This is a genomic window from Serratia inhibens, from assembly GCF_003591175.1.
Taxonomy (GTDB): domain Bacteria; phylum Pseudomonadota; class Gammaproteobacteria; order Enterobacterales; family Enterobacteriaceae; genus Serratia; species Serratia inhibens.
On record NZ_QYYG01000010.1, the window covers coordinates 57,224 to 172,566 of the forward strand.

The following is a 115,343-nucleotide window of genomic DNA, read 5'->3' on the forward strand; positions in this document are numbered from 1 at the left end:
AGCACGGCCGGAAGCTGCCCACGGGAAGGTGGACGTTTCGTAGCTGATGCCTTTCTCTTTCGCTTCTTTCTCGGTCAGACCCACCCACGCAACTTCCGGCTCGGTGTAAGCGATTGATGGGATCACTTTCGGGTCGAAGTAGTGCTTCATGCCGGCGATAACTTCAGCGGCAACGTGGCCTTCATGCACGCCTTTGTGCGCCAGCATCGGTTGACCGACGATGTCGCCGATAGCGAAGATGTGCGGCACGTTGGTGCGTAGCTGTTTGTCGACGCGGATAAAGCCACGCTCGTCAACTTCCACACCGGCTTTGCCCGCTTCCAGCAGTTTGCCGTTCGGCACACGGCCGATAGCCACCAGCACCGCGTCGTAACGCTGTGGTTCTGCAGGCGCTTTTTTGCCTTCCATAGTAACGTAGATACCGTCTTCTTTGGCTTCTACCGCAGTCACTTTGGTTTCCAGCATCAGGTTGAACTGCTTGCTGATACGTTTGGTGAAGACTTTCACCACGTCTTTGTCGGCAGCCGGGATCACCTGGTCAAACATCTCGACCACGTCGATCTGTGAACCCAACGCATGGTATACGGTACCCATTTCCAGGCCGATAATACCGCCGCCCATCACCAGCAGACGCTCTGGGACGGTTTTCAGTTCCAGCGCATCGGTAGAGTCCCACACGCGCGGGTCTTCATGAGGAATGAATGGCAGTTGGATCGGACGGGAGCCTGCGGCAATGATGGCGTTGTCGAAGTTGATGGTAGTAGGACCATTTTCGCCTTCAACGACCAGGGTGTTAGCGCCGGTGAACTTGCCCAGACCGTTAACGACTTTAACTTTACGGCCTTTAGCCATGCCAGCCAGACCACCGGTCAGCTGATTGATGACTTTTTCTTTCCAGACGCGCACTTTATCGATGTCGGTTTTCGGCTCGCCGAAAACGATGCCGTGCTCGGCCAGCGCTTTGGCTTCTTCGATCACTTTGGCAACGTGCAGCAGTGCTTTGGAAGGGATACATCCCACGTTCAGGCAAACACCGCCCAGCGTGGAATAACGTTCAACCAGAACGGTTTCAAGACCTAAGTCAGCGCAACGAAAGGCAGCAGAGTAACCTGCCGGGCCCGCCCCAAGTACCACGACCTGAGTTTTAATTTCAGTACTCATCATGACCTCTTAATTGATTGTCCGGCGGGTCAGACGTCATTTTTATTGCTAATCGATCTCATAACGCCCTTCATCCACCGGGACGCTTACACCGCGAGCAGTTTACAGAATTGTTAATAATCTGCAAAGCGTGTTCGAAGTGACCCGTGTCTCAACAATTTTGTCGAGTCATGCAAAAACCGACAAAACTGCTACTGAAGTGGTAAGGGCGCAGCATGCTGCGCCCTTTTTTCATTACATCACCAGACGGCGGATGTCAGACAGCATATTGTTGATGATGGTGATGAAACGCGCACCATCTGCACCGTCGATAACGCGGTGGTCGAAGGAGAGCGACATCGGCATCATCAGACGCGGCATGAACTCTTTACCGTTCCAGACTGGCTCCATTGCAGACTTGGAGACACCCAGGATAGCCACTTCCGGCGCGTTGACGATAGGTGCGAAGTGAGTCGTCCCGATACCGCCCAGGCTGGAGATGGTGAAGCAACCGCCCTGCATTTCGCCTGCGGTCAGCTTGCCGTCACGCGCTTTTTTGGAGATAGCCATCAGTTCGCGGGACAGCTCGGTGATGCTTTTCTTGTTCACATCCTTGAATACCGGAACCACCAGGCCGTTTGGCGTATCAACCGCAACACCGACGTTGATGTATTTTTTCAGCGTCAGCTTCTGGCCATCTTCGGACAGAGAGCTGTTGAAGCGCGGCATCTGCTCCAGAGCGGCGGCGACAGCCTTCATGATGAACACCACAGGGGTGAACTTCACGTCCAGCTTGCGCTTGGCGGCTTCGTCGTTCTGTTGCTTGCGGAACGCTTCCAGATCGGTGATATCGGTTTTGTCGAAGTGAGTCACGTGCGGGATCATCACCCAGTTGCGGCTCAGGTTGGCACCCGAAATCTTCTGGATGCGGCCCAGTTCGACTTCTTCGATCTCACCGAACTTGCTGAAGTCCACTTTCGGCCATGGCAGCATGCCTGGCAGACCGCCACCGGCAGCAGCGGTTGGAGCCGCTTCCGCACGTTTGACTGCGTCTTTCACGTAAGTCTGGACGTCTTCGCGCAGGATGCGGCCTTTACGACCGGTGCCTTTCACTTTCGCCAGGTTTACGCCGAATTCACGCGCCAGACGACGGATGACCGGGGTAGCGTGCACATAAGCGTCGTTCTCTGCGAATTCGCCTTTGCTTTCCGCTTTGGCAGCCGGAGCGGCCGCAGCGGTTTCCTGCTTGGCCGGAGCCGGTGCAGCTTCTGCTTTCTGGGCCGGAGCGGCGGCTGGTGCCGCGCCTTCAACTTCGAACACCATGATCAGAGAGCCGGTTTTCACTTTGTCGCCGGCGCTGATTTTGATTTCTTTCACGGTACCTGCGAACGGTGCCGGCACTTCCATAGAAGCCTTGTCACCTTCAACGGTGATCAGCGACTGCTCAGCGGCAACTTTGTCGCCCACTTTCACCATCACTTCGGTCACTTCTACTTCGTCGCCGCCGATGTCCGGCACGGCAACGTCTTTGGCAGCGGCAGCCGCCGGTGCAGCCGGGGCCGCAGGGGCTTCAACCGCAGCCGGAGCGGCAGCAGAAGCTGCGCCGGCCACTTCGAAGACCATGATCAGGGAACCGGTTTTCACTTTGTCGCCGGCGCCGATTTTGATCTCTTTCACGGTGCCCGCGAAGGGTGCCGGGACTTCCATTGAAGCCTTGTCGCCTTCCACGGTGATCAGGGACTGCTCGGCTTCCACCTTGTCGCCCACTTTCACCAGGATCTCGGTCACTTCAACTTCGTCGGCACCGATGTCCGGTACCGCAACGTCTTTGGCAGCAGCGGCAGCCGGTGCAGCAGCAGGTGCCGCGGCCGGTTTTTCTTCCGCTTTGGCGGCTGGTGCGGCAGCTGCCGCACCTTCTGCTTCAAAGATCATCAGCAGTTTGCCGGTTTCGGTTTTATCACCGACGGAAACCTTGATCTCTTTCACCACGCCCGCTTGCGGGGACGGGACTTCCATGGAAGCTTTATCACCTTCAACGGTGATCAGCGATTGTTCAGCTTCAACTTTATCGCCCACTTTCACCAGAATTTCGGTGATTTCCACTTCGTCTGCACCGATGTCCGGTACCTTGATTTCGATAGACATTCTTCTGTACCTCTTATGCCAGACGCGGGTTGACTTTTTCTGGGTTGATGTCGAATTTCTTAATCGCATCAGCTACCACAGAAGCTTCGATTTCACCGCGTTTAGCCAGTTCACCCAGAGCAGCAACCACAACGTAAGAAGCATCGACTTCAAAGTGGTGGCGCAGGTTTTCGCGGCTGTCCGAACGACCGAAGCCGTCAGTACCCAGAACGCGATAATCGCTGGCTGGAACGTAAGTACGAACCTGTTCTGCGAACAGCTTCATGTAGTCGGTAGACGCAACCGCAGGCGCATCGTTCATCACCTGAGCGATGTAAGGCACGCGTGGGGTTTCGGTCGGGTGCAGCATGTTCCAACGCTCACAGTCCTGACCATCGCGCGCCAGTTCGGTGAAGGAAGTCACGCTGTAGATGTCAGAACCAACGCCGTAGTCTTTCGCCAGGATCTGCGCAGCTTCGCGCACGTGACGCAGGATGGAGCCTGAACCCAGCAACTGCACTTTACCTTTGCTGCCTTCCAGAGTTTCCAGCTTGTAGATACCTTTACGGATACCTTCTTCTGCACCCTGCGGCATGGCCGGCATGTGGTAGTTTTCGTTCAGCGTGGTGATGTAGTAGTAGACGTTTTCCTGCGCGTCGCCGTACATGCGGACCAGGCCGTCATGCATGATTACAGCCACTTCGTATGCGTAAGCCGGATCGTAAGAGATACAGTTAGGGATAGTCAGAGACTGAATGTGGCTGTGGCCGTCTTCGTGCTGCAGACCTTCGCCGTTCAGGGTAGTACGGCCTGAAGTACCGCCGATCAGGAAGCCGCGCGCCTGTTGGTCGCCCGCAGCCCAGCACAGGTCACCGATACGCTGGAAACCGAACATCGAATAGTAGATGTAGAACGGAATCATTGGCAGATCGTTGGTGCTGTAGGAGGTCGCCGCGGCCAGCCATGAAGAGGCTGCGCCCAGTTCGTTGATGCCTTCCTGCAGGATCTGGCCTTTCTCGTCTTCTTTGTAGTAAGCAACCTGCTCACGGTCCTGCGGAGTGTACTGCTGGCCGTTCGGGCTGTAGATACCGATCTGACGGAACAGACCTTCCATACCGAAGGTACGGGCTTCGTCGGCGATAATTGGAACCAGGCGATCTTTGATCGACTTGTTCTTCAGCATCACGTTCAGGGCACGTACGAAAGCGATAGTGGTGGAGATTTCTTTGTTCTGCTCTTCCAGCAGTGAGCTGAAGTCTTCCAGAGCCGGCATTTCCAGCTTCTGGGTGAAGGCCGGCAGACGAGTCGGCACATAACCTTTCAGCGCCTGACGGCGTTCGTGCAGGTATTTGTACTCTTCAGACTCTTTTTCGAAGGTGATGTACGGCAGTTTTTCGATGTCAGCATCGGCAACCGGCACGTTGAAACGATCGCGGAAGTGGTGAACCCCTTCCATGTTCATTTTCTTCACCTGGTGAGCAATGTTTTTACCTTCCGCAGTTTCACCCATGCCGTAACCTTTGATGGTATGGGCCAGGATAACGGTTGGTTTGCCTTGGGTGTCCTGCGCTTTTTTCAGTGCAGCAAAGACTTTCTTCGGATCGTGACCACCACGGTTCAGCGCCCAGATTTCGTCGTCGGTCATGTCTTTGACCAGAGCGGCAGTTTCCGGGAAGCGGCCGAAGAAGTGCTCGCGTACGTAAGCGCCGTCTTTGGATTTGAAGGTCTGGTAGTCGCCGTCCAGGGTTTCGTTCATCAGCTGGATCAGTTTGCCGCTGGTATCTTTACGCAGCAGTTCATCCCAACGTCCGCCCCAAATCACTTTCAGAACCTGCCAGCCTGCACCGGCGAAGATGCCTTCCAGCTCGTTGATGATCTTGCCGTTGCCGGTGACCGGGCCGTCCAGACGCTGCAGGTTACAGTTGATGACGAAGACCAGGTTGTCCAGTTTTTCACGGGTAGCGATGGTGATCGCGCCCTTGGATTCAGGTTCGTCCATCTCGCCGTCGCCCAGGAAGGCGTAAACGGTTTGGGCAGAGGTGTTCTTCAGGCCACGGTGTTCCAGATATTTCAGGAACTTAGCTTGATAGATGGCGCTGATTGGGCCCAGGCCCATGGAAACGGTCGGGAACTGCCAGAATTCCGGCATCAGTTTCGGATGCGGGTAAGAAGACAGGCCTTTGCCGTGAACTTCCTGACGGAAGTTGTTCATTTGGTCTTCGGTCAGGCGGCCTTCAAGGAAGGCTCGTGCGTAAACGCCTGGAGAGATGTGGCCCTGGAAGTAAACCAGATCGCCGCCGTCTTGCTCGTTGCGCGCACGGAAGAAGTGGTTGAAGCAGACTTCATAGAAGGTCGCGGAAGACTGGAAGGAAGCCATGTGGCCGCCCAGGTCCAGATCTTTCTTGGATGCACGCAGAACGGTCATTACCGCGTTCCAGCGGATGGCTGAACGGATACGACGTTCCAGATCCAGGTTGCCTGGGTAAGCAGGTTCGTCTTCCACCGCGATGGTGTTGACGTAGTTGTTGGCGGCAGCACCGGCTGCAACGCTAACACCGCCTTTACGGGCTTCACCCAATACCTGATCAATCAGAAACTGAGCTCGCTCAACACCCTCTTCACGGATGACCGATTCGATCGCCTGCAGCCAGTCGCGGGTTTCGATCGGATCCACGTCATTGTTTAAACGTTCTGACATGGTGGTATTCCTTATCTGTCTAATGGTTTGTTTGGAGCCTGTCTTCCTGTGTTCTGAAGCAAAACACACGAAGACAGGCCCATCAGTTTAGTTGCCGCTTAAATGCTTAAATAAGCATTCCGAACGTAAACCCCGCAGGCTGGTGTACCCTGAAGAGAACCGTTCTTAATCCTTGCGTTGCTGGAGACGCCGCAGCGATCTCTCGCGCCGGGTATGTTCCCGACTGAGATCCAGCAATATTTCCTCGATAAACGCCAAATGGCGGTGCGAAGCTTCGCGGGCCCTTTCCGGCTCGCGTGCCACAATCGCCTCAAAAATCCCGGCGCGGTGGCTGCTCACTTTTGCCAACATCTCACGGCGCGAGTAGAGCAATTCAAAGTTCTGACGCACGTTCTGTTCCAGCATCGGCCCCATACAGCGTAACAGGTGCAGTAACACAACGTTGTGGGCAGCTTCGGTCACGGCGATTTGGTATTGCATGACCGCGTCGGCTTCGGCGTCGAGATCGCCGCTGTCCTGGGCCTGCTGAATCACGATATGGCAATCGCGGATGCGCGCCAGATCTTCGTCGGTACCGCGCAGCGCCGCATAATAGGCAGCGATGCCTTCGAGGGCATGACGAGTTTCCAACAGATCGAATTGTGATTCAGGATGGTCGGCCAGCAGTTCAGCCAGCGGATCGCTGAAGCTCTGCCACAGATTAGTTTGTACAAAGGTGCCGCCGCCCTGACGGCGCAGGAGCAGCCCTTTAGCTTCCAGGCGCTGGATGGCCTCTCTCAGAGAAGGACGGGAAACATCAAATTGTTTCGCCAGTTCGCGCTCCGGTGGCAACTTTTCGCCTGGACGCAACGTTCCCTCGAGGATCAGGTGTTCGAGCTGCTGCTCGATAACGTCTGACAACTTGGGTTGGCGGATTTTGCTGTAGGCCATGGGTGAATTCTTCTCTGCGAATGGCGCGGAGTCAATTGGTAATACCAATTTCAAAAACGTGACGGTAAAGTAACAAAGTATTCACCTCCTGTCCATATGGGCCTCATTCGAAATCATGATTCCCCGCACATTTTAACACCTCGATATCAAGCCTGCCGCACACCGATAACTGAGGGTTGGTAATACCATTTACGAGGTAGGTTTCTGATTTAACCTTTGCGAAACCTCCCGTCAGGAAGACTGAAGCGTCAAAGACAGAGTTTTATTGCATGTTTATTAAGCTTTAGTGAATGACTATTTGCGTCGTATACCCGGCACAAAGCTGATTACTATTTCACCACCGCCCAGGATTCATATCTACGTTATTTCTGCGCATTATGTGATTTGCTGCTTGTTTCGTGCATTGAATCCCCCCTGTCGTCACACAACCCGCATTTTGTTTCCTAAACTGCTGAAATCTTAATCACTCACAGAATAAAGCAGGTGCAAACTGGCTCGCATAACATTATTCTTTTCCAAACGGTAGCGGCTCCGTGGAATTAATAGCTATAACGCCGTAAATAAAACAAAACACACATCGTAACCACTGCTTTACAGCATGTGAGTATTTTGCAACGACAGAGGGTTTCATTGATGGATGGTCAACAGCAAGGCGACCAGCTGAAGCGCGGCCTGAAAAACCGCCATATTCAGCTTATAGCCCTAGGTGGCGCAATTGGTACCGGGCTGTTTCTCGGTATCGCTCAAACAATAAAAATGGCCGGCCCGTCGGTCATTCTCGGCTATGCCATTGGCGGCTTCATCGCGTTTCTGATTATGCGCCAACTGGGTGAAATGGTGGTGGAAGAGCCGGTTGCCGGTTCCTTCAGCCATTTCGCCTATAAATACTGGGGCAATTTCGCCGGCTTCGCTTCCGGCTGGAACTACTGGGTGCTGTACGTACTGGTGGCGATGGCGGAACTGACCGCAGTCGGCATCTATGTTCAGTACTGGTGGCCGGAAATCCCGACCTGGGTATCCGCCGCGGTATTCTTCCTGGCAATTAACGCCATCAACCTGGCCAATGTGAAGGTGTATGGCGAGATGGAGTTCTGGTTCGCCATTATCAAAGTGGTGGCGATTATCGGCATGATCGTGTTCGGCGCCTACCTGTTGTTCAGCGGCATGGGCGGCCCGGAAGCCACCGTAACCAATCTGTGGGCACAGGGCGGGTTCTTCCCGAACGGTATCATGGGGCTGGTGATGGCGATGGCAGTGATCATGTTCTCGTTCGGCGGTCTGGAGCTGGTGGGCATCACCGCCGCCGAAGCCGATAACCCGCAGAAAAGCATCCCTAAAGCCACCAACCAGGTGATCTACCGTATTCTGATTTTCTATATCGGCTCACTGACCATTCTGCTGTCGCTGTACCCGTGGGGCAAAGTGGTTGAAGGTGGCAGCCCGTTCGTGCTGATCTTCCACGCGCTGAACAGCGACGTGGTGGCAACGGTGCTGAACATTGTGGTGCTGACCGCCGCGCTGTCGGTCTATAACAGCTGCGTTTACTGCAACAGCCGCATGCTGTACGGCCTGGCGCAACAGGGCAACGGCCCGAAAAGCCTGCTGAAAGTCGACGGCCGCGGCGTGCCGGTGATCGCCATCGGCGTGTCCGCCATTGCCACCGCCTTCTGCGTGCTGATCAACTACCTGATCCCAGGGCGTGCCTTCGAGCTGCTGATGGCGCTGGTGGTATCGGCGCTGGTGATCAACTGGGCGATGATCAGCCTGGCGCACCTGAAGTTCCGCGCGGCCAAGAATCGCGAAGGCGTAGAGCCGAAGTTCAAGGCATTCTGGTATCCGTTCAGCAACTACCTGTGCCTGGCCTTTATGGCCGGTATTCTGGTGATCATGTATCTGACGCCGGGCATTCAAATCTCGGTGCTGCTGATCCCGGTATGGGTAGCGGTTCTGGCCATCGGCTACGTCATCAAACAGCGCAGCCAGCGCGCGGCGAGTACCGTCGGCCGCTGATAAACCGCGTTAAAATCAACCTGGCCCGCAAATGCGGGCCATTTTATTGCCCTTCAATTTTGCCAACTGGCTCACAGTTTCCTCGCCACGCCCGGTTTGTCCATCTCTACAACCAATAGTTTCTGATAACTCGCCCCCTGCCGGGACAATAATCGTTGCCACTCAGTCAGATCCTGCCGTCGCGGAGAAAATGTCCATGAAGAGCAATGCCCTATCGATAAAAGAAAAGATTGGCTATGGCATGGGAGATGCCGGCTGCAACATGATTGGCGGAGCGATTATGTTGTTTCTCAACTATTTCTATACCGACATCTTTGGATTGACTCCGGCGCTGGTCGGCATTCTGCTGCTCTCGGTTCGGGTGCTGGATGCGGTAACCGATCCGATTATGGGTGCCATCGCCGATCGTACCCAAAGCCGCTGGGGGCGCTTTCGTCCCTGGTTGTTGTGGGTATCCCTGCCCTATGTATTATTCAGCGTGTTGATGTTTACCACGCCGGAATGGAGCTACAACAGCAAGGTCGTCTATGCCTTCGCGACTTACTTCTTGATGTCGCTAACTTACACCGCCATTAACATTCCCTACTGTTCATTAGGCGGCGTAATCACCGCCGATCCGCAAGAGCGGGTATCCTGCCAGTCATACCGTTTTATTCTGGTCGGCATTGCTACGCTCATCCTCTCGCTAACCCTGCTGCCGATGGCCGAATGGTTTGGCGGTGCCGACAAGGCGCGCGGCTATCAGATGGCGATGGGCGTGCTGGCGCTGATCGCCCTGTTCATGTTTCTGTTCTGCTTTGCCACGGTCAAAGAGCGCATACGCCCGGCGGTGCCGACTCACGACGCGCTCAAATCCGATCTGAAAGACGTGTGGAAAAATGACCAATGGGTGCGCATTCTGCTGCTGACCTTCTGCAACGTTTGCCCCGGTTTTATCCGCATGGCGGCAACCATGTATTACGTGACCTACGTCATGCAGCAGTCAACCTCATTCGCCAGCCTGTTTATCGCGCTGGGCGTAGTCGGCATGATGATCGGCAGCGCATTGGCGAAACCGCTGACCGACCGCTTCTGCAAACTGAAAGTGTTCTTTTGGACCAATATCGTGCTGGCGGCGTTTTCCTGCGGTTTTTACTTCCTCAACCCTCAGTTGACCTCATTAATCGTGGTCGCCTACTTCCTGCTGAATATCTTGCATCAGATCCCCTCACCGCTGCACTGGTCGTTAATGGCCGACGTGGACGACTACGGCGAGTGGAAAACCGGCAAGCGCATCACCGGCATCAGCTTTTCCGGCAATCTGTTCTTCCTGAAAGTCGGGCTGGCGGTAGCCGGCGCCATGGTCGGTTTCCTGATGTCGTATTCCGGTTATCAGGCAGATGCGGCCAGCCAAAGCGCCAGCGCACTCAACAGCATCGTATTGTTGTTCACCGTGATCCCAGGCATTGGCTATCTGATCACCGCAGGCGTAGTGCGCCTGCTGAAGGTCGATCGTCAACTGATGCAGCGGATTCAGGTCGATCTGGAAAAGCGTCGGGTCAATTACCAGGAGCTGGCCGACTATCGTGAGCAGCAGCTAGAAACCAAACACCCGTAAGGAGCCCGCAATGCGAGACTATCCTAATCCCTTTATTGAACAGCGGGCCGATCCGTTTGTTTTGCGCCACAGCGATGGCTATTACTATTTCACCGCCTCGGTGCCGGAATATGATCGCCTGGAGCTTCGCCGGGCGCGCAGCCTCGACGAACTGCCGCAGGCCACTGCAACGGTAGTGTGGCGAAAGCCGCAGCAAGGGCCAATGAGCGCGCTGATCTGGGCGCCGGAACTGCACTTTATCAGCGGCAAGTGGTATTTGTATTTTGCCGCAGCCCACAGCCCAGAGATTGCAGATGGCCTGTTCCAGCACCGTATGTTTGCGCTGGAATGCAGCGCAGACAATCCGTTAACCGGGGAATGGACAGAAAAAGGCAGGATATACAGCCATATCGACAGCTTCTCCCTCGACGCTACCCATTTTGAGCATCGCGGCAAACACTATTATTTATGGGCGCAAAAGGATCCGGCCATCAGCGGTAACTCCAACCTGTACCTGGCGGAGATGGAAAATCCGTGGACGCTAAAGGGCGAGCCGGTGCTGCTCAGCAAGCCGGAGCTGCCCTGGGAAATCGTGGGTTTTCAGGTCAATGAAGGGCCTGCTGTGATTACTCATGGCCAACGGATATTTATCAGCTATTCTGCCAGCGCCACCGATGAAAATTACTGCATCGGGCTGCTCTGGGCCGATATCGACAGTGACATCACCGACATGGCCCAATGGCACAAGGCCAGCCAACCGATATTCCGCACCAGCGCCAAAAACCACCAATTCGGCCCCGGACACAACAGCTTTACCCTCGACGAGCAGGGCCGGGATCTGTTGGTTTACCATGCGCGCAATTACACGGAAATCGAGGGAGATCCGCTCTATGATCCCAATCGTCATACGCGGATTAAGCCGATAGAGTGGAATGAAGAAGGCATGCCGGTGTTGGGGGAACCGCCGGCAGATAATCGCTAGTGTCATAACAGGGGTTCAGCTCACTGACCCCCCGTCTCTGCCCCACCGGTGATTAACATCCTGTTTTCGGCAAAAACACCTATCAAAAACACGCATTGGCGCTAAGGTAATCAATAGTTGCGCAAATTCGGGCAGAGCAGATGACAACAGGCATAGTGATCGCCGCCGCCGGGCGTGGGGAACGTTTCTCGCAGGCCGGTGGCGCAGGCAACAAATTAAACGCTGAGTTTGCGGATCAGACGGGCCACCGGCGCCCGTTGTTTGAACATACCTTGCGCCAGGCGCTGGCCTCCGGTCTGCCGGTGTGGGTCGTCACTCGGCCGGATAACCAGTGGGTACAGCAGGTTTGCGCCGCGTATCAGGTGCCGGTCACGCCGATCGCCAGTGCAGGTCTCGGGGATTCCATTGCCGCCGGCGTTGGCGCTACGCCGCACTGGCAGGGCTGGTTGATCCATCTGGCGGATATGCCGTTCGTCACACCCGATATCTTCCGTCTGGTCGCCGATGCGCTGCGGCATCATGCGATAGCTCGCCCCTGCTTCGACCAACGGCCTGGCCACCCGGTCGGCTTTTCCGCTCCATTGCGCAAGAGGCTTTGCCTGTTGCGCGGTGACAATGGCGCGCGCGAGCTGCTGCAAGGGGAAGCGGTTTATCTGTTGCCTCTTGATCGGGCAAGCGTCGTGCAGGATATTGATCTTCCATCACAGCTACCGGCCAGCGAGTAAAATCATCTATGCAGCATCTTGATATCACCGTGATCAGCCAGGCGATAAGCTGGCTGAAACAGCAGCCGGTGTGGCTGTGTACCGTACTGAATACTTACGGCTCCTCGCCGCGATCGCCCGGGGCACTGTTGGCGGCGACCCAGAACGGGGATTACTGCGGTTCGCTGTCTGGCGGCTGCGTGGAAGAGGATTTTCTGCGGCGCGTGGCGGCCGGGGAATATCAGGCAGCCAGCCAGGTGATCCGCTACGGTGAAGGCGGTCTGGAGCCGAACGTGGCGTTGCCCTGCGGCGGCGTGCTGGACGTGCTGATTGAATACCTGCCCGCCGGTGACGGCAGCATAGGCTACCTGACGAAAATCGCCGGCGCGCTGGACGGACACCACGCGTTGGTCAAACGCCTGGTCTTACCCGATGCCTGCCACAGCCTGGAACTGACCGATTTCGCCAGCGCTACCCAGGTGGAGCGCAATGGGCAACAAATCACGCTGAATATCGCCGCTGCACCGCGCCTGCTGATTGCCGGGTTGTCGAGCGTGGCGTTGTATTGCGCCGATTTCGCCAGTTCGTTGGGGTTCGAGGTGCTGGTGTGTGAAAATCGCCCGGAGGCGCTGGATAATTTCGCCCCCCTGCTCAGGCCCGGCGTGACGCTGCTGCGTCAGTTCCCGGCCAAATTTATCGAGGACGGTGGATGCCACGCCAATACCGCCATTGTGGCGCTGACTCACGACCCGCGGATGGACGATCTGACGCTGATGGAGGCCATACACACGCCGGCGTTTTACATCGGCGCCATGGGCTCGCTGCGCAACAGCGCACGCCGCCGCCAGCGTCTGCAGCAGATTGCCGAGTTCAGCCCACAAGAACTGGAACGCATTCATGCGCCAATCGGGCTGCCGCTCGGCAGTAAAACGCCGGCAGAAATCGCCCTGGCGGTAATGGCCGATATCGTGCAACAGAAAAATCGCACGGCGGCCCGGCCTTTCAGCCCAGAGGGATTACGGGTACCAGGTGCTGAAGCTCCAGATGCAGCTCCTCCCGCTCATTGAGCGAATAGCTGAACATCGTCAGGTCAGGCCCTTCCCGGCGGGCCAGGCCGAGCTCCGGCAATATCTGAGTGTATATCTGCACCACGTGGTCGTTCAGTGCCACCGGCTTGCCGGAATAACAAAAGCGGCAAAAATCGCCGTGGATGTCCGGCAGCGGCTCCAGATCGGCATCGACAGAACAGCCCGCCTCAACACCGAGCGAATAGTCCACCCTGACCCGCTGCCCATCCGGCCTAAAATGGGTTAGCGCGTAGATCAACGGAGGGCGGCCACCAAGCAGTTTATAGAAGTTCTCTTTGATTCCGCTGCGCAGATGCAGATGCGACTTATCCAGATGTTCGATGTCCAGGTGATAGGCGTAATTTTTCCCGCTGAGGAGATACTGGCCTTTATCAACGGTGACGCGATCGACCTTAATATCACCAGGCTGACCGGCGGACAGCGAACGCACCAGATGGCTGAAGTCCTGCTTGCGGGCATGGCGGTAGACGCTGGGGGATTCGGCAAAGTGTTTTTTGAAACAGCGGGAAAAGGTTTGTTGGTTATCAAATTGATATTCTACGGAAATATCAAGAATGCTCTTGCGCGTGAAACGCAAAGCGAAAGCGGCCAGATACAAACGTCGTGCGCGAATATACGACGCCAGCGACAGACCGGTCTGCTTCTTGAAAAGCCGCTGCAGATACCATTTCGAGTAGCCTGATTTGGCGGACACGATATCCAATGACAGTGGATTAGTCAGATTGTCTTCAATCCAGACCAGCAGATCCCTGATGTGATTTTCCTGCGTTCCCATTTTCTTGCCGAACCTTCCGTTCCAAATATGCCTTTGCGCACGTTTTACTGCTTTGTGCGTAGGGTATACAGGTTAAAACAAGGCGTCCAGCGGGCTACAGGACTTTACACAGGGAGGGATTCAGTCTGAAAGTTGCCGCCCCTATCAGGCGGCAACCGTTTTGAAAGGTTATTTCACGCAGCGCGAGCACTGGCCGGCCTGGATCTTCTGGAAGAAGTCATTGCCTTTATCATCCACCAAAATAAACGCCGGGAAATCTTCTACTTCGATTTTCCAGATCGCTTCCATCCCCAGCTCCGGGTATTCCACACAGGTCAGGCTCTTGATGCTTTGCTGCGCCAGTACCGCAGCCGGGCCGCCGATGCTGCCAAGATAGAAACCGCCGTGCTTGTTGCAGGCATCCGTCACCTGCTGGCTGCGGTTCCCCTTCGCCAGCATGATCATGCTGCCGCCGTGAGATTGCAGCAAATCAACGTAAGAATCCATGCGCCCGGCGGTGGTCGGCCCCAACGAACCCGAAGCGTAACCGTCCGGCGTTTTGGCCGGGCCGGCGTAGTAAATCGGGTGATCCTTAACGTATTGCGGCAAACCTTCACCGCGGTCCAACCGCTCTTTCAGCTTGGCGTGCGCGATATCGCGGCCAACGATGATGGTGCCGCTCAGCGACAGGCGGGTCGATACCGGGTACTGCGACAGCTGCTTGAGAATATCGCTCATCGGGCGGTTGAGGTCGATCTTGATCGCCTCGCCCTCTCCGGCCTGACGCAGCTCCTGCGGGATAAATTTGCCCGGATTGTGCTCCAGCTTCTCGAGCCAGATACCGTCGCGGTTGATTTTGCCCTTGATGTTGCGGTCAGCGGAACAGGAAACGCCCATGCCAACCGGGCAGGACGCGCCATGGCGCGGCAAACGCACCACGCGGATATCGTGCGCAAAGTATTTACCGCCAAATTGCGCGCCCAGCCCCAGATTTTGCGCTTCTTTCAGCAGCTCTTCTTCCAGCGCCACATCACGGAACGCCTGGCCGTGTTCGTTGCCTTCGGTCGGCAGGCCGTCGTAGTACTTGGTCGATGCCAGTTTGACGGTTTTCAGCGTTGCTTCAGCCGAGGTGCCGCCAATGACAAATGCCACGTGGTACGGCGGACAGGCCGCGGTGCCCAGCGTGCGCATTTTATCGACCAGGTAATCTTTCAGCTTGCCCGGCGACAGCAGCGCCTTGGTTTCTTGATACAGATAGGTTTTGTTGGCCGAACCGCCGCCTTTGGCGACACACAGGAACTTGTATTCTTCACCGTCCACGCTGTACAGATCGATCTGCGCCGGCAGGTTGCTGCCGGTGTTGACCTCTTTGTACATGTCCAGCGCGGCGTTTTGCGAATAGCGCAGGTTGTCTTCGATAAAGGTGTTGTACACCCCGCGCGACAACGCTTCTTCATCACCGCCGCCGGTCCAGACGCGCTGGCCCTTTTTCCCCATGATGATCGCGGTGCCGGTGTCCTGGCAGGTTGGCAAAATACCCTTGGCGGCGATTTCTGAGTTACGCAGAAATTGCAGCGCAACGTACTTATCGTTTTCGCTGGCGTCCGGGTCGTCAAGAATATCGGCAACCTGCTGTTGGTGCGCCGGGCGCAGCATGAACGAAGCGTCATGGAAGGCATGCTGTGCGAGCAGGGTTAACGCTTCAGGGGCAACTTTCAGGATTTCCTGGCCTTCAAACTCACTCACAGAAACGTGATCGCGGCTCAGCAGATAGTATTCGGTATCGTCTTTCTTCAGCGGGAACGGATCTTGATAATGGAACGGTTTATTCGACATTGATCTCTCACTTGCAACATCAGCTGCGTTAAATTCACACTTACTCAGCATGCCCGGGGCAGGCTGCGGCAAAAAACTGCCCACACCTTACTTATTTTTAATCAGTCGGTTATTGCGCTGAATCGCATAATAACCCCTATATTAGCAAGGCATCAGTTCAGGTGTTTTTTCCAACCTCATACGGTGAGCGCTGCGGGTACAGACTCAGCATGCACGCTTTATTATCCCGCAGTTAACACATTGATTACAATCCATCGGAGACGATCGGGTTATCAATGCGGTGAAAAACCTGCCGGGAGTAAATGAGCGAGGAATTAGTTTTCCGTCTTGTTGCCAGCCGGGGCGCCTTTGCTTAAGCTAGCGGCAATGAACAAAGTAAGAATCCCCATTGCGCTGCAACAGGCGGTAATGCGCTGTCTGCGGGAAAAGCTTCAGCTGGCCCGCCAGCATTTTTCCGTCGATTTTCCTGAACCCAAAGTCGTTTACCAGCAGCGCGGTACCACTGCGGGCACCGCCTGGCTGCAAGCCTGGGAAATCAGGCTGAATCCAGTGCTGTTAATGGAAAATCAGCAGCCGTTTATCGATGAAGTGGTGCCGCATGAGCTGGCGCACCTGCTGGTGTTCCGCCAGTTTGGCCGCGTGCCGCCACATGGCCGCGAATGGCGCCGCATGATGGAAAACGTCTTGCGGGTACCCGCCAGCCGCACCCACCAGTTTGAAATTGCCTCGGTGCAAAGCAAAACTTTCCCCTACCTGTGCGGTTGCCAGCAGCACCAGCTCACCGTGCGCCGCCACAATCGGGTGCTGCGCGGTGAAAGCGAATACCGCTGCCGCCAGTGCGGCGAAAGACTGAGATTTATCGCTAACGAAACCCCTTAACTAAACGATTTATACGTTAAAACAAGTAAATATCGCCATTTGCCACTACCGTAAACTTCCGTTACCCTGCCTGCTTTTCCAATTTCGAGCTGTTTTGGAATATGCTTCGCAAAATTCTGTTTATGGTGATTTTCATTGCAGGTGCCGCGCACGCCCACGGCATCAATAATTTCTCTCAGGCCAAGACTGCGGCGGCCAAAATCAATCAGGACGCACCCGGTTCTTTTTACTGCGGTTGTCGGATCGACTGGCAGGGTAAAAAAGGCATTCCTGACCTCAACAGCTGCGGCTATCAGGCGCGTAAAAACGCCCAGCGCGCACAGCGTATTGAATGGGAACACGTGGTGCCGGCCTGGCAGTTCGGCCACCAGTTGCAATGCTGGCAGCAGGGCGGCCGCAAAAACTGCAATAAAGACGCGACCTACCGCCAAATCGAAACCGATCTGCACAACCTGCAACCGGCCATCGGGGAAGTGAACGGCGATCGCAATAACTTTATGTACAGCCAGTGGAAAGGCGGTGAAGGCCAGTACGGCCAATGCCCGATGAAAGTGGATTTCAAAAATAAGCAGGCTGAGCCGCCCGCCCGCGCCCGTGGCGCTATCGCACGCACCTATTTCTATATGCGCGACCGTTACCAACTGCGGCTTTCACGCCAGCAAACCCAGCTGTTCGAGGTGTGGAACCGCCAATATCCGGTCAGCCAATGGGAATGCCTGCGCGAAGCACGTATCGCCAAGGTTCAGGGCAACCATAACAACTATATTCAACAGGCTTGCCAGCAACGAAAAGGCTAACCTACTATATACCCGTCGCCTTTCAAGCCGCAGCGTTGTTACCTGCACTCGCTCACCCCAGTCACTTACTTGAGTAAGCTCCTGGGGATGAACGAGCTGGGCGCCTAGCTGCAACTCGAAATTCATAGGGTATAGCCTCCATCTATCAAGCTGCCTACCCCTTTAGTCAGGATCGAATACTCACATGCGTATACCCCGCATTTATCACCCGCAACCCTTGATCGACAATGCGGAAATCGCGTTGAGCGAAGACGCCGCCAACCACGTCGGGCGCGTGCTGCGCATGAGCGCCGGCCAGACGTTGCAACTGTTCGACGGCAGTAACCGGGTGTTTAACGCCGAGATCGTTCGGGTTGATAAGAAAAACGTGCAGGTGCAACTCAGCGCCGGCCAGTTGGAAGACCGCGAGTCGCCGCTCAATCTGCACCTGGGCCAGGTGATTTCCCGTGGGGAGAAGATGGAGTTCACCATACAGAAATCCATCGAACTGGGCGTTAACGTCATTACCCCGCTGTTTTCCGAACGCTGCGGCGTCAAACTGGATGGCGAGCGTCTGGCGAAAAAAATTCAGCAATGGCAGAAAATCGCCGTTGCCGCCTGCGAACAATGCGGCCGCAACCGCATCCCGGAAATTCGCGAGGCAATGCAGCTGGAAGCCTGGTGCGCCGAGCAGGACGGCAGTCTGAAGCTTAACCTGCATCCGCGTGCCAACCACAGCATCAATACCCTGCCGCTGCCGGTGGACCATGTCCGCCTGCTGATTGGGCCGGAAGGCGGGTTATCCGCCGACGAAATTGCGATGACCACAGGCTACGGATTTACTGATATCCTGCTGGGGCCACGCGTTCTGCGTACAGAAACCACAGCGCTCACCGCAATTACCGCTTTGCAGGTACGTTTCGGCGATCTGGGTTAAAGGAGAGAAAATGATTAAGCTCGGCATCGTGATGGACCCTATCGCCTCCATCAATATCAAGAAAGACACCAGCTTCGCCATGCTGCTCGAAGCGCAGCGCCGTGGCTGGGAACTGCACTACATGGAGATGAACGATCTCTATCTGCACGCCGGTGATGGACGCGCCCGCACCCGCTTGCTGAGCGTGAAAGAAGATAAAGAAAGCTGGTTCAGCTTCGGAACCGAGCAGGATCTGGCGCTGCAGGATCTGGACGTAATCCTGATGCGCAAGGATCCGCCATTCGATACCGAATACATCTATGCGACCTATATTCTGGAGCGCGCAGAGGTGAAAGGCACGCTGGTGGTCAACAAGCCTCAGAGTCTGCGTGACTGCAACGAGAAGCTGTTCACCGCCTGGTTCCCGGAGCTGACGCCGGACACCCTGGTCAGCCGTAGCGCAGCCCACATCCGCAAATTCCACCAGCAGCACGGCGACATTATCCTCAAACCGCTGGATGGCATGGGCGGCGCGTCCATCTTCCGCGTGAAACAGGATGATCCTAACCTGTCGGTGATTATCGAAACCCTGACCGAACATGGCAGCCGTTTCTGCATGGCGCAGAACTTCCTGCCGGCGATCAAGGAAGGCGATAAGCGCATTCTGGTGGTTGACGGCGAACCTGTGCCGTACTGCCTGGCGCGTATCCCGGCACAGGGTGAAACCCGTGGTAATCTGGCGGCCGGTGGCCGTGGTGAACCGCGCCCTCTGAGCGAAAGCGACTGGAAAATTGCCCGCGCAGTGGCCCCGACGCTGAAAGAGAAAGGCCTGATCTTCGTTGGCCTGGACGTGATTGGCGATCGTCTGACCGAGATCAACGTCACCAGCCCAACCTGTGCACGCGAAATCGAAGCGGCCTTCCCGGTTTCCATCACCGGCATGCTGATGGACGCGATCGAAAAGCGTCTGGCAGCGAAGTAATCCGCCATGCGGGCGGCGCCGTCGCCCGCAATCCTGACCTTTCGAAGCGCGTGCAGCCAACAACGCTGCGGCTTGAAAGGCGACGGGTATAGCCGCATACTGGCGGCTGTTTAACTTATCACCACTCAATTACCTTAAATAACGCCATGAATTTACAGCACCATTTTCTTATCGCCATGCCATCTCTTCAGGATCCTCGCTTCAAACGCTCGGTGATTTACGTCTGTGAGCACAATGAAGACGGCGCCATGGGCCTGGTGATCAACAAACCGGTGGAACAGTTCACGGTGGAAACGGTGCTGAGCAAGCTGAAGATCATGCCGCCCGCTCGCAATCCGGCCATCAGCCTGGATAAACCGGTATTTGCCGGCGGCCCATTGGCGGACGATCGCGGGTTTATTCTGCATACGCCGCGCAGTGGCTTCGGCTCCAGCATCCAGATCTCGCCGGATACCATGATCACCACCTCGAAAGACGTGCTGGAAACGCTCGGCACCCCGGAGCAACCGGATGACGTGCTGGTGGCGCTCGGCTATGCCGGCTGGGAAAAAGGCCAGTTGGAACAGGAAGTGCTGGAAAACGCCTGGCTGACCATCGAAGCCGACACCGACATTCTGTTCCATACGCCGATCGCCAGCCGCTGGCGCGAAGCCGCCAACCGCCTTGGCATCGATATCCGCAGCATTGCCAACCACGCAGGACACGCCTGATGACCAACCGCACCATTATCGCCTTCGACTTCGGCACCAAAAGCATCGGCGCGGCCATAGGTCAGGAACTCACCGGCAGCGCCCGCGCGTTGGCGGCATTCAAGGCGCAGGACGGCTCTCCGGACTGGCAAAAGATCGAAAAGCTGCTGAAAGAGTGGCAGCCGGATCTGGTGGTGGTCGGCCTGCCGTTGAATATGGATGGCACCGAGCAGTTGGTGACCGAGCAGGCACGCAAGTTCGCCAACCGTCTGCATGGCCGCTTTGGCGTGCAGGTCGCGCTGCATGACGAACGCCTCAGCACCGTCGAAGCCCGCGCCAATCTGTTCGATCGCGGCGGTTTCCGCGCTCTGGACAAAGGCAGCGTGGACTCCGCCTCCGCGGTGGTCATCCTGGAAAGTTGGTTCGAACGGCACTTGGGCTGATCGGCCCGTCACGCCCCTTCTTCTCCACCGAGCAACCCAGCGTTGATGCGCTGCTGCAATCCCTGTTCAAAGGTCTGCATGCCGGACTGCGCACCGGTTTGCAGCACGCTGGCGAGCTGATGGGTTTTGCCTTCGCGGATCATGCTGCTGACCGCCGCCGTTGCCGTCAGCACCTCGAAGATCGCCACCCGCCCGCCACCGGGCCTGCTTAGCAACTTTTGCGCAATCACCGCCTGCAGGCTGGCGGCCAGCTGCGCGCGCACATAAGGCTTTTCTTCCGCCGGGAAAACATCGACCAAACGATCCACCGCCTGCGGCGCACTGCGGGTATGCAGCGTCGCCAGCACCAGGTGGCCGGTTTCCGCCGCAGTGAGCGCCAAACGAATGGTGGTGGTGTCGCGCAGTTCCCCCAACAGAATCACATCCGGATCTTCACGCAGCGCGGCGCGTAGCGCTTCATCAAAGCCGTAGCTGTCGCGGCCCAGCTCACGCTGTTGGATCAGCGACTTCCGGCTGCGGTGCATAAACTCGATCGGGTCTTCCAGCGTGAGGATATGCCGCCGTTGATGCTGATTGATATCGTCAATCATCGCCGCCAGCGTGGTGGATTTACCGCTGCCGGTCGCACCGGTAACCAGTATCAGGCCATCCTCACGCCGCAGCAGCGCAGGGACAATAGCCGGTGCCGCTAACGCCGCCAGCGTCGGGCAGTGGCCGGCAATCAACCGCAGCGCGATGGATATCCCCAGATTCTGCAAAAAGAAATTGGCGCGCAGCCGGATATCGCCCGCCAGCGTCAACGCCAGATCGAGCTGGCCCTGTTGCTGCAAATGTTGCCGTTGCGGCGGTTGCAGCAGCGTGCCGCACAGTTGGTGCATGCGCTCCTGAGTCAGTATTTCCGCCCCTTCCAGCGGTTGCAATTCACCATCAATGCGCAACATGGGTTGATGGCCCGCACAAAGGTGCAGATCGGAAGCATTATGCTTTACACTAAGGGCCACGAATTCATCGATATCCATATCAATCTCCTGGGTCAATAATGAGCACTATCCAACAGAATCTGCAGGATGTCAGAAGCCGCATCGCGGCAGCCGCTCAAGGTTGCGCACGCGTTCCAGAAGAAATCACTCTGCTTGCAGTCAGCAAGACCAAACCTGTGGCGGCGATCGCAGAAGCCATCGCCGCCGGCCAGCGTGCCTTTGGCGAGAATTACGTGCAGGAAGGCGTGGATAAAGTTCAGCATTTCGCCACGCAGCCGGAAGGCGCAACGCTGGATTGGCACTTTATCGGCCCGCTGCAATCCAATAAAAGCCGGCTGGTGGCAGAGCACTTCGCCTGGTGCCACACGGTGGATCGGCTGCGCATCGCCCAACGGCTCAGCGATCAACGCCCGGCAGGCATGCCGCCGCTTAACGTTCTGATCCAAATTAATATCAGCGATGAACAGAGTAAATCTGGCATTGTACTGGCTGAATTACCGGCGCTGGCGGAGGCGGTAGCCGCGCTGCCGAACGTTACGCTGCGTGGGCTGATGGCGATTCCTGCTCCGGAACAAAACTACCAGCGCCAGTTGGCGGTATTCGGCCAGATGAGCGACGCCTTCCAGGCCCTGCAACAGCGCTATCCGCAGGTGGATACCCTGTCGATGGGCATGACGGATGATATGGCGGCGGCGATCGCCGCAGGTAGCACTCTGGTGCGTATCGGCACCGCAATTTTTGGCGCTCGTGATTATTCACCGGCCTGACATATGACGAGGAATTTTGATGCAACACCGTAAGATTACCTTTATTGGCGCCGGCAACATGGCGCGCGCGATTATCGCCGGCCTGGTGGCGGGCGGATACCCGGCTAAATCCATCAGCGTTTGCGCGCCTTCGGCTAAAAACCGCGATGCGCTGGCGGCGGACTACGGCATCGTCAGCAGCGGCGACAACCTGGCCTGCGCGCGCGAGGCCGAGGTCGTGGTGCTGGCGGTAAAGCCGCAGATGATGGCCGACGTCTGCCAGCCGCTGCAACAGGTCGATTTCTCCGGCAAGCTGGTGCTGTCGATCGCCGCCGGCATTCAGGTCAGCCGTTTTTACCAACTGTTGAGCGACAAGCTGAGCATCGTGCGCATTATGCCCAATACCCCGTCCCTGGTTGGCAAAGGCATGAGCGGCCTGTATGCGCCGCCGCAGGTCAGCCAACAGGATCGCGACTACACCGGCGATTTGATGGCCTCCGTCGGCAAGGTTTGCTGGGTGGATGACGAAAACGGCATCAACGGCGTCATCGCCGCCGCAGGCAGCGCACCGGCCTACTTCTTCCTGTTTATGGAAGCCATGCAACAAGAAGCCGAGCGCATGGGCTTCGACAGCCAAACCGCGCGCGAGCTGGTGCAACAGGCCGCCTCCGGCGCTGCTGCGCTGGTGGAAGCCAACCCGGATACGCCATTATCGACCCTGCGCGAGCAGGTCACCTCCAAAGGCGGCACCACCGCCGAAGCGCTGCGGGTATTCAACGAGCAACAACTGCCGGAGACCGTGGCCAAAGCCATGCGCGCGGCGGTTTCCCGTGCGCAGGAAATGGAAAAATCATTTTAAATAACCGAGAGTTAAGGAGAAGGATCCTTTCATGCTAACGCTGACTTTTTTGGTCAAAACCGTTATTGATCTTTACGTCATGGTACTGCTGCTGCGTATTTGGATGCAGTGGACGCGTACCGATTTTTATAACCCGTTCGCCCAGTTCGTGGTGAAGATCACCCAGCCGGTGGTCGGCCCGCTGCGCCGCATTATCCCATCACTGGGGCCTGTCGACAGCGCTTCGCTGTTGCTGGCGTTCCTGCTGATGACCATCAAGTATCCGCTGCTGCTGCTGATCCAGGGCGGCGCGATGTCACTCAGCCCGTATAACCTGCTGTTTGGCCTGATTTCGCTGGTCAAGTCGGCCGGTTATCTGATCTTCTGGGTGATGATTATCCGCGCCCTGATGAGCTGGATCAGCCAGGGCCGCAGCCCGATTGACTATGTGATGTATCAGTTGACGGAACCCCTGATGGCCCCGATCCGCCGCATTCTTCCGGCCATGGGCGGTATCGATTTTTCAGCGATGGTGGTGATCCTGATCCTGTATCTGATCAACTACCTGGGTATGGATCTGTTCGGTGAGATCTGGTTCCTGCTGTGAGTGCAGTCACCCCCGTGCTGGACGGGCTGGCAATCAGGCTATATATTCAGCCGAAAGCCAGCCGCGACCAGATTATCGGTTTGCATGGCGACGAACTGAAAGTCGCCATTACCGCCCCGCCGGTTGACGGCCAGGCCAACGCCCATCTGATCAAGTTTATCGCCAAGCAGTTTAAAGTGGCGAAAAGCAACGTCACCATCGAGAAAGGCGAACTGGGGCGGCATAAACAGTTACGCATCGTTAATCCGCAACAGATCCCCGCCGTGGTCGCGGCGCTTATCGAATAATTTTCAAGGTAGTCATCATGCAAAAAGTCGTTCTTGCCACCGGTAACCCGGGAAAAGTGCGTGAACTCGCCGACCTGCTGGCCGATTTCGGTCTGAACGTGGTCGCACAAACCGAGCTGGGCGTGGATTCCGCCGAGGAAACCGGCCTGACGTTTATCGAAAACGCCATCCTGAAAGCCCGCCACGCGGCGCAAATCACCGGCCTGCCGGCGATCGCCGATGACTCCGGCCTGGCGGTGGACGTCCTGGGCGGCGCGCCTGGCATCTATTCTGCGCGCTACGCCGGCGTAGAGGCTTCTGATCAGCAAAACCTCGACAAGCTGCTGGTGGCGCTGAAAGACGTGCCGCAAGGCAGCCGCGGCGCGCAATTCCACTGCGTGCTGGTGTACATGCGCCATGCAGAAGACCCGACGCCGCTGGTGTTCCACGGCAGCTGGGCGGGTGAAATCGCCTTTGAATCCGCCGGTGCCGGTGGTTTCGGTTACGATCCTGTCTTCTACGTGCCGGAGTTGGGCCGCACCGCCGCCGAACTGAGCCGCGACGAGAAGAGCGCGGTGTCACACCGCGGTAAGGCGCTGAAGCTGATGCTGGAAGCCATGCGCAATGCTTAAGCTGCCCCCGCTGAGTTTGTACATTCACATCCCGTGGTGCGTGCAGAAGTGCCCGTACTGCGACTTCAACTCGCACGCGTTGAAGGGAGAAGTGCCGCATCAGGAATACGTCGATCACCTGCTGGCCGATCTGGATGCCGATCTGCCGCTGGCCGGCGGCCGGGAGATCAGCACCATTTTTATCGGTGGCGGCACCCCCAGCCTGCTGAGCGCCGAGGCGATGCAATCGCTGCTCGACGGTGTGCGGGCGCGTATTCGCGTCGCCGATGACGCGGAGATCACCATGGAGGCCAACCCCGGCACCGTGGAGGCCGATCGCTTCAGCGGCTACCAGCGCGCCGGTGTGAACCGCATCTCGATCGGCGTGCAGAGCTTCAGCGCGGAGAAGTTAACCCGTCTGGGGCGCATTCACGGCCCGGAAGAAGCCAAGCGCGCGGCACACCTGGCCACCGGTCTCGGCTTGCGCAGCTTTAACCTCGATCTGATGCACGGCTTGCCGGACCAGTCGCTGGAAGAGGCGCTGGACGATCTGCGCCAGGCGATCGCTCTGAACCCGCCGCATCTGTCGTGGTATCAGCTGACCATCGAGCCAAACACCCTGTTCAGCTCGCGACCGCCGGTGCTGCCGGACGACGATGCGCTGTGGGACATCTTCGAACGCGGCCACCAGTTGCTGAGCGCCGCCGGCTACCGGCAGTATGAAACCTCGGCCTACGCCAAGCCGGGCTACCAGTGCCAGCACAACCTCAACTACTGGCGTTTCGGCGACTACCTGGGGATTGGCTGCGGCGCGCACGGCAAGCTGACCTTTAGCGACGGCCGTATTCTGCGCACCGCGAAAACCAAGCATCCGCGCGGTTTTATGCAGGGCAAGTACATGGACAAGCAGCATGAGGTGACGGCGGCAGATCGACCGTTCGAATTCTTTATGAACCGCTTCCGCCTGCTGGAGGCCGCGCCGCGTGCCGATTTCGCCAACTACACCGGGCTGGACGAAAGCGTGATTCGCCCACAGTTGGACGAGGCACTGGCAAAAGGTTATCTAGAGGAAACGGCGGAATACTGGCAGATCACCGAAAAAGGCAAGCTGTTCCTTAACTCGCTGCTGGAGCTGTTCCTGGCGGATGAATAAACAAAAAGCGCTGAATTATCAGCGCTTTTTTATTAAGTCAACGGACCTGTGTCTCAGGCCGCCTGATGGGGGCGATGTGTCACATCGCCACGCCCCTTTAGCAAACCTTCAACGGAAATATCTTCATCCAACGCATCCCAATGGATCCCACAAGCACTCAGCTCATAGCAAGCACGTTGTTCATCCGTTGCATTCAGCAGCCGGGGGAACCAGGTTAATGGCACGCCAATAATTCTGGCATCGCTCAGTTCCACCCACATTGTCACCTCATCAAAGCTGACAGCTTTAGCTGAAATACTCATTCCAGGCCTCCAAAAACAGCGACTGGTGATCTTCGATAATTCCAGTTAACTCTTTTAATACTCTGGAATTAAACCCATCATTGCGTGCCAGTTGCACAACCGGCGTCAACCAGAACTTGGCTTCCGTCCCCGCGTCTCTGACATGAATATGAGCAGGTTCTAACGGATCGCCTTCATTTGAGTAAAAGAAGAACTTATACCCTTTAAAACGAAATATCACTGGCATCAATGCAAAATCCTTTTGTCAATTGATTATAGTTTAGCCAGTTTGTCAGATAGTCGTCAGCAGGTCAAAAAACGCTCCGATAGCGGTAAGGCTCATGTTACTTCAATGCGTTAAGCAGGTCTTTACGCTGGGTTTCCAGGCCGGTAACCCGGTTGCAGACGTCGTGACCAAAGTTCTGGAAATCCTGCTCCTGGTTGTTCCATTCGTTCTGAATCGCCTTCTGCAGGCCGCCCAGATTGCCCATAATCGCCTGCAACGGGTTACCGCCGCTGCTGGCGGCCTGCTTGACGCCCATCTCGTTCAGGCTGTCTTGCAGTACGCCGCCCATGCTTTGCTGCACGAGATTGCGGCCATCCTGCTCAACCTGGTCGATCGCCTTGTGGTGGAAGGCCAGGCCGTCGCTGCGGTGTTCGATAATGCGGTTCATCTGCTGCTTAAGTTGGTCGTTCAGCGTGGTCAGGCGATTGCGTACATTGCTGTCGCTACCCAATTCCTTCACGATCACCTTGTCCAGCGCCACCCGCGCTTTTTCCAGATGCTGCTGCGCACCCTTGTCGATCCACGGCAGTTCTTTGCGTAGCGCACTCTGGTAACTGAAAGCTTTCTGGCGCTGGCTGTCGTTGAGGCTCAGAGCCTGGCCGTTACGGGTGACATCGCCATCCGCCGAAATCTGCAGATTGCCGCTGGCGCCAGTCACCTGCACGTTCTGCGGGCTGATAACCACGTCGTCCTGAGGTTTAACGCTGCACTGATATTCGGCATGCGCCTGTGAAGCGGTCAACAGCAGTAAGGCTAACCCGGTTTTCTTTAACATATTTTCTCCTGACTCCCTTCCGTGGTGGGATTAAAAAATCGAACGGCTAATCCGTTGAGACAACAGTTCCAGTGCCGCAGTTCCCGCCAGGGAGTTACCGGACGCATCCAGTTCCGGCGACCAGACGGCGATCGACAGCTCATCGGGCACGATAGCGACAATGCCGCCGCCCACGCCGGATTTGCCCGGCATCCCTACCCGATAAGCAAACTCCCCCGCGCCGTCGTACATACCGCTGGTCATCATCAGCGCATTGATCTGGCGGGCTTGCAGCGGGCTTATCACTTCGCGCCCACTGAGGTCACGCCCGTGATTGGCCAGATAGGCAAAGCTGCGCGCCAGCTCCACGCAGCTCATGCGCAGCGCACAGTAGTGGAAATAGGTTTGCAGAACGGTGAGCACGTCGTTTTCGAAGTTGCCGAACGACTTCATCAAATAGGCTATCGCCGCATTGCGATCGGAGTGTTCGAACTCGGAGCGCGCCACGCGGGAGTCATAAGCCAGATCGTCTTCGCCGGTCAGTTGCCGCACCACTTCCAGCATCCGCTGTTTAGGAGCACTGAGCCGGGTTTGCAGCATGTCGCACACCACCAGCGCGCCGGGGTTGATAAACGGATTGCGCGGCTTGCCCTGTTCCATTTCCAACTGCAACAACGAGTTGAACGGCAAGCCGGAGGGCTCTTTACCGACCCGTTGCCAGATCTCGTGTTCCTGGTAGCGCGTCAGCGCCAGCGTCAGGCTCAGCACCTTGGAAATAGACTGAATAGAGAAACGTTCCGTGGCGTCCCCGGCCTGGAACATCTCGCCGTCGACGGTGCAAACGGCGATCGCCAGACGGTCGGCGGCCACTTCCGCCAGCGCCGGTATATAGTCCGCCACCTTCCCTTTGCCAATCAGCGGGCGCACCTGTTGCAGGATGTCATCCAGCAACGCGTTATCCAATGTCGTTACCACCTCGGTCACACTCCGGACAAAATAAAGGTGCCGTTAAGGCACCTTAAATCAATGAACAACGCGGCGCGATGCCGCACTCATCAAGCTGAGAAAATCAATCCCACCAGATATCGAACAGATCGCTGACTTTAACGTCAGACAGCTTGCGCGCTTCCAGCCATTTTTTGACCAGCTCGCGCTGTTCGTCGGTGCAATGGCCGATGGTTTGCAGGCAGATTAACCCTTCCCACTGCAGGTAGCCGCTGCCGTCAAACGCCAGGCCATTCGGCTCAATCATTTCGTCGATGAAAGCGTCCAGCGTGCTGTCGATATCCTCAACCGCGGTGCCTTCGGCAAAGCGCCATGCTACGGAGAAACCCAGCTCCTGAAACTCTTCAATGTGTAACTTTTTACGTAAACGACGACTGCGGTTCTTAGCCATTATTCTTTCCTCTCAAACATCAAATCCCAAACGCCATGTCCCAGACGCTGGCCGCGTAATTCAAATTTTGTCAGCGGGCGTGAATCCGGACGCGGCACGTAATCATTATCGCTGGAAAGATTACGGTAGCCTGAGATCCCGTTCATAACCTCTAACATATGTTCTGCATAAGGTTGCCAGTCGGTGGCCATATGGAACACGCCGCCGACTTTCAGTTTGCGCCGCACCAGTTCAACGAACGGCGTCTGTACGATGCGGCGTTTGTTGTGGCGCGCCTTGTGCCACGGATCGGGGAAAAACAGCTGCACCATGTCCAGCGACCCGTCCGGGATCATATTCTCCAGCACCTCAACCGCATCGTGACACATCACGCGCAGGTTGCTCAATTCCGCTTCTGTGGCGTCAGCCAGGCAAGCGCCCACGCCCGGCGAATGCACCTCAATCCCCAGGAAGTTCTGCTGTGGATTGTTGCTCGCCATGGTCACCAGCGAGGCGCCCATGCCAAAACCGATCTCCAGCACGGTCGGCGCTTCGCGCCCGAACAGTGCGGCGATATCGACAGGTTCAGCCTGATACTCCACGCCCATCACCGGCCAATAGTTGTCCAGCGCGTGCTGCTGGCCTTTGGTCAACCGCCCCTGGCGGCGGACAAAACTGCGGATACGGCGCATCGCGCGGCCGTTCTCATCAAATTCCGGGGAGATGACGTCATTAATCATAGTGCTTTCTGTCTGTTTGGCTGCCAATTAGGGAAACGCGCATTATGCAAAGATACCTTGGTTTAGCAAGTGTTCATCTTGATACCTGCCGTGCGACGTCGGAAAGTTCCGGTTTACAGCAACATGACTCTATGCTGCAATCTCGCTTCATTTTCTGCCGGATATCGAATCTGCTTATGATGCAAGCACAACAGTTCGCACAGGTGGTGCTTGACTGGTACCAGCGTTACGGCCGTAAAACCCTGCCGTGGCAGCTTGATAAAACCGCCTATCAAGTATGGCTCTCCGAGGTCATGTTGCAACAAACTCAGGTTGCCACCGTTATTCCTTACTTCCAGCGTTTTATGGCACGCTTTCCCAACGTACGCGCCTTGGCAGAAGCGCCGCTGGACGAAGTGCTGCACCTGTGGACCGGCCTGGGCTACTACGCCCGAGCGCGCAACCTGCACAAGGCTGCGCAAACCATTGTCGCACAGCACGGCGGCGAGTTCCCGACAACCTTTGAAGAAATCGCCGCTTTGCCCGGCATCGGCCGCTCAACCGCCGGTGCGGTGCTGTCGCTGGCGCTCGGCCAACACTATCCGATCCTCGACGGCAACGTGAAGCGCGTGCTGGCCCGCTGCTATGCGGTTGAAGGCTGGCCGGGCAAGAAGGATGTAGAGAACCGCCTGTGGCGGATCAGTGAAGACGTCACCCCGGCCCAGGGCGTCGGTCAGTTCAATCAGGCAATGATGGATCTGGGGGCGATGGTCTGCACCCGCTCCAAACCCAAATGCGAGCTGTGCCCCCTTAACACCGGCTGCATCGCTTACGCTAACCACAGCTGGGCAAAATACCCCGGCAAAAAACCGAAGCAGACGCTGCCGGAAAAAACCGCCTACTTTTTATTGCTGCAGAGCGGCGAGCGGGCCTGGCTGGAACAACGCCCGGCCGTGGGGCTGTGGGGCGGGCTGTTTTGCTTCCCGCAGTTCAGCGAACGCGAAGAGATGGAACTCTGGCTGCAACAGCGCGGTCTGAAAGGCAATCGCCTAGAGCAGTTGACCGCATTTCGTCATACTTTCAGCCATTTCCATCTCGATATCGTGCCAATGTGGCTGGAAATGAACGATGCCGGCGGCAGTATGGATGAGGGAATCGGTCTCTGGTATAACCTGGCGCAACCGCCCGCCGTCGGGTTGGCAGCGCCGGTTGACCGCCTGTTGCAACAGTTGGCAAAACACTCCCCGCTCCAACAGGGTTTATTTGGCGCTAGCGCCATTGATGAGGAATTAGCATGAGCAGAACCATTTTTTGTACCTTCTTGCAGCGCGATGCCGAAGGGCAGGACTTCCAACTTTATCCAGGGGACATCGGCAAACGCATCTATAACGAGATCTCGAAAGAGGCCTGGGCCGAATGGATGAAAAAACAAACCATGCTGATCAACGAGAAAAAGCTGAACATGATGAACGTGGATGACCGCAAACTGCTGGAAGCCGAAATGGTCAAATTCCTGTTCGAAGGGCACGACGTCCATATCGAAGGCTATACGCCACCAAGCGAATAATGCTGTTGGGGCCAGGCGCTGGCCCTTCCAAAACTTCTCGTATACGGCTTTAAGATGAAGAAAATTTTAGCTTTGCTAGTGATAGCGCCATTGCTGATTTCCTGTTCCGGCAAGAAAACCGACGAAGTCAACGAAGCCTGGGTCAAAGACACTAATGGCTTCGAGATCCTGATGGGCCAGTTTGCCCACAACATCGAGAATATCTGGGGTCTGAACGAAGTTCTGATCGCCGGGCCAAAAGATTACGTTAAATATACCGATCAGTATCAAACCCGTAGCCACATCAACTTCGATTCTGGCGCGATTACCATTGAAACCATCGCCACCACCGATCCTGCCGCTCACCTGCGCCAGGCGATCATCAGCACCCTGCTGATGGGCGACGATCCGGGTTCAATCGATCTCTATTCCGACGTCAACGATATCCAGATCAGTAAAGAGCCGTTCCTGTACGGCCAGGTGCTGGATAACAAAGGCGCGCCGATCCGCTGGGAATGGCGTGCGGCGCACTTTGCCGACTATCTGCTGCAAACCAAGCTGCAAAAACGCAACTCGGGCCTGCACGTGATTTACTCGGTCACCATTCAGTTGGTGCCAAACCACCTGGATCAACGTGCGCACAAGTACCTGCCGATGGTACGCAAGGCGTCGGAGAAATACGGTGTGGAAGAGTCGCTGATCCTGGCGATCATGCAGACCGAATCCAGCTTTAACCCGTATGCGGTAAGCGGTTCGGATGCGCTTGGCCTGATGCAGGTTGTGCAGCACACCGCCGGTAAAGACGTGTTTAAGATGCGCGGCAAATGGGGCACGCCAAGCCGCAGTTACCTGTTCGATCCGGAGAACAACATCGACACAGGTACCGCTTATCTGGCGATCCTGCAAAACAACTACCTGGGCGGCATTCAGAACCCGACATCGCGTCGCTATGCGGTGATCACCGCCTATAACGGCGGCGCAGGCAGCGTGTTGCGAGTGTTCTCCAGCGACAGAACCCGCGCGGTGAGTATCATCAACGGCATGCAGCCGGGTGACATTTACCAGACGCTGACCACCAAGCACCCGGCCAGCGAGTCACGTCGTTATCTGGTGAAGGTGAATAACGCGCAGAAGAGTTATCGCAGGAAGTAACGCACGGCGAGGTTGTTATCAATGAAAAGGGCCGGTGCTAACCGGCCCTTGTTGTTTACTGCTTGATCATATAGCCGAAAATGCGTTTCCAGCCGTGATCTTTTTTCTCGATATACACGCCCTGCAGCTCCGGCGAGAAGCCCGGCAAACGGTTGATGCCGTCTTCCAGCGCCAGGAAGTAACGCTGTACCGCTCCGCCCCACACTTCCCCCGGCACTACGCACAGCACGCCCGGCGGGTATGGTAACGCACCTTCCGCCGCAATGCGCCCTTCAGCCTGACCGATCGGCACCAGCTCAACGTTGTCGCGGATAAACTCCACGTTGGCGTCCTGCGGGTTCATCACCACCTGCGGGAAATGGTTCTGGCGGAACATCTCTTTTTGCAGCTGCTTAACGTCGAAGCTGACGTACAGATCGTGCATTTCCTGGCACAGCTGGCGAATGGTATAGCCGCGGTAGCGCTGCTCGTTCTTGCGGTACACCGTCGGCAACACTTCGCTCAGCGGCGCGTCTTCTTCCACGTAGCGTTCGAACCGCACCAGCATATCGACCAGGTGCTCCATCTTGGCCGGGTTTTCCGCCGGGGTCAGCAGGAACAGGATCGAGTTAAGATCGCATTTCTCCGGCACTATGCCGTTCTCACGCAGGAAGTTGGCCAGAATGGTGGCCGGCACGCCGAACTCGGTGTATTGGCCGGTGGCCGCGTCGATGCCCGGCGTGGTCAGCAGCAGCTTGCACGGATCAACCAGATACTGGTCCTGAGCATAGCCTTCGAAACCGTGCCATGTCTCGCCCGGCACAAAGTTGAAGAAACGGGCGTCATTGGCGATCAGGTCAGTATCGTAATCTTGCCAGTCCTTGCCCGCTACCTGCAGCGGAATAAACGGCCGGAGCTGCGAACAGCGTTCCAGCAGCTGTTTGCGCGTCTCGATGCCGAGCTTCACGCAGTCCATCCACATGCGGCGGCCGGCGGCGCCGGCATGCATCTTGGCGTTAACGTCCAGCGCGGCGAACAGCGGGTAGAACGGGCTGGTCGAGGCATGCAACATGAAAGCATTATTAAGGTGCTTATGGTTACAGTGGCGCTTCTGGCCCTTGATGTGATCGTCTTTCTTGTGGATCTGCGAGGTTTGCGAGAAACCGGCCTGCTGCTTATGCACCGACTGGGTAACAAAAATACCCGGATCGAGTTCATCCAGCTCCAGCAGCAGCGGCGAGCACTCTTTCAGCATCGGGATAAAGCCTTCGTAACCCACCCAGGCGGAGTCAAACAGGATGTAATCGCACAGGTGGCCGATGGTGTCGATCACCTGGCGCGCATTATAGATAGTGCCATCGTAAGTGCCGAGCTGAATGATCGCCAGGCGGAACGGCCGCGCCTCATTCGCCTTCTCAGGGGCTACCTCACGGATTTGCTCACGCAGATAGCGCTCGTCAAAACACCGTGAATCGATGCCGCCGATAAAACCAAACGGGTTGCGCGCGGTTTCCAGATACACCGGCGTCGCCCCGGCCTGGATCAGCGCGCCGTGGTGGTTGGATTTATGGTTGTTGCGATCGAACAGCACCAGATCGCCGCGGGTCAGCAGCGCATTGGTCACCACCTTGTTGGCCGCCGAAGTGCCGTTGAGCACGAAATAGGTTTTATCGGCGTTGAAGACCCGCGCCGCATGCTTCTGCGCATCCTTGGCCGAGCCTTCGTGGATCAGCAGGTCGCCCAACTTGACGTCGGCGTTGCACATGTCTGAACGGAAAAGCGTTTCGCCGTAGAACTCGAAAAACTTCCGGCCGGCCGGGTGCTTGCGGAAAAACTCCCCGCCCTGATGCCCCGGGCAGGCAAAAGTGGAATTTTCCATTTCCACATAAGTCTTCAGCGTCTTGAAAAACGGCGGCAGCAGCGCCTGCTCGTAGGCGTCCGCAGCGGCTTCCAGTTGCGCCATATAGAACGCCTTGCTGGCGCCTGCCAGGGCAAAGACGCCGGTAATAAACGGTAGGTAGTCCGGGGAAAGATGTTCGTCCCCTTCAACAGCAACAAACGTTGGGATCTCGAATCCGGTGGCTTTCAACTGCGCCAAAATACCGGCGTTAACGTCATCAACCGACACGACTACCGCAGCCACGTCGGTATAGTCCGTCTGTTCAATGCGGACAATCTGGCGCAGCGTTTCAATGGTGGCGACCAGGCCGGCGCTTGTTGCTATTTTCAATTCTTTCATCATGCTAACTCTCAAACGGTTAAGGATGAGGTGGTGCCACGGGGCACGGCGATGAGATAACAAAGGTTATCCCGGCAAAGTGATGTCCGGCGTTGCAGCATAAAACGCAACCGTGACCGGCTCATGATCGCGAGATCATCAGGCAGCTATCGGGGACTGGTATCGGCAGCGTCCAATAGACATCAGTAAAATCAGAGCCGCAGCTCTATTTTTAATAATGCCTAACAGCGAGCATCGGAAGATGCCTTACCGCATGGTCGGCAGGGCGTTCTTGGCGTACTGTGTTCGGGAAAGGTAACGGCGTCGTGATGGCATCTTCAGATGTCTGGTGCGCAATGGCGCTTGAGTAACAAAACCAGTCATGCCAGTAACCCTCTGACTTAAATGAGCGCAAACACCGTTAAAAGACGAAGAGTGCTAAAATTTGCGCAATGATTGCATGTTTTTTTATGAGGTTCAAGTAACAATTATGTTACTTCCCCTTGAATCCAGAACTATTTAACTTGTTGTTATTTATGACATAAAAATAAAAACCTGCAAAATCAAAATGGTATAAATACACATGTTTTCTGCATATCTATTGCTGCAGGTCGAAACAGACGCCCGCCAGCGCCCCGCCCCATTGAATGAAAAAAGAGCAACCGATCGGGTTTGTGACAGAAAGCGATTGACGATATCCGGCCAATAGGGTTAAATGCGCCCCGTTGCCCGGATAGCTCAGTCGGTAGAGCAGGGGATTGAAAATCCCCGTGTCCTTGGTTCGATTCCGAGTCCGGGCACCATATTTAGAGAACCCAGCCTATGGCTGGGTTTTTGCTTTTCAGGGATAGGACTCTCCATCGAACAAGTTCGATTATTCGGCCGAAGGCCTCACCCTGCGGGCCAACGCTGAAGCGTTGTTCAACTCGGCGCAAGCGCCGGTTGTCCGAGTCCGGGCACCATATTTAGAAGAACCCGCCTATGGCGGGTTTTTTGCTTTTCAGGGACAGGACTCTCCATCGAACAAGTTCGATTATTCGGCCGAAGGCCTCACCCTGCGGGCCAACGCTGAAGCGTTGTTCAACCCGGCGCAAGCGCCGGTTGTCCGAGTCCGGGCACCATATTTAGAAGAACCCAGCCTATGGCTGGGTTTTTGCTTTTCAGGGATAGGACTCTCCATCGAACAAGTTCGATTATTCGGCCGAAGGCCTCACCCTACGGGCCAACGCTGAAGCGTTGTTCAACCCGGCGCAAGCGCCGGTTGTCCGAGTCCGGGTACTACTTATATCAACGGCCCCGATGGAGGTCCGTTTTTGCTTTCTAATTCTGCCCCAAATCACACATATCGAATCGTTCCATTCAATCCAACCCCATCAATTCTACCCACATCAAGTCCCTCGTGAGGGTACAAATGAGGGTAGATGATGCCTCCCACCCATTTCTGATTCGGCTCACCGGCGTAAAAGTTCTGCTTCAGCAGGTTTTCAGACACTGGCAGGCCATGTTCACGGTAACTGACTGGGCCGAACCGCCGTGCGCCCTTTGCACACAGCCCTGACAGCACAGGCTGGCTGCAATGGTTTTGACGCTGTATGCAGGAAGCTCATCAGCAAGACGAGGCGGAACTGCTGGCGCGAGTGGCATCTGCACAGAGTATCAGGCTACCGTTCGCCACGGGAATATCGACGGCGCCGGCAGGTCTATATAATAGAGTCAATGTACCTGGAGTTATAAGGACCAATCCGCTGCCATAAAATCACGTACTCAAGCCTTGATTATTTTCTGAGGTAAGCTATAACTATTTTAGTTAAAGAAAACCCGAATATCCAATCCATGATTGAATGCTTTAATGAAATAGCACAAGTTAATGAGAGGATTGCAATATGGTCGGCCGTATATATTCAAATCATAATAAAACCACTATAAAATTGCATGTCAGCTCAAATTATTGAAAGGCTATAATGGTATAAAAGACCATGCAATTTTTACACTTATCTTTTAAACGATAACTTTTATATCATAAAAATTTATCATGTTTGTTTATTTTTATACAAGGACGCACGTAGTCTGATACTTGGCTTACAATCAAACACCACGCCTGTATAATTTAATTTATCAAACACCTTGCCAGATTAAAAATAACCTTAAAAATCAAAGGAAATCATAGAAAGATCGCACTAGCTACACCCATCTAAAAAACATTAAATAGTCAAGATTTGTTATCCAACGATGCCTGGTGAAATATCATTTATTATTCAACATCAGACTTCAGTGCTGTAGGTAAATTATTGTTTCATGAATTGATAGAGACCTGCGCTACATGCAAAATGATAATATTGGTCACGGATTAAAGTCTCTTGGCCGAGATCATATTACTATGAAATACCTTACCCATACCTGGGCGGAGCTCACGATACCAAGCCCTCTTGACTTCTTATCCATACACAATGTGCCAGGGAGCGCTTCAGGGATGACATCATATCAGTTTCGGGAAATTGAGTTATTTATAGGTAATAAAGATAATAATAACCTCGCAAACTATCGCAGCAACCTGGTTGCGTTCCTTGCCTTGCAAACTCATCTTAAGGAGCTTTTTTATATAATGAGGTCATCGACTTGTTGGCTCGCCATACTCCCCTCTTCCATCCGCTACTCACTGTGCAACAACGACGATGAAGCAAAAATGGTTGCGGATCTATCAACAGCGTAGCCACTACTGGCCACTTTATGAGCTGGGTGAAAAACTTGTCGATATTGCGCAAAGCTTCAAAAACTGGCGTTTCCCTGGTTGAACGCATCATTGGCGATCGTCCGGGGACTGATGGCACTAGTGGCGTGAATTATCTACGTTCGACGTTGGATAGCTCATTCTTCCCAGAACTTTATAGCATGCGTGTGCAGCTATAGCTTTATTCAGAAGAGTCTGATTATGAATTTATTACATGAAATCACCGACCCCACTGGCATGACGCGTCGGCAGGTTGCGATTGTGGGAGCGGGGCTCGCCGGCCCTTTGCTGGCCTGTCTGCTGCGGCAGCATGGATTTGAAGTGATCGTATTTGAAAAGCGCGCAGATCCGCGAACACACCCGGCTCCCGAAGGGCGTTCGCTTAATCTGGCCATTGCGGAACGTGGCCTTCAGGCGTTACGCCTGGCGGGAATTGAACAGGATGTGTTGAGTTATGCAGTCCCTGTGTCCGGCCGGATGGTACATGTGGAAGAAAAAAGCAGTTTCCATGCTTACAGTTCCAGAGAGGGCGATGTCATCTGGTCCGTGCAGCGTAGCCAACTTAATGCGCATTTACTGGATGTTGCGGAGCAGAAAGGTGTGCGGTTCTTCTTTGACATAGATTTAGTGGCGATTGATCTGCAGGCATCCCGATTAACCACTCAACATGGAACGACGTTCATTTTTGATCTGATTGTCGGTGCCGACGGTGCAAATTCCGCAGTCAGAGACGCACTAACCCGCGTTTGTGACGTTGACTGTGAATGTGAAATTTTAGCTCATGGCTATAAAGAGTTGGATATCTCTGTCGAGGCGGCGCGCCAGGCGCTTCTAAATCCTAAAGCACTTCACATCTGGCCACGTGGCGGGTATATGTGTATGGCGCTGCCTAATCATGATGGCAGTTTTACAGCTACTGCTTTCTTGCCTCTTAAAATACAGGGCCAACAGCTTTCCAGCTTTGCCGCACTCAACCACAGAGATGTAGTTCGCCAGTTCTTTAATTCTGAATTTAATGCACTTTCGCGATTGCTTTGTGATTTGGAAGCGAACTACATGGCTCGCCCTGTTGGCATGATGGCTACCCTGCACGTTTCGCGTTGGCACTATAACCAAACGGTGTTGATCGGTGATGCGGCTCACCAAATGGTACCGTTTCATGGCCAGGGTATGAACTGCGCTTTTGAAGATGCCGTGTTCCTGGCTCAGTGCCTGGCGGCACCTTCTGGGGATATAGGGAGTGCTCTCGCGCGCTACGAAACTCAACGCAAACCTGATGTTGAAGCCATTCAGGCGATGGCTTTGGACAACTACGAGGAGATGAGAGCGCGGGTCAGCTCACATGATTACTTGCTTGAACGGGAACTTTCTGCCTGGCTGGAAAAACGCTACCCACAGCGTTTTATTCCACGTTATCACATGGTGACATTCACCTGCCTGCCTTACTCGATAGCTCACAAACGGGGGAACATACAGAAAGATATACTGAAATCGGCAATTTCAGGTTGTCAGACTTTCCAGCAAATTAATCTCGTGGACGCGGAAAGAAATGTCCTGGATAAACTTTCTGAACTCCCCCTCTGACACAACTATTTCGGTTCATGGTTAGGCGTCCGGCAGGCTTCTTTTGAGGGCGACTGACCATGAACGGTAGGGTTTAACATCCCTTGATAACGCGGAGTTGTGCAGATTTATGTGTGAAAATGACTGTTTCGGTGGCGTTTTAGTCTACAACTTGTTTTTCAGGCACACTGCTCGAATGCCGGCATCAACTGCCCTTATCGTTCCAGCGTAGCGGCAATGCCGGCACTCTCCCCCTCATACATCCAGCATATTAACCTGCTATTTTCACTATTTTTTTAGCCGTTGGTAAATGTACGGTGCCGTCATGGGGGAATGACGAACCGGTGCAGAGTTCAACGGTGTCAGGGCATCATCGATGGCGCTGGCGATAACCGCACTGACGGCGATACAACCCGCCTCTCCCACGCCTTTAACACCAAGCGGATTTAACGGTGTCGGTGTTTCCAAATGCATCAGTTCGATATCGGGGATATCAGCTGTCTGGGGCATTAAAAACTGCGAAAAGGTGCTGTTTTGAACTTCTCCATGTTTATTGATTCCTAATGATTCATAAAGCGCTCCACCGATGCCTTGCGCAATCCCCCCAATTATCTGGCCACGCACGATATCGTGATTGATAATATGACCACAGTCGTGGATACAGAGATAACGAAGAAGCGTCACGTGGCCCGTGCCTGGATCTACCTCGACAATAACGGCATGCGCCCCAAACCCCCAACAGGCTCTCGGGGGGCTGAAAAAAGTGCGGCTTTCAATCCCTGGTGTTTTATCTCGAGCCAATGCCGGCCCATCATGATGTTGTCCCGCGAACTGCGTGGCTATCCTGGCGGTATCATTAAAAGCGTACCGTAACGGATTGGCGAGCGTCGCCACCGCAGCCAAAGGCATAGTTAGCGAACCGTTGCGATGACGAACCTGGCCATTTTCCAGGATGACCTCTTCAACAGAAACCCCAAACACCGCCGCAGCTTTTTGTCGTATTTCCTGGCGTACCTGGCACGCGGCCAGATAGACGGCATTTCCCGCCACAACCGTGCTGCGACTGGCGTAGGTCCCCCCGCCAAGATCAAAGGCATGGGTATCTCCGCCCAACACGATGATTTGCCTGGGAGGGACACTGAGCTGTTCCGCCACGATGCGGGTAAACAGGGCTTTATGGTCTTGTCCCTGGCAGGTGACTCCGGAGGAAACAAACACGTTACCGCTAATCGGATGCACTCTGACTATCGCCCCTTCGTAGGGGCCGATCCCCGTTCCCTCGACACAACAGGCCAGCCCTACACCAAGGTAGCGCCCCTGGGAGCGGTAACAAGCTTGCTCGGCACGAAATGTTTCAAAATTAACGGCGTTACTCAGCATGTCTAAGGCCCGTAAATATTGCCCGCTGTCCAGTTCAACGGAGGCGCCATCCTGGAACACCAGTCCCTCACGCCGGTAGGGAAATTCATCATCCCGGATCAGGTTACGTTTACGGATTTCAACTGGGTCGATTGACAGTTCAAGGGCGAGCTGGTCCAGCGCCCTCTCAATGGCAAAACAGGCATGGGGGCGGCCGCATCCTCGGTAAGGGGTGACGGGCATTGTTGGGGTATACACCACATCGCAGTCAATGTGCAGGTGAGGTATGCGATAAGGACCCGCAATAGAAGTGGCACTGACGTGAGCAACAATAATACCGTAGGGCATAAAAGCCCCACTATCGTGCTGGATATTGTCGTGCAATCCGAGTATTTCTCCATTCTTGCGGGCGTACAGGGTAAGCGAATGGATCTGCGTTCGCTCCTGTGAGGAGGCCAGAAAGTTTTCTCTCCGATCTTCCGTGTATTTAACCGGTCTCTTTAATTGCATCGCCGCGAAAGGAACCAGCAGTTCATCAGGATAAAAGAACAGCAGTTTTTGCCCAAACCCCCCGCCGACATCCGGCGCGATAACGCGTACCCGATGTTCATCCAGTTCCAGCAGTGCCGCCAATCCGTTTCTCACCGCTATAGGAGCCTGTGCCGTGTCCCATACCGTCAACTCCCCTGTTCTGTCATCAAACTCCGCAGCAACCGCCCGCGTTTCGATGGGGGCTGCGGTCGCACGATCCATGTGTACAGTCACCGTAGTGACATGGTCAGCAAGACGTTGGGCTGTCGACAACATGCCACTTTTCTGCGTAAAGCGTGCGCCAATATTATCAGACATATCAGCATGTACCCGGGGGGCTTCTTTTTGTGCCGCCTTCGCGAGGTCAATCACAAAAGGCAAGGGAGAATATTCAACGTCTACCCATGCCGCAGCATCCTCTGCGTCATAACGGCTTTCAGCCACGATCATGGCAATGGGCTGCCCCACGTAGTGAACCTCATACTCTGCCAGTGGAGACTGTGTTTTGCCCGAGATAATGGCTGGATGGGGGATCAGGAGCGGTAAGGGTGAATTCAACATGCCAATGTCTTTTGCCTGGTAAATGGCCACCACCCCCGGAGAACACTGCGCCTGGCTGATATCTACCTTTACAATCGTGGCGCGAGCGTACGTACTGCGGACAAAAGCCACATGCAGAGCCCCTGTAAAAGTGAGGTCGTCAACGAACCTGCCTTGCCCCCTGACAAACCGCTCCTCCTCGTTCAGTTGCCGGCGTTCGGACGTTGAGGTCATGATGCTGGCCAGTGCAAGGCAGAAAAGACGTCGCTTATCGCCTCCCGCATTTGTTGGTACCCGGTACAGCGGCACAAGTGTCCCGCCAATACGTGCCGGATAGCGTCCTCACCCAGTGCTGGCGTTGGCGGGTGTTGATACTGCTCGAGTAAGGTCATAATAATACCCGGTGTACAGAACCCACACTGGAAGGCCCTGTGAGTGATGAAGGCCTGTTGAAGGGGATGCAGTTGAAGTCCTGCAACAGATTCAATTGTTTGAACGGAGCAACCCGTGGCCTGCACCGCGAGCATCAGGCAAGACCGTGTGGCGCGCCCATCGACATGTACCGTACAAGCACCACAATCGCCCTGCTCACAGCCAACATGGGTGCCCGTCAGCATCAAATCCTGGCGCAGAAAATCAGACAGGGTTAACCGAACCGGTATCACACGAATGACATGTTCATCATTAACAGTAACGGCAATATTTGCCATGATCTCATGGTGAGGATCCATTCTCTCTGTCATGATTTCCCCTCTGCTTTACGACTTTTTGATGCGGCAAATGCCTGCAGTAAAGCTCGACAGACGAGTGTGCTTACAAGCTGACGCCGATAATCCGTGGCGAGTGTTGTATCGTCAGTCAGTTGAACGTGCATGGCCGCATGTTGCCCGGCCTGCACGGCCAGTGAATCTTCCGGGGATCCACCGATCAGTGCGCTTTCCAGGTCATGGCAGCGTCTAGGGGTCTCCGTTACCCCCCCGATGGCAATTTTGATGTCAGCCACCCGCCCCAGGCTATCAATAAGCACGATCACTATGGCAAGACACAGTGCACGGTCATTGGTGCGCTGTGAGTATTCGCAATATCCCCAGCTATAATCGGAGGAAGGAACCGGAAAGCAGGCTGCAGTAGCAATCTCATTTGAGGAAAGAGAGGTTTTATTATTGCTGACAAACAGTTGGTGGGCAGGGATGTATCGTTTTCCCTGGAGGGACTGCGTTACAAGCGTTCCCCCCAATAATACGAAGAGCAGAGGTATTTCGGCCCAGGCCCCACCCTGACATAAACTGCCAACAACCGTTCCCCTGTTTCTGATAGCTATCGAGCCAATGTAGCTCATCAGATGATTCATCAGTGGAAGCTGTTTTTTCACCATCGAATTCAGTTCCACGTCACGCTGCCGGGCCATGGAGCAAATAACAACCTGCCCTGATTTTTCTTCAATCACATTGCAGTCTGGAATGTTTTGGATGTCCACTAACCAGTCACAATGTAAATATCGAGAAATAAGCTGTGGTAATAAACTTTGCCCCCCGGCGAGGACTTTTCCCGCTTCACTTTGGGATAACGTTGTCAGCGCTTCTTCAAGGGTATCAGGGGCTATATACTTTAACGGCGCAATTTTCATTAGTGTGCACCAGCCTGTTGAGCAGTTTACCAAATAATCATAATTTTAGATTACCCTCATTATTTTACCATTTGCCGGTACTTTATTTTCATTCAGAGCGAGGTGAGAAGGTGAAAAAGTTGCGATGAAACCGTGATTACCGGCGTGCTCTTACCCAGTAACAGCAGAGCCTGCCAGCTTGCGAATGTGAGAGGAGCTCGTGCCTGAAAATGCCCGGTTCAGGTGCCAATTGGCAGAACAGGCTGAATTTAGCATTAAAGCCATGTGTCAGATACTTCGGGTCGTCCGTAGCGGCTGGTATGTCTGGCGTCGGCATCGTCGTCAGATAACTCCACATCAGCAGTTCCGCTCGCTGAAGGTGTAATGTATCCACGGCGGGTATTTTGCCAACCGGGAAAGAATGCGAACGGCAGTGCTTAATTATATTGAATGTGATTACAATCGCTGGCGTCGTCGCAGCGCCCATGGTATCAGCCCTGAACAATTTAAAAACCAGAACCTCGCTCAGGATTGAGTCCACTTTACGTGGGTAAGAACGGTAAAAAAATAAATACCCGCAAACAAAACGAAAACACGTCTAAAATTAATTTGGTTATTTAGTAAAATAACAACACCGGAAATTGACAAGCAGATGGATTACAACCCAAATAAAATAACCCTACTTTATGTAGTTTAAAGCCATTAACCGATAACATAAAAAAGAAGTAATTATTGAACCTCACACTAACGGATATATAATTATGCCAGCTTAAATCGATCAGATTCCTCTTATATTTCTTACACTGCTAAAAATTAATAGTTGACGCCTATTAAGTTATATCCATTTGTTTGCAATGGAACATTTTTACTGGCATCTTCCCATTATTAGCTACTATCTTAATCAGAGGCAAAAATGGAAAGACGCGATTTTATCGTAAAGACAATATTGGCAACCGCTACCCTTGCTGCAACCTACATTTCACAGGGAATATCTTCAACTACCATGGTCACTCCCAACTCCGGAGCTGAAAAGAAAAAAGATCCTAATGCTAAAACCATTGCCTTCGTCCTATTCCCGAATATGACACCCTTGGATATCGTTGGGCCTGTCACTATGCTCCAAAACCATGGTTTCAACGTTGAGTACGTCTATCATGATAAAAATCCAGTACCGACAGAGATAAATTCTCTATCATTAATTCCTACTGCTACTTTTTCTGAGTTAAACTCAGTCGATATCCTTTGCGTGACAGGCACACACAATCCTTTTAATGCTATCGCTGATAAAAAAATGCTGGATTGGATCAATACCGTTGGTAAGCGTGCAGAGTACGTCACTAGCGTATGTACTGGTGGAATTATTATTGCCGCCGCTGGTTTGCTTGATGGCTATAAGGCCTCAACTCACTGGAGTTTTCAAGACACATTGACAGCATTGGGGGCAACCCCTTCAGATGAACGCGTTACTATTGATCGGAACAGAATCACAGGTGGCGGGGTGACGGCCGGCATTGATTTTGGCCTGTATTTACTTTCTTTATTAAAAGGAAAAACTACCGCTGAGTTAATGCAGCTATTTATCCAATATGATCCCCACCCTCCATTCAACGCTGGCACCCCACAGCTGGCGGGCCAAAAACTCACTGACCAGGCGAAAGAAATGACAGCAGCCTATCTGGCCAAAGAAACACCCAACTATAAAGAAACTCTGACTGAGGCAATTGATTATAAAAAAAATTATCTATAAAAATAGATTTGTGATTTGCAATTAAAATTACTGTTGAGTGGTCAAATCCATAATAGGGATAGATGGGTACATTTTATTTTTTATACGCCTCTCGCCTATTATTGGTGATCGCATTGTCCCCATTGATGCACAACGATAGTCGGGAAAAACCGAAAATGAATTCAAGCCCTGCCCGAAATGGTAGGGCTTCTTAATGAAGATAACCTCTAGAAAAAACAGTAACAAGGCTACAGAACCCCACATGCATATCCTAAAAAATAAAAAGCCTTTAACCATATAAAATCACCGCGCTTTAAATTGGTTTTATATATCATTTAATATAAAGCCACCCTATAAGACCTCAAAATAAAATCAATTCAATAGTAATTTTTAAAATCAAAGAAAATAAACCTATACTGCCACTATTGACTTGCACTGAAATTGATTAATAAAATAAGTTGTGAGTTCATGAAGAACCACAAAATCCTAACCAAGGAGAATATGAAATGGGTATCAGTGATCACGAGTACGTTAATTTTTCTGAAGACCACGAACTTAACTACCATTTACGAGACGTTAACAAGCAACAAAGTGAAGTTAACCGTAATATGTTGCGAGTGATGGGTTCGGAATTAAAAGAACAACTGAAAATTTATTTTGTTACGCATGCCCAGTTCCGTGTTTACATCAACACTCAACTGCACCGCTTGAACTAATAAAATTGGAATATAAAGTGGTTATGGCGATCTAATGATCGCCATATTTTACATCCGCGAATACCATAACATCGATGTATCCGACTGTTATTATCTGCCAGATAATAAATCAATCCTGTTTGCAAATCATCGGCTGCTCAAAAGGCAAATAGACAATATACTCATAATTATCGATCTTATTTATTTTAATCTTTAATTCATCATCTTTAAATATCTTAATCATATTAGAAACCCCAGATTCTCGCTTATCCAGATATAAGAAATAATACTGCCCGTTCTTTTTATAGGTAAAATGAAACGTACTATCAACAACTTTCGGTGGCAAGTTAGGGCACGTATAAGCCCCTAAAACCATATAATACCCCAGACCATTATCCTGCATAGAGAGGAAAATATCAAAATCACTGTACCCCCTATCGCAGATATTAACGGCCATGTTGACATGCATCTTAGCTCGGCATTCAAAACCACCACTATTCACCTCACTTTTCCACCACAGATAGGCAAAAAAAATCGCCAACATCCCTAACAGGGAAATTATAAACATACTATTTTTATTTTTCATAATATTGTAAGTAGTAGTTTTCACAAGGGACTTTATTTTTATATGGGCAATAGCTAAGCGATTTACTGACGAACTTTCGCCCTATCACATCCAGCATTTCTTCGCTAAAGTAATAGACATTAGCTTTAACCTTGCAATTCAATTTCGCTTTAATCGCAATAGCCTTGATATTATTAATATCTTCTTGCCCAACAGCACCATAAATTTTATCGTCGAGAAGATATAAGTTACAGTTTTCCATGCTAAAAACTTCCGTTCGAATAAATTTTAACCTTATATAATTATAAACGCTGGGCGAGACGATCATCAATATGGCCGTAACAAGAAGCGCAATCACTTTTACCTTGAGTGACGAACTATAGCTACGCGAGGGCGGCTCCACAATTGTTTTATTATAAGCAGGAATTGGTACTGACAATGCATTTTCAACCACTTGTTGATTACCTTTAATATCCTTACTTTGGGTAACCACCAATATAATGTCAGCATCAAATATAAACCCATGTTTAGGGATGGTGGTGATGAGCCCGACAAGACCACATTGTTCCAAGGCTTTCCTCAACATCGAGACGTAATTGTTTAAGTTATTGCTCGACGCGCTTAACCCCCTCTTCTCCCACAATTCATTTAAGATATCATCTCTGCGTAGGGAAATATGATTATTATTAATGAACAATAAAAAAAGCTCGTTGGTTACCCTCGTTAAGGTAATCATATCCACACTGTTATCAGGGCAAATTAAGGTGCCATCTGACGAGTTATATTTTAAAACCTCATTAATTATAAACTCCATACGGCACCAAAAATCTAAATATATTTAATATATATAATTATATATATTTATCATGTTAGCGCAAGCTTACTGCTAATCCAGTGAACAAGACATGCGCTTGATACCTAATCTTGAAAATCAATTTGAATTTTAACAGAAAGTTGCTGTTAGCCACTGCGCCTATTCCCAGTCACGGACATGTAGTAATGATCCCCCTCACAAAAACAGCATAAAAATCTATGTAAAACAAATAAAAAAAATAAAAATCTATTGTCAGCGCAAAATTCATTATATGAGACCACTTTGGATTTCTTGATGATAGGATTACTCTCAACGAAATGACCGAGAATGACCGTAGCCAAAAGAAGAAAACCCATCATGAAACTGTAGAGATAATAGAGTTCGTAGCAACCATACTGCAAAGTAAAAATATAACACACAAATATTGGGGAATATCCCCAAGGTAACTTTTACACCAGAAAAAATCATGAACTGTCATTTTAACAACACCGTAATTTTTGAAAACGATGTAATGAGCTTAGTAAACAATAGATTAACACTCAAGGCTAGCGGAAAAAAAGTCGCATTGAGTAATAATCAGAAGAAACTATTTATCTGTTTACTCGATGAAGTAAACGATAAAAACCATATTATTGAGAAGATCTGGGCAGGAAAAAATGCGAAATCTAAGGAAAATAATTACACTCAGTTAATTTTTCAAACCAAGGTGTTGCTGGCGAGGTGTGGATTTCCTGAGGATACTATCATCACTATGCCTAAGTATGGCGTATGTTTAAATATGAATTTATTGAAACCTGCACCCACGGACGAAAATCAAAAGAAGGGATTGCTAAGCGATCAAGGGATGTTCATCTACGATATACGCTCTTGAAGAACGATAAATAGACTAGGCCGCAGATAAAACACATTGCGAACACAATCAATAGCTTCGTTCCCCCAGGCCAATGCGATGTTTACTGGCATCGCTTTGGTCTGACTATGAAAAACTCTTCACTTACCTTGACGGCATGAAGGATACTGACAGATCGATATAAGTATACCGGTCTCTTTAGAGGAGATAATTACAAGTTACTAATGGGTGCACAGTGGCTTTCTGGAACCGGAAACCAGTTTTGGTAACCACCGTCCTCATCTTTGCCCCAGTACAAACCAATAAGCGTGCAGATACCGCTGGCGGATAATCGCGCCACCGGTTCAGGGTACTTAAAGGTAGTCTCGGTGCCATGCTGGTAGCGCCAGACAGAATATGCCTCCTCCCAACTTGTGCCACGAGCAATACTGACAAAACCGTAGCGGGGGTAAAATTTGCCACTATTCACTGTACCCACAGCCAATGCACAATCCAGTACTGCTGTGCAGCTAACATGAGCGGCAGAGGCGTTTTGTTCTCGCCAGAGAACATGGCCGGTAACATAGTTCCATTGTTTCCCTGACCAGGTGCCAGCCTGTTCGCCTGTGTCAGTGGACGTGACGGATACCTCAGCGTAGGCTTCCCGCATGTACATACCCGCCAAGGCGAGAATTCCAACCAGGATAACTATCTGTTTTTCCATATCATCGCCACTCGTTAGTAAGCTCTTTCCCGGCACTCGGTACACTATAAGCGCAGTTATTTACCGGAAGCACCCCACTCAAATTTTTTTCCATCTTTCAACGAAAAATAGTTAAAAACCCACGAAAACTCGATCCAGAGCACATGGTTTTATTTTATGCACATCCAGAAAGGGTGAGTCAACCAAGATGATTCTTGCCGTTGCCAAACCCTTTGCGAGCTGTCAAGAAATGTAAGATTAGTAAACATAACTCGCCCTGCCACTCATCATGAGTTATATAAATAAAAAGGTCATCAGTCGTAACTCAATTTAACTACTCCTGTGGTACGGAAAATCCCTTCGCTCACTCTTCCGCTAGCACTAAGCATGGCATTCACATTAATGGTCACAGGTATATCCTTGTTCGCGTTATAGGTAAATCCATCCTGGCCTGACCAGCCGCCTACCCGAAGCTTCACATTCAGACCGTTAGCCAGGTTATTGTTGTCAGTACCATCCCCAAACACAAATGTCGCGTCCACTTTGGTGTTCTTCGTACAGGTAACCACGATCGTTGTGCCCGTCGGCGCTGTGGGAATATCGTTCGCCGGCATCGTTTTAAAATCGATACTCGCGGGTTGGGTGGCTAAGCATGTGGTGGGGGTTACCGGAGGAGTCGATGTGGCGGCTCCAGAGAAACAATATATTATTAATCTGCCGGCATCATTGAGACAAATTTGTACACGAGCCGTGACATCACTGGTCGTATCTGGGCGCTTAGAGAGCGGAATCCCTTCTGCTAACGCGCTATTCACAAAGTTACGCATAGAGGTTTCGCCAAATCCAGGGGAATGCCAGTCTTGTTGACTTCTTAGCCAGAGCTTTTTATCCATGAACAAACTGGTGGTCGTGGTTTGGCTACCAACCCACATTGATTTAAAAATCAACCCTGCGACGTCCCCGGTAAGCATGGTGCTACCATCTGCAACATTGACCACGTTCACCCCGGCCCTTGTGGGCGGCACAAAAACAAATGATATTAGTGCGATGAAATGAAAAAAGTATCTATGCATTATTATTTCTCAAATTATTTTCAGCGAATCCGCCACTGTAGTCGATTTTTTTGAGTCGGCACTTTGTCTAATGATGATTCTATAATGCGCGCAGCGCTATGGTGAGCCCGCTGTGCTAAACCTTGTTCCCAGCCAGTCGAATCCCTGTGCTATTCCCCCTGAACCGGCAGGCTATTTACACAGAGCTGTTAAACCCTACACAGCATGTGCACCAGAAAGTTAAACCGCATAAGCAACAAATTTCCTCCATAAATAAATTAAGTTTCTCGTCACTTTACGAATCATCACGAAATTAGACAGGAAAAAATCAGATTGAAAAAAACGATAAATTTAAACCTTGCCGCTTAAACCAGATCGTGAATCCGATTAATAAAATCGATTATCACCAAGAAAAATTATTTTTAAAATATCAAATTAATCAAATTCAAAAATTAACCACATAACACTTTTAAAATATTAAAAAGTGCCAATTTGCGATCTATATCGTCGCAATGAAGTTACATTTTAATATATTATCCCAAATATGTTTTTTTTATGAAACAATAGATCGAAAAATAGAGGTTTGACGTATAATCAACCACAGAACCCAGAGGGAGAGCGCTGATGCCAGCCCAGTCAGAGGAAGGTAAGGAGGTTCACAGAGATGCTTTTCATCTCTGTTTACTAAAGAAAAATCCACCTCCGCCAGAGAGATAAATTTGACGTGCTATTTAAAAATATTGCGTTGAAGACAAAAAGAATAGCCGCGACGGCGGCTATTCTTTTGATGCAGATATGGGATGGGCGACATTGGGCATGTTTTACAGCAAGAGGAAATCGGCTATAGTCGTTGATCTTTCTCCCGCTACAGTACAGTCATCAGTCATCAGTCATCAGTCATCAGTCATCAGTCATCAGTCATAGTTCATCTTAACCACACCTACGGTGCGGAAAAAACCTTCAGATACATTCCCCACCGCAGTTAGTGTGGCGTTGACGGTGAAGTCTTCTGGAACATCCTTCTTGATACTGGAGGTGAACCCACCAGCACCGTCCCACCCACCGACAAGAAGTTTCACATTCAGCCCGTTCCTCAGGGTTTCGTTGTCCGTTCCATTCGCGAAGACAAATTTCACTGTAAATGTAGTGTCCGATCGGCACGACACCACCATGCGGGACCCGAAACGACCTGACGGAATATCATTCGCGCTAATCGTTTTAAAATCAATCATAGGCGGTTGAGTAACGGTGCAGGATGGCTCAGTAGGCTCAGTAGGCACGGGTGGCACCTCGTACCTGATCTCCGCGACCGGAGAGTCAATCTGCGAGCTGGAATTTAGTATGAAAAAAATAGCGTCCCCCCCTAGACCTGTGGTAAGACCATTGCGACGGAGGTCCCTATCCCATATGTTAGCTCGGTTAATCATGTCAACAGCCTCCTTGCAGTTTTTTGGATGCAATGACGACAATAAATCACTGTACCTCGCCGTGTACCGATGGCCAGACTTGCTGGCATATACGCCATTAATCCAGCCCAAGGTTAAGGGATACCATGTACAATGGGACACGTCCACATCTCGCCCGGAAATCCTAAAGGAGGAAATGCTGCCACTGCCCGTGTCATCCACCGCGGTCCACTGGAACGCGCGAACGGGTGTCGCGTGCATAGCAATTACCCACATAACAACCACCACTATACTCTGCAATCGATCGATACTCACAACTGTCCTCCCCTGTTTACTCATCGTATGCTACGTTCCATTGCAGAACAGACCGTCAGCCGCACAAAGCAGCCCTGCCGCCCATATTTTCCATCGCACCTCATACGCCTGCACCCGCGCCTCGGTTGCCGCTGCCGACAATCCACGTCTGCGGGCCTGCTCGTAAAGCCGCAGGCGTCGTTCATTATCGGTGCGGTAAACAAAATTAAACTCTCCACTCGCCAGTGCCCTGGCAGCCTGCCGCCCGACTCCCTGCCCCGCCGTGGCCTTTTAAGTGCGCACATCTGGCGTGAGTGGGCAGTAGCCCCCCAATCCGCAACGCAACCCATTTCAGCACCAGCGCGTCCTGCGCATTCCATTGCGCCAGTTGCTCTTCACCCTTTCCTCTCCGTCCCACCAACTGCATTGGCGAAAGACGATAGTCGCTCCGTTCAACCTGCCGTTGCAAACGGGCGCCCTGCTCACCCCAGTGAAATCGCAAGTGCCATATGCCGGCCCCGGTTGGCGCATGTGAACGCGTGCTGCATAGCCATTGGTAAGCGGCTTGCCAGTGTTCGCTATTTGGCGTCAGGGGTATGTCAGGCTGAAGGTGGCCACTGCGCTGAAATTACCGCGCCGAATACGCTGATTATTAAGCGCGTCCGGTTCACCCTGCACGTAAGCCTGCAGGGTGATTACGTTATCGCCAGGCGTCAGCGGGAAAACCTCGCTGACCTCGTTAAACGGCAGCATCTTCCCCGCCACCGTCTCCATACCGATAGCGATGCCCGCGGCCTGGCTGCCGCCGTCCAGCGCCAGCAAGCCGGGCAAGGCAACATTGGGCGAGCCGCTGAAGGTCAGGGTAACGCCGCTGCCGGGTTGAACATCACAACCTGTCAGGTGCAATTGAAAGGGTTTGCCGTGCGTACGCTGATTCAGATAAAGGTATTTCTCCACCACCGTACCGAAATCCAGCGAGATATTCTCATCCCCCGGTAACAGTGCGCAGGGCTCGGCCACCAGGGCACCGAACAAACGCATATTATTCGCCTCAACCGGAGTTATACTCAGCCCCCCCAGTATCAGGCTCAACGCCGCTGGCAATAATTTCCATTTTTTTTGCGTTTGCATTGAATTTCCTTATTGATAGTCAGCCAACAGGGTCGCCAACCCTTCGAACGCGCCTTCTGTCAAAAACAAGTCGGGCTTCTGTACCGGTACCGCCTGCATCACCGGCGGATTGGCGGCATCGATCAACACCCGCTGGTTAAGATTAAACGGTTGGCCATTGAGCATCATGCGAATGCCAAATCCAAAAAGATTGGTCGTTATGACGTCCCGGCCAAGCGGACTATCATTGGCGATCAACGTCAGTCCCAGCCCTGCTCCCCCAGCGCCTGGATCACACTCCAATCGGTAATCCACAGTTTGCATATATTTCACGCCATCAATCTGCTTCACCCCGAGACGCTCACCAAAGTTGACTTCGATCATCTGGCCACCATTGATGATGCAGGGCGGCGGGGAGAGCAACGTCCCCAGAAAACGCATGTTCTCTTCCGCTCGCACGGGTAAACCGCCCAGCAATACCGCCAACGAGCAGGCAGAGACTGCCCGCAAAATGTGTTTATGCTGCATCATCTGCCCCTTATTGATACTCAAATAACATGGTGGCGCCGGCGGAAAATCCCCCCGGCTGCAGCACACTGCTCGGTGCTTTTACCGGAACCGCTGTGAGTGCCGGTCTTGTCGACGAACTCGCCAGGTTTAACCAGCTGTTTACCGGCATGGTCATGGCATTGGCGAGTTTTATCGCGACCCCAAGTTCCGGCCTCTCTACCGTCGCCAGCACATTGCCATCGAAAGAGGCCGCAAGTCCCTGTATCTGCATCCGAATCGCATTATTGCCCGCTTCGCGGCAGTCCAGGGTGTAATCGATGGTCTTGCTGTAATTCACGCCGTCGATCCGGGTGATCAGCAGGTCATCGCCAAAGTTAACTTCAATAGCCTGGCCATTATTGATGTTGCACGGCGGGCCTTCTATCACCTGAATGTTAAAGTTCACTCGATCCTGAGCCTGCACCAGTCCGCACGAAAATAGCAGCAACAGGCCGCAATACCTGGCCCGGTCATTGTTTAGGCCAACCTGGTTATCGTTCATCTCCCGGCCCCTTATTGATAATCAATCTCGATAATGGCTGCAGTGCCAAAGGACCCACCTATAATCTTGCTTCCCGGTGCTTTCACCGGCACCGCTGAGAATATCGGCAAGTTCGGGTATTCAAATTGGATCCAGCTGTAGGGTTGAAACGCCACACCATCCTTCATCATTTGTATCCCCAGGCCGCCATTACCGTTGACCTCCAAGGCATTTGGTAGTTGCGGATGCGCCGTTCCGTTAAATCTCAACCGCACTGTATTTGATTTCCCGCCGCGGCAATTCAGATTTAAATCGAATGTCTTTTTGTAATTCACACCATTGATCTGCGAATTAACTACTTCGCCAAAGTTCACTTCTATAACGTTGCCGTTGTTTATCTGGCATGACGCGGAAGCCACAATGGTGCCGGTAATCTGCACGTTAATGTCCGGTAGCGTCGTAGCCGCGCGCCCGGCGGAGCTTCCCGTCAACAGGGGCAGCAACAGCAGCAGCATTTTTCCACGTCTTTTAGTATTAGGCTCTGTCATTGTTTGCGCCTCAGTCATAACTCAGTCGGAAATCTACCGTCGCCCTGTATGCCCCGGCCTGCAACGGTGCAGCGGTCCGCTCCGGCGCAATCGTATAGGTCAGCGTGGCCAATCCCGGCGTCAGCAATTGTTTTGGCCCCCGTTCCCCGATATGAACATCCCGCATTTGTTCGTCCAGCAACCGCAACCCGATCCCTTTTGCGCCCCGCACCTGCAACAATCCAGGGGTATCTGGATCCATCGGTGCGATAAAGCTCAACGACACTGCCGGCTGGCTGGCGCTCCAGGTCAGATTACCGGTTCGGCTATCCTGGCTGCCGCCGGACATGCGCAGACAATCGCGCAGGTGCAGTTGTACCGCCACCGGCATGCCGCGATCGCCGACATTCAGCAAGCGTCCGGTACCGATATCCCCCAGGTTCACGTCCTGATAGGCGGACGTCATGTCCAGCCGACAGGCGCTTTCCGTCAACGCGCCGTGTACCCACAACTGGCCGCTGTTGCCGTCCACATCACCATGTTCGGTCAATACCCAGTCCGCCGCCCGCGCTGAGGGGATCAACAACCAGCCGACGACAACCACCACCGGCACCATCATCACCCATGCGGCCAAACACCAACGGTACAACCGCTCATGGCGTGACGGCGGTAGGCGCACAGTTTTGTTTTGTTGTCTCATCTTTCCCTCCTTGCAAAGGCATGCGCTCAGTCGTTCACATCGATTTATTGGCTATCTTTGACCGGTGTGGCGCTACAGGTAGTGCCGCTACAGGTGAATTTCAACTGTGGACGACCACCGTAGTCGTTGATGTAGGTCAGAACTGGATTGGCACCCAACACACCAGCGTTCACCCCCAACGGCGCTTGGCCTTTCGGCGGTACCATCACCGGCTCAAAACCCTTAATGCCTTCAGCATTCGGTTTACTGCCCGCATCCACCAACGTGATAAAGTACGGCGTCGGGTTGTTCAGTTGATAGCTGTCGCCCTGACGTGTCAGTGTCAGCTTTTCCTGCCATGGGGCAGCCATCTGCGTTTTGGTCGGCACAATGGATGCCGGCCGATAAAAAAGCTTGATGCGCGTTTGCAAGGCAATTTGCAAAGTATTGGGTTTATCGCTCTTCGGCGGGATTTCCCGCAGGTTGAAATAAAACAGCGATTCCCGGTCTTGCGCCAGCAAATTAGCACCCGGCAAAGCCTGAATTTTAATCTGACTCTGTGCGCCCGGTTCAATGCGTTGTACCGGCGGCAAAATAGTCAGCGGAGTCTGAATTTTATTGCCTTGGGTATCTTCAATCCAACCCTGGGCCAAATAGGGCAACTGTTTGTTCTGGTTGCTTACCGTCAGACTCTGTGATTTTTCCCCGCCGTTAAATACGATCCGGGTGCGGTCCAGCGAAATCGCAGCGTTTGCCTGTTGGGCCATCATTCCCGTGCACAACAGCAACGCGGAAAGGGGAAAAATCTTGTTCATGTTCATGATTCGTTACCTGTTTTCTCTGTAGTCGCTACCGCACTACACGGCAGCAATAAATTTGTTTGGTCACTCTGTGGCAGCGTCTCCGGCAAAGAAATCTCACATTGCCTGCGGCCATCCCAGTTAACCGACATCATTTGCCCGGCCTTGATACCGCTCAGATAAACGCTGCCGTCCTCGTTGACGATGCCGGTATCCTGATCTTTGCTGTTTCGCACCGTGGCGCCAAACGGCGGGGTGCTGCCATCAGCCAACCGGATAACCGCCATTGCCTTCATTCCCGAGATCACTTCAAAATGTCGGTAGCCAATAGCACCTTCCGTCAATGTGGCCTGCGTTACCGAGTTGGTCGCCTCCGTATTCTCATCCAATTTGTCCAGATCGATGCTCGCCTTGCTGCGGTAGTAACTGCTGATATCTGCCACCACTACTTTACCGAAGGCGTTAGAGCGCACGCTTGGACCATAACCACGCACCGGCACGTTTGGCGCACCATCGGTATCAATTAACAGCCGCGTGCCCCCCGTCATGCCGGAGCGATGCAATGCAGCGCCTTCCAGCGTCGCAGTAGCGCCCCCTTGCAGTGAAAGCCCCATCGAAGAATATTGCCCTGCCTGATAGCTGGCGTTGGCATTCACCTGCGCCACATCGCCACGATGGCTGATGTAACCACTCAACGACTCACCACTGTGGGCGGTACCAGCATTGAGCTGATAGTTGGTGCGATCATCCACCCGGTCGTAATAACCCACCCGGTGAGTGGTATCATTACGATTGACCGTGGTGTTGTAACTCACCGAGCCGTTGCTACCGAATGGCATCGACAGCGAAAGGTACATACCGTCGTCGCGCACTCCGTTATAAGTGTTGCGATAGGCCGACAGCGACAGGCTAAGGTTGCGGAATTCTCCAATATCAAAGTAACGCGACACCGACAGGCTTAACCGATCGTTGACCGGGCGGTCCCAATAGGTCTGGTGTTGGTAATCCACATACGCGCTCAGCCCCAGATCACGGAATTGCTTGTTGAATGAGACCGTGTACATTTCTTTGCTGTGATTGAGCAAAGAACTGTCTCGCCGCGCCGCCAAAAACTCCCCCATACGCATAAAGTTGCGCTCAGAGAACCGGTACCCGGCAAACGTCACCTGACTGTCGTATTCGTCGAACGTTTTGGAATAGCTGAGTCGATACGAACGCCCGCTTAACGTGCCGTAGCGATCCAGCACAGCCCGAGACTGGGTAACGTCGAACGCCAACGCCCCGAACACCAGTAAATCACGCCCAAAGCCAATCGATGCCGCGTTGTAATCACCGGCTGCCAGCCCACCGCCATACAGTGACCAGCCGTTGTTGATGCCCCAGGAGAAATCCCCCATAGCGAACAACGGGCCGTCACTACGGTGCTGCCAATCCGAAGGTTTACCGCTCGCCAGCTTGTAGCGCACCCGCCCCGGGCGCGTCAGGTAAGGCACGCTGGCAGTATCCATTTGGAATTTCTGTACGGTGCCGTCCTGCTCTTCTACCCGAACATCCAATTTGCCGTTCACCGCATTATTGATGTCCTGGATCCGAAAAGGCCCCGAGGCCACCTGAGTCTCGTACAACACGCGCCCCTGCTGGCTTATAGTCACTTTTGCGTTACTGCGGGCGATCCCGGTGACCTCCGGTGCGTAGCCGCGCAGGTTCGGCGGTAACATGTTGTCATCGGAATTCAAGCTCAGGCCGCTAAAGCGGAAGCTGTCGAATACTTCGGAACTGAGGTAGTCTTCACCCAGCGTTAAACGCGCCCCCAGGCTACGGATAGCGCGGTAGGCGTAATAACGGCTCCACTCCCAGTTTTGCTGGTTTCTCTGCCCCTGGCCGGTTTGATGTTCAAGCCGTGTCTGCCAGTCCGCACGCAAACGCCAGGCACCAAGGTTGGCCCCCATAGTTCCGTTACCGCTCAGGCTATAGCCTTTATCACCATGAGACTGCTGCCGCCGAGTCTGCGCATTAACGTTATAATCCAGCAACAAACCAGGTATGCCATCATCCCAGCGCGAAGGGGGCTCCCAGTTATCGGAGGTGTATTCCAGATAAGCCTGTGGGATGCTCAAATACAAAACCCCATTGCTCAGATTACCCCGCGCTTCCATCCCCTTCAGGCTACTGAGATCAAGGCACTGCCCATCATGCCACCAGGTCAGCCCTTCGAGCATTTCGGGCTTCAACCCTAGTTGACCAACCAGCTCGGGGGACAAGCACACCAAACTACCTTTGGGGTCACTATCCGGTGCTCGAAACACGACCGGCTGCTCAGGTAAATCCTGCTCATTAATCCGCACCACCATCGGATAAGTACCGGGCATAATAAATCCGCCCTGAGAAAACTGGCTTAAATCGATATTTTCCCGATCTTTTAAATCTAAAATATCGGTATTGAACTGAACCTCTTCCCCAGCCTGGGCGAATATAACCTCTCCACCTAAAGCAGCCACAATGAAAATACCCAGCAAGCGCACACGAAATACCCTGGACGCAGGAGATAAATACGCCATAACCACTGCCCCTTTATTATTATCAGTAATAATCCAGTTTAAAACGTACGGCAGAATAGTATTCCCCTACCCGTAATACATTCTGATCGCCGACCAGACGCAGGAAATAGTTAAGGTCCATATTGCCAGGATTCACGTCGCTCATCGGCAATGGCTTGCCCGGCAAAGCAATATTGCCCCGTGCATCGGTGATTTGCAGTGCCACACCTCGCGCCTCACCATGCACCTGAAACAGTCCGTTGCGGCCATCTCCGTCAAATGTCACCTGAAATCGCTGCCAGTCGGGCAGGCCAGCCGTTGCCCGGGACAAGACACAGTTCACCAAACGGATAGTGAAGGGTTTCGTTAGCCCCTGCCCATCACGAATAATCTGGCTGAGTGGCAGTGTAGACATTTCTATGCTCTGATCCCGGCTTCCAGCCTCTATTGCGCAGGCGGTATCGAGAATAGCCCCTTCCATATTGACTCTGCCCCAACCTGCAGGGGTTGATGCAGTCGCTACTGGCAAACGAACCAGCAATACTGCCAATAGGGAAAACGCCACATAACCGGTTAATCGCTTCATTAATCCACTCCATGCTATTACACGGCCCTTTAAAGGAAAAAACATGCGGGTTGCCCCGCATGCTGCATAACCCGGCGTTGACGCGACTTACGGGTAAGCCAAGGTAAAGTCAGTCACTGCGGTGAAGTCACCTGGTACCACGGCAACGGCACTGCCGCCTTCGCCGGCAGTCAGACCTTGCATGTAGGCTCCGAACTGCAGAGTGTTATTGCCGTTCTGCAGTATCTGCGCAGTACCGCCTTTACCCAGCTCAACCAGAGCACCGCTGGTGTCAGTCATGGCAATACCTGCGCCACTGGCAGAACCAGTGATAGCCAACAGGTTTTTATTGGTTTCCTGTGCCTTAGCACCGGTGAAAGTTACCTGGACGGTTTTACCGGTAGCAACGGTGCAGTTTTCCAGATCGATCTGGAAGTTTCTCGGCGTGGATTTACCACCGTCTTTCAGAGCCACGTTGGACACCTGGCCCAGGTTTACGGTCTGATCAGCAGCCTCTGGAGAGATAGAGCACGGAGCATCAACGATAGAACCTGCGAAATTCACTTTACCGTGACCTGAATCCGCATGTGCTACAGCAGACATACCAAAAGCTACTACTGCCGCCATCATAATTTTGTTCAATTTCATTTTTTGTCCTTAATTCATTAACAATGATGAACCTAAGTTCATTCACTTACACTTTTGTTCCCCCCAATATATATTGGGGTATGGGAACCCTTTATCACTCACTAATCGTGAATGTATTTAACGCAACAAATACTCACTCACATCACTAAGGAGAGATATTTACCACATTGAAATCCTTGTGCGCATCACTAAATAAAATTGCAAAAAACCGATGCCGAACCTTATAAGCAAAACGCAAAGTGGAAACTGACAACACATCTAAAAATGCAGAACATGCAATCTCATAAGCTGAAGGCTGACTCGTCTCCAGCGGAAACAATTATTACAAATGGAAATTAATTTTAAAACACAAAAAACAATAAACCAATAAATACGAGACATAAATCCACTTTTATTTACAATAACTAATCTTGGCGATCTTTAATATCGCAACAAAAGACAAATACAGAACATAAAACCAAATATCAATGAAACGGCAACATCATGGATCGCATATTAAAAAATCACGATATAATCATCTAATGATTGGTGATTTTAAGGCTGTATCCGATATCTCACCGAATCGATACCTTTGATTTATAAAGAAATCGCTTTTCGACAAAATGTAATTATTGCGAAAGTGATTTTTTTCATTGGTCTCCTGACCTGTAAATCCCACGGACAATCTCATTCATCAGGGAGTGAGCAGAGAAATGAGTGAACACGAAGATAAAACCTCCGCCCGTCAATTGCAGCACGAGGATTTCGAACGGGTCGCGGAGACCATCATAAAGTTATGTGCCGCTAAAGAACTACGCTGCGCGGACGTGCCTGCCACATGGGCTAGTACACGGGATATTGCCGAAGATTGTGATTTCAGCATCTATAAGACCCGGTATTTATTGCTGAAAATGGCTAAAAAGGGCTGGGTGAAAGTGACGCCACAGCCAATAAATAATGCCCTGCGTTGGTATATCTGCCCTGACATAAAAAAAGATGACTAACATTATGATAATAAAGGTTTTTCAGTTGACTGGCGTAGACTACTGCTAATACCTGCACGGTTTAACCCGGCTGGTTTTTCATGAGGGAAAACAAACATGAAACCCACTGTAACGATATTACTTGCCGAGCCAAATATGTACTTTTCCCTGGGATTTTCGCAGGGGATAATGACATATTTTAATAATCTTGAGATCGATGTTCGCATCAGCGAAAATCTGTTGGATAAAACTGTTTGCGATATGGTCTTTCTGGCCGCGGAACAGGATGCCGCCGAATTACGTTATCTGACCCAACGGCGAACCGCGCCGGCTCACCAATGTATTTTTATATTTAAAGAAAAACCCAGTCGACACGACAATATCCAGTTCAAAAATTTAGATGGCATTTTTTATCGTCATCAAAGCATGAGCTGGGCCATGCAAATAGTGACGCAAGCACTGCACAGTATGGCGCTGCCAAGTATGCCAAAAAAGCGCACCAGTGCTCACCGGCCACCACTGACCGATCGGGAAATTGAGATCCTGCGCTATCTGGCCAATGGCCAGCGCGCCTGCGAGATCAGTCATTATTTACGCATCAGCCCCAAAACCGTCAGCGGCCATAAACGCAACGCAATGGAAAAATTGGGCATCACTCGCTCCTCGGATCTGAATTACTGGTTGCTCCGCGGCGGCATTGGGCAATTAGCATCGCATTGCTTGCCGACCGGGCACCGGTGGAATGCCGCAGCAAATTCATCGCACCAGAAAACCCCCCCGCTTTTATTATTGCCGCATCGGCAGAGCGGGCCATCACAGAACCCCCCAGAGAATGACTATGCCTAATACTTCCCTGCTGCCCCTGCCTTTCATACTGTTGGCTGTCTTGTTAAGTGGCTGCCAATCAAAGCTACGCACCGCAACCACAGGAGCAGGAGCACAGCTCCCGATGCAAACCGAACAACAAGTCAGTAAGGAGGTGCAGCACCTGCGCCAATGTCAGCAGGAACTGAAAGCGCTTAATACTCTGCAGGCCGCCAGCTACCCGGCTCTCCAGCGTACCTTTGAACAGTTGATGCGCGGCGCGGCGCAATACGCAGTCCTGCGCACCAACGTCAATGAAAACACACAAGACACCGTAGATTCACTCTATCGTTATCGCGTCAATTTGCTCTGTGCTCAAATCAACCAGGCCGTACTCAATCGTCTGGCTGAACAGGGTGGAACAGCGCAATGAACAACAAATACACGCAGAGCGCCCCCGGCTTGCAGTCTCGGTTAAGCGGGTTAATGGCTGCTATCGGTCTGGCGGCATCTGCCGCCGTACAGGCTGCACCGCAGGCTGGCGTGCCGGCTCTTTTACAGTTTGCCGAACAATATCAACAACAATCAAAAGACGCGGCGCCGCCGGTGACTAAACCGGCGGTGAAACCGGCCGATACTGGTGCAAAGCCTCCCGCTAATAAGACTGCCAGCCCACAGGGCAACCGCTCTTCCCGGGAAAACGCAGCTGCCGCTGCGCTTTGGCAAACCAAAGATGCCAAGATACGGCACCTGCAGGAAACCATTGTCCAGCTTGAGCAGCAGATGAGCATATTGGAAAAAAAACAGACGAAAACAGCACCTGCCCCCCCTCAAATATCAATAGATACCACGGCACTGAGTAGGCTGGTTCATGGGGTGCGTCAGGCACTGTCGCCCACGCCGGAGGAAACTCAGGTAAAAGAACGTCTGCGGCAGACACAGCAACAGATTAGTTTGGCGCAGACGGCGGAGAAAAACCTGCGCACAGAAAACGACAGGCTTAAAAATCAACTGGCCGCGATGAAAACGCAAAACCAGGCATCGGCAACCGAGGCGCATAACACTCTCACAGCCCAGTTACAGCACGTTGAACAGGATAAAATCACGTTACAAACGCACCTGTCAGAAGCCCAAAACAGAAACCAAACGCTGACCGCCGCCAGTGAAAATGTAAAGGCGCAGCTGGCAAGGTTAAAAACGGCAGAGTCCGAGCTGCGTGAAATCCATACGCAAACACAGACACAGTTGAATGAACTGCTGCTACAGCGCAACACCATGCAAAAAGAGCTGGATGAACAGGTGACTGCGGCCGCCAACCTGAAAGCCGAACTGAGTGACTTGCGAAAAGTCGCCCCTGAAAAAATCCAAGCGGACAGGATGAAACAGCCTGCTGTACGCCAGTCTTACGCCGCTGGCGTTTCGTTGGGTGAAGAAGTCCTGCAAATGCATGCGGAGCGCCAGAAATGGGGGGTGAAAGTCGACAAGCAAGTATTGCTGACAGGGCTATTCGATACCTTCTCCGGGCAGCGGCAACTGGATGATAAGGCGCTCAATCAGGCACTGGCCGATTCTGAGCAGCAGGTAACGAAAGCCAGAAATAACGTGATGGCAACACAGTTAAAACAGGATAATGCTTACCTTACCCGCTTCAAAAAAGACAAACAGGTTAAAACCACCGCCGCCGGAGCTTGGTATCGCATTGACTATACCGGCGACGCGCCGATCCCCACTGGTGCCACCCTGGACGTCGTCATAAAAGAAACGCTCACCGATGGCACCGTGATCCAGGATATGGACACCAACGGTGCGGTGCTGTCTCAGCCCCTGGCGCAATTCCCGCCGTTATTTGCCGACGCATTGAAGCAATTAAAAAACCACGGTTCATTAACCCTGGTAGTGCCTCCTGAGCTGGCCTACGGGGAAAAAGGTTACCCACCAAACATTCCGCCTAACGCCACCATGGTGTACCAACTGCGTATTGCTGAAATGTACCCAGAAACACAGAAAAAAAAGGGAGCGCCGGATACTGCAGCAGCACCCCGGTAGCCCCCTATTCTCTGGCTCATCGCCGCTAAGCTGCTGACGTCCTCCCCTTCGTCAGCAGTCATTTTTTTATTCCTGTTATTTATGGCACCTCAGATGCACTTTCCAGGCATTAAACAAGAAGAATTGAAGAATGGAATACTATAAAAAAGTACTAAATAGAATCAAATTACATGACTATACCCGCAGAGATGGTTTTTTATTAGTCGTTGGTGGCAGTTTACTGTTCTGGACTACGGTGATAGGTATCCTATTTCTATGTTAAAAAAGCGTTAAATCACACAAAGAAGGTATATTATTTTATATACAAATAAACGTCACCCAGAGTTTTCGGACGCAAGCCTGGGACACAACCTGATTGCGTGTCGAAGGGTATTTTTCAATTAATTGTTTTTAAAAGAAATTAAATTGTAAAATACAACATATTAGAAACCATTTTATTAGTGTTGATTTGAAATCCACATGATTTATCATGGTATCACTGAGCAGGCATAGCTTTGCTATGTTCAGTCAGTAATACAATGTTTGAAATATGTATATTTATAGATATCAGCAATATACCCGGTAGAATGAGAGCATGACGCTTTTTATCTTTTCGGGTAAATCAATATATCTTCTCATATACCTATAACTCTCTATATGGAATTTGGAGTCAATATGGTTAATAAAATCCTTTATCTCACAGTAATGGCCGCTGTGCTAAGCTCAGGCAGCGCACTGGCGGCAGATCAATCCGCCGGTGGCATTATTTCGTTCTCTGGCGCGATTACCGATACCACCTGTACCATTAATGGCGGTAAAAGCGCGGATTTCACCGTTGCGCTCAGCCCGATCTCCGTGACCGATGCCGGTAACACCGTGGGGCCGATTATCAAAAACAAAAAGTCTTTTTCTCTCACCTTCTCTAACTGTTCCCCGGCCTCCGGTACCTCTGGGCAACCGTTAAAGATTTACTTCTCTTCCGCTGACAATATTTCTACCGACGGCAAATATCTGCTGAATGATACTGTCAACGAGCAGGATACTGCAGTCGCCAAAAATGTCGGTTTCTCTCTGGCCAACGCCAACTCCTCAACCCCCATCGCGCTGAATCAACCTTTCGTAACCGATATTCTCGGCAACAGCGCCGATCCGGACTCGGAAACCCTGACGCTGGACGCGTATTACTACAAAACCAATACAGCAGCGGCAAAAGTCGGCGCACTGCATTCTAACGTGACCTATACCATTTCTTACCTGTAATTTAGCTATTCGCCAGGCTCAACGGATGAGCCTGGCTATCGGGAGATAGTATGATAAAAAATATTCTATTAGCCAGTTTAGCCCTGGTGACGACTCACGCCTGCGCCAACGTGGTAATCAACACCACCCGAGTTATTTATCAGGAAAGCAATAAGGACGTTGTTGTTCAGTTGATCAATAACGGCAACGATCCGTCATTGGTCCAGGCCTGGATCGATGATGGCGATATTAACTCGACGCCAGAAACCGCCAATGTGCCATTTTTACTTTCACCTCCGGTAGTTAAAGTTTCCGCTAATAGCGGTCAGCAATTACGTATAAAAAAAATCGGTCCGCAGCTCGCTGCCGATCGCGAATCAGTGTTCTATCTGAACGTATTGGATATTCCACCGGTGCCCGAGAACCTACAGGGACAAAATACTCTACAACTGGCTGTGAAGTCGCGGATAAAGCTGTTTTACCGCCCTAAGGATCTGCAGATCAATCCTGATTCCGTGGCCAATCATGTCGAACTGTATTCACGCGGTAACTCTGTGACGGTCAAAAATAATGCTCCCTACCACTTTACCCTGGCCAATATCGACCGTGCTAACCAGAAGAATATATTGACCGATTCCATCATGATCCCGCCATTTTCCAGCGCAACGGCGCAAACCCGGCAACCACTAAAAGCCAATGACAAGCTATCGCTAAAATATGTTGATGACCTTGGCGCCTATAAAGAAAAAATCATAACGTCTCATTGATGAGGTTAAGCAAGGATGACGATAAACAAAACCCTCACTTCGCTGCTGATATTAACGTCAATTCTGCTGACTAACCGGGCAGAGGCCATCGAGTTCGACACCCGTTTACTGGCAGGGGCGTCGCAAGAAGCCGACCTTTCACGCTTTTATCGTCAGTCAGACCTCCCCGCTGGGCAACATACCTTTGATATCTATGTTAACGGCAACTGGAAGGGACGTTTCCCGCTGCAACTGGGGGAGCAGCCTGAGCAGATCGCGATGCGCTATGAAGATGCCGCCGTGTTGGGGATCGATCTCAGCGCCTTGCCCAACCAGCAAAAGGCTACACAACTTCTGCCCCTTAACGCACTGGTTCAAGGCGGTAGCGTCACACAGGAAACCGATACGCTCAGCATGAAACTGTCGGTACCGCAGGCTCATATTATCCACGCGAAAAATGGTTATGTTGACCCGCAGTTCTGGCAACAGGGCGAATCCGCCCTGCTATTTTCCTACAATACCACCTACTACCGTTCACAATTCAAAACCGGCAATACTGCCACCCGGGACGATCTGTACGCCGGGTTGAATTCAGGCTTTAACTTTGAAGGCTGGCAGTTTCGCGATAACAGTACCTTTTCACATTATTCCGGCCGCGACAGCCAATGGCGGAACAATACCCGTTATTTGCAGCACGGGTTTTCATCTATTACCTCAACACTAACCGGGGGCGATTTCTATTCACCTGGCAATATGTTTGATTCTATCCGTTTGCGCGGGATCTCACTGGCATCCGATACCAATATGTTGCCCAATTCCCAACAGGGATTCTCACCCGTGGTTCACGGCGTGGCACAAACCAATGCTCTGGTTAAAGTGATGCAGAGCGGTAACGTGATTTACCAGGAAAACGTCCCGCCAGGTGCATTTAGCCTTGACAGCATTCAGCCCACCGGCTCCGGTGGCGATCTGCTGGTGATCGTGAAAGAAGCGGACGGCAGTGAACAGTCTTTCACCGTGCCCTTTTCCGCCGTGCCGAATATGTTGAAGCCGGGTATCGCCAAATACGCTCTGTTGGCCGGCAAGGTTAAGCAAAGCAATACTCGTTACAGCCCGGATTTCCTGCAAAGTTCGTTGCAATATGGCTTCAACAATTTGGTTACCGGTTATGCCGGTGCACTTATCGGTAACGACTACCGTTCTTATCTGCTGGGGAGCGGCTGGAACCTGCCCTTTGGGGCGGTATCCGTGGATATCACCCAGGCAGACGCTCATTTTCCGGGCCGTAGTGAAAGCGGACAAAGTTACCGAATCGCCTACAGCAAATTCCTGGACACCACTGCCACCAACTTTACCCTGGCCGCCTACCGTTATTCGACCAAGGGTTATTATAGCTTTTCAGACGCTATTTATACCCACGACGGTTATCGCCAACTGGCCGATCGACAACCCGATATACAAAATCCAGCGGGAGAATGGTCAGGAGATCCGTTGGATATGAATACGCTGGATGCGCTGCGTTCGGCCCGCCCACGTAATACCTTTAACCTGAGCCTGAACCAACGGCTAGGCGACAATCTGGGCACACTGTTTTTCTCTGGCACTCAACGTGATTATTGGACCGAACAGGGCAATAGCCGCGAATACCAACTGGGCTATTCCAACAACTTCGGCAAAGTGGATTACAATCTCTCCGCCAGCCGCGTTCGTAATGACAGCCACGAGGAAGAAACCCGGTATTACCTGTCGATCAATGTGCCCTTCGATGCTTTCGAACACACCGCCTATTTAAGCAGCAGCCTGTCGATGACAGACAGCCATTACCAGCAGAGCCAGCTCAGCGTCAGCGGCGTGTCCGGCGACGCCAACCAACTGAGTTATACGCTGTCCGGCGCCAATCAGCCCGGCGGTGAAAACATGGCTGGAGTGAGCGCCAGTTACCGTACGTCGCTTTCGACACTCGGCGGGTCTTACAGCGAAGCGAGCGATTACCGGCAGGCCGGCCTTAGCGCGCGCGGCAGCCTGGTCGCTATTCCCTGGGATGTACTGGCCGCCAATGAAATTGGCCACACCCTGACGGTAGTCGACGCTCCTCAGGCCGCCGGCCTGATGGTTAATGGCGATGAAAGTATTATCACTAACCGGGACGGATTGGCACTGGTTCCCTACGCCACACCTTATCGTCAGAATACGCTCACGCTCTCAGATACCAACGACGCTTCCGGCGCAGAAATTACCAACAACGTCGGTTATATCGTGCCGTTCTACGGTGCGGTCAATCGCGTCAAATTTGCCACCGATCTGCGCCAATCTTATACCCTGACCGCCAGCTTCCCCGACGGCAAACCCCTGCCATTCGGCACTGAGGTTGTCGATCAAACCGGGCACGCCGTCGGTTATGTCGGCCAGGCCAGCGTCCTGTACGTCAAGAGTGAACAGCCGCCGAAGCGCCTCGACGTTAAACTCAACCGAGCTGACGCAAATAGTTGCGTCATTGATCTGACTGCCGCCGATATTACGACGGTGAACAAAGTCATTTGCCGTTGATTCCGTGTGATTGAGGAAATTATGAAAACGTTATATTTATCCATTTTAATCGCCGGTCTTTCCGTTGGCGAAAGCCAGGCAAAATGCTACGGAAATCCGCTGGGGACAGCACGCGCCATCGCAATCGATCTGTCAGATAAACTCAGCGCTAACTCGCCAGAATGGACCGGGCAAGTTCATTCGCAATTCAATGGAACCTTCAATTGCTCAGGAAAAAACAGCAAATTGGGTTATTTCTCCCCCATTGCAGACACTGCCAGTAATACGTTGGTTGTCGGCTTTGGCGATGGTAAACACTGGATTAAGATACAAACCTCCGCACCTGAGAAAGGGGAAATTATCCTGGCGGAAAAGGGGCAACATTCAGCAACTGAACTCAATATCGGTTATACCGTCAAGGCAACGCTGGTGAAAAAATCCGGCAACACCACGGCAAAAGATCGTTACTACATCGATAACTCCATGATGGTATCCGACTGGACCGGCATGTCTCTCTGGGAAATCATTACCTGGCCTATCAAGCAGGCGGGTAAGTTTTTAGCCTGGTTAGCGGGCAATGGTTGGCCAGTGGATCAACGTGATATGTATATGCAGCCGCTAACTATTCTCTACACTCCGAAAGCCACAACCTGCCAGTTTGAGAATGCTGGCCTGGCGGTGCAGTTGCCACGTTTGGGTATTGCCCAATTAGCCGGCCAGACTCGTCCCGGCTATACCCCTTTTACCCTGAATATGCGCTGTGAAAACAGACTGGAGAATGGAACTTCGGACAGAGGCATAGAAATGTTTTTATCTAGCAACAACTTGCTGGCTACAGATAACAGCGTGATGATAGACACCAGTGCCGGATCGGCCAAAGGCGTCGGTATCCGTCTTGCTCAGCAGGACACACCTTCAACGCCGGTGATAATGTCAACTTCTACGATCCATAAAGGCAACGCAACCTCACTGTTTAAAACTAACGCAGGTGACACCCTGGATGCCCAATTCACAATGACCATGGGTGCTTATTATTTCCCCTATAACTTATCCGCAGCGGGGAAAGGAAAAATAAACACCAACGCCACATTAAACATTATTTATGAGTAAGGATTGAAAATAACAAATTGTTAATAACCATTTGTTATAATAAGGATGTTAAAATGGGAGAACAAGCACAAATTGGTGTAAAGGTAGACAAGAACTTGAAAGATGAAGTCGATGAAATATTACGTAGCCTTGGTATAAAACCAACTACGGCGATCAATGGGCTTTATCATTATATTTTACAGCACAGGGAACTTCCCTTCATCATCAATACGCACGTTAACAAACCTAGCAACCTGCTCAGCAATTTATTTATGGATTACCTGCTACTGAAAAATACCTTATGTGACTTTTATCTGAAAATAGAACAAGCAGAACAGATCACAGAAAACAACCTGGATCTGTTAAAACATGTCGTTCGCGAGTTTATTGCAAATTTTCGACAAATAGAAAATGCCTTATATAAATTAAATAGCGGAAATATCATTGACTGGAAAAAGGCCTTTAACGGCGCTAAACGAGCATTTTATGTTCTTGAAACTCATGTCAGGTTTGAAACCTGTCAGGGGCACTATCTGGAGGATAGTGGAATAATAAAACTATCTCTGGCGTTAAAAATGATCGCTGAAGCAGAAACGAACACATAGTCACTCATCATTCAGGTTTGTGTTTGAGCCGCTCTCATTGAGAGCGGCTTGATGCAACAAACTATATATTTATCAATTCGTTTTGTTATCGGCATACACCGGAGACCGCATCTCGCCCCTGAGGGCACACATCCGTATTTTGCGGTATAACTCCCCACACTCCGCCTAAAGGGCCGGAACATCCGGAGAACAATATGAAAGCGAATAAAAATAGTAAATTTTTCATCTGACACTCCTTGTCTATCTTGTTCATGATGATAAGCCGCTGTAGGGTAATGAATATTAAACAAACTGACGTAGCAAGACTGGTTGTGCGACTGTGCTAATACCCGCTCCGACCCTACTTGTGACGGGAGTATTTTGGACATTGTACAAAATTGTACTGGAGTGCCCCGAGCCTGAAGACAAATCTGGCCTCGTCGTGAGGACAGGAAATGTCTACTGGTGTAAGGGCACTCCATAAATGACGCTGAGGTGTCTGTTAAACCCGTGGCGATTCAAGACAAGCGTGTGCAACAGCCTCCTGTAGAGCCAGGTAAATAGCACTTGGTTGTTATTTAAGCTATAGTGGCGGAAAGACCTAACAAGATTAGGGTGGCATTGTGAGCCAAACTCGAAACCAGCAAGCCTACCAACGGGGCATTCGGATAGCACGTATGTGGAAGCGTCTTAAAGGCACGATTTTGAGATGGGATACATTCTGTGTGTCTAAAGCTCGTAAGCACAAGCTTCCTGGCTGGATTGGGCATGTACCCATTGCTGTTGCGTTCCTAGGTTCAGCCGCCGCCGCCCTGTTTGGTGGAATCATCATTGCAGGCAGCCTGCTTTTCATTTGGGCTATAGCTATCATTCTTCAGAATGTAAACACTTCTAATGAGAATATATTTGATGATGATAGGGGCTCTGGGCCATCAATCAGGCATGGTAATGACGGGTACGGCTACTACACTAGTTCTGATGACCTCACTTCAGAGCGATTAGACTGAGCAAAAACAAGAGTTAGGGGGAGCATTTTTGCAGTTTCCCCCGTACCCATAGATATTATAATTTTACCGATTTTTTAAGCGTATTAACTGCATCACCACCAGTCTCTTGAGCTTTAGATACGCCAGTTCTTAGTGCGCTACCAACGGCTTGACCGACACTAATCCCTGCCCATGATAATGCCCCAAGCCATACAGCTGGCAGCACCAAGAACATACACCCCATCACCAAATTCATAATGAGGTCATCAGAACTATTCTGAAAACCAGCCACGTTCCATCGGCTATGCGTATCCGAGCCGTAAAGCGCTTCCAGTAACCAACTGTCCAGCCAGCGCGCCAGCTCCCACCAGAACGTCAGGAAGTTCAGCGCAAACACCACGAACGTCACGGTGATCACCGTCTTGTACTCGTAGGCTGCGAATGCCAAGATAAGTGGCACCATGATGTACACCGCCATCAACAGTACCGCCTGCACCATCGGCAGCGCCTGACGCATCGCATCAAATGCCGGATACGCCGCCAGGCTCCCCAGCGCAGTTCCGCCCATTGATGTAATACGGTTAACCGAGTTGTCCAGGGTAAAGTCAGCGTTGCCGCCATAGCCGGCATACGCCTGTCCGCCCTGGGAGACCGTCAGGTTATCCGGGCTGACCAGACGACGCACCACCGCTTCTTTATAGTCCGCGTCAGATTGCCCCATCATTTTCAGCGCAGCGGACATCCGCAGCATTACGCCCGGGTCGACCTATTTCACCACGCGGGCCTCCAGGCCCGTATCGCCGGCTGACCACCACTCGCTGCAGGTCGGATACGCCCGATGCCGGGATTCAAATCATTCCGTCGGGTGCAGACGATATTGGCGGGTATGGAGTTGGTGCACATGATACGCAAAGGGCAACGCCAGTATCCAGCCGGTGAGTGTTTATCACCGGCTGAACAATTCTATTTGCTGGCCGCCTAAAAAGCGGCGGCGTCACTTTTGCCAACTCACTTCTGTTAACACGACAGAGCCAGTCATTTTGGGTCTCCTTTCACTGAGAGTTTAGTCTCCCGGAAACCCGCTGCGGTTCAACATAGCCCAAGAAAGCCACATGATGACAAAGTCTATTTGGCTACAAAGAAAATGCAATCACGTAGTCGCCAATATCCTGCGAATGTGCGGCCCCACCAACGGAAACCACTACATATTGTTTGCTTGTCTTGGGAGATATATACGTCATGGGGGTTGCACTTGCACCGACTGGCAAAGGATATTTCCATATTTCTTTTCCTGTTGCAGCGTCATAAGCTCTTAAATAGTAATCTTGTGAACCCGCGAAGAAGACTACCCCTCCCGCAGTTGTGGAGTTCCCAGCATAGGTAGGTAATCCCATAGGCATAGGCAAATGAGATTTTATTCCAAAAGGACCTAATTCTTCTGTTGTACCCACTGGTACCTGCCATGCAATTTTACGACTATTGAGGTCAACTGCAGTTAATGTCCCAAATGGGGGTTCAACGCAAGGGATCCCCGCAGCGGATGTCCATACAATAGTAACCATACCGTAAGGTGTTCCAGTCTGAGCGGAAGGTCCGTGGCCTGTATGATCACTGTGGTATTTTTTTTCAACTTCAGGATATTCGTTTCTTTTTATTAACCAATAGGTTACGGGAACTCTGACGTCATTAACATAAGCTATATTGTTTTTAGTATCAACAGAAACACTGCCCCAGTTTAGCCCCCCCAGGTTACTTGGATATTGAATCGCTTTTTTAAGGCCAATAGGCGTGAAATCCCCCTGATAGACCGACTGTTTAAATTCAATTCGGCAAGCTAGTTGATCAAAAAGTGTAGCTCCCCATATTTTATTTTCTGACAATATACCCGCTCGAACGCTAGGCATACCAACAGAGTACGGTTGAGTCGGTGAGAGTATCTCTCCGGGAATTGTGCTCTTGGTCGGGACGGCCTTCTCCTCAACTGCAGTAATGGGCTCTCCAGTTTCACGGTTGAGTAAAAATATTTCACCGCGTTTAGTCGTTTGCATTACAGCAGCGACAATGTTCCCTTTTTCATCAGGAACATCTACCAGCGCGGGCTGTGATGGAAGGTCATAATCCCAGATATCACGATGAACTGTTTGATAATGCCAACGTTCCTTCCCTGTATTTACGTCGAGTGCAACCAGAGATGAATTATATTTATTTTCCAACTCGGTTCTCAAAACGCCATAATAATCAGGCGTTGTGTTACCTAATGGTATATACACCAATCCCAATTTTTCATCATATGCGGCTGTACTCCACATATTTGGGGTACCGCGTGTGTACGATTTTCCCGGTGGAGGAAGGCGGTCGATAGCCGGATTACCGAGGTCCCAAGCCCAGGCAAGTTCACCTGTCTCAGCATCAAATGCACGTATCACGCCAGAGGGTTCACCCACTTCTTGGTTATCCACGACCCATCCGCCCACGACAATTTTATTCCCTGCAACTAATGGAGCTGAAGTTTGGAAATAAAATCCAGGTTTAACCTCCCCCATTCCTTGTTTAAGATCTACAGTTCCGTTGTGACCAAATCCTGCACATCGCAGGCCAGTTTTTGCATCCAGTGCGATCAATTTTGCAGTGTTCGTTGTTTGGATAATGCGTTCCGAGCATGTACTTCTCTCTGGTTGCTGTTGTGTTTCAACTACTTTTGGTGCCTCGTAATACCCTAGCCCACGACATCGTTGCCAGATGGGAGAACGCTCGTTTGCATCAAATGTCCATGTAGCCTTTCCTGTATCGACGTCCAGTGCAGCTATCACGCCATTGCGTGAGCAACTGTAAAGAAAATGGTCAATTTGCAGGGGAGTATTTTGGTCAATGCCAGGCCCAAGATCACCGGTTCTATATTGCCATACAGGATGTAATGACTTTATATTCTCCCTGTTTATTTGGGTGAATGGAGAAAAGCGAGTGCCGTGAGTGGAACGTCCGTAAGCGTACCAATTTTCTGACTTGTTATTTTCAGGATGTTTTTTGTATACCGCGGCATCACCATATTGAGCATCATGTGGAAAAAATGCCCCTATGAATATCGAAAAGAAAGTCATTGTAGCAGCCAGTCCGCCGGCAATGAACATTCGTTTTTCTTTAACACCGATTAACGGACGCATCTCGTTTAATAGACAAGTAGCTAAAATTGTTAGCGCCAACGGAACAAGACTTCTTGAGAAGAATGGCCAAAATAAAAAACCTCGTTCCCAAATAGCCCACAGAATTGAGAATACTAAAACGAAATATATACAGTATATCCCGATCTTTTTTCTGCGAAAAATAAAATAAACAGAAAGCAAATAAACAACCCCGGCAAATAGATAATATAAACTACCTCCCAGGATGGCTAACCATCCGCCCCCCCCAGCCAGAAAAAGCCCTGACAAGGTGATTACAAATAATAAAATCTTAGATATTATCTTCATATTTAGCTCTCATTCTTAATGGGTTGCAGGGTATGGCCGAGGTTAAATAAGTTTTATTCAATTCACACGCCGAAATTATATGAGTTTATACTGATTAATTCAGTCACCGGTTATACTTTATTGCTGGTCAGCGGCTCTGTCGCATTAACGGCAGTAAGAGCCTATTGTAGTGGTTCACAAAATCAGGCACCGGAATAACCTGTTTCCACTTTGCCTTATGCAAGCACTCGATAAATTTGTGATTGCACCTGGTATGCATCAGGTTTGTCTGTTGGTCCAGCCCCTAATCCATACCCATTACTCACGCCCGGGATCCAGCACAAATCCTTCGCCCCGGCGATGTTGTAACATGGCCAGAGCCCGGGGAAAGGCAGAGAACCGGCGGCGTATCCGCCAGTAAATGACGTACAACGAACGGCTGCGCGCCTCATTCACCAGGGCCTCCGGACCAACCCGAGAAAGGATATCCGTCCGGCTCAGCACTCGACCGCGGTGACGAACCAGTATCTCCAGCACCTGAAACTCATACCCGGTCACCGGTACCAGTTGCCCCTCTATACTCACCCGCCGTGCCTGCGGCTCCAGGCTGAACGGTGGACACTCGAGGCTCGGACCGCTGAACCCCTGATGGCGGCGCACCAGCGCTTCAACCCGGGCAGCCAGCACCCGCGCATCTACAGCGTCGTTATGGCAGCCATCCGCTCCGGCTTGCAGTAGCTTCAACCGGTCCGACAGGCTACCGTCGGCCAACACCACCATCACCGGAACCCCTGGGCACAACGCCCGCCACTGAGCCAGCACGGCCACGCTCCGCGGACGTTGTGCTGGCATCAAGTCAAGCAGCAGAGCATCCGGGCGACGCTCCGTCAACCAGGGCAACAACCCCGCCTGCAGTACGATCGGCCCACAGGGCGTCTCCGATACATTACCTCGTCCAGCACACACCACCGCGAAGTGGTGCGCCAGTACTGGACTGTCTGTCATCAGCAAAAAACGCATAGCCATTGCGTGTCATGTCACTCCGTCAGAATTGATCCAAGGCATTCAGATAAAAACCCACATCGACGGTATCATCCGTCAGTGGACTCCGTCGGCATCACGGCTTTCGCCACCAGTGAAGGGAAAACTGCGTAACGCGAGGAGCCTTCATACCGTGGTTTTCCCCCCACCGGGAAATTGCCATTAAATTAATGGTTAACAGTTCATCTCTCTGTGTCATTCTCGTTCTTCCCGGCATGCCTATCCCGGAAAAGCAACTGTCCGAAGTTTTTCGTTATACTTTTGACCTTAAAATCTACCGTTCATCCCTAATATCGGCCCCTGCTGTACCACGTCATACACAAAACCGTTATGACGATAATCGACGCCCATGGCCCGGTATCCCGCCACGGCAGAGAAGCCCGGCATAAACTCCCAACTCAGCAGTGCCGCCGCATCCCAGTCCAATCGGGACTGCCCGCCACCGGCCAATCCCCAGGCCGAAAGCCTGACGGTTGGCGTCAGCGCATAATGGCCGCGCAGGCCCGCAACGCCATCCACCCAGGTTGCACGATCACTGCCCGATCCCCCATCGATAACCCCTCCCTGAAAATGCAAGCTAGTGCTGCTGTACCACACCCGAACGCCGCCGGTGGCATCAAGGCGAGCGCCGCCCTCTTCCAGCAGGGTATATCCACCGCCGAGGAAGCCTGACACCGTCCGGCTATCCACTTTCAGCCGTGACGCCGGCGCCCCATCCGGCAGGCCGTTACGCGTCGTGGTGTCGATAAACATCAGGTCCATCAGCAGGCTGTAAGGCCCTTTGCGGGCTTCCCCCATCGCCATCACCGCGACATCGAGGTCACGGGCAATGGCAGAGAAATCCGTTTTCATAAATTGCGTGCCCGTTGACCGATGGCCAACATCTCCGCGAATGCCTGCCGCCCAGAGATAAGGAGAGAGGGTGAACTGCCACTCCTCCGCCGGTTGATAGACCGGTGGTGCCGCTTGGGCCGCCACAGCCGGGAAACTCAAAACGCCAGACGCCAAAAGCGCCGCAGGCAGAGCCCGCCAGGCGAGTCTGTTTTGCACATTGTCACTGTTCATCATGGTCATGATCTTCTCAGTGCATACTCAGGGAGAGTGCAACACGTTCAGCTGCGCAGTCCTCGGTGGGTTTCAGCTTCGCTTTGGTGGCGTCCTGCACTTCACGCTTGGCGGCGGCCAAATCTGCCAGGAAAGCCGGATTATCATGCAGCACGGCGACCGTGGCAGCCCCCATGATGCGCCCTGCATCCACGTCGCTCTGCCAATGCGCATTGCAGACCACACGGCTCTGACCAAACGCCAGGCCGCGTGCCAGCAGCTCGGTCGCCCGTGCAGGCTGCACCTCGGCCAGCACCAGGCCCCAGGCCCAGCCAGCCGCCGAGTGGCCGGACGGCCAGGAGCCGTCGGTACGCAGCACCGGCTCCATGTCTTTGCGGCAGGTTCCCTCGTCATGCTGCACAAACGGGCGAGTCCGGTTATAGGCGTTCTTTCCTGCATAGGTAGAGCCACCCGCATCCGTCAATACATGCTGCATCATGGCGTAAAGGTGCGGCGTCGTTTTCTCGTCGATATCGGTGCCCAGCGCGCACGAGAACGATTTTGCCGGTGCCGGGAAGGTCAACTCGGCATCCGTTGCCGCCAGTTTTTCACGGGTAGACCCACGTAACGCCAATGCCGCCCGCCGCGCCTCTTCATCGCGTGCGAATGCCGCAGAGTCCGGTTTTGGCGGCCCCCCAAGCAAGGCCAAGCGCACCGGCAGGCTGGCCGGTTCAAGGTAACCCGGCGCCAGCTTAAAATGCGGGTCCGTTACCGTCGGCCCGGTATCGCTCGCCGCCGCCTGGCCGGAACACAACAGACCGGCCAACGGCGCTATCAGGTACAAAGGGACGCATGATTTTTTCATTAATGATGATCTCCAGAGTCGATTGGTGCCGCAGAGGGCAAAGCACTATCGAGGCACTCAGAATTGGTACACCGCATTCAGGTAGAAACCCGCCCCTACCGTCTTATCCGTCAGCGGGCTGCGACGCGCATCCGCCGTCAGGGCGTACAGCTTCATCCCACCCTGCAGGGCAATATGAGGCTGCAATTGAACGGTCAGACCGGTTTTTAACGTCACATTCCGCATGCCGCCGCCGGCATGATATTCGCTGAAGCCACTGCGCTCTGCCTGCTCCCCCGTCACTCCGAAACGCGCCATCATGTCGTCTCTGTCGCTCCAGGTCCCGTACAGCGCGGAATCCAGCGTCAGCGAGGAAGACAGCGGCTGCGAATAATCGGCACCGGCTTCAAGGTATGCCGTGTGCCCCAGATCCTCGCCGCCGTAGTCGCGGCTGCGGGTAGCCTGCCAGCCACGGACGAACAACCGGCCGGCCGGCAGACGCCAGTAGGCTTCCGCACCGATCATTGCGGTGCCGTCCAGATCGCCCATTCCCTTCAGGTGGCTATTGCTGCCCCCCAGGGTACGGATTTTTTCCTTGCGGCCCATGTCATAACCCGCCAGCAGCGCCAGCCCCAGGGAAGAAGACCCCGGCAGGTCCCAGCGCAAACCCTCAGGAAAACCGGCAGTGAAGGTTCCCCAGCTCTGCGTCGGCATCACCGCCTTCGCCACCAGAGAGGGGAAGGCTTCATAACGCGAGGACCCTTCATACAGCGGGCTCACCGCCACCCCACCGCCCAGTGTCACACTCGGGCCCGCATCGGGAGCGGCCTGCACGGACAACGGCAGCGCGGCCATCAGCGCAAAGGCAGGAAGCCCGAACGATTTATAAATCCTGTTTTTTTTGCTTGCCATATCTCTTTGTTCCTTTCTCTATTTTCGTTTTTATCCTGACTCATCGGCATGCTTAACTTCTATCCGGGATATATTCCCGTCATCCATTCCCTTGACCGGAAATAGGTTTGGCTAATTACTTTTTATTTTTTCAGGCATGGCATAGCCCATCCTATGCCTGCGGATCCCCCCCCTCTGCCCGGAAAAGGGCGTGAAAAACCCCGGTGCGCGAGAGCCTGTTTAAAAGCCCTCGCACAGCTGGAAAATGTGTTATGTCTTCGCACCGCTTACCGAAAAGTACATTTCGACAAGCCAAAGGGGCGATTGAAACAAAAGAGCGGGTGAAAACACGCCCTCACTTCCCGCGCTCCTCATTGCCGAACGTCATGCCCAGATACGGCTTTATCCCTGTTGCCCATATCTGTTTCTCCCTGAGGTATTTTTAATACAGATTTTTCTTACCCCTGATTGTGTCAAACGACACAATCAGGGGAGAAAAAGTAAAAAAACATGTCAGGGAAAACGCCAGGCGGATCACTGCGGCTGCGGAAAATGCCATTGGCCATTCAGGATTTCATCGCCAGGCTGATAAAGCCTGACCGTGTAGTTCCAACCGGGCATCGTCGGCAGGCAATTAGCAATCTTGCCGTCGCAACCGCCAAATTGGATCACTATCGAACCGTCATCACTTTTTTTGGCGGTGAGGTTATTTAGCGAATAGGCGTCATACGGGTTTTTCTCGAAGTAACCCTCGGCGTTATAAACGCTCACGGACCAGAAACTCTTAACCGGAACATGCCCGACCTTGAGCCGATAAAGGGTTTTTCCATCATTCTTCGGCATCACGCCGCCGAGATAAATGGCGTCCTTGCTCGGATTCCCACCCCATCCGGATGCCGTGGCGATCAGATGCTGGATAGGATCAACCGCGCTCTTGGTACCAAAGGCCTGGTTGTAGTTGGGGAGCGTCGCGCCGAGCACCAGCAGGGCATCGCGCATCTTTTTCTGGCTCGCCGGATCCCATTTCGGTACCACGAATTCCCCTACCCGAGCCTGACTGACCTTGATGGCATCCTGTAGCACATGTACCAGCCCAACGTCTTTGCGATCGGCAGGATCGACAAGCGTACGTATAGCGACAAAAACATAACGCGTGCCGACCTCCTCCTTCGTCAACCTATGGCGACCGGCACCGTAAAAGACGGCGGGCACGTAGTGGTCTTCGTTGACCACCTGCATCGACATGAATCGGTTACCGGCCTCCGGCAAGGTGATCGTAACCGGACCGGCATCGAGATCGAATACCGCACTCGAATACAGCGTGTCCCGATTCATGCGGATGACACTCTGCGCGTCAATGGAAATCGGTTCGCGGCTATGCACAAACCGCCCCAACCCGCCGTCCGCCACCATATTGCCCATGTAAAGATCGGACTCGGCACGGACAAAATTATCGACACCGACCGGTACCGCCTCACCAGCGACAGGTTGAGCGTTTACGCTCCCTAACGTAGCCAACGTGAGTACGACAATACTGGCCTTGGATAGATATGACATGTAACCCCCTGATGGTATGAAATTTAATACCTTTTCCCAATTTCAAACTTTCTAATTATGTACCTCTGACGGATCTAAGAATTGTCTCAACAGACTGTATAAGAACACCTCAACAGAGACTTGCCATTTGACGCCAAAGGTAAAGCCGGCATGTGTAGAAGGAGTAAAATGCAGGGGGGATGGGTTTATTTCTGCTGACCGCCCTTGATCGAGGGTTGCTGTAGATACGAAGCTCCTAAAGCCGGATGATCAGATGGAATATTGAAAGCAAAGCTTATTGGCGGCGGGAACCTTCGGCAGGTTGGCAGGCATAGGCGAGTTGGCGCTCACCCTTTCTTTGAAGCAGACCGATAAAACGATGGCGTGCTACCGGTCCAACGTTTAAAAGCACGAGTAAAGTGCGCTTGATCGCTGTACCCAACCATATAGGCAATTTCAGTCGCCGTGTATTTACCGCAAGCCATTAGCTGAAGTGCTTCACAACGACGCGTCTCGTCACGTAAGGCTTCAAATTCAACACCGCAATATTTTAAACGACGCTGCAGAGTTCTTGGGGACAGCCTGATGCTTTTTGAAATAACAGTAAGTTTAGGTTGCTCCAGGTCCGCTATCCGCTTGATCAGGGCACCTGCAGTTTCAACTGTCGTTCTCAAGGCTTCGGTCGTTTTCCATGCTTCATCTCGGATATTTTTCAGTGGGATCTCGAGCAAATCGCGGTCGAATTCGATCATGTTGTACTTCGAATTCATGACCAGGTTTGGCCCTAAGCATTCTTCAAGCGCCTCGTCTCCCCTTTCTCTTGAGGACTTGATATGTACACGTATGGAGGAAGGTTCGCCGGACATGAGAGGCACTTTTCTGAGCACCGCCAAACTACCGAGAATGAATTGCCTCGGATCGGCTTCATATTGCCCTGTAAATTGGTGGATAAGCTTTATTGTACGGCCTTCAGTAACAATGTTTACTTCACCTCCCTGATGCAGCATGGCCGCATGGGTTGCAGCCAATGCACAAGCCTGGGCAATGTTTGTTGACCCCATGATCAATTCGCCCCAGACGCCAAGTGAGCGAATTTCGGTCAGATGCCCCACATAGGCACCACTGAAAGGATCCTGTGTAATAGATGCCATTTCATTAGCGATACGAAAGCAGGCCGAACGTGGGATCCAGATATCAGGGTTTTGGAAAATATTAGGGGAAATGCCAAAACGTTGAAAAAACTCTAACGAAGATACGCCTCGCATGGCCAGATAGGGAGCCATCTGAAGAAAACTTCTAAGTTTGATGGAGGGTGTAATATTCATTATCGGCGTTCGCACCTGTTATAAAGGCATACGAAGAGAAATTTTTTGTCACATGGCGCTACGCCCGAGAAAAAAAATTGCCCAGCATGGATATCTGATGACAGCGTTATGTACGACGAAAAACCTATTTTTGAGAGTATACCTAACCCTGCAAAAAAAACTATATCTGTATGTAATGCAGGATAATAGGAAAAGTTAAAATAACAATATCGGTATAAAACACCAATTATTAAAGCAAGTATAGATAAGGATTCTGTCAAAGCGCTGACCAAATGACCTTATGCTGCAGTATTCTGGAACTGTGGGGGAGTGAGTGCCCAAGAAAAAAGAGATAAGCCTAGAAAATTGAAAAACCGGACCATTCAATAAAAAATCTTGGTCTTTAGTGTTAAAACGGGATTGATACAATGGAATAAATTTGCGTGTCAGTTTATTAAATTATTTTTTGCAATTAATATCAGAAGTAAATAGCAGAACTTAAATCATTCGTAACTAATTAATTTATCTTCCCTTTAAAAATTCAATAAGAAAATTTACTCAACTCATCGATAATGGTCACTAGAGCGAGTGCCATATACTGCTGTGAAAAACATACCGAAAACATCTGGTGATTGTCGTGTTAACCAATGGTGATTATCAAAACATTAAGCGTGTGCTTTAAACTTAACAATAGCCCCGACGTGATACCGGGGCTATAACAAAGCTAGAGCAGGTCGATGCCGAAACGGCGTACCACCAGAGCAAACAGCCCAAAGAATATCGCCGTCATAATGACGCAGGCACCGAGGGTGAGCCAGAATCCCAACCGAGAAAGCAACGCAGGAAACACCTGGAACATCGGTATCACATACAAAAACGTATACCAGACATGGTTAGCAATTTTCTCCATCAGTTGCTTTTCGACATAGAGCCAAATCAAAGCAAGGATGATGATTAACGGCAAAGCCGCCACAAAACCGCCAAACTTATCGCTGCGTTTTGCCGCTTCAGATACCAACACCACAATAGCGGCGGTCAGGATATATTTAGTAATGATCCCGAGTGACCCTACGAAAAAGCGAAAGGGTACTCTTGTAGGTATTAATCGACGCACAATGTATAAAAAGCGCTGGGCGCCAATGCTAACTCATGTTTTACAGTCTTCTGGCGGATGGAAAAACCATCATCTTAAACACCCTTCAACGCCAGAAGTTTGAAATCAGCAGAATAACGTCCTTATTCAGTAAGCGTTGCTATCTGTCATGTCACGCCTTCCACAACAAATCCCCTGTACGTTGCACCTGCATGCCTGTGCTTTACAACCGATTGGTAAGCCTCGCTGTAGTACCAAACCTTGGCGTCTTCAAGGGTCGGGAATGAGAACAGTACAACGCCTTCTGGCGTTTCGCCCTCGAACACTTCCAGACGGCTGTAGGCAGAAAGCATCTGGATGGGTACGTTGGGTAACGTGGATGTGATCTTTTCGGCATATATGTCCATTTCACTTTGATCCAGCGTTTTCTCTCGAATGAATATAACGTAAGCAGTCATGGTGGACTCCTAATTTGTGAGTGTTCGTAGCGGTCAACTCTACAGTCAATGATTGACAACCACCTTTCCGAACACGTTGCGTGTCATCAGCCGCTCATATGCAAGCTTTGCATCGTCGAATGCGAAACGGCTGTCAATAACCGGGCGGATCTTGTGTTCGGCAATGAATCGCGCCAGATCCTCAAGGTCCTGGCGGCTGCCCAGCGCGATGCACTGGTAACACGCATGACTCATGAACATAGACATGAATTCAACCTTGCCCTGCAAACCTGCCACCGCGCCCACTATTGATACCTGTCCACCCACTGCGATGGCCTTGATCGATTGTTCAAAAGTTCCTGCGCCACCGACTTCCACGATGCGGTTCGCACCGCCTCCGCCCGTCAGTTCGCGCACCCGCTTGGACCACTCGGGCTGTTCTTTGTAGTTGATCGTTTCGTCCGCACCCAACGCTTTAAGTTGCTGGGCCTTCGCATCACTGGATGTGGTAGCAATCACTCTGGCCCCCAGCCCTTTCGCCAGTTGGACTGCAAATAACGACACACCGCCAGTTCCCAAAGTAACAACGGTATCACCTGCCTTCACACCTTTGACGGCAGACCATGCCGTAACACCCGCGCACGGCAGCGCAGCTGCTTGGTCGAAATCCAGACTGTCTGGAATCAAGATCAATGCTTCTGCAGCCACCGAGCGATAATCAGCAAGCCAGCCATCCACATCACCGGAGTACTGCGAGTACTTTCCGGTGAAGGGACCCTCGATCCATTCGGGGAAGAATGCGTTGACCACACGATCGCCTGCTTTAAATCTAGTAACCCCCTGCCCAACGGCTACCACCTCGCCAGCCCCATCCGAAAGAGGAATGCGACCTACCGGGATGGGCATATAGTAATTACCCTCCAGGATGATCAGGTCTCGGTAGTTCAATGTAGACGCCCTTACATTCACAAGTACTTCACCGGGGGCGGGCTTGGGAATGGGAAGCGTGCGAACGGAAAGGCCGGTGACGCCAACTGCTTCGTCAATGCCAAAAGCTCGGGATTGTTTGGTTGTACTGTACATATGAAAGTCCTCGATAATTGGGTATCCCATATTTCACCAGCAGTTCGTTTTTGACAATCCGTATGCAACTGCTCATACTGTGAAGATGAACTACACAATTGGTCGAAGTGATCTTGACGGCGTGGTAGTGTTCCTGGCTGTTGCCGAGGAGCGAGGCTTTCGAGCAGCAGCCAAACGCCTAGGTATAACGCCTTCCGCTGTTAGCCAGGCTATCCGCGCATTCGAGAAAAGGATTGGAGTGACATTGCTGGCCAGGACAACTCGCAGTGTTGGCCTGACCGAGGCGGGAGAGCGCCTACTGCTTCAAGTGGGGCCGGCAACTCAGCAAATGCTCCAAGGAATAGAGTCCGCTCGCAGCCTGGGCCATTCAGTCACAGGGTTGTTACGAATCAGTGTCCCAAAAGCAAGTGTGCAGATACTGACTGAGAGGTACGCTGTGGGACTTCTTGCCGTATACCCCCAATTGCAACTGGAGTTCGTCAGCGATGACCGCATGATTGACATCATTGCTGAGGGGTGTGACGCTGGGGTGCGTCCCCGTTCGGTCGTCCATGCAGACATGGTGGCGGTACCGCTTACCCCTGAGGAACCGCAAGTGGTAGTTGGCTCACCTGCGTTTCTGGCACGCTACGGCCGACCGGCAACCCCCCAAGACATTCGAAACATTCCATGCATCACGTACAAACAGGCCGGTATAGTGCTTGACGAGTGGGCATTCAATCCAGGAGGAGGGGAACCTATTAGCATCCACGTGAGCGGCCCCTTAATACTCGACGACGTTGCAGCCTGCGTCCACGCTGCAGAACAAGGCGTCGGCCTTTTCAGACTTCCTCGTTCCATTGTCGCGCGCAATATTCATGCGGGAACACTGGAAGTTACTCTCAGCAGCTTCTCAACAAAATTTCCGGGGTTGGCGCTCTACTACCCTAGTCGTAGTACTGTTCTTCCCAAACTGCGCGCTTTTGTGGATTTTGTGCTGGCTAATAAAGTCTGACCCGGTGCAGCCAGAATGAACGGCGAAGGGAATAAGCCCAATAATAGGTTCGGTGACGTTTGTGAGCACGGTATAATCGCGTTACGATAAATCATTCGGACAAAATTATTGCGCATTGCTGTAGGAGTCAACTATAACTGGTCAGTGGTCTGGCGTTTACCTATATAGTTTTTCCGATTCTTCTGGTGGTAACCCGCCATTGTATTCATACATAACTTCCCTCTCGTATGCACTTCGTACTACAAAGGTTGGCATTAACAAACACTCATCTCGAGCACACCAAAAAAGCTTAACATTCTAATATATAAACGATATTAAGGTCGCAACCCTGTGAAAGCTGCGACCGATATGCAAAATCATATAATCATTTCATAACCTTCTATCAAATAAAACTCACTTACTCTATATCACCTTTAAAATACACTTGTTTAATATAACGCCCTCTACCATCACCATGCCCCAAATCCATCGACACGAGGGTGGTAATGATGGAGATTGAGCTATCTTCTGTCAGCGTTCACGGTATCAGGGCGGCTCGCTTTGAGTATTCCGCCGACACCGTCAGGCGGGACAGGTGCAGCTATACACCTTCAACTGCAAGACAAACGGGTTCTGAATCCCCCCATGAGAATCAGCCTCAGGCTAGGACGACATTCCGTACTGACGCATCCGGCAACACCGACGAGTGTTTCATTTCGGCGCAGATCTCATTGATATAGCGCTACAAATGGTCATTATCCACCTCGGTGAGGCAGTGGAATATCGTACTGTGTGCGTCCTTGATGGTAGCGGCATCACGGTCATTTTCCTTCACTTTTTCAATCGCGGTAATATAAAGCCCGGCATGGTGCCGGGCAAAGCTAGATAATTAAACGAGCTGGAATAACTCGAACTTATAGGATGTGCATAACGTCAGGCGGTGAGTTTATGCCCGATCAATGCTATTTATGGCAAAACCCACACCGGGCACGGCCAGCGTTTTGAGATAAAGCTGTTTTTCAGCAATAACGTCTTTCTTATGATCTGTTACCACGAGCCTGCCTTGTGTGTAATAATTCAATTCAATGGTGAGCGTACCAACTATCATTGATTCTTTCGCATAAGCGGTTGGGTCCAGCCGCCAGAAATAATGTCGGCTCTCGGCATTTATCTGTCCGACAGGGTCCGGGAAACAAGGGTTTATATAGCCTACCAATTCTGCGGTGTAGGGTATCGTTATAGTTAATGTGTTGGGTATCGCTGACAGGGTGACATCGACAGCTTGATGTGGTTGAAGCTCCGTTTGTACCGTTTGGGTAAGGCCGATAGTTTTTTCTATAGCTTCAGTCGTCGATGTACCCCATTCATGGGTATATTGAAATGTCGTCTCTCCGCCAATTTCGGCGCCTGGAACCCCGAGATTATAGTTAATGCTCTGGCCGACGCTGATACTGTCGTTTGTACTCCATGTCATTTCTGCGGTTAAGGTTTCTTGTTTTGAGAGTGCACAAGTGAATATTGATGCTTCACTTGAATTATTTACTTGCGTAGACGTCGCGAGAGCCATATCGCTGCGATCAGGTTCGAATTCCCATGTCACCCCGGCTGGTGCGATTCTTACATATGTTGGAGTCCATTCATAAGTGCTAAAGTTGTTAAAATCACCATCGTCCTTATAGAAAATATTATCTGGCGTTACCACATTTTTTTCAGCATCATAAAAGTCCTTTTTAATGAGTTCTTTTAGTGTTGACTCCTCTATTCCGAAGAGTTTCTTTTCGCTGTCTGTGATGAGATTATAACTTTCCCCAGAGACGGTTATGTCGAGTTGCCCATTGCTAAGGGTGCTTAAAATTATTGCAAACTGCTCATTTTCGATAGCCATGAAAGTACCTCATTTGATTGTCTGAATAACTGATGAGTTTCAAATGTAGTTTAGGTTTTCAGAATGATAAACTTCACGTGAGCTATCGTATGTGATTGAAAAAAAACAATTGACGTTTTTTGCTGGAGTATTTATTTCTAATTATACTAAATTCGATCTTTTATGCTGCGTTTGTTTGTTTTTTATTCATCATCTGTTATTGAGCGTACTGATGTTCACAATAGAAACATCTCAGATACGAAATAGTATTTTTGCATGCAGGATAATTATACCAATCACTCAGATTGATCAAGCTAATAATTACCTTGCAACATTTTCAATTGAACCAGTTGAATTGGTTATTCTCGCGTATGATAGTTAAAAAACCATGGGGGAAGTTATAAAAAACAACGTTCAAGATTAATTTCTTAATCGAAAAGTTACTCATATATCATTTATTTCCTCCCGCAAAAACACCGGGTCGCATTATAAATTATTTATGATACAGCTGCGTTTGCGGCCTTGCTTTCAGGCCCAAATTGGCTCTCTGTGACGATCGTGATCTCACCGGCGCATAAAGCCTGGTTGGGTGCGTAAGCGGACTCAGGCAGGATACCCCTTCTCAATCTGGCAGGAGCGAGGTTTCCGCTTTCGGTTAAAGCCGGAAGCAACAGGTACCCTGAAGACTCCGAATAAAATTTCTTCGGGTACCTACACCCCAGGCGCGACTGTTAGTAATGGAGCCAAATCGGTATATGACGCGAGGTGAACCATGATTGATAACACGAAAGATATTGCTGCTCAGGCACTTCAGATTTTGAAGAAAAAAGTGAGCGTTCAACGACTCTGGATTCTGCTGGAGCAGTGCATTTTTGCCGGAGCATTCGCTACGGAAAGTAATCATGCGGCTCTGCGCGCTGATCACAGAGAGCTGCAGATGCTTAGTGAGGAAATATCTTGTGCGGCTATAGCCCCCGCCAGAGGGGCTATTTTCAATTGGCGTAACCTACCTGATGCGCGTCACTTATCGGCACCCGGCATTGCCGGCGTCGCGCGCGATTGCACGCGCAGCGTGAGTCGAACCAGCGGTACGGTCAGCGCCGTCGTCACCAGCGCGAACACCACGAGGATCGTGTAGACCTTTGGCGGAAGGATCTGCATCTGCAGACCGATTGACAGGACTATTAGCTCCATCAAGCCGCGCGTATTCATCAGCGAGCTCACCAACATCGCATCGCGTGGCTCAAGCCCGGTGGCACGCGCGCCCAGATAACTGCCGCCGAACTTGCCGATGAATCCGCCCACGAGGAATACGCCGAACCACATCCATGATGCCGCGTCGTCGATCGTGCCGACCGACGCATGCAGCCCCGCATACGCGAAAAACACCGGCATCAGCACAAGCCTGACAAAACCTTCGACGTTATCCCGCCACTCATTCGCGATGCCGGGCACGCGCCGCACGAACAGCGCCGCCGCAAGTGCGCCAAATGCGCTATGAAATCCGATCAGCGACGTCGCGAGTGCCGACGCCATGACGAAGCATAACAACACGGCCAAGCGGTCGCGCGCCGCATGCGCAGTCGATGCGAGCCGCATAAGCGTCGGTCGAACCACGAAGCGCACCAGGAGCGCACACAGCACCAGATACGCAAGCAGGCTGACGAGCATGCGCGCAAATGCCCAACCAGGCCCGCTCGATAGCGAAGCAATAGCTGCAAGCAGCATCCATCCGAGCGCATCCGTCAGCATCGCGGCAGACATGGCGTGCCGTGCGCCCGCCATGGCGTTGAGCGCCAGGTCGTCGACGATGCGCGCCATCACCGGTACCGCTGATATCGCAAGCGCGACACCGCAGAAGAGTATATAGGGCAGCGCCGGCGCGTCGCCGGCGAGCATGTCTTTCGAGACAGTGGCGACAATCATGCCGATCACGGCCGGTACGACAAGCCCACCCACGGCGATCGCGACGGGCATACGCCAGCGCCTGTCGCGCAGCGTCTCGCCCAATTCCATATGCAGACCAACCTGAAACATCAGCAGTATCAGGCCGACTTCACCGACCTGCCCCATCGCCGACAGCGTGCTTGGGCCGAACAATGCGTCGTAGAAATCCGGTGCGACCACACCGAACAGCGAAGGCCCCAACAGCAAACCGGCCGCGATCTCGCCGACGACCGCGCACTGGCCGAGCCGTTCGGCAAGGCGGCCGCAGACGTTGCAGAGCGCGATCACCAGCACCAGTTGCAACAGCCAGACAGTCATGAACACCTCGGAAAGAGCGACACCGACACGTATCTGCTGGCCGCGCCATACGCCGTGACGCCGCTCGCCAGGTTCGCGAGCGCCCGGCGGCACGCCCTGTCCGGGACCGGCTCGTTTAGGACCGCCGACTCACTCATCACCGCTCACTCGCAACGCGGTCGACCCAGCCCCGGTAGAACGCACGGTACTTGAGCACGAGCTTATCGTACTTGCTGTACGCGCCGCCGCCGTCCGGCTTCATCCCGTTCCAGATTTTGACGTCGTACTTCGCTGCCTGTCGGGTCTGCAGCCCGAACAGCACGTAGTCGGTCGCGCGGCGCAGGGCCCCCCCCACCTTCTTGATCGAGATGAGCATGTGCATGACGTTCTTGCCGTCGCTCACCGGCGTCACACACTGGAGCAGCTTGTATTTGAAGTCTCCGTCCAGGGAGACGGTCATGACGCACCCGCCGGGGTAGCCATCGAAGTGCAGGTTCATCTGCGACATGTTCAGGCCGAGCACCCGTGCCAGCATGCCGGAGGCCCCGAAATACCGATCCACGGTGAAGTCGATCCCGGCACCGAACCACGCGCCCGCCTGTGCCAGAGACTCAACCTCCGGCCACCGCTGCCAATCGTCGAACAGCTTGAGCTCGAAGGCCGAGATCGGGAGCTCGTGCACGGGGGACGCGTGTTGCGCGTCGTAGAAGTTCTCTACGATCCGCAAAACCGCCGTCGTCGTCTCGAACGCGAAGTGCAGGTGCATAAAGTCGCCGTTGTCGACGTCGGCTGCGGCGATTTCGGGCAGCGGGTGCAGCGGCTCCGGGGAGCCGTACCAAACCCACACGTAGCCGTATCGCTCGGCGGTGACCAACGTCGGCTGGCGCACCGAACGCGGCACGGGCTCCAGCCGGCGCACCCTCTGGTTGTGACCGGGGATGTGGACGCACTGGCCCTGCTCGTCGTACCGCCAGTGATGAAACGGGCACTGGATGCACCCGTCCTTGACCTGCCCGTCGGCTAGGTTCGCGCCGAGGTGCGAGCAGTGGCGGTCCATCACCACCGCCTGCCCCGTCGCTCCGCGCCACGCCACGCACGGCCGGCCGAAGAGCGTCAACGCCGTCGGTTTGTCCTTGAGGTCATCCGAGCGCATCGCGACGTACCAGCTCGCGGCCACGCTCGTAGTCGCATCGTACGCCCTCGACGGATGATCCTCGGCGTTCACTTGAACCAATTGAATGTCGTTCATCATTTTTGTGTCCTCGACGGCCGATTACTTCTTCCGAGTCAAGTTGATACGGGTCGTGATGTACGCCTTGAGCAGCGCGAACATAGGGTTGTAGTCGAAGTACTTTTTCACCTCTGCCGGTGCGCTGGTTTGTGTCCAGTGCATCAGCTTCATCGCCGGCAATAGGCTGTACTTCGAGTTGTTGAGCTGCGGCTTGTCCCCGGTGATGCAGTAGCCGAAGCCGAACATCTGCTTGGCGAAGTCTCGTTCGTCGATGAGGGCGTGGATCCGCGCCGCGGCCTCCTCGGTCGGCTTGTGCCCGGCGTTCACGGCCTCGATCTCGGCTTTGGCGTCGTTGAACAACTGATAGTATCCCTCCATGTCCGCGCACAGGTACCCGAGGTACGGGGGGTCATTGTCGAGGTGATCGAGGTCGCCCTCGTCGCGCGACGCGCGGAACCTCGCGTGGGCTTGCACGAGCCGGAACTGCCCGAGGATCGTGCCGACTGCCCACAGCCTGTGGAACGCGTCCCACAGGCGGAAGTCCGTGAACGCCGTGTAGCAACAGCTGACGAAGTCGTCGTTGTGGTCCAAAAGCTTTTGCTGCAGGCGTTCGATGTACTCGAAGCGCTCAGGGGAGAAGTCATCGTCGCGCAGCGCCTTGATAAGGCGCGCCGCGAGCGCGTGGATGGTCACCGCGGTGTTCTCGAGCCCCCGGGAGAAGAGCGGGTCGATGAACCCGTTCGCGTGCAGCATCAGGCAGTAGCGATCGCCAATGCAACTGGTCGACGAGAACTGCAGCCGATCGGTCCTGACCCAGTCGCGCACCGGTATGGCGTCCCGGAACTGCGCCCCGATACTCGGGAACCGCGCGAGGAACTCGTCGAATTCTTGCTGCGCGGAGATGTCCGTTTTCGGGTAGACACGCGGGTCGAGCTGCAGGCCGACGCTCACCAGGTTGTTGGTCGACCGCGGGTGGTTGTTGAATGGAATCACCCAGAGCCAGCCACCCGTGAACATGTGGTGCAAGGTCCCCTCATGCCAGCGCCAGCGCTGCCCCTTGACCTTGAAGATGTCGTCGAACGGCTTGACCCCGAGCATGTGCGTATAGAGGCTGCGTGAGTGCGTCTTGAAGCGACACGGCTCTTCGCGGAGATTGAACTTGGTCGCGAGCGGCGCGCGGGGTCCTCCGCAGTCGATCATGTACCGGCCGGTGAACCGTTCGTCCTCGGCGGTGGTCACCGCGACGCCGTCTTTATCGGCGTGGTATTCGGTCACTTTAGTCTTCTGGCGGACCGTGCAGCCGTATTTAATGGCGGCTTGCAACAGGTAGGCGTCGACGTCTTGCCGGTAATAATGGCTCTCCGGCCCCCAGGGCAGTTCGGGGATGACGCACTGCGTGAACTCCTTCGGATCGTGCTCCTGGCCGGGCTTGTGGAACACGAAGCCAAAGTTGCGCTTGATGCCCGTGCTCGACGAGACGTAACGCTGCGTCGAGTAGAACGACGTGATGTGGTCGAGCTCCGGAATGCCGTAGCGATCGGCGATGATGCGGTTCATAAGAGACGTCTCGGGAATCGACGATTCGCCGATCGTGAACCGCGGGTGCGACGACTCCTCGATGATCAGCACGCGAAACTGCTGTTTGGCCAGGATAGCCCCCATCTGGGTGCCGGACATGCCCGAACCGAGGATGATCACGTCGAAGTGGTTGTTATCGCGCCCGTGCGCGGGGCTCTTCTGAGTCATGAGGGCAAATCTCCTTAATGAGATGGAACAAATGGCCGTGCGTGTCAGGACTCGTTGAGAGCGGTGCGGATGCGGGAGCGCGCGGCAAGCGTGAGCGTGACCAGATCGCCGAGCATGCTGGGCGCGTACCCCCCACTGCCGATTGCCGGGCCGCTTCGCCCGACTTCGTACACCCGCTCCGCCAATTGAACATGAGGTGCCCGGAAGCGCAGCAGGACCACGAAGACCCGGTTGAGGGCAGCCAGCCCGGCCCGGACGAGTTCATCCTGCGCACCGGCCGCTCGCGCCTCGCCGATCGCGCGGTCGATGAGCGCCGGCTTCCCGGCGAACCGAGCGTAGACCGCCCGGTACGCGGGAAGTACATAGGGCAGATACGTCTCTTTGAATTCTCGATAAGCCTGGTGGTCCGATTGCGAGCCCCACAAGACGTGATCCAGCACGAAAAGGGGCATTTCTACGGCGCCGGGGCCAAGGTAGCTCTGGCCCCCGACACGAATCGGTTCGTAGAAGGGGCGGAGCTCATCGTAGAAAACCTGCGGCGAGATGAAGCGGTACGCGTAGACGATCGATTCGACCATTTTTTGCAGATAGGCTGCCAGTTCGTCGCACCCTTGCGCGAACCCGGGCGATCTCAGGGGTACGTCGTGCAGCTCGACGGTCACCGCGATGGCCGCCTCGAGGGCCGCCATTGAGATGCGCACACTCTCGAGCAGGTGCGCTTCGTCGCTGAGCCCGGTGTAACTCCGTTGCGCGTCGGCCGCCGCGGGGTTCCAGACCGTCACATGCAGGAGCGTCTCACGCGGCGGCAGGTCGGTCATGCGCGCCAGGTCGAGCAGCACCGGCTCGAGCCCGGGCACCACGTCCGCGGGCTCGTGTCCATGCCGCTTGAGCGACCCCAGAAAGAACCCAATGTCCCGCATCGCGGCGGCGGCTTCGACGAAGCCCCAGCCGGAGGGCACGCCGCGTACCGGGAGGAACTCGCGCAGCAGGCCGACGATGCCGGGCACGTCCTTGTTACGGTTCAGGCCCGGCAGTTGCAGAACGAGCGAGCGAGCCTGCAGCGGATCGCAGGCCGCCACGGCAGCGTGCGTGGCCGCGAATACACATGCCCGGTCCTGGGCGCGCTCCACTACCGGCTCTCCGGCGACGCGGGCGTCGGCCCGGGTCGAGACAGCCCCACTCCCCCCTCGCGCAGTGACCGCAGGTAGTCATAGTTCGTCGGCAGGCTCACCCGCAGACGCTCGGCTTCACGCTGGATGCGGGCGAACATCGCCTCGGCCTTTTCGATCGACTCCGGTCGCAGTTGCAACAGCGGCAGCGACCGGTCGGGCAGCATGCCCAAGCCGGCAAAAATGCAGTAGTAGTTCCCGTTCAACCAGAAGTTCTTGAATTCGAAGTCGAAGGTCTCATAGTACGTGGAGTCGTCGAACGACGTGGTAGTCAGCGGCAGCCCCGCCTTGTAGCGCTCAACCTTCTCTTTGATGGAGTCAGAGAGCCGCAGGTCGTGCCGGTTCGCGAGCCAGAACGGCGTGTCTTCGCGCGACGAGGTGAAATAGTGCGCCTGAACAAAATCTCGGCAGTCGTCGAACATGTAGGTGATCTCGGCGTTGAACGCGTCGGCCAACCGCGGGTCGAACGAGGTGTCGGGGAAGTGCTTCACGAGTTGGTAAAGCGCCGCGTAGATGAAGTAGATCCCCGTCGATTCCAGAGGTTCCAAAAAGCACGACGCCAGCCCGATAGAGACGCAGTTGTTGACCCACGACCGCTTGTTGCGCCCGACCCGGAACTTGATCTGGTTGAGCGACTGATTGTCCGAGAGGCCCCAGAGGTTGAGGAAGTCGGTGGTGGCCTGGTCGCGGGAGGTGAACTTGCTCGAGAAGACGTAGCCGCTACCGAACCGGCCCAGCATCGGAATCTTCCAGGTCCACCCCGAGTTCATGGCGATCGAGGAGGTGTAGGGCTCGACCCCCACTTGCGCGTCGTCGTTGGGTACGGCAGTGGCGACCGCGCTGTCGCACAGCAGGTAGTCGGACATGTCAATGAAGGGCTCTTTCAGGGCCTGGTTGATCAAGAGCCCCCGCATACCGGAGCAGTCGATGAACAGGTCCGCCTCCAGCTTCCGGCCCTCCTTGGTGAACAGGCTGGAGATGAAGCCGTGCTCGTTCAGGTTAACCTCAACAACCTCGTCGACCACGCGGTTCACCCCGCGATCGACGGCCCAGCGCTTCAAGAAATCGGCCACCAGGTGCGCGTCGAAGTGCCACGCGTGGGACATCTGACGGGTGCCGTCATGCAGGCACGGTGCCAGATTGCCATCGAGCGCCCCGGGCTGCGGGTAGCAAGCGTACGCCATCGACTGCTGAAAGCCCTGTTCGCGCTTGCGCAGCCAGTAGTGGGTAAGCGGCACGCCGTCGCAGCTCGGCACATTGCCGAACAAATGGTAGAAGTAATCGTTGCGCGAGTGGTCGGGAGACGTTCTCCAATTCACGAACTTGATGCCGGCCTTGAACGCGCCGTTCACCTGGGGCATCCACTCCTGCTCCGGTATCCCGAGGAAGTCGAAGAATACCTTCTGCAAACTCGGGATGGTCGCCTCGCCCACGCCGATCCGGGGGATCGCCGCAGATTCGATGAGCGTAATGTTCGCCTGCTGTTGGAGCGCCTTGACGAGGTACGAGGCGGACATCCAGCCCGCAGTGCCGCCGCCCACGATGACGATATTCTTGATCGGTTTGCTCATGACACTCTCCCATAGGAACTAGTGGAGATGTTAAATTAGGTTCTAATTCAGACTAGAATCTAATTTAAAAAGTGCAAATTCCGTTTACGAATTAACTCAGCGATATATCCTCACGCGAACCACTCCCTAAAAACCCTAATTACCCACCACTCCATCACTAGTTAAAAATATTATTTTCAACCAGTTATAATTACGGATAAAGCAGAGAAAGCAAGAACACAAAATTATTCACCACAATAAAACCAAGCCTTATAACGGCCCCTATCACCCTCAAATAATTTACGCACAACACACTGCTTTTACTGTGTTTTTACAATAAAAAAAGACAGCAAACCTTATCCAAAATGTCATATTCGATGTTTTCAATCACTGCCAGTTCAGATTTGTCTTCTTCCTTAAATAAATACACCATCAATTAGATATTAATAGATTTTGAATTGTTAGCACGCTTACAATTCTATAAATCAAACACCCAGTTAGTTATAGGTGACGCATTATTAACTTGCCAGCCAACAAAAATAATCGATTCCGATTTATATGTTACTTACGTATAAAAATACCCATAGAATAATATTATTTGCACAATCAAGCATTCAGTCTAAAAACAATTATCCATCTAATTTTCATACGAATACCCAACAACATTCGGCAATTTTTTTCTGCCTCAAATACCCATTTTCTTCATCCTGAGCAGGGTCGTATGTTTCAGCCCCAGCGGTTGCGCAGCACCACGCGGTCCACCGGTACGCGGTATTGCTGACGTTTAGCCAGGTTATCTTGCAGATAATGGGTGGCGTAGATCGTCACGCGATCCTCGCGATCGCCCGGCAGCACAATGCTGATGGCATCGGATTGAAGAAGCGGTGGATCTCGCAGGAGATCTCCTCGGGGGACGCAGGAAGATCTCTAAAAGTGAATGGTTCGATTAAACGGGATACTTAACCCATCCTTGGGCTCCAACTTCCTGTTCTCTTACTCTTTTACTGCCTGTTTTCGCAGCACCAAGAGTCGTAAGGCCACATAGAAGACTGGCGTTAGAAAGATACCGAACAATGTCACGCCAAGCATACCGGCAAATACGGTGATCCCGGTCACCGACCGAACTTCTGCGCCAGCACCCTGACCAATAAGGAGTGGAATGGTCCCGGCAATAAAGGCGATCGAGGTCATTACAATCGGCCTTAAACGTAAGCGACAGGATTCCAGCGCAGCCTCAACGGTGCTCTTCCCTTGCAGTTCCAGTTCACGGGCAAACTCGACGATAAGAATCGCGTTTTTACACGCCAACCCCATAAGTACGACTAAGCCAATCTGCACAAATACGTTGTTATCCCCCCCGCTCAACCAAACACCAACCAACGCAGAGAGCATGGTAATCGGTACAATCAAAATCACCGTCAATGGCAGCGTCCAGCTTTCATAGAGTGCTGCCAGCACCAGGAATGCCAGCAGTACCGCCACAGGAAACACCACTACCGCCGCGTTATCCTGAATCGACTGCTGATAGCTCAGATCGGTCCACTGGATGGTCATACCACCCGGTAATGTCTGCATAGCCAGTTGCTGCAACTGTTGCATTGCCTGAGATGATGAGAACAGATGAGTATCTGCTTCGCCAATAATATCGGCTGCAGGATAACCGTTATAACGAATCACCGGATCAGGCCCATAGGTAGTACCAACTGACACTACACTGCCAATTGGCACCATCTCACCTTTGCTGTTACGGGTACGTAAATTAGTAATATCTTCAACGCTGTCGCGGAACTCGCCATCAGCCTGAACCATCACTTTCCAAGTTCGTCCGTAACGGGTGAAATCATTAACATAAGAGGAACCAAGATAGGTTTGCAGCGTACTGAACACATCATCAATCGCCACACCCTGTGCTTTGGCCTTCTCACGATCCACTCTGGCATCCAGTTGCGGCACGTTCGCCTGATAAGAAGAGACCGGAGCGCCCATGCCTGGCGTCTGCCTAATCGTGCCTGACAAAGTATTGGTAGCCGTTTGCAGTGCGCCATAGCCCAACCCGGTCCGGTCTTGAATATAGAACGCGTACCCGGCTCCCTGGCCGATCCCATGAATCGAGGGGGGCATAATCGAGAAGGTAAAACCCTGTTGAATGGCAGCCAGTTTGCGGTTAATTTCCTCATTAATCTGCAACGCAGTACGTGCTCGCTGATTAAACGGTTTTAACATGAAAAATACAGTGCCGGTGTTGGGCGTGTTGGTAAACTGTAAAGCGTTCAACCCGGGAAAGGCAACCACATTCGCCACGCCTTCCGTCTCCGCGCCAATCACGCTCATCTGGCGAATCACGTTATTCGTGCGTTCCAGTGAGGTTCCCGGCGGCATCTTCACTCCACCAATAAGATACATTTTATCCTGCGTGGGAATAAATCCGCCGGGCACTGTGTTAAACATCATTACGGCTGCGCCCAGCAGCAAAACATAGACGGCAAACACCGCACCTCGACGGCGAAGTACCGCAGAGACCGCCTGGCGGTAACCAAACGAACTGAAGACAAAAAAACGGTTAAAAGGACGGAATAGCCAACCGAAAAGGCGGTCAATCAGCCGAGTGGGCAGATCTTTCGGCGTACCATGTGATTTCAATAACAGCGCTGCCAGTGCCGGTGAAAGAGTCAATGAGTTTATGGCCGAAATTACCGTTGAAATGGCAATGGTAACTGCGAACTGTTTATAGAATTCACCAGTAACACCGGATAAAAACGCCATCGGCACAAATACCGCACACAGTACCAACGCAATGGCGACAATGGGCCCCGAAACTTCCTGCATTGCCTGATACGCCGCCGACCTGGGTGACAGACCTAATTCAATATTACGTTCAACGTTCTCGACCACCACTATGGCGTCATCCACCACGATGCCTATCGCCAGTACCAAGCCAAACAGACTAAGAGTATTGATGGAGAAACCGAGAAGGTAGAGCACGCTGAAGGTACCGACAATAGACACTGGCACTGCAATCAGCGGAATGATCGATGCTCGCCAGGTTTGCAGGAACAGAATCACCACCAATACTACCAGCAGCACGGCTTCAAACAGCGTATGTACCACGGCTCGAATCGAATCTCTGACAAAAACAGTCGAATCGTAGGCCGCCGCCCAGCTCATGCCCTCCGGAAACTGGGTGGCCAACTCCGACATTTTACTGCGAATGGCGTCGGATAGCTCAATGGCGTTCGCGCCCGGAGCCTGCATAATACCCAGCCCGACGGCATCAATATTGTTGAGCTGCGAACGCAGTGCATAGCTGCCGGAACCCATTTCGATCCGCGCCACATCGCGCAGTCGTACAACTTCGCCATTATCGCCGTTTTTCAGAATGATATTGCCAAACTCTTCCTCTGATTGCAGGCGACCTTGTGCATTGATAGAAATAAGGAAATCGCTACTGTTGGCCATTGGTTCCGCACCCAATTGACCGGCAGAGACTTGCACATTCTGCTGTTTAATCTGGGCCACCACATCTGTTGCCGTCATGCCGCGCGCTGCGACCTTATTCGGATCCAACCAGATACGCATGGCATACTCGCCGGCGCCGTAAAACACAATTTGACCAATCCCCGGTAGTCGCGCCAGCTCATCCTTCACCTTCAAAGTGGCGTAGTTACGCAGATAGAGGGAATCGTACTTACCCGTTGGTGCAAAGAGGTGCACAACCATCGTCAGTGCAGGAGACTGTTTCTGCGTGGTGATCCCCTGCCGTAACACATCGCCAGGCAAACGTGCTTCAGCCTGAGCTACGCGATTTTGTACCTGCACCTGGGCTTGATCGGGATCAGTTCCGGGCCGGAAGGTCACCGTGATAACCAATACGCCATCAGAACCAGCGACCGACTTCATATACATCATATTTTCAACACCGTTGATTGCCTCTTCCAACGGCATGGCTACGGTATCGGCAATCTCTTTGGGATTGGCGCCCGGGTAAATCGCGCGAACCTGCACGCTGGGTGGAACCACATCAGGATACTCACTAATCGGCAACAGTGGCATGCTGATCAGGCCGCCGACAAAAATCAAAATAGAGATCACCGCCGCAAATACCGGGCGATCAATAAAGAAGCGAGAAAATTGCATAATTCCGTTTACTCCGCAGTTGCTGAGTTGAGCGCCGTAGCGGCAGAACTGCCGTTCAGTTTCGGGAACCTCGCCACTTCAGCGTTCACCGCTATCCCAGGTTTAAACACTTTCTGCATACCTGCAATCATCACCCGGTCACCCGCCGACAACCCTTTCGTCACAATCCGCATCCCCTCAGCTTCGCGTCCGGGCTCAATATCCCGCCGCTGCGCCCGGCCGTCGTGGTCAACGATATAAACGAATTTACGGTCCTGATCGGTCATAACGGACTTATCGTCAATCAGCATCGCGGTAAACTCGTTACTGGCGGGCATTTTCACCCGCGCAAATAAGCCGGGTGTGAAATCGCTGTCGCGGTTGTCCAGCAACGCACGCATACGTATCGTGCCCGTATCCGGGTTCAGTTGGTTATCCGTAAAGTTAACGATGCCCTGGTGGGTGTAGCCCTGTTCGCCCGTCAGGGCCAGCATCACCGGCAATTGCGTATTCGTCGTCGTAGATGCCGAACGGGCAATTCGTGCCAGTTCCTGGTAATGCAGGAAGGTATCCTCATCGACATCGAAATAGACGTACATATGATCGACGGCAACCAGTGAGGTCAGAACGCTTGCGCTGTCACCAGCCGTGACCAGATTACCTTCGGTCATCAGTGCCCGGCTGGCGCGCCCCTCAATCGGCGCAGTAACACGGGTAAAGTCCAGATTCAACTGGGCCAGTGCAACACTGGACTCGGCCGAGAGTACATCCGCCTGTGCTTGAGAAGCTGCAGAACGGCGCTGTTCCCAGAGTTCGGTAGAAATGACATGAGATGCGATCAATTTGTCAGTACGTGTAGATTCATTGCGCGCCAGCGCTGCCTGGCTGCGTGCATGCGCCAGTTCAGCCTGCGCTTGTCCAAGTGCCGCACGATAGGTGCGATCATCGATAGTGAAAAGCAACTGTCCTTTTTTAACGACCTCACCTTCGGTGTAATTAACTCGAGAAATATATCCTGAAACCCGTGGCCGGAGCTGTACGCTTTGCACCGCCTCAATACGGCCATTAAAGGTATCCCACTGTCGAATCGGTTTAACAATCACATCAGCAATCGTCACTGCCGGTGCTGCTGCCGCAGGTTTGTGCTGCTGGGTGAAATCACATCCAGAAAGCAGTGTAGCCAGCAGCATTATCATCAGCAGTTGCTGAACAGAGCGGCCAGCAGAGACGTTGCCTTGATTTTTACAAATGCTGTGTAGATTTCGCATGATTTTACATCCAGTAAATGAGCGTGTTCTTCAGCTTCAGCTCCCCTGAAAACCACCTACAATGCGGTTTTCAAGGCGAACCAATGGTCATAACGTGCCACAGGGTAGTGATTAACTTAGGCGCACTGAGCAGGGCGTTTTACCGCCAGCGCCACTCCTTCCCCTCCGCCTATACAGAGTGCGGCAATGCCTTTTTGTAGCTGGTTGCGCTGCATATGGTGGATAAGCGTAACTAAAATACGGCAGCCTGATGCCCCTATGGCGTGCCCCAGGGCGATAGCGCCGCCACAAGGATTCACCCGCTCTCCTGGCACACCTGATGAGTGCAGTACCGCTAGAGCCTGGGCAGCAAAGGCTTCATTGGATTCAAGCGCATCGACTTCGCTGGCTTGCCAATGCTGTTTATCAAGGCATTGACGAATAGCTTCAATCGGTGCTGCTCCCATCACATCCGGCGTAATACCTGTGTTGCTGAAACAGCCCAGGCTGGCCAGTACCGGCAACTTAAGCTGCTCCGCTTTTTCCCGGCTACAGAGCAATACAGCGGCGGCACCATCATTCAGAGATGAGGAGTTGCCGGCGGTGACAGTACCGTTCTGCTCAAAAACCGGCTTCAGCCCGGATAATTTCTCAAAACTGGTGTCACGCGGCCCTTCGTCCTGGGAAAAAAACACGCTCTCTTTGCCGCGACGCTGACACTCCACTGCCACGATCTCGTCGTTGAAATAGCCGTTACGCTGTGCCGTTAATGCACGCTGATGTGACAGCAGCGCGTACTCATCTTGTTGAGCACGTGACAAGTTGAACTTGCGCGCGACGTTTTCGGCAGTAACTCCCATATGAATATCGCAATGGGCGTCCCATAAACCATCATGAATCAAGGTATCTTTTAGCTGACCATGGCCCAGCCGCTGGCCGGTACGTGAAGAGGAAAAAATATGGGGTGCCAGTGACATATTCTCTTGACCACCGGCGATAACCATTTCTGCATCACCGCATTGAATAGCCTGCATCGCCAAGTGCACAGCCTTAATACCGGAACCGCACACTTTATTGATAGTCAGCGCATTCGTGGTCACCGGTAATCCAGCGAGCAATGCCGACTGGCGGGCTGGATTCTGTCCGCAGCCTGCGGTGAGTACCTGGCCAATAATCACCTGATCAATCTCTTCTGCCGGAACCTGACTCTGTTGCAGCAACGCCCGGATCACTGCCGCACCCAATGTCGTCGCAGGTTGGCTGGCCAGCGCGCCATGAAAACTCCCCGTTGCCGTTCTTTTTGCTGCGACCACTACCACTTCTTTCATTTTATTTTCCTTGTGATTCAGTATCAGCGTACGCCAGCATCGCAACCGTATGAAAATTCATACAGGCAGAAACTCCAGCGTAAGCGCCATTTGAATAATAATTTCGAGTTACTCTTATCTAATGACTCCCACATTCAGCACGGCAAGCCTATCCAGCTATGGCTGCGCATTACCCTGTGAAATCAACGAAGCGAACGTAACCATTTCACATACCTTTAAATAAATTCATTCACTGGCGATAAAAAAAATCGAACGCATAATCAGTAATCAGAGAGGATAAAGATGGAGCAATCTCACTCCGATAATCATTAATTTTTCCGACTGACCCGACTGGAATAACCCCATTACTGTCTATTCCCAAGAGTGACCTTTTATTATTCACAAGCCCACCCTGAAAATACAAATAACTCCAGTTACAAACCGATAACTGCCCAGTTATTTTTACGTGCGTAGTCGGCAAGCGCCGTTCCATCCCCAATACAGATCGGATTACCTGTGGCCAACATCATTGGAATATCGGAAATATCATCTCCATAGCCGAAACAGTTTTCAGGATCAATATCAGTATTTAGAGTATAAGAGAGCAAAGCTTCTCTTTTTCCTTCGCCGATGGTTTGTGGCACATCGATATCGCCCGTCAGTTTACCTTCATCATCCAGCAACAAACGAGTACAAAGGATTGCATCCACTCCCAGCTGTTCTGCAATCGGCTTTAACAATGGCAACATCGAACCTGATACAAATACCGTCAGATGCCCCAGTCGTTTATGCTCTTGCAGCTTTGCAATAACCGGAGAGAGATAGATATTTTTGTCGGAGAAGGTCTGTACAAACCAGCGCTCCCCAGCGTCATTTAATTCATCAATGCTGATTTGTTTAAATTGTTGGTAATACATGCGATTCAATTCTTGCCGATTGACTCCCTGAGCGATTGCCAGTTTGAATCTTTCATTAAATTCATTATATTCCTGCTGTGCACAACGGCTTTCACACCAGTATTTATAGAAATGAAACATGCTTTTTATTTTAATAAGTGTTTCATCAACATCAAAAAACGCTGCAACAGAGCTCATTATTCACCATAAAATTTATATATCCGAATCGAAAAGAGACAGTTCTTTTATTTTCTCTACAGCATTTTTTCAAGATGTAGTGGTGAACTCACTAAAGCTGGTTGCACGCAACTTAAGGTGGGCATGAATATCCCCGCCTAAACCATGCCGGCCGATCGCCCCCCCATAACACTGCTGAGAGCTCATAAACAGCACCACCACGTTGATAATACGATTACGGTGCTCAGCGACCGGTGGAAAAGGATTAGGTAATTCAGCCCAATACTCGGCATTGCCATCGGCGTCGGTGACGAACACGTTCGGGATTCCCAGCGGCCCAGGACGGCTAGGATCATTCGTTGCCAGGTCCTGTTCACGCAAACTCATTACCGTATAAACGCTATATGGCACCAACCGTCGAAAACGAAAATCAAAACGAGCACTTTTGTTATCATCACTGAGCGTGACAGTTAACTCACCTTCCGCCCTGAGCCAGTCAGCAAGCGTGATGGGCGCTAATTTTCGCCGCCCATCAGCGGCACGGTAATCAGCAATGTAGCCTTCATGCAATGGCAAGCTTGCTCTTACCTCTCTTGCAGCATCTGGATGCTGCTCGGGCGAAAATACCATCGGATAATTGTTTAGAGGTAGAGGCAAAGGCAGTGTATGTAAAACGATATCCCTCAAATACTGTTTCGTAGCCCTGCCGAGTTCCTGCACTATCTGATAGGGTTGCACCTGACCAAACGGTGGCAGCGGGCTGTCTTTATCGACAATTGCCGCCCCCCAACTGATACCTGTTTCGCTTGGAATTTGACCGATCACCACAAAATTGCCATCAGCGTCCATAACTTCAGCAGGGGGGTATAGTGGCCCCTGCGTGGTTACGGCCAGCTGATAACTCTGGCCGCATTTATCAGACATGCATTGCCCCCCGTTCTGCATACGAGTCATTATTTAAAGCATTTAAGATAGCGCTGGCCGTCGCACTCGCCATCTCCGACTCTTTCGCGTTAATGACCTCAGAAGGGTAAACGGTGAAGCTCACAGACATCGATGAGCACAGCAATTTATTTTGCAGAATGCTAACGTTAGCTTTAAACCGCGCCCGGCGCTCATTGATATCCTTTTCCATCAGTTCATAATGAATTGTCGCCGGCAGAGGGAACAAGAAGTTAGAGAAATCTATATTCATATTATTGATAACATAATAGGAACTATTAACTTTATCTCCCATGTAGAACTCTTCGGTCACGGCAATGAATGTCTGTCGACATGCTTCAACCAGAAGCATCCCCTGAACGTGCTGCCCCGTCTGATGATCTGCCATAAGTTCACAGCGCTCATCAATCAGCAGGTGCAGTGAAAAACTGTTCTCAGCCAGCTGACTACATCGGCCAATAAGTGTATTGCTGCTAACGAATTTATGTGAGTATGTGTTTTTTTCAACAGACATCCTTAATCCGCTGAGGTCAATGTTATTATTATGGTGTTTGTTCTTTTCTTGATTTTCAAAAATTTTCTGTAGAAAATCATCACGAATACCTTGCCCCGGGAAAAATTCACTTTTACCATCAATAATATTCGCCGGGATTTGCGTTATCAATTCTAACTGACTGACTGTAACCGCATTTTTACCTTTCGCGAACTCATAAAATTTATCACCTACAACCATCATTTTCTTAGCCATTTTTATTATTCCGTCATGCAATGGTCAATTAAAGTTAACAGCGCGATAGATACGGGTATACAAACCGCCGTCACCGCCAGTAATATAATTATCACCAGCATCCTTGACAATTTTTTGATACCGAGAATTGGTAAATGCCTCAAGATAACTGGCTTTATCACCGTTAAACGCCGAAACAAACATCACCCCTGGATAACCACTAATTAGAGAATGATAGGCACCAAAGCTAATGATTTTGTTTTTATTTTCACGCACCACTTCAAAGATGGTCTCTTCCCGCCATTTTCGATATTTATTATAATTTTCTGGGGGAACCTCAACGTGGCGCAACTGAATAAACTCTGTGGCCGGTAGTTCATCTTTGCTGTCGATAGGGGCTTCAACAAACTTAATCAATTCTCGACGGATATCTCCCGACAGCCAGGTTGAAAAAATAGAGAAGTCAGATTCAAGAGTACTTTCATCACTGCTGATTGAAGCAATACTATTATATGCACGCAGTTCAATAAGCTCATTGGAGCTATCTTCCTCCGACAGATAAAAGTTTTTACTCCCCTGTACTCTAGATGATTTTTTTAGATCGTTGACAGTAACACCATCTTTCAATGAATAGGTGGTAATTAAAATATACTTGGCAGACATAATAAATCTCCTTGAATTAAATTCATTTAAATGACGCTAGAAAATAAAGATTTTATATTACGCGGCAGCGCCTTTTCTTACGAAGCCAGAGAGTTGTCCCTGCCCCAGCAGCACGCCGAAGATAGTAATGACAGCACCAATTAATTGCAGGTTTCCCGGCACATTACCAAAAGCAATTTGGACTAAAATTGCAAATAATGGGACGAAATTAAAGAATATAGAGGTTTTACCCGGACCACGAGTAGAGATACCAATTACCCAGAAGAGATAGGCAAGAACCGATCCTGCAATCCCCATATACAACCCAGCAAGATGGCTACTCACAGAAGCTGAACTGACTGCAGTGAGTGGTTGCTCTTCCATCATGGCAATTGCCCCCAGAATTATGGCACCAAACAGCATGGTCCAGGTTGTAGTTTGCAGCGGTGTTGAATCAGATATCATCGCCCGCGTTCCTACGGTGTAGATAGCCCAACCCAAGCTACCGATAAAAATAATTATATCGCCAGGAGAGAAGATGAATGTTCCTCCCATTAATATTTTTCCGTTGGTAATTACCATTGATACGCCAAACAAGCTGATCAACATACCAATGACTCTGATGAATTGCGGTACACGGCGATTGATAATTGCTTCCAGTATGTTTGCAGAAATTGGTGTAGTAGCCATTATCAGCGCTGCCGTAACCGGGCTGGATGTTTGCAATCCAACAAACAGTGCACCGTTGAAACCGGCTACACCGATCGCCCCGAGAAAAATAAATGCCAGAAGATTTTTTTTCAGCACCTGCAGTGACATACCATTTTTAATCGACATATACAGCAAGATAACAATAACAGCGATCAGAAATCGCTCAGCAGACGCTGTCCAGGGTGGTAATGTCGAAAGAGCTATTTTGGTTGCCTGGAAATTTGATCCCCAGAAAAATGTCGCCAGTAATGTTAATATCACAGCAACTTTCGGTGTCGTTTGCATTTAGTCATTCCCCGTATCATTTTTGTACCAGAGTGGGGCATCCAGACGCATAGAAGAAACACAGCCGGTTGCAGACATATTAAGAGCAAAGCGCACTGCGCTGGCAATATCCTCCGGTGTCAGCATTTTCCTCAGTTGCTCCGTTGGAAACTCACCTTTCTCACCAAGGTGACGACGGAATCCAGTATCCACTTTATCGACCTGCAGAGAGGTAACCCGAATATTTTTTGGAAAAGCCCAAGCACGCAATCCACCGGTATAGCCTTCTACCGCAAACTTAGAGGCAGAGTAAGACAGCAGGTTCGGGTTGTAATCAACTCCCCAGACCGATGAGATATTAATAATATCAGCCCGTTTAGACTGTTGAAGATACGGCAACGTTAGCTGCGTTAGTTGAAACATCCCTTTGACATTAACATCAAAAGTTTCACTCCATTCATCAACATTTGCGGTCAATGGATCACCACCGTAACAAATTCCAGCGACGTTAATTAGCGTATCAAGGTGACCGAAATTTTCTATAATTTGATTAACTGCAACTTTACAGTCATCACTGTTTCTCACATCCAACTTCAGTGTCAGAAGATTTTCTTTTCCAGTTACCAGCTCTGGTTTAACAACGTCGGTAGCAGCAACCCAATGACCATCCTTCAAAAGTTCTTTTACCAAGGTAGCCCCAATACCCCCACTTGCACCGGTAACAAAAATTCGTCTTTCCTGCATCATAATAATACCCTTAATATATTATTAAAAAATCAATTAACCCAAAACACGGAAATGATTATCATCTAAAAATCAATTACCCATTCCTTTGCAATAATAATTACGCAAATCAAAAACCAACTTACCACTGTATATAACCATCAATTATATGCATGCTCAGCAACCGGCATTGGTAAGCGATTGATCTACTTTACCCTGCCTGTTATAGTCAGTTATTTAGCATTAGCAGAGTATTACACTTGCTATAATAATTAATTTAAGGATTAGGACATCACCATCTCGTTCTGTTCCTGCGGTGAGATAGAACATAACATAGAGTTAATTCTTGGGAAGCTGACAAAAATGGGAAGCGAATTTTCATTTATGAAAAATGCAAAGAATCAAAAATTTGTCTGGGATGATATTCGCGTCTTTTTGGCTGTTGCTCATCACGGCACGCTAGGTAACGCGGCGAAGTTACTCGGACTGGGTATCGCCACCATGTCGCGCCGTATTGAGCGGCTGGAGGAATCGCTCGGCCTGCGTCTTTTTGTACACCATCAATCAGGTTATAAGCTGACCGCCGAAGGCGCGGCAATATTGTCGAATGCCGAAGAGATGGAAACAACCGCGATGCAGTTGCTTTGTCGTTGCCGCGAACCAGGGGAAATTGACGGTACAGTGCGTCTTGCGACCTCAGAGATGCTAGCCAGTGAGCTGATTTTACCTGCCCTGCCTGCATTACAAAAAGAACATACGCGGTTGAATCTGGAAATTGTGACCGACAGTAAAGTCGTCAATGTTCATCAGTTTGATGCCGATCTTGCGCTGCGCTTGGTCAAACCTGAACGCGGCAATGTTACGGTCAGGCGTTTAGGAGAGCTGGGTTTTGGGCTCTACAGTAATCAGCACTATATTGATAGTGTCAATTTCACTTCACTGGAAGACCTTTATACCAGAGGACGCTTTATTGGCTGGACGAAATTGCAGTCGCATCTGCCAGCAGCAAAATGGATTTCAGAGAAATTAAATGGTAGACAGCTGGCACTGCAAACCACCTCGCTGGCAACCCAGCTCGCGGCCGTAGCAGCCGGCTCAGGGATCGCCCTGCTACCTCATTTTGTGGCCAATCGCTGCAGACTTATCTGCCTAAATGCCCCCCAGGATATTAAGTATCCTTTATGGTTGGTTATCCATTCCGATCTATCCCATACACCGCGTGTAAGAGCAGTAGCAGACTTCCTCACCATGCTGGTTCATAATAGCCAGGAGAAACTTTCCCAACCGCTTTCCGGCGTAGAAAATCTGCCACGCTCCCATGACACACTGATGTGAAGGAGCCGTAATGGCAGGCCAATGATTAATCTAATCAATTGAATCTGAATAGGAAGATCTCTAAAAGTGAATGATTCGCTTTGCAGGGATGCTTACAATTAATGGGGATCAATTATACGAGTCAATGTCCTTGTACGTTGTTCTTGTGTAAAAGCCAATCTGAATGCACCTCTTCCTTTTTGCCCCCTAAAGCCAGCCAAATCGACCACATACTCATTTGTATTTTCCAGCTTATAACCAACTTTTCCCTCACTAATATCACCGATGGCCTTATTTAGTATTTTCCTGTCTATTGCATTAAGATTTAACTCGTCAAACCTGGCCCTATTTACAATCATAAATCCCCTCTGGCCTCCAGTGCTGGCACTGACATTAGATGAGGGAATCATTCTTTCTGTTGCTTTCTCGGGTTTATGCGATGAAATATTCTTATTTTTCATCACACCAGAACCCTTCAACTCAAATATAGAAGTATCAGTTCTGGCGGAAGATGATGACTCACTTATTGTTTGATTTTTTGCTCGTTCAAGAAGCAAATAACTTGCGTTTATTTTATTCAGTTTTCTACCAACATCAACCCCTTCAATTATAATCCTCTCGGCTTCCTCAGCTTTTTCATATGGCGAAACGTAAGCATAGACACTGTCATTGCACTTTAATATTTTTATAGAAAATCCAGACTTGTTTTTGTATTTACTCTCATATTCTGAAATAATGAATCTTTCAAAAGGTGCCACCAAGCTTTCTGATAAACCTTCATTTGCTATTTTTGATCTCGCATATTCCTTTAACTTATCAATCATTGGGTTGATAGCAACTTCTTCATTTTTAATTCCTTTTGCTCCTTTCATTGCATTTAATATTGAAAGCGCAAATATAATGACCGCAATACCTATTATAGATAACTCCTCAACAGAAAGTCTGCCATCTATATCTCTGAATCGAATAGGATTATTTCTAACCATACGAAAAAGGTTTAACCCGTCAACTGTGCCAGCCGGGTCTGCGCTCAGCCACCTTCCCGAGTACGGCTGGTAGTACCGGTACCCGTAGTAATACAGCCCCGTCGCATCACGCTCCTTGCCCGAGTAACGCGCCGTTTTATAATCCGCCTCAACCCGGCCACGAGCCGTCCACACCGCTGTCCCCCCGTACGGGTAGTATTCCTCCATGCTGATAACATGGCCGTCCTTGTCCACTTCCAACCCGCTGTTGCCTGTCAGTCCATCATAGCTATAACGTACCTGTCCGTTACTGATACCGGGCGGTCTGCCACTCTCCCAGTGCAGTACCCGTACCTGAGCACGCCCCGCATTCCCCACAGTGATAACCTGCAGATTCTCCGCCTCCGCACTCCCGGCGGCTGTCATCCTCAGCTCCAGTCCCGGCAAATACATCGCCCGTTGCACCTGCGTGCTGTTACCTGTTTTTTGTGTACTGACCTTCAGCACACGCTGACTTCCGCTGTCATAACGGTAGCTTTCCCGGTCGTCCGTGTTGCCTTCACGCACCACCGGACTCACCTTCAATAGTTCATTGCGGGTCGTCCAGACCAGCTGTTGCCCCGGTTGCAGTTGCTTCTGCTGCCCTCCCGCCGTAAACAGGGCATCCACTGCTGCCGGTGTGGTGGCCAGGGAGCTCAGCACGCCGCGGTTGCTGCGGTCACTGACGGTGATATCCGTGGTGTAAGTATTGTTCGTGGCCGGGGCATGGTGGCGTATCCGGGTCAGGTTGCCACCGTTATCGTAGGTGTAGGTGCGAGTGTAGTTTGTAAAGGCGGTACTGTCTGTCGGAAGGTGAATAGTAGCGGAAGGTAACCCGCAGCCCTGTTGAGCGGCATTCGCCATCTCGCGTCCGGTGGCGCTGACCAGTTGGTAGAGACTGTCGTAGGTATACATGTTCTCCGGCACCACTTTCTGGTTGCGCCAGAAGCGAGTCTCTTCCGCATCATTCGTGATGCTGAGCACGTTACCCACAGGATCATACTCATAGCGAAGATCCTGCAATACCTTCGCACCGGTGGTATGTCCGGCAGGCCGTTCCACCCGGATGCCGATCAGGCGCTGGGTCTCAGGCTCATATGTATAGGAGGTGACCACGCCGTTACCCTGCACTTCCTGCAGTTTCTGTCCGGCAGCCGACCAGGTGACAGAGCGGATGATGGCCTGTTCCTTGCCCCCCTTCAGGGACAGCCAGCTGCCTGAAAGCTGGCCAGCTACATTGTACGCCATGCGCTGCATATTGCCCGATGCATCGGTGGTGGTCAGCACCGCCCCGGTGGCATCAGAGGCGGTCAGGGTGGTGAAGCTTTCTGTAGTCAGCAGGTCGTTCCAGGCTGATGTATCTGCTCCCAGCCAGTCTGCCACTACGTCCGGGTTATCTGCCCCCTCCAGCAAACGACGGGTGACGTACAGGGGTATACCGGTGAGGCTGATACTATCCGTCTGCTGCAGCCCGGCGGCATCGTAGTGGCTGACGCACTGTCCGGCCAGGTTCTGTGCCTTCTCCGTGTCGCTGTTACCCGCATACACGAAGCGGTCAAGGATACGAGTAATGCCCTCTGCCGTAGTCTCCGTAATACTCAGGGGGCGCCCAGGGAGCGAAGGAGCTTCATACTGCCAGGTACGGGTGATGGCCTTGCAGAGGTCCCAGATACCGTCGCCAGCGTGACTAATGTTAATGATCGACATGAAAGGTCTCCCTGCCGCATCGCCGAAGGCCAGGGTAGCACCGGCATCAGCGCTGTCGGTGTGCAGAACGTTGCCGAAGAGATCTGTCAGGTACCGGAGGTTCATACGGCCAGCCTCGTGCATGCGCGGGTCGGCACTTTGTGCCTGGAAGCCGCGTGCATCATGGCGGTGGCGGGTAATACGTTCCTGTGTGATATCCGGGGAGTCGGGGTGACGGTGATACTCGATGGTGCGTATGCTCAGGCCACGGTTGTCATAGACCCTGACTTCCGGAGTATTGCTGTAAACTGTACTCATAAGCGCTCCTCACACAGAGTATGAACTGGCGTATATTTACACAGACTTCAAATAAACATACTGTTATCAAGCCCAGAGTTTTGTATCAGATGCAACCAAGTCAAAATGAGACAGGATGTGATTAAAAATTTACATTGCCGTATAAAATATAACGTCACTCTAATTTTAAAGCAAAAACACCACCGTTAAGCGTGGATACATGATGCGTCGCATTAATCGCATCCAGAAGCCCCATGATGTCACTCAAATTAAAAAAACACATAACCAACTGAAATCCAAAAAACAGCACAAAATAAAAATATCCATCTATATATATACATCATCTACCCTGGTGTTTTTGCAACACAGAAACCGCTTGGTTAACAAAAAAATAAATTGAAAATGTCAAAAATGATTTTTATTAATAATATCCACGCGGTCATATTAAAACTCACATAACGCGCTGCGGCATATACCATAGCCAAATTTTTTCTGTCTGCGCGCGTTTATAAATCCATTTATTGGTAATGTTAACTCTGTAATCTTCAACTTTGGATAGATAAGGATCGGCCGGTGTTTTTTCGTTCCAACCGTAGCCAATGATACAAATCCAGATTATTTCTCAGACCTATCTTGAGCATGGCGCTGCGCTTATGCGTACTCACTGACTTAGCGCTGATTTTCAACAAACGCGCGACTGCATTCGACGAACCGACCATTGAAAAATATCGTAACACCTGATATTCACGTGAGGTCAATCGATTTCGACGACAGCAACAACCATACTTCTGGTTTGTTTCTTGCGATTTCTTGTTCGCCGCTATAAGAGCATCATAAACCCGTGGTATCACTACGTTCAGCGACTCATTCCTGTATACATTCCCCCCATTTCGCAGACACCCATCACGATCCTGCCATTGCAAGGTGTCTGGCTTGGCCACTGAATCATATATGAAAAAAAACAGTGGATTATATGAAAGTTCACTTTGCATTCTTGAACAGTAAAACGACGGCCGACCCACGATAATATGCTGGAATATTATATCGGCATGTCCCATTGATGGCCCACTGACAAAGTTAACCAGCAACCCCTTCTTCCTAAAATGCTCCAACACCCCCAGGCGCAATCCATCCAAAAAAAAACGATTGGTGTCGACAATAGCCACCGTGACAACCTTTTTTATTATATTCAAAACCAAACTCCAAACAGATAAATAATTGTTCTTTTGGAACATCACCACCAAAAAAAATAGACAGGTAAAAAACTATTCAACCTCGACAGCGCGCCTTACAAATAAATTGCCAATCAAGTTTATCTTTAATAAGTTAATTATATATTTCACCATAATAAAATCAAGAAATATCGGACAATTCCCACGCACAACTCTCAATAAAAATAATTATAAACCCCCACCGATAAAATCAAAAATTAACGCATTAAATATTGATTGGTATGGATTATTTAATTAAATCTCATATTCCAATCTTTAATTAAATAACAATAATGACTTTTACCATCGCCAAAAAGTGTATACCACTCGGGCGAGCCCGCAAGATAGAACATGATATCATAATGAAATAAAATTGATTTTCAGGAGTTCCCTGTTATCGAAAACAGTGGCCATCGGGGTGTTAGCATAGAACGTCGTTTGGGTCATAAACAGATCACCCTTAGAGCCGTCAGAAAATACCGGCAGCAACTCTGCCGGTATAGCCGTTAAACGCAGGTTTTAATTTCCTCTAAGGTGTCATTTTCATCCTCGTTGACCACAAACCAGGGCGTAAACAGCATTCGCCGCAGCCAGCCCTTCGCCGTGATGACCTGCCATTCACGCCCCGCCGGATCGTAATAGTGGGTGTCGGCATACAGATCCTGCCGCGCACTGTCGTCACTGACATGTTCCCAGCTATCGAGGAAATAGGGCTGATAGGTTCGGATGGCTTGCCCCTTGTTGTCGTATTCCGTCCGGCCGGATACCGCCCAACGAAACGCCGTTTCGGTCATGACCGGCTCGCCCCCTGCATCAATAGCCAACGCCCCTTCTTCCGTACGTTGCCAAGCTTCACCATCAGCCTGGCGTACTGAGCTTTGTAGAATGCGACCGAATCCGTCGCTAAAGGTTACCTGCTGGCGAACCTGTTGGGCGGCCCTTTCTTCTGCATAGCGGTCATAGCGATCGGTAGAGAGCATCACCACATGCGGCGGCACACCCTTGCCTTCCTGCCAGCTGTCCGTGACATACAACATACACTGTGCCACCGGCAAAGGCGCCGACAGGCTGATCATCTCATTAGCCGTGCCCGGCAGTGTCAGTGGCGTATCCGTATACCCCGCCGCTACGCCATTCTCCGTCCCGCTGATACGCAGGCTGGTCATTCGCCCCAGCGCGTCCAGCGTGATCGTCTGGACATTGTCGTTCGCATCGGTCAGCCTGACCGGCGTCAGGAAACGCCAGTCATACTCCATTGTGGTTTTCAACCCTGCGGCATCCTCGGTCTGCGTGATCACACATTCGTGCTTATCCCGGGTAACGCTGAGTGCGCCGGTCAGCAAGGTATCGCGCCAGCTCTGCGGCAGCCAGAAACGCTCGGCGCCAGCATAGGTGGCATATCCCTGGCGAATGGCCCACAGTGTTCGGCCAGCTTCACCGGCGCGAGGGAACAGATACCCCATCTGCGAGTAACCCGCCTGTTTCAGGTTTTCAGGAGAAATATGCGCCGCCAGCAGCGCGACAGTATCCTCATCCAGCACAGCGGCTTCGGTAAAGGCCGGCAACGGAGGAAAAGCCGGCGCAGCAACAGTCGCCGCATTGCGGCTGTCCAGATACCAGGCCTGCTGTTGGCCGGAAAATACGGGGGTATGGGTGTCCGCCAGCAGCCCGGCGTTGTCCCGCAGCAACTGAACCGTCACGCCACCGGGCGGCACGGCGGAAGCGGCATGGCTGAAAACGTCACTCCGGGTGGCATCCGGCAACCCGGGCAGCCAGATACCTTTTGCGCCGTCCGACAGGATGTGCCAACCGCTCTGCTGCCGCACCAGACGAAGTATTTGCTGTTGCTCATCAAAGCTGGAGGCAAACAGCCCCTCCGGCAGTGTCGGCGGATAAGGGTTGCCTGTCGGCTGACTACGCCGCGGGTAGTTGATGCTCACCTGGCATAGCGGATTACCGTATTCATCACTGGTCAGTTGCACCTGCTGGCTACACTGCGGGTCGCTGCCGACGCGCTCATAAACATAGCTGCGGCTCTCCACCACTGACGGCCACACCACGGGGTAAGCGCCTTGTTGTTCTACCAGCCGCACCTGCAGGTGGTTTTCAGTCACGGTGTAAGGCGTAACGGCCTGCGGGCTACCGTCCGCACCGTACAGCTCGCTGCGCAACGGCAGGCCTTTCAGCCCCCGGTTCAGCCAGAAGGCGGTGGTGTCGTCCGGCGAGCATGCCTGCTCGGCATCCCCGCTGCCGGCCGTAAAGCGGGGGATAAAATGATCAAAGGCCGCGTCGTCCTCCGCCCAATACTCCGCCTGCAGGCAGCCGTCCACGGCGGCCAGACCGGTGGCGTACCAGGTGCGGCTGATAGCCGGCATGCTGATATTGCCCGCCGTCCCTTGGCTGGCCAGAGTGTCTGTGTCGCTCACTTCCACAAAGCCGAACCCCAGAAACTCCCGCTCCCGCCCATCCCAGGCGCCGTGACGATAACGCACGGTGCTGACCAGCCGGTTGCCGGTTATCTCATCCGCCACCTCGGTACCCGCCAGCGTGTGCAAGGCAAACGGCAGATAGCTGGCCGGGACGGGTTTTCCCGCCGCCAGAGCTTCCGCTTTTTCATCCAGCCAGAATTGTACCGAACTGCGGTAATGCCACTGGTGATGTGCCCCCATTGCATTGTTCATCGTAGTCAGCAACCAGGGCTTGCTGGCTGAGAGATGGCAAACCCAGTGTCGCGGCTGCGGGTGCGGCACCGTCAGCACCAGGCTGGCCACACCCAGGCCCTGAATGTCGGCCAGTTGCAGGCTGCAGGTGTTGTCATAATGAACACCTTCAGGCAGCGCCAGGCTGAACGGCTCGGCAAAGGTATTGCCGCTGAGGTTGAGGTAAACCCGCAGGTGGTTGCCGCAGGCATAAATCAGATCGGTGGTACCGGAACCGTCAATATCGGCCAGGTAAAGCCGGTCTGGATTGAAGCTTTCAGCAGGCAGCTCTGTCGCCGGACTGAACCCCGACATCTTGACGGGTGAACCGAACCGGCCGTGACCGGTGTTAGGCCAGTAACGTACGCCGTCGGCGCGCACCTCGACCAGATGCTGCTGGCCGCTGCCGGCCATATCGCTGAAGGCAACCAGTACGCGGGCATCCGATCCGACGCTCGGCAGGGTAATGCCCTCTGCCTGCATCACCGTTTGCGCCTTTTTCCAGCCATCGCCGGTGCCGCTGTAGAGCCGCACGCTTTTCGGACCGATAAGCACCAGATCTGTCAGACCACTACCGCTGATATCCGCCAATTGTGCGCGCGGATGGGCATATTCCACAGGCAATGCCGACAACGGCGTAAAGTGGCGCCACTCCCCCTCCGGCGTGCGGTCATAACGCCCGCGTGCCCCAGGTATAGTGACCACCCACTCCAGTTGCCCGTCACCGTTGAGATCGGCCAGCAAGCCACCGTCACGCAGAGCGGGAATCGCGGGTAGCCGGCATGGCGTATCCCATGTCACGGCGTCTTCGGCGGCATTTTGCTGACGGACAGGAGCCCGGTACCACCAGGCGCCGCTGTCCTGATACAGAATACCCGCGGCACCTTCTCCATTGAGATCGACCATCTGGTACGGTTGCTGCAGGTTCAGTTTGCCCATATCGTCGCGTGGCTGCCACTGCGCCGTTTCCGGCGGCGTGAACGTCTGCCAGCCATAGGTTATCGGCGGTAGAGCACAGAGTGCGTCATCCGGCTCATACGCCACCTGGCTCGCCTTTTTCATTGTGGTGACGGACGGTGATTCGTCATAATCCAGCAGCAGACGGGCTACCAACTGTGGCGTATCCCCCACACTCTCATCCCCCGCCAGCACCGATACCGCGTGGTACATCAATATCTGCCGACAAAGGCGACGGCAGCGCACTTCAAAGCCATATTCCCAACCGGAAAACCGGTCCGGGCGGCACAGCCAATCGCCGCTTCCCGGTGCCAGCCAGCCCGGTGCCGTAGTCAATACCGTGCCCCGCTCGCCGTAATCCAGTATCAGGGTGAACAACCAGTCATCTGCGGTGGGGATATCAGCCAGCCCCGGCAGAGTGCGCCCGGCCTTTTTGTTGCCGTACCAGACCGCCGCCAGATAGCGCTGCGCCGTGGCGATCGGATGCGCGCTTTTCTCGGTCTCGTCGCAACCTATGTCATCCTCGGCCCGGTATTGCCAATAGATCTGCTCACCGGTCAGCGAGACCGAAGACTCGGCCAGCCAGGCAGCGGTCTGCGTCAGGTCGGCAGGGTTGCCGATGCGCGCCTGCGCATTCCGGCCCAGCAGTTGCACCTGCCCATCCGGGCTGTACAGCACCCAGAAGTTCTGTTCGGCATTGGCCTCTGCAACCCAGTACTCCATGCGGCTAAAGTGGGTTTCCGTACGAGAGCGGTAAGCGTGAACGCGAAAGCTGTCACTCAAACCTGTCCCCAACAGGGTCGTGACACCCGTGCGGGTTTCCGGCAATCCATTATCCGCCAGCACCGGCACCAGTACCTCACCGTCCGGCCCGGTGAATTCATCCGTCCCTTGATAAGCGGGAACACCATGGTGGGTACGCAAACGGATGGCGGGCAGGCCAATATCCCAGCCCATCCCGAATGGCCCGTTCCCTGCCCGGCTGTGGTAGTTCAGCGTCAGGGAAGGTGCATACCCTCGTCCGGCGCTGATCGGTAGCGGAAGGGTCTGTGTGGCAGCGCCGTCCGGCCCAGCCGCCGAGATATCCCCTTTCAGACCGGTTATTGCCCCTCCGCCCTTGGGTAACGACGGGGTCTCCAGTTTTACAGAATCTGAATTTTGCATAATAAACTCTCCACAGGCTCCCTGGAGGGAGCCTGATGACGGCGACGGTCAGTCAATGATGGTGTAACGGATATGCAGGATGATGTCCGTCAGGCTAAGCAACAGCGCTTGCTGCTTGCTGTCCACATCCGGGAAGCTCAGCGTCAGCGTACCGGTATCGTTCACCGGGATCCCCTCGAACGGCAGCCAGCGGCTGTCGTTGAAGTCCAGCTGGAACTGCCCGCTGTCGTTCATGCCGTGCGAAACCGCCACCGCATTGCAGCCCTGCGGCAATACCAGGCTACCACCGTAGCTGAGCACCGCGCGCACGTCCTGATACGGCCCGACCAGCGCCGGCAACGTGACGCTGATTTGTTTGATGCGGCGGGTTTTCCCCAACGAATCCGGGTAATCCCCACGGATGTTCAGGTCGGAAAGCTTCAGCGTCGCCAGCAGTTGTTTATTCTCCACCCTCAGACCG

At 52.3% G+C, this 115,343-nt stretch carries 97 protein-coding genes, 1 tRNA gene and 5 pseudogenes (2 of these 103 running past the window's edge); 40 read left to right on the top strand and 63 right to left on the bottom strand.

The window, feature by feature from the left end; all coding sequences use genetic code 11:
- The 4 genes from lpdA to pdhR form a co-directional block, all read right to left on the bottom strand.
- Positions 1-1,161, bottom strand: the 5' portion of a protein-coding gene (gene lpdA, locus D4100_RS22430; RefSeq protein ID WP_004947933.1) for a dihydrolipoyl dehydrogenase. Its footprint begins 264 nt before the window's first position; 1,161 of the gene's 1,425 nt are visible here — the first part of the coding sequence; the start codon lies at positions 1,159-1,161; its stop codon lies beyond the left edge, outside the window.
- 234 nt (positions 1,162-1,395) lie between these two features.
- A complete protein-coding gene (aceF, locus tag D4100_RS22435; RefSeq protein ID WP_119805275.1) occupies positions 1,396-3,285 on the bottom strand; it encodes a pyruvate dehydrogenase complex dihydrolipoyllysine-residue acetyltransferase in 1,890 nt (629 codons plus the stop codon).
- Positions 3,286-3,298: 13 nt separating this feature from the next.
- Positions 3,299-5,962, bottom strand: a complete 2,664-nt coding sequence (gene aceE / locus D4100_RS22440) for a pyruvate dehydrogenase (acetyl-transferring), homodimeric type (protein ID WP_119805276.1) — start codon at positions 5,960-5,962, stop codon at positions 3,299-3,301.
- A 165-nt stretch (positions 5,963-6,127) separates the two neighbouring features.
- Entirely contained in the window at positions 6,128-6,892 is a 765-nt protein-coding gene (pdhR, locus tag D4100_RS22445; protein WP_004947949.1) for a pyruvate dehydrogenase complex transcriptional repressor PdhR, read from the bottom strand.
- Positions 6,893-7,525: 633 nt separating this feature from the next.
- On the opposite strand from pdhR, the gene D4100_RS22450 reads away from it, so the two are divergent.
- The 5 genes from D4100_RS22450 to D4100_RS22470 all read left to right on the top strand — a co-directional run bounded on the left by D4100_RS22450 (position 7,526) and on the right by D4100_RS22470 (position 13,231).
- Positions 7,526-8,902 (top strand): amino acid permease, encoded by a 1,377-nt coding sequence (locus tag D4100_RS22450; protein WP_065506506.1) that lies wholly within the window; start codon positions 7,526-7,528, stop codon positions 8,900-8,902.
- A 196-nt stretch (positions 8,903-9,098) separates the two neighbouring features.
- On the top strand, positions 9,099-10,499 hold the full coding sequence (locus tag D4100_RS22455) for a glycoside-pentoside-hexuronide (GPH):cation symporter (RefSeq protein WP_119805277.1): 1,401 nt from the start codon (positions 9,099-9,101) through the stop codon (positions 10,497-10,499).
- Positions 10,500-10,509: 10 nt separating this feature from the next.
- Complete coding sequence (locus tag D4100_RS22460) at positions 10,510-11,460, top strand: glycoside hydrolase family 43 protein (RefSeq protein ID WP_119805278.1); 951 nt, start codon at positions 10,510-10,512, stop codon at positions 11,458-11,460.
- 140 nt (positions 11,461-11,600) lie between these two features.
- Positions 11,601-12,185: a nucleotidyltransferase family protein gene (locus D4100_RS22465; RefSeq protein ID WP_119805279.1), complete on the top strand. Its 585-nt coding sequence runs from the start codon at positions 11,601-11,603 to the stop codon at positions 12,183-12,185.
- Between the two features lie 8 nt (positions 12,186-12,193).
- Positions 12,194-13,231: an XdhC family protein gene (locus D4100_RS22470; RefSeq protein WP_119805280.1), complete on the top strand. Its 1,038-nt coding sequence runs from the start codon at positions 12,194-12,196 to the stop codon at positions 13,229-13,231.
- On the opposite strand, the gene D4100_RS22475 is transcribed toward D4100_RS22470, so the two are convergent.
- Positions 13,167-14,027, bottom strand: coding sequence for a helix-turn-helix domain-containing protein (locus D4100_RS22475; RefSeq protein ID WP_119805281.1), 861 nt, complete (start codon positions 14,025-14,027; stop codon positions 13,167-13,169). The two genes, D4100_RS22470 and D4100_RS22475, sit on opposite strands and share 65 nt — an antisense overlap.
- Positions 14,028-14,195: 168 nt before the next feature.
- On the bottom strand, positions 14,196-15,842 hold the full coding sequence (fumA, locus tag D4100_RS22480) for a class I fumarate hydratase FumA (RefSeq protein WP_119805282.1): 1,647 nt from the start codon (positions 15,840-15,842) through the stop codon (positions 14,196-14,198).
- A 366-nt stretch (positions 15,843-16,208) separates the two neighbouring features.
- Between fumA and D4100_RS22485 the strand changes: the two genes are divergently transcribed.
- The 6 genes from D4100_RS22485 to ruvX all read left to right on the top strand — a co-directional run bounded on the left by D4100_RS22485 (position 16,209) and on the right by ruvX (position 20,527).
- A complete protein-coding gene (locus D4100_RS22485; RefSeq protein WP_065506513.1) occupies positions 16,209-16,721 on the top strand; it encodes a SprT family zinc-dependent metalloprotease in 513 nt (170 codons plus the stop codon).
- Positions 16,722-16,822: 101 nt separating this feature from the next.
- A complete protein-coding gene (gene endA, locus D4100_RS22490) occupies positions 16,823-17,518 on the top strand; it encodes a deoxyribonuclease I (RefSeq protein WP_065506514.1) in 696 nt (231 codons plus the stop codon).
- Positions 17,519-17,702: 184 nt separating this feature from the next.
- Positions 17,703-18,434 (top strand): 16S rRNA (uracil(1498)-N(3))-methyltransferase, encoded by a 732-nt coding sequence (gene rsmE / locus D4100_RS22495; protein WP_065506515.1) that lies wholly within the window; start codon positions 17,703-17,705, stop codon positions 18,432-18,434.
- 10 nt (positions 18,435-18,444) lie between these two features.
- Positions 18,445-19,395, top strand: a complete 951-nt coding sequence (gene gshB, locus D4100_RS22500; protein WP_065506516.1) for a glutathione synthase — start codon at positions 18,445-18,447, stop codon at positions 19,393-19,395.
- 146 nt (positions 19,396-19,541) lie between these two features.
- On the top strand, positions 19,542-20,105 hold the full coding sequence (locus D4100_RS22505; protein WP_065506517.1) for a YqgE/AlgH family protein: 564 nt from the start codon (positions 19,542-19,544) through the stop codon (positions 20,103-20,105).
- Positions 20,105-20,527, top strand: coding sequence for a Holliday junction resolvase RuvX (ruvX, locus tag D4100_RS22510; protein ID WP_065506518.1), 423 nt, complete (start codon positions 20,105-20,107; stop codon positions 20,525-20,527). The genes D4100_RS22505 and ruvX overlap by 1 nt, the downstream gene beginning before the upstream one ends.
- 8 nt (positions 20,528-20,535) lie before the next feature.
- On the opposite strand, the gene D4100_RS22515 is transcribed toward ruvX, so the two are convergent.
- Complete coding sequence (locus D4100_RS22515; RefSeq protein ID WP_065506519.1) at positions 20,536-21,546, bottom strand: type IV pilus twitching motility protein PilT; 1,011 nt, start codon at positions 21,544-21,546, stop codon at positions 20,536-20,538.
- A gap of 20 nt (positions 21,547-21,566) precedes the next feature.
- Here D4100_RS22515 and D4100_RS22520 point away from each other — a divergent pair, with 20 nt between their 5' ends.
- Genes D4100_RS22520 through hemW form a run of 6 tightly spaced genes read left to right on the top strand, consistent with a single transcriptional unit; the run spans position 21,567 to position 25,728 of the window.
- Positions 21,567-22,274 carry a YggS family pyridoxal phosphate-dependent enzyme gene (locus D4100_RS22520; protein ID WP_119805283.1) on the top strand — a complete coding sequence of 236 codons (708 nt, stop codon included), beginning with the start codon at positions 21,567-21,569 and terminating at the stop codon, positions 22,272-22,274.
- Between the two features lie 19 nt (positions 22,275-22,293).
- Positions 22,294-23,112 carry a pyrroline-5-carboxylate reductase gene (gene proC, locus D4100_RS22525; RefSeq protein WP_065506521.1) on the top strand — a complete coding sequence of 273 codons (819 nt, stop codon included), beginning with the start codon at positions 22,294-22,296 and terminating at the stop codon, positions 23,110-23,112.
- A 31-nt stretch (positions 23,113-23,143) separates the two neighbouring features.
- Positions 23,144-23,698 carry a YggT family protein gene (locus tag D4100_RS22530; protein ID WP_004948012.1) on the top strand — a complete coding sequence of 185 codons (555 nt, stop codon included), beginning with the start codon at positions 23,144-23,146 and terminating at the stop codon, positions 23,696-23,698.
- Positions 23,695-23,985 (top strand): DUF167 family protein YggU, encoded by a 291-nt coding sequence (yggU, locus tag D4100_RS22535; RefSeq protein ID WP_004948014.1) that lies wholly within the window; start codon positions 23,695-23,697, stop codon positions 23,983-23,985. The genes D4100_RS22530 and yggU overlap by 4 nt, the downstream gene beginning before the upstream one ends.
- A 17-nt stretch (positions 23,986-24,002) precedes the next feature.
- Entirely contained in the window at positions 24,003-24,596 is a 594-nt protein-coding gene (gene rdgB / locus D4100_RS22540; protein WP_119805284.1) for an RdgB/HAM1 family non-canonical purine NTP pyrophosphatase, read from the top strand.
- Complete coding sequence (hemW, locus tag D4100_RS22545) at positions 24,589-25,728, top strand: radical SAM family heme chaperone HemW (protein ID WP_119805285.1); 1,140 nt, start codon at positions 24,589-24,591, stop codon at positions 25,726-25,728. Before rdgB ends, hemW begins: the two co-directional genes overlap by 8 nt.
- Before the next feature lie 53 nt (positions 25,729-25,781).
- On the opposite strand, the gene D4100_RS22550 is transcribed toward hemW, so the two are convergent.
- The 6 genes from D4100_RS22550 to trmB all read right to left on the bottom strand — a co-directional run bounded on the left by D4100_RS22550 (position 25,782) and on the right by trmB (position 29,164).
- On the bottom strand, positions 25,782-26,030 hold the full coding sequence (locus tag D4100_RS22550; RefSeq protein ID WP_013814488.1) for a DUF2442 domain-containing protein: 249 nt from the start codon (positions 26,028-26,030) through the stop codon (positions 25,782-25,784).
- Positions 26,014-26,256, bottom strand: a complete 243-nt coding sequence (locus D4100_RS22555; protein WP_006327907.1) for a DUF4160 domain-containing protein — start codon at positions 26,254-26,256, stop codon at positions 26,014-26,016. The genes D4100_RS22550 and D4100_RS22555 overlap by 17 nt, the downstream gene beginning before the upstream one ends.
- Positions 26,257-26,353: 97 nt before the next feature.
- Entirely contained in the window at positions 26,354-27,070 is a 717-nt protein-coding gene (locus tag D4100_RS22560) for a YggN family protein (RefSeq protein ID WP_004948025.1), read from the bottom strand.
- A 30-nt stretch (positions 27,071-27,100) separates the two neighbouring features.
- Positions 27,101-28,024 carry a glutaminase B gene (gene glsB / locus D4100_RS22565; protein WP_065506855.1) on the bottom strand — a complete coding sequence of 308 codons (924 nt, stop codon included), beginning with the start codon at positions 28,022-28,024 and terminating at the stop codon, positions 27,101-27,103.
- Positions 28,025-28,118: 94 nt separating this feature from the next.
- Positions 28,119-28,445 carry a YggL family protein gene (locus D4100_RS22570; protein ID WP_065506525.1) on the bottom strand — a complete coding sequence of 109 codons (327 nt, stop codon included), beginning with the start codon at positions 28,443-28,445 and terminating at the stop codon, positions 28,119-28,121.
- Positions 28,445-29,164, bottom strand: a complete 720-nt coding sequence (trmB, locus tag D4100_RS22575) for a tRNA (guanosine(46)-N7)-methyltransferase TrmB (RefSeq protein WP_004948035.1) — start codon at positions 29,162-29,164, stop codon at positions 28,445-28,447. The genes D4100_RS22570 and trmB overlap by 1 nt, the downstream gene beginning before the upstream one ends.
- 176 nt (positions 29,165-29,340) lie before the next feature.
- On the opposite strand from trmB, the gene mutY reads away from it, so the two are divergent.
- The 3 genes from mutY to mltC are packed head-to-tail and all read left to right on the top strand — an operon-like array spanning position 29,341 to position 31,841.
- Positions 29,341-30,441 (top strand): A/G-specific adenine glycosylase, encoded by a 1,101-nt coding sequence (gene mutY, locus D4100_RS22580; RefSeq protein ID WP_418346459.1) that lies wholly within the window; start codon positions 29,341-29,343, stop codon positions 30,439-30,441.
- On the top strand, positions 30,438-30,710 hold the full coding sequence (locus D4100_RS22585) for an oxidative damage protection protein (RefSeq protein ID WP_004948040.1): 273 nt from the start codon (positions 30,438-30,440) through the stop codon (positions 30,708-30,710). The genes mutY and D4100_RS22585 overlap by 4 nt, the downstream gene beginning before the upstream one ends.
- Before the next feature lie 54 nt (positions 30,711-30,764).
- Complete coding sequence (gene mltC / locus D4100_RS22590; protein WP_065506527.1) at positions 30,765-31,841, top strand: membrane-bound lytic murein transglycosylase MltC; 1,077 nt, start codon at positions 30,765-30,767, stop codon at positions 31,839-31,841.
- Between the two features lie 55 nt (positions 31,842-31,896).
- On the opposite strand, the gene speF is transcribed toward mltC, so the two are convergent.
- Positions 31,897-34,059: an ornithine decarboxylase SpeF gene (gene speF / locus D4100_RS22595; RefSeq protein WP_065506856.1), complete on the bottom strand. Its 2,163-nt coding sequence runs from the start codon at positions 34,057-34,059 to the stop codon at positions 31,897-31,899.
- A 706-nt stretch (positions 34,060-34,765) separates the two neighbouring features.
- Between speF and D4100_RS22600 the strand changes: the two genes are divergently transcribed.
- A tRNA-Phe gene (locus D4100_RS22600) sits at positions 34,766-34,841 on the top strand.
- 614 nt (positions 34,842-35,455) lie between these two features.
- Here the strand turns inward: D4100_RS22600 and D4100_RS22605 are convergent.
- Positions 35,456-35,658, bottom strand: a pseudogene (locus D4100_RS22605) (IS3 family transposase); the annotation flags it as partial.
- A 1,309-nt stretch (positions 35,659-36,967) separates the two neighbouring features.
- On the opposite strand from D4100_RS22605, the gene D4100_RS22615 reads away from it, so the two are divergent.
- Positions 36,968-38,350, top strand: a complete 1,383-nt coding sequence (locus D4100_RS22615) for an FAD-dependent oxidoreductase (RefSeq protein WP_119805287.1) — start codon at positions 36,968-36,970, stop codon at positions 38,348-38,350.
- A 267-nt stretch (positions 38,351-38,617) separates the two neighbouring features.
- On the opposite strand, the gene D4100_RS22620 is transcribed toward D4100_RS22615, so the two are convergent.
- Genes D4100_RS22620 through D4100_RS22630 form a run of 3 tightly spaced genes read right to left on the bottom strand, consistent with a single transcriptional unit; the run spans position 38,618 to position 42,386 of the window.
- Positions 38,618-40,993: a xanthine dehydrogenase family protein molybdopterin-binding subunit gene (locus D4100_RS22620; RefSeq protein WP_119805288.1), complete on the bottom strand. Its 2,376-nt coding sequence runs from the start codon at positions 40,991-40,993 to the stop codon at positions 38,618-38,620.
- Positions 40,990-41,502, bottom strand: coding sequence for a (2Fe-2S)-binding protein (locus tag D4100_RS22625; protein ID WP_244941693.1), 513 nt, complete (start codon positions 41,500-41,502; stop codon positions 40,990-40,992). Before D4100_RS22625 ends, D4100_RS22620 begins: the two co-directional genes overlap by 4 nt.
- Positions 41,499-42,386 (bottom strand): FAD binding domain-containing protein, encoded by an 888-nt coding sequence (locus D4100_RS22630; RefSeq protein ID WP_119805289.1) that lies wholly within the window; start codon positions 42,384-42,386, stop codon positions 41,499-41,501. Before D4100_RS22630 ends, D4100_RS22625 begins: the two co-directional genes overlap by 4 nt.
- 193 nt (positions 42,387-42,579) lie before the next feature.
- On the opposite strand from D4100_RS22630, the pseudogene D4100_RS26090 reads away from it, so the two are divergent.
- From D4100_RS26090 to D4100_RS22645, 4 genes and pseudogenes are all read left to right on the top strand, one after another.
- Positions 42,580-42,735 (top strand): annotated as a pseudogene (locus tag D4100_RS26090) (IS3 family transposase); the annotation flags it as partial.
- 15 nt (positions 42,736-42,750) lie between these two features.
- Positions 42,751-42,900, top strand: a pseudogene (locus tag D4100_RS22635) (IS3 family transposase); the annotation flags it as partial.
- A gap of 378 nt (positions 42,901-43,278) precedes the next feature.
- Positions 43,279-44,112, top strand: a complete 834-nt coding sequence (locus D4100_RS22640) for a DJ-1/PfpI family protein (protein WP_119805290.1) — start codon at positions 43,279-43,281, stop codon at positions 44,110-44,112.
- A 485-nt stretch (positions 44,113-44,597) separates the two neighbouring features.
- On the top strand, positions 44,598-44,807 hold the full coding sequence (locus tag D4100_RS22645; RefSeq protein WP_119805291.1) for a hypothetical protein: 210 nt from the start codon (positions 44,598-44,600) through the stop codon (positions 44,805-44,807).
- A gap of 109 nt (positions 44,808-44,916) precedes the next feature.
- Here the strand turns inward: D4100_RS22645 and D4100_RS22650 are convergent, their stop codons facing one another.
- Complete coding sequence (locus tag D4100_RS22650; RefSeq protein WP_147417763.1) at positions 44,917-45,396, bottom strand: hypothetical protein; 480 nt, start codon at positions 45,394-45,396, stop codon at positions 44,917-44,919.
- A complete protein-coding gene (locus D4100_RS22655; protein WP_244941700.1) occupies positions 45,362-46,087 on the bottom strand; it encodes a winged helix-turn-helix domain-containing protein in 726 nt (241 codons plus the stop codon). The genes D4100_RS22650 and D4100_RS22655 overlap by 35 nt, the downstream gene beginning before the upstream one ends.
- A 544-nt stretch (positions 46,088-46,631) precedes the next feature.
- Here D4100_RS22655 and D4100_RS22660 point away from each other — a divergent pair.
- Positions 46,632-47,036, top strand: coding sequence for a winged helix-turn-helix domain-containing protein (locus D4100_RS22660; RefSeq protein ID WP_119805294.1), 405 nt, complete (start codon positions 46,632-46,634; stop codon positions 47,034-47,036).
- Between the two features lie 190 nt (positions 47,037-47,226).
- Here the strand turns inward: D4100_RS22660 and D4100_RS22665 are convergent, their stop codons facing one another.
- The 13 genes from D4100_RS22665 to D4100_RS22725 form a co-directional block, all read right to left on the bottom strand.
- Positions 47,227-47,718 (bottom strand): hypothetical protein, encoded by a 492-nt coding sequence (locus tag D4100_RS22665; RefSeq protein WP_119805295.1) that lies wholly within the window; start codon positions 47,716-47,718, stop codon positions 47,227-47,229.
- A gap of 293 nt (positions 47,719-48,011) precedes the next feature.
- Entirely contained in the window at positions 48,012-48,770 is a 759-nt protein-coding gene (locus D4100_RS22670; protein ID WP_119805296.1) for an MrpH family fimbial adhesin, read from the bottom strand.
- Between the two features lie 893 nt (positions 48,771-49,663).
- Positions 49,664-49,981, bottom strand: coding sequence for a hypothetical protein (locus D4100_RS25635; RefSeq protein WP_147417764.1), 318 nt, complete (start codon positions 49,979-49,981; stop codon positions 49,664-49,666).
- A 694-nt stretch (positions 49,982-50,675) separates the two neighbouring features.
- Positions 50,676-50,951, bottom strand: a complete 276-nt coding sequence (locus tag D4100_RS22680) for a hypothetical protein (protein WP_147417765.1) — start codon at positions 50,949-50,951, stop codon at positions 50,676-50,678.
- A gap of 86 nt (positions 50,952-51,037) precedes the next feature.
- Complete coding sequence (locus D4100_RS22685; RefSeq protein ID WP_119805299.1) at positions 51,038-51,580, bottom strand: fimbrial protein; 543 nt, start codon at positions 51,578-51,580, stop codon at positions 51,038-51,040.
- Between the two features lie 9 nt (positions 51,581-51,589).
- A complete protein-coding gene (locus D4100_RS22690; RefSeq protein WP_119805300.1) occupies positions 51,590-52,087 on the bottom strand; it encodes a fimbrial protein in 498 nt (165 codons plus the stop codon).
- Positions 52,088-52,097: 10 nt separating this feature from the next.
- Positions 52,098-52,610: a fimbrial protein gene (locus D4100_RS22695; protein ID WP_119805301.1), complete on the bottom strand. Its 513-nt coding sequence runs from the start codon at positions 52,608-52,610 to the stop codon at positions 52,098-52,100.
- An 11-nt stretch (positions 52,611-52,621) separates the two neighbouring features.
- Positions 52,622-53,137: a fimbrial protein gene (locus D4100_RS22700; protein WP_158586352.1), complete on the bottom strand. Its 516-nt coding sequence runs from the start codon at positions 53,135-53,137 to the stop codon at positions 52,622-52,624.
- Positions 53,138-53,147: 10 nt separating this feature from the next.
- Positions 53,148-53,816 (bottom strand): fimbrial protein, encoded by a 669-nt coding sequence (locus D4100_RS22705; protein WP_119805303.1) that lies wholly within the window; start codon positions 53,814-53,816, stop codon positions 53,148-53,150.
- A 44-nt stretch (positions 53,817-53,860) separates the two neighbouring features.
- Positions 53,861-54,616, bottom strand: a complete 756-nt coding sequence (locus D4100_RS22710) for a fimbria/pilus periplasmic chaperone (protein WP_119805304.1) — start codon at positions 54,614-54,616, stop codon at positions 53,861-53,863.
- The gene (locus tag D4100_RS22715) at positions 54,613-57,153 is read right to left on the bottom strand and encodes an outer membrane usher protein (protein WP_119805305.1); all 2,541 of its coding nucleotides are present in this window, start codon (positions 57,151-57,153) and stop codon (positions 54,613-54,615) included. The genes D4100_RS22710 and D4100_RS22715 overlap by 4 nt, the downstream gene beginning before the upstream one ends.
- A gap of 22 nt (positions 57,154-57,175) precedes the next feature.
- Entirely contained in the window at positions 57,176-57,718 is a 543-nt protein-coding gene (locus D4100_RS22720) for a fimbrial protein (protein WP_119805306.1), read from the bottom strand.
- 87 nt (positions 57,719-57,805) lie between these two features.
- A complete protein-coding gene (locus D4100_RS22725) occupies positions 57,806-58,345 on the bottom strand; it encodes a fimbrial protein (RefSeq protein ID WP_119805307.1) in 540 nt (179 codons plus the stop codon).
- 692 nt (positions 58,346-59,037) lie between these two features.
- Here D4100_RS22725 and D4100_RS22730 point away from each other — a divergent pair.
- From D4100_RS22730 to D4100_RS22775, 10 genes are all read left to right on the top strand, one after another.
- Positions 59,038-59,328 (top strand): FaeA/PapI family transcriptional regulator, encoded by a 291-nt coding sequence (locus D4100_RS22730; protein WP_244941694.1) that lies wholly within the window; start codon positions 59,038-59,040, stop codon positions 59,326-59,328.
- Between the two features lie 96 nt (positions 59,329-59,424).
- The gene (locus D4100_RS22735) at positions 59,425-60,153 is read left to right on the top strand and encodes a response regulator transcription factor (RefSeq protein WP_119805309.1); all 729 of its coding nucleotides are present in this window, start codon (positions 59,425-59,427) and stop codon (positions 60,151-60,153) included.
- Positions 60,154-60,256: 103 nt separating this feature from the next.
- Positions 60,257-60,544 (top strand): hypothetical protein, encoded by a 288-nt coding sequence (locus tag D4100_RS22740; RefSeq protein WP_244941695.1) that lies wholly within the window; start codon positions 60,257-60,259, stop codon positions 60,542-60,544.
- A gap of 110 nt (positions 60,545-60,654) precedes the next feature.
- A complete protein-coding gene (locus tag D4100_RS22745) occupies positions 60,655-62,157 on the top strand; it encodes an FKBP-type peptidyl-prolyl cis-trans isomerase N-terminal domain-containing protein (RefSeq protein WP_158586353.1) in 1,503 nt (500 codons plus the stop codon).
- Positions 62,158-62,811: 654 nt separating this feature from the next.
- Positions 62,812-63,396: a fimbrial protein gene (locus tag D4100_RS22750; RefSeq protein ID WP_119805312.1), complete on the top strand. Its 585-nt coding sequence runs from the start codon at positions 62,812-62,814 to the stop codon at positions 63,394-63,396.
- A 50-nt stretch (positions 63,397-63,446) separates the two neighbouring features.
- Entirely contained in the window at positions 63,447-64,142 is a 696-nt protein-coding gene (locus D4100_RS22755; RefSeq protein WP_119805313.1) for a fimbrial biogenesis chaperone, read from the top strand.
- Positions 64,143-64,157: 15 nt separating this feature from the next.
- A complete protein-coding gene (locus tag D4100_RS22760) occupies positions 64,158-66,668 on the top strand; it encodes a fimbria/pilus outer membrane usher protein (RefSeq protein ID WP_119805314.1) in 2,511 nt (836 codons plus the stop codon).
- Positions 66,669-66,689: 21 nt separating this feature from the next.
- Positions 66,690-67,757 (top strand): fimbrial protein, encoded by a 1,068-nt coding sequence (locus D4100_RS22765; RefSeq protein WP_119805315.1) that lies wholly within the window; start codon positions 66,690-66,692, stop codon positions 67,755-67,757.
- A gap of 53 nt (positions 67,758-67,810) precedes the next feature.
- Positions 67,811-68,341 carry a type II toxin-antitoxin system RelB/DinJ family antitoxin gene (locus D4100_RS22770; RefSeq protein WP_119805316.1) on the top strand — a complete coding sequence of 177 codons (531 nt, stop codon included), beginning with the start codon at positions 67,811-67,813 and terminating at the stop codon, positions 68,339-68,341.
- Between the two features lie 656 nt (positions 68,342-68,997).
- The gene (locus tag D4100_RS22775; protein WP_119805317.1) at positions 68,998-69,327 is read left to right on the top strand and encodes a hypothetical protein; all 330 of its coding nucleotides are present in this window, start codon (positions 68,998-69,000) and stop codon (positions 69,325-69,327) included.
- A 55-nt stretch (positions 69,328-69,382) separates the two neighbouring features.
- Here D4100_RS22775 and D4100_RS22780 read toward each other — a convergent pair.
- A pseudogene (locus D4100_RS22780) lies at positions 69,383-70,138 on the bottom strand (conjugal transfer protein TraG N-terminal domain-containing protein); the annotation flags it as partial.
- Between D4100_RS22780 and D4100_RS22785 the strand changes: the two are divergent.
- Positions 70,133-70,288, top strand: a pseudogene (locus D4100_RS22785) (IS6 family transposase); the annotation flags it as partial. The pseudogenes D4100_RS22780 and D4100_RS22785 sit on opposite strands and share 6 nt — an antisense overlap.
- 151 nt (positions 70,289-70,439) lie before the next feature.
- Here D4100_RS22785 and D4100_RS22790 read toward each other — a convergent pair.
- The 10 genes from D4100_RS22790 to D4100_RS22840 form a co-directional block, all read right to left on the bottom strand.
- Positions 70,440-72,773 carry a membrane-bound PQQ-dependent dehydrogenase, glucose/quinate/shikimate family gene (locus D4100_RS22790; RefSeq protein ID WP_119805318.1) on the bottom strand — a complete coding sequence of 778 codons (2,334 nt, stop codon included), beginning with the start codon at positions 72,771-72,773 and terminating at the stop codon, positions 70,440-70,442.
- A 297-nt stretch (positions 72,774-73,070) separates the two neighbouring features.
- Positions 73,071-73,757, bottom strand: coding sequence for a response regulator transcription factor (locus D4100_RS22795; protein WP_158586354.1), 687 nt, complete (start codon positions 73,755-73,757; stop codon positions 73,071-73,073).
- Positions 73,758-74,060: 303 nt separating this feature from the next.
- Positions 74,061-74,867, bottom strand: coding sequence for a hypothetical protein (locus D4100_RS22805; RefSeq protein WP_119805320.1), 807 nt, complete (start codon positions 74,865-74,867; stop codon positions 74,061-74,063).
- A gap of 7 nt (positions 74,868-74,874) precedes the next feature.
- Positions 74,875-75,702 (bottom strand): acid phosphatase, encoded by an 828-nt coding sequence (locus D4100_RS22810; RefSeq protein WP_119805321.1) that lies wholly within the window; start codon positions 75,700-75,702, stop codon positions 74,875-74,877.
- Between the two features lie 57 nt (positions 75,703-75,759).
- Positions 75,760-76,593 (bottom strand): MipA/OmpV family protein, encoded by an 834-nt coding sequence (locus tag D4100_RS22815; RefSeq protein WP_119805322.1) that lies wholly within the window; start codon positions 76,591-76,593, stop codon positions 75,760-75,762.
- Positions 76,594-77,106: 513 nt separating this feature from the next.
- Positions 77,107-78,129, bottom strand: coding sequence for a DUF1254 domain-containing protein (locus tag D4100_RS22820; RefSeq protein WP_119805323.1), 1,023 nt, complete (start codon positions 78,127-78,129; stop codon positions 77,107-77,109).
- Positions 78,130-78,455: 326 nt separating this feature from the next.
- The gene (locus tag D4100_RS22825; RefSeq protein WP_244941696.1) at positions 78,456-79,433 is read right to left on the bottom strand and encodes an AraC family transcriptional regulator; all 978 of its coding nucleotides are present in this window, start codon (positions 79,431-79,433) and stop codon (positions 78,456-78,458) included.
- A 703-nt stretch (positions 79,434-80,136) separates the two neighbouring features.
- A complete protein-coding gene (locus tag D4100_RS22830) occupies positions 80,137-80,514 on the bottom strand; it encodes a DUF3147 family protein (protein ID WP_199685734.1) in 378 nt (125 codons plus the stop codon).
- 158 nt (positions 80,515-80,672) lie between these two features.
- Complete coding sequence (locus D4100_RS22835; protein ID WP_119805324.1) at positions 80,673-80,963, bottom strand: DUF1330 domain-containing protein; 291 nt, start codon at positions 80,961-80,963, stop codon at positions 80,673-80,675.
- 45 nt (positions 80,964-81,008) lie between these two features.
- Complete coding sequence (locus tag D4100_RS22840) at positions 81,009-82,025, bottom strand: zinc-dependent alcohol dehydrogenase family protein (protein WP_199685733.1); 1,017 nt, start codon at positions 82,023-82,025, stop codon at positions 81,009-81,011.
- A gap of 85 nt (positions 82,026-82,110) precedes the next feature.
- Here D4100_RS22840 and D4100_RS22845 point away from each other — a divergent pair, with 85 nt between their 5' ends.
- Complete coding sequence (locus tag D4100_RS22845) at positions 82,111-83,019, top strand: LysR family transcriptional regulator (protein ID WP_147417766.1); 909 nt, start codon at positions 82,111-82,113, stop codon at positions 83,017-83,019.
- A 925-nt stretch (positions 83,020-83,944) separates the two neighbouring features.
- Here D4100_RS22845 and D4100_RS22855 read toward each other — a convergent pair.
- From D4100_RS22855 to D4100_RS22930, 15 genes are all read right to left on the bottom strand, one after another.
- Entirely contained in the window at positions 83,945-84,883 is a 939-nt protein-coding gene (locus D4100_RS22855) for a hypothetical protein (protein WP_119805328.1), read from the bottom strand.
- A gap of 999 nt (positions 84,884-85,882) precedes the next feature.
- Entirely contained in the window at positions 85,883-87,220 is a 1,338-nt protein-coding gene (locus D4100_RS22860) for a cation:proton antiporter (protein ID WP_244941698.1), read from the bottom strand.
- 43 nt (positions 87,221-87,263) lie between these two features.
- The gene (locus D4100_RS22870; RefSeq protein ID WP_244941699.1) at positions 87,264-88,358 is read right to left on the bottom strand and encodes a Rieske 2Fe-2S domain-containing protein; all 1,095 of its coding nucleotides are present in this window, start codon (positions 88,356-88,358) and stop codon (positions 87,264-87,266) included.
- A 21-nt stretch (positions 88,359-88,379) separates the two neighbouring features.
- Positions 88,380-90,083 (bottom strand): NAD(P)/FAD-dependent oxidoreductase, encoded by a 1,704-nt coding sequence (locus tag D4100_RS22875; RefSeq protein ID WP_119805331.1) that lies wholly within the window; start codon positions 90,081-90,083, stop codon positions 88,380-88,382.
- 44 nt (positions 90,084-90,127) lie between these two features.
- Positions 90,128-91,213 (bottom strand): monodechloroaminopyrrolnitrin synthase PrnB family protein, encoded by a 1,086-nt coding sequence (locus D4100_RS22880; protein ID WP_119805332.1) that lies wholly within the window; start codon positions 91,211-91,213, stop codon positions 90,128-90,130.
- On the bottom strand, positions 91,213-92,823 hold the full coding sequence (locus tag D4100_RS22885) for a tryptophan halogenase family protein (RefSeq protein WP_065506560.1): 1,611 nt from the start codon (positions 92,821-92,823) through the stop codon (positions 91,213-91,215). The genes D4100_RS22880 and D4100_RS22885 overlap by 1 nt, the downstream gene beginning before the upstream one ends.
- Before the next feature lie 972 nt (positions 92,824-93,795).
- On the bottom strand, positions 93,796-96,936 hold the full coding sequence (locus tag D4100_RS22890; RefSeq protein ID WP_119805333.1) for an efflux RND transporter permease subunit: 3,141 nt from the start codon (positions 96,934-96,936) through the stop codon (positions 93,796-93,798).
- 8 nt (positions 96,937-96,944) lie between these two features.
- Positions 96,945-98,111 (bottom strand): efflux RND transporter periplasmic adaptor subunit, encoded by a 1,167-nt coding sequence (locus D4100_RS22895; protein WP_244941703.1) that lies wholly within the window; start codon positions 98,109-98,111, stop codon positions 96,945-96,947.
- 188 nt (positions 98,112-98,299) lie between these two features.
- Complete coding sequence (locus tag D4100_RS22900) at positions 98,300-99,490, bottom strand: acetyl-CoA C-acetyltransferase (protein WP_119805335.1); 1,191 nt, start codon at positions 99,488-99,490, stop codon at positions 98,300-98,302.
- 413 nt (positions 99,491-99,903) lie between these two features.
- Entirely contained in the window at positions 99,904-100,563 is a 660-nt protein-coding gene (locus tag D4100_RS22905) for an HAD family hydrolase (RefSeq protein ID WP_065506563.1), read from the bottom strand.
- A gap of 69 nt (positions 100,564-100,632) precedes the next feature.
- Positions 100,633-101,466 (bottom strand): hypothetical protein, encoded by an 834-nt coding sequence (locus tag D4100_RS22910; protein ID WP_065506564.1) that lies wholly within the window; start codon positions 101,464-101,466, stop codon positions 100,633-100,635.
- Positions 101,459-102,232, bottom strand: coding sequence for an AfsA-related hotdog domain-containing protein (locus D4100_RS22915; RefSeq protein ID WP_119805336.1), 774 nt, complete (start codon positions 102,230-102,232; stop codon positions 101,459-101,461). Before D4100_RS22915 ends, D4100_RS22910 begins: the two co-directional genes overlap by 8 nt.
- 24 nt (positions 102,233-102,256) lie before the next feature.
- A complete protein-coding gene (locus tag D4100_RS22920; RefSeq protein WP_119805337.1) occupies positions 102,257-102,874 on the bottom strand; it encodes a hypothetical protein in 618 nt (205 codons plus the stop codon).
- A 57-nt stretch (positions 102,875-102,931) separates the two neighbouring features.
- Positions 102,932-103,849 (bottom strand): DMT family transporter, encoded by a 918-nt coding sequence (locus D4100_RS22925; RefSeq protein ID WP_065506567.1) that lies wholly within the window; start codon positions 103,847-103,849, stop codon positions 102,932-102,934.
- Positions 103,850-104,575, bottom strand: coding sequence for an SDR family oxidoreductase (locus D4100_RS22930; protein ID WP_193395135.1), 726 nt, complete (start codon positions 104,573-104,575; stop codon positions 103,850-103,852).
- Positions 104,576-104,914: 339 nt separating this feature from the next.
- On the opposite strand from D4100_RS22930, the gene D4100_RS22935 reads away from it, so the two are divergent.
- Positions 104,915-105,886, top strand: a complete 972-nt coding sequence (locus tag D4100_RS22935; RefSeq protein ID WP_237141082.1) for a LysR family transcriptional regulator — start codon at positions 104,915-104,917, stop codon at positions 105,884-105,886.
- 98 nt (positions 105,887-105,984) lie between these two features.
- Here the strand turns inward: D4100_RS22935 and D4100_RS22940 are convergent, their stop codons facing one another.
- From D4100_RS22940 to D4100_RS22955, 4 genes are all read right to left on the bottom strand, one after another.
- Entirely contained in the window at positions 105,985-108,873 is a 2,889-nt protein-coding gene (locus D4100_RS22940) for an RHS repeat domain-containing protein (protein ID WP_119805338.1), read from the bottom strand.
- Positions 108,874-109,397: 524 nt separating this feature from the next.
- On the bottom strand, positions 109,398-110,087 hold the full coding sequence (locus D4100_RS26095) for a helix-turn-helix domain-containing protein (RefSeq protein WP_119805339.1): 690 nt from the start codon (positions 110,085-110,087) through the stop codon (positions 109,398-109,400).
- Positions 110,088-110,569: 482 nt separating this feature from the next.
- Positions 110,570-114,883, bottom strand: a complete 4,314-nt coding sequence (locus tag D4100_RS22950; protein ID WP_119805340.1) for a SpvB/TcaC N-terminal domain-containing protein — start codon at positions 114,881-114,883, stop codon at positions 110,570-110,572.
- Between the two features lie 48 nt (positions 114,884-114,931).
- Positions 114,932-115,343 carry the final stretch of a Tc toxin subunit A-related protein gene (locus D4100_RS22955; protein ID WP_158586356.1) on the bottom strand. The gene runs 7,013 nt beyond the window's last position, so 412 of the gene's 7,425 nt are visible here — the last part of the coding sequence; its start codon lies beyond the right edge, outside the window — the gene reads right to left on this strand; it ends in the stop codon at positions 114,932-114,934.

Coding starts and splice junctions, on each gene's coding strand:
- aceF (WP_119805275.1), bottom strand. CDS start 3,285: ATGTCTATCGAAATCAAGGTACCGGACATCGGTGCAGACGAAGTGGAA.
- aceE (WP_119805276.1), bottom strand. CDS start 5,962: ATGTCAGAACGTTTAAACAATGACGTGGATCCGATCGAAACCCGCGAC.
- pdhR (WP_004947949.1), bottom strand. CDS start 6,892: ATGGCCTACAGCAAAATCCGCCAACCCAAGTTGTCAGACGTTATCGAG.
- D4100_RS22450 (WP_065506506.1), top strand. CDS start 7,526: ATGGATGGTCAACAGCAAGGCGACCAGCTGAAGCGCGGCCTGAAAAAC.
- D4100_RS22455 (WP_119805277.1), top strand. CDS start 9,099: ATGAAGAGCAATGCCCTATCGATAAAAGAAAAGATTGGCTATGGCATG.
- D4100_RS22460 (WP_119805278.1), top strand. CDS start 10,510: ATGCGAGACTATCCTAATCCCTTTATTGAACAGCGGGCCGATCCGTTT.
- D4100_RS22465 (WP_119805279.1), top strand. CDS start 11,601: ATGACAACAGGCATAGTGATCGCCGCCGCCGGGCGTGGGGAACGTTTC.
- D4100_RS22470 (WP_119805280.1), top strand. CDS start 12,194: ATGCAGCATCTTGATATCACCGTGATCAGCCAGGCGATAAGCTGGCTG.
- D4100_RS22475 (WP_119805281.1), bottom strand. CDS start 14,027: ATGGGAACGCAGGAAAATCACATCAGGGATCTGCTGGTCTGGATTGAA.
- fumA (WP_119805282.1), bottom strand. CDS start 15,842: ATGTCGAATAAACCGTTCCATTATCAAGATCCGTTCCCGCTGAAGAAA.
- D4100_RS22485 (WP_065506513.1), top strand. CDS start 16,209: ATGAACAAAGTAAGAATCCCCATTGCGCTGCAACAGGCGGTAATGCGC.
- endA (WP_065506514.1), top strand. CDS start 16,823: ATGCTTCGCAAAATTCTGTTTATGGTGATTTTCATTGCAGGTGCCGCG.
- rsmE (WP_065506515.1), top strand. CDS start 17,703: ATGCGTATACCCCGCATTTATCACCCGCAACCCTTGATCGACAATGCG.
- gshB (WP_065506516.1), top strand. CDS start 18,445: ATGATTAAGCTCGGCATCGTGATGGACCCTATCGCCTCCATCAATATC.
- D4100_RS22505 (WP_065506517.1), top strand. CDS start 19,542: ATGAATTTACAGCACCATTTTCTTATCGCCATGCCATCTCTTCAGGAT.
- ruvX (WP_065506518.1), top strand. CDS start 20,105: ATGACCAACCGCACCATTATCGCCTTCGACTTCGGCACCAAAAGCATC.
- D4100_RS22515 (WP_065506519.1), bottom strand. CDS start 21,546: ATGGATATCGATGAATTCGTGGCCCTTAGTGTAAAGCATAATGCTTCC.
- D4100_RS22520 (WP_119805283.1), top strand. CDS start 21,567: ATGAGCACTATCCAACAGAATCTGCAGGATGTCAGAAGCCGCATCGCG.
- proC (WP_065506521.1), top strand. CDS start 22,294: ATGCAACACCGTAAGATTACCTTTATTGGCGCCGGCAACATGGCGCGC.
- D4100_RS22530 (WP_004948012.1), top strand. CDS start 23,144: ATGCTAACGCTGACTTTTTTGGTCAAAACCGTTATTGATCTTTACGTC.
- rdgB (WP_119805284.1), top strand. CDS start 24,003: ATGCAAAAAGTCGTTCTTGCCACCGGTAACCCGGGAAAAGTGCGTGAA.
- hemW (WP_119805285.1), top strand. CDS start 24,589: ATGCTTAAGCTGCCCCCGCTGAGTTTGTACATTCACATCCCGTGGTGC.
- D4100_RS22550 (WP_013814488.1), bottom strand. CDS start 26,030: ATGAGTATTTCAGCTAAAGCTGTCAGCTTTGATGAGGTGACAATGTGG.
- D4100_RS22555 (WP_006327907.1), bottom strand. CDS start 26,256: ATGCCAGTGATATTTCGTTTTAAAGGGTATAAGTTCTTCTTTTACTCA.
- D4100_RS22560 (WP_004948025.1), bottom strand. CDS start 27,070: ATGTTAAAGAAAACCGGGTTAGCCTTACTGCTGTTGACCGCTTCACAG.
- D4100_RS22570 (WP_065506525.1), bottom strand. CDS start 28,445: ATGGCTAAGAACCGCAGTCGTCGTTTACGTAAAAAGTTACACATTGAA.
- trmB (WP_004948035.1), bottom strand. CDS start 29,164: ATGATTAATGACGTCATCTCCCCGGAATTTGATGAGAACGGCCGCGCG.
- mutY (WP_418346459.1), top strand. CDS start 29,341: ATGATGCAAGCACAACAGTTCGCACAGGTGGTGCTTGACTGGTACCAG.
- D4100_RS22585 (WP_004948040.1), top strand. CDS start 30,438: ATGAGCAGAACCATTTTTTGTACCTTCTTGCAGCGCGATGCCGAAGGG.
- mltC (WP_065506527.1), top strand. CDS start 30,765: ATGAAGAAAATTTTAGCTTTGCTAGTGATAGCGCCATTGCTGATTTCC.
- speF (WP_065506856.1), bottom strand. CDS start 34,059: ATGAAAGAATTGAAAATAGCAACAAGCGCCGGCCTGGTCGCCACCATT.
- D4100_RS22615 (WP_119805287.1), top strand. CDS start 36,968: ATGAATTTATTACATGAAATCACCGACCCCACTGGCATGACGCGTCGG.
- D4100_RS22620 (WP_119805288.1), bottom strand. CDS start 40,993: ATGACCTCAACGTCCGAACGCCGGCAACTGAACGAGGAGGAGCGGTTT.
- D4100_RS22625 (WP_244941693.1), bottom strand. CDS start 41,502: ATGACAGAGAGAATGGATCCTCACCATGAGATCATGGCAAATATTGCC.
- D4100_RS22630 (WP_119805289.1), bottom strand. CDS start 42,386: ATGAAAATTGCGCCGTTAAAGTATATAGCCCCTGATACCCTTGAAGAA.
- D4100_RS22640 (WP_119805290.1), top strand. CDS start 43,279: ATGGAAAGACGCGATTTTATCGTAAAGACAATATTGGCAACCGCTACC.
- D4100_RS22645 (WP_119805291.1), top strand. CDS start 44,598: ATGGGTATCAGTGATCACGAGTACGTTAATTTTTCTGAAGACCACGAA.
- D4100_RS22655 (WP_244941700.1), bottom strand. CDS start 46,087: ATGATTACCTTAACGAGGGTAACCAACGAGCTTTTTTTATTGTTCATT.
- D4100_RS22660 (WP_119805294.1), top strand. CDS start 46,632: ATGAACTGTCATTTTAACAACACCGTAATTTTTGAAAACGATGTAATG.
- D4100_RS22665 (WP_119805295.1), bottom strand. CDS start 47,718: ATGGAAAAACAGATAGTTATCCTGGTTGGAATTCTCGCCTTGGCGGGT.
- D4100_RS22670 (WP_119805296.1), bottom strand. CDS start 48,770: ATGCATAGATACTTTTTTCATTTCATCGCACTAATATCATTTGTTTTT.
- D4100_RS25635 (WP_147417764.1), bottom strand. CDS start 49,981: ATGATTGATTTTAAAACGATTAGCGCGAATGATATTCCGTCAGGTCGT.
- D4100_RS22685 (WP_119805299.1), bottom strand. CDS start 51,580: ATGCAAACGCAAAAAAAATGGAAATTATTGCCAGCGGCGTTGAGCCTG.
- D4100_RS22690 (WP_119805300.1), bottom strand. CDS start 52,087: ATGCAGCATAAACACATTTTGCGGGCAGTCTCTGCCTGCTCGTTGGCG.
- D4100_RS22695 (WP_119805301.1), bottom strand. CDS start 52,610: ATGAACGATAACCAGGTTGGCCTAAACAATGACCGGGCCAGGTATTGC.
- D4100_RS22700 (WP_158586352.1), bottom strand. CDS start 53,137: ATGACAGAGCCTAATACTAAAAGACGTGGAAAAATGCTGCTGCTGTTG.
- D4100_RS22705 (WP_119805303.1), bottom strand. CDS start 53,816: ATGAGACAACAAAACAAAACTGTGCGCCTACCGCCGTCACGCCATGAG.
- D4100_RS22710 (WP_119805304.1), bottom strand. CDS start 54,616: ATGAACATGAACAAGATTTTTCCCCTTTCCGCGTTGCTGTTGTGCACG.
- D4100_RS22715 (WP_119805305.1), bottom strand. CDS start 57,153: ATGGCGTATTTATCTCCTGCGTCCAGGGTATTTCGTGTGCGCTTGCTG.
- D4100_RS22720 (WP_119805306.1), bottom strand. CDS start 57,718: ATGAAGCGATTAACCGGTTATGTGGCGTTTTCCCTATTGGCAGTATTG.
- D4100_RS22725 (WP_119805307.1), bottom strand. CDS start 58,345: ATGAAATTGAACAAAATTATGATGGCGGCAGTAGTAGCTTTTGGTATG.
- D4100_RS22730 (WP_244941694.1), top strand. CDS start 59,038: ATGAGTGAACACGAAGATAAAACCTCCGCCCGTCAATTGCAGCACGAG.
- D4100_RS22735 (WP_119805309.1), top strand. CDS start 59,425: ATGAAACCCACTGTAACGATATTACTTGCCGAGCCAAATATGTACTTT.
- D4100_RS22740 (WP_244941695.1), top strand. CDS start 60,257: ATGCAAACCGAACAACAAGTCAGTAAGGAGGTGCAGCACCTGCGCCAA.
- D4100_RS22750 (WP_119805312.1), top strand. CDS start 62,812: ATGGTTAATAAAATCCTTTATCTCACAGTAATGGCCGCTGTGCTAAGC.
- D4100_RS22755 (WP_119805313.1), top strand. CDS start 63,447: ATGATAAAAAATATTCTATTAGCCAGTTTAGCCCTGGTGACGACTCAC.
- D4100_RS22760 (WP_119805314.1), top strand. CDS start 64,158: ATGACGATAAACAAAACCCTCACTTCGCTGCTGATATTAACGTCAATT.
- D4100_RS22765 (WP_119805315.1), top strand. CDS start 66,690: ATGAAAACGTTATATTTATCCATTTTAATCGCCGGTCTTTCCGTTGGC.
- D4100_RS22770 (WP_119805316.1), top strand. CDS start 67,811: ATGGGAGAACAAGCACAAATTGGTGTAAAGGTAGACAAGAACTTGAAA.
- D4100_RS22775 (WP_119805317.1), top strand. CDS start 68,998: ATGTGGAAGCGTCTTAAAGGCACGATTTTGAGATGGGATACATTCTGT.
- D4100_RS22790 (WP_119805318.1), bottom strand. CDS start 72,773: ATGAAGATAATATCTAAGATTTTATTATTTGTAATCACCTTGTCAGGG.
- D4100_RS22795 (WP_158586354.1), bottom strand. CDS start 73,757: ATGACAGACAGTCCAGTACTGGCGCACCACTTCGCGGTGGTGTGTGCT.
- D4100_RS22805 (WP_119805320.1), bottom strand. CDS start 74,867: ATGACCATGATGAACAGTGACAATGTGCAAAACAGACTCGCCTGGCGG.
- D4100_RS22810 (WP_119805321.1), bottom strand. CDS start 75,702: ATGAAAAAATCATGCGTCCCTTTGTACCTGATAGCGCCGTTGGCCGGT.
- D4100_RS22815 (WP_119805322.1), bottom strand. CDS start 76,593: ATGGCAAGCAAAAAAAACAGGATTTATAAATCGTTCGGGCTTCCTGCC.
- D4100_RS22820 (WP_119805323.1), bottom strand. CDS start 78,129: ATGTCATATCTATCCAAGGCCAGTATTGTCGTACTCACGTTGGCTACG.
- D4100_RS22825 (WP_244941696.1), bottom strand. CDS start 79,433: ATGAATATTACACCCTCCATCAAACTTAGAAGTTTTCTTCAGATGGCT.
- D4100_RS22835 (WP_119805324.1), bottom strand. CDS start 80,963: ATGACTGCTTACGTTATATTCATTCGAGAGAAAACGCTGGATCAAAGT.
- D4100_RS22840 (WP_199685733.1), bottom strand. CDS start 82,025: ATGTACAGTACAACCAAACAATCCCGAGCTTTTGGCATTGACGAAGCA.
- D4100_RS22845 (WP_147417766.1), top strand. CDS start 82,111: ATGAACTACACAATTGGTCGAAGTGATCTTGACGGCGTGGTAGTGTTC.
- D4100_RS22855 (WP_119805328.1), bottom strand. CDS start 84,883: ATGGCTATCGAAAATGAGCAGTTTGCAATAATTTTAAGCACCCTTAGC.
- D4100_RS22870 (WP_244941699.1), bottom strand. CDS start 88,358: ATGATGAACGACATTCAATTGGTTCAAGTGAACGCCGAGGATCATCCG.
- D4100_RS22875 (WP_119805331.1), bottom strand. CDS start 90,083: ATGACTCAGAAGAGCCCCGCGCACGGGCGCGATAACAACCACTTCGAC.
- D4100_RS22885 (WP_065506560.1), bottom strand. CDS start 92,823: ATGAGCAAACCGATCAAGAATATCGTCATCGTGGGCGGCGGCACTGCG.
- D4100_RS22890 (WP_119805333.1), bottom strand. CDS start 96,936: ATGCAATTTTCTCGCTTCTTTATTGATCGCCCGGTATTTGCGGCGGTG.
- D4100_RS22895 (WP_244941703.1), bottom strand. CDS start 98,111: ATGATAATGCTGCTGGCTACACTGCTTTCTGGATGTGATTTCACCCAG.
- D4100_RS22900 (WP_119805335.1), bottom strand. CDS start 99,490: ATGAAAGAAGTGGTAGTGGTCGCAGCAAAAAGAACGGCAACGGGGAGT.
- D4100_RS22905 (WP_065506563.1), bottom strand. CDS start 100,563: ATGAGCTCTGTTGCAGCGTTTTTTGATGTTGATGAAACACTTATTAAA.
- D4100_RS22910 (WP_065506564.1), bottom strand. CDS start 101,466: ATGTCTGATAAATGCGGCCAGAGTTATCAGCTGGCCGTAACCACGCAG.
- D4100_RS22915 (WP_119805336.1), bottom strand. CDS start 102,232: ATGGCTAAGAAAATGATGGTTGTAGGTGATAAATTTTATGAGTTCGCG.
- D4100_RS22920 (WP_119805337.1), bottom strand. CDS start 102,874: ATGTCTGCCAAGTATATTTTAATTACCACCTATTCATTGAAAGATGGT.
- D4100_RS22925 (WP_065506567.1), bottom strand. CDS start 103,849: ATGCAAACGACACCGAAAGTTGCTGTGATATTAACATTACTGGCGACA.
- D4100_RS22930 (WP_193395135.1), bottom strand. CDS start 104,575: ATGATGCAGGAAAGACGAATTTTTGTTACCGGTGCAAGTGGGGGTATT.
- D4100_RS22935 (WP_237141082.1), top strand. CDS start 104,915: ATGGGAAGCGAATTTTCATTTATGAAAAATGCAAAGAATCAAAAATTT.
- D4100_RS22940 (WP_119805338.1), bottom strand. CDS start 108,873: ATGAGTACAGTTTACAGCAATACTCCGGAAGTCAGGGTCTATGACAAC.
- D4100_RS26095 (WP_119805339.1), bottom strand. CDS start 110,087: ATGTTCCAAAAGAACAATTATTTATCTGTTTGGAGTTTGGTTTTGAAT.
- D4100_RS22950 (WP_119805340.1), bottom strand. CDS start 114,883: ATGCAAAATTCAGATTCTGTAAAACTGGAGACCCCGTCGTTACCCAAG.